Source organism: Bacillus cereus group sp. BceL062 (genome assembly GCF_051780025.1).
Classification (GTDB): Bacteria; Bacillota; Bacilli; order Bacillales; family Bacillaceae_G; genus Bacillus_A; species Bacillus_A toyonensis.
The window spans coordinates 519,044-634,386 of the sequence record NZ_JBPWGY010000001.1 but is presented as its reverse complement, the minus strand read 5'-3'; the positions used below and the strand labels follow the sequence as shown (position 1 = coordinate 634,386).

Here is a 115,343-nt window from a genome sequence, read left to right as displayed (position 1 = left end):
CTCAAGTAAAACTACCTCAAATCCAGCCGTTTCAAACATTTTCGTTAATGTTTTGTAATTATGAACGATTTTATGACTTGCTGCTGGATGAGCTTTCGGACCAGGGCCCCTATTTGAACTATATTTTGATATGCCTCATCCTGAAAGAATGCATCAGGGACTCCGCACCGAATATGACCAGATGGTTTTAAAAATTCATAACAAATTTCAGCTGCTTTTACACCTTCTTCAAACGTAAGATGTTCTCATACATGCTCAGCTAAAATAGCTGAAATAGAATTGTATTCAGATCTTTCTTCCCAAGTGGTATTGTCTAGTAAATTAAGTTCATCTTCTTGCGTTTGAATCCAACCTGGATTATTATTAAACACTCCAGCTCCAACTACTACTTTAATTTCATCTTGTTTTATTACCATCATTTTCACCCCGTAAACATTTTGATTTATCAATATATTCTATGTTTACTATAACCTTTCCTGCTGCAACAAATTAAGAAACATATATCCCTCCTCTAATATGAGAGAAAAGTTTAAAGTAGTTTCTGAATGAACTAAGAAGCAAATTGGATTTATTAAATAAAACCATTCAGTCGAATGTAACTTTTCTATTATTCCGTTATATGGTACTTTAGCGAAAAAATGAATTGTTAAACGTCATAAAAATATAGTGATTATTATCACAACAAACGAATTAAGTGGAAATTCAGTAGCATGAGCCCGGTACAATACCGAACTCATGCCATTAAAATTGTCTAATGCGAAATCTGTCTAACGTTATGAAAACAGTTCATTATATGTACTGTTTTCATAACTATTTACACATGCTTTTTCTTACAGAAATATAACACACCAAACATTACCAAAATACCAACCACATAAAAAATTGTTGTACCACTGCCACCAGTATTAGGAATCATCCAATTATTCTTCGCATTTTTTACTGTTATTTTTTGTGTCCTTACTGCCTCTGTAATTTCTACCTCTATTGGATCTCTAAGTAACATATATCCGTTTGGTGCTTTTATTTCTTTAATCGTATATTTTCCTAGTACTAATTGCCTGGAAATCACCTTTCCTTTTTCATCTGTTGTTAATCTAGCAACTTCTTTCCCTTCTTTATCTAACACTTGAAATACAGCACCTTTTAGTTTTAAATTGATATCCTTGCCATCCACTTTCTCAATTTCAATTTTCCCACCCGGATCTGGCAATTTCTTATTTCCTATTTTCATTTCTATCACTTTATCTTTTTCTACTTTTACAGCTACTTTATCTTTCAATAATTCGTAACCTTTAGGCGCTTCTACTTCCACTAAGCTATAGTTTCCTATTGGTAAATCTTTAGATATCGCTTCTCCTTTTTCATCTGTTATTAGCTCTCCGACTATTTTTCCCTTTGAATCTTCTATATGAAACTTTGCTCCTGCTAGCTTTTTATTTTTATCATTTGTGTCTACTTTCACAAGCTTTATTTTCCCTATTGGATCTGGCAATTTTTTATTTTCTATTTTCATTTCTATCACTTTATCTTTTTCTACTTTTACAACTACTTTATCTTTCAATAATTCATAGCCTTTAGGCGCTTCTACTTCCACTAAGCTATAGTTTCCTATTGGTAAATCTTTAGATATCGCTTCTCCTTTTTCATCTGTTATTAGCTCTCCGACTATTTTTCCCTTTGAATCTTCTATATGAAATTTTGCTCCTGCTAGCTTTTTATTTTTATCATTTGTGTCTACTTTCACAAGCTTTATTTTCCCTATTGGATCTGGCAATTTTTTATTTTCTATTTTCATTTCTATCACTTTATCTTTTTCTACTTTTACAACTACTTTATCTTTCAATAATTCATAACCTTTAGGCGCTTCTACTTCTACAAGGCTATAGTTTCCTATTGGTAAATCTTTAGATATCGCTTCTCCTTTTTCATCTGTTATTAACTCTCCAGCTACTTTTCCGTTTGAATCTTCTATATGAAACTTTGCTCCTGCTAATTTATTATCATTATTATTACTATCTACTTTTTTTATTTTTATTTTCCCTGTACTAGGCTTGTTCCAATGTTTCCAGTTAAATTTGAAATTGTGAAATTCGAATCCACCAGTTTGTTGCACTGTACCGACAAATGCTTGTCCATTAATTGAACCGCCTTTTGTTTCTAATACAGCATTTGGAGCAAATACACTTCCAACAACACCATACCCCTCTGCTGTGATTTTTTTCGCATTAGGAAAAACCCAAACCACTTTCCCATATAGCTCAGTAAATGGTGAATCAGAAGAATAGGGTTGTGATGTAGGAATTATATCCGTAGCCCTTCCTATATCGTTCGTGTCATATAAAATAGACCCCTTATTAAAGGTAATCTCTCTTGCATCCGAATACATAACAATAAAATCTTTGTCCTTAGCATTGGGTAAAAATACATCTCTTATTTCTAAATTTATTTTCCCTGTCAATTCTGATGAAACATAAATATTAGGATTGTTTATCTCTTTTCCAATGCCAAAACTCATGTTTGGAATTGGGGTATTCGTTTTATATTGACCTGCATCTTGATTGACTTGGTTCACTATGTTACGAAACTCATTGAATTTCGCATCAATTTCTTGTTTTTCTTTAAAAACAATACGATCATAAGAAGATTGTATTGTACGATCTGGATCACTCTCTTTTGTCATAACGACTATTCCGTTTTGAATGATAAAAGATTCCTCTCTTGATTTTTTAAATTTTCCAGACAATAACAAAGACGGATATCCTTCATCACTCCATTTTTCGCCAACTATATTAGATGTACCTGCCGCTGCACCTACAATCGTATAACCTGATGCATCCATATCACCTTGAACTGCGATTGCACCTTCAACGTCTCCACCAACTGCTTTATGGTTCCCAAAGATAATCGCATTATAACGCGATATGTCACCTAAACCTTTTAAGTCTACCATGGATCCATAAACTTCTTTTGGTACATATATGACAAAACTTACACATATCATTAACAAAACCATTAAATGAATACTTACCAGCTTTAATCGTAGCCTCAATTTCCTTGTTCCCACCTTTACCGTATTTTTTCTACAGTTAAAAAAAGTGAACTTTAATCAGTACGGATTTACTTCATCCCTTCTATACCTTCCTTGCTTATCCCTAAATTAATGGATCCACTGCCCATTATTGCGGGATACATACAATCTATCTAGTTATTTTTTTCTTATTAATTACGACTAGAAACGCACATAACAATAGGATTGGAACTATTACCATCCACTTATTAAACATAAATACCTCTGTACTTATTTCTTGTTTTTCTTTCTGATTGAACTCTACACGCTCACCTCGAACGAGCAATCTATTTGTATTTACTCCATAAGGCGTACATGTAATTAATGTTGTATAATCTTTATTTTCCACAATTTGCAAATCGTCCGTTTCGTGTGGTAAAACTACTTTAATTTGATCTACTTTATAGGCAAGAATTTTGTCTAAAGAGTGAATATAAAAAAGATCTCCTTCACTCAACTTATCTAAATCTGAAAATAACTTTGCTGATGGTAAACCACGATGCCCGGTTAAAATAGTGTGCGTATTCTCACCGCCTACCGGGAGTGACGAATAATCCAAATGACCTATCCCCCGACTCAATACTTCTTCAGAGGTACCTTGATAAATTGGCAGTTTTATTTTAATTTTCGATATTTCAATATACCCCATTACATCACCTAAATTTAACGCATCGGCATACGCTTGTTGAATACTATTTTCCTCAGCAAATGTATCTGCAAATGTTTGCTTGGAAGTTTGGACTTGTTTATTATAGTCGGCTGCTTCTTTTTCCCTACGTTCAATTTCTTTCTTTTGTAACGCTTTAATCTTCTTATCATAAGAACTAATCTCAGAATAATGAGCACGAGTCGCCAACCAATTACTAATAGTAGGATATAAAAAAATACCTAATCCAAATAAAAAAATACCTCCTAAAAGAAGATTTCGTTTCATATTTCCACCTCTGTATATACTAAAATATCGAAAAGAGGAAAGCATTTTGCTTCTCCCCTTTTTACATCACATGGTTACATGTTCCTAAAACTTTATTTATTAGCAAACTTTTTCCTAAAGAAAACAAACGCTGCTGTTACCATTAACATAAGACCTAGTACAGTAAAAAGAGTCGTTCCTATACCACCCGTTACTGGAAGAATCCATCCACTTTTATTATTTTCTATCGTTAATTTAACCGTTTGATTATTTTCGCTAACCTTTACATCAATTGGGTCTTTTAATAATTGATAAGAAGCTGTTGTACCATCTTCTTTTGTATATGTTGGTGCTTTCGTTTCAAAAATTTGATAGTCTCCGTATGGAATGTTAGCCCATTTAATAACACCATTTTCATCTGATACACCTATTACTTCTTTTCCTGCTACAACAACTATTTTCCCCTTTTTATCTTTAAGTACAAACTCTGCACCTTTTAATTCCTTCTTATCATCACCATCAATTTTTGATAACTCAATAATTCCAGTTGTCGGAACAACAACTACTGGTTTAGATTCTTTATCTCCAATTACATCATTTTTATTTGTAAAATCAATTTTTGCTGTATTTAAAATTTCCGAACTAGATGGTATTCCTTCTTTTACTTGTGATTTAATTTGTAAATGAAATTCTTTTTTACCATCTAATTTTGTAAAGTCTTTTACTGTAGCTGTTACCTTTTGACCTTCTACAGTTACATCTACAATGCTTGCATTTACTTCCGCTCCATCAATCTTCACGATTGGCTTTCCTTGAATCACTAAACGATTGTCCAAAGTATCTGTTACCACATATTTTTTGTATTCTTTAATGTCTTCTGGAATTAATGTTTTAATATCATAATTGTAATTAGTTAACGGATTTATCGGTAGCGCTTCCAAATTCCCGTTAATCTTTTTATCAATAGTTGGTTCTTCATAGTTTTTCACTTCTACTTTAACTACTGTACCAGAAGTAATTGTTCCATCTTCATTAATTGTTCCGGAGTTCTTAATAAAAAACTCGCGTTTAGTTGGATCTATCACATAGCCTTTCGGAGCTTTTGTTTCTTGGAAATAGTATTCTCCATACTCTAATCCTTGCACACGAATATGACCATTAGCATCCGTTACTAACTCTTTTTTCACTTCTGTTCCATCTTTTTTAAATACAGAGAATGCTGCACCCGCTAATGCTTTATCGTTTGCACCAGTTTTTATTAAATCAACTGCACCGCGTTTAATCTCATTTTTTGGATACATATGAACATCATAGTTTAACACCTTACCCTCTTTATTCGTTAATGGAATATCTACTGTATACGTATTTGGATTTAGGTTAACATGTGGAGGGCCTGCCACCTCTTTCACTTCATAACGTCCTAGCGGAAGATCTTTTAATACAGCTTGTCCGTTATCATCAGTTACTACTTGAGACGGAGTTGCCCCCGTTACAGGTTTCACATCTTCTTTCACGATTTTTCCATCATTTGAAATTTTTTCAAACGATGCAACCCTTATTACTTCAAACGTTACACCTTTTAACGGTTTCGCATTTGTTGGCACCTCTTGATTTGCGGAACCATCACCTTCTACTCCTGTTGTTCCATCTTTTTCTTGTTCGTACTTATGAATCGTTAAAGAACCTTTGGTTGATGAAGCTGCCTTTACTAATACACTAGACCACGCTGAAAACGTTAAGAAAACAACTAGAAGCACACTTAATATTTTTTTCATTTCTCTATTATCCCCTTTACTACTTCTATCATTTTAAAAATCTATTTTTTTACTATTACCATCTAAAGAGCAATAGTGTGCCAAGTATCAGCCTTGAACGAATAACATAAAACATAGTTGTCCCCACACCCCATTGTTTACAATCACTTATTCACTGTTCTTATTTCTACTATTACGTCTTCTCCCCGTATGATATATGTAATTTTCTCTCCTACATTTCACTTATGTCTCTACTTCAAAAATAATTATTATTGTTGCATAGTAGCTTTCATCGCTAATTTTTACTAATTACTTAGGCGCCAATTCGTTAATCTCCCCCTCTTATTTCTATTTGAATCCAATCTTAAACATTTTTTGATACATGTTAGCAGTAACTAGCAAATAAGTGTGATGATTCATATTTTATGCTACTCCTCAAAACTATTACCTGTATATTCAAATAATATGTGCTATTCTTGTTAAATTATGGTATTATTCTTAGAAGTTTATAATTTTTATTGCTAAAGTTTTTCCTTTTCTACTTATGAAAAAAGGAATATATATTCATTCAACTATTACGCACAACTGTAAGGAGGAAGAATATGACTAAAAAGCTCAGTCTAGTTGAGATAGAGTACATTTGCAATATGTTTTTCCAATCTTTTGAAGTTCCAGTTTATTTTTTAGATTGCGACAAAAATATTCTTTTAGCTTTTACATCAAAAAATGATTCACTTTCATTGTATACATCAAAAATAGAACAGTTACATATGCTTTATCAGAACAATGATTCATATAATTCTCCCATCTTCAGAACTCACCAACAACTAGGGCACTTCATTTTAATTCACATAAAGAGCGATTATATGGTGAACGGCACTGTTATTATTGGACCTGTAACAGATGTAAGCTTTTCTAAAAACGAAACGGATAGCAGCTTTCATTTTATGCCGAATTATAAAAAAACAAGAGACTATTACTTTTCATTGTCACTCAAAGATCAATATTTCTTTGTAAATATGGCGATTTTGTTCCATAACATTCTTTATAAAAAAACTTCAGATGTAAGTACCTTTTCAAATAACAGTGACTCATTTCATGTGAGTCATAGCAGTATCTTAAACGAAGATGTATATACTTCAATGCAAAAAAACGAATCTATCTGTCATAATTTGTATTTAGAGCAACAACTACTTGGAGCTATAGAAAACGGGGATAAAGAAACAGTACTCAAATATTATTATGTATTCCAACAAGAGACTCTTTCATCATTATCTTCATTCCATCAATTAAGACGTCATAAAAACATTTGTATTTCATCTATTACACTCGCTACTAGATATGCGATAAAAGGAGGGCTTCCATCTGGAATTGCTTACAAGATTTATGATCTACATATCCAAAGAACAGAAAATTTAAAAGACAAAGAATCTGTTTGGGATTTATTAAAAAATGTTTTCTGTACTTTTGCAGACCGTGTAAAGGCACAAAAAGCACAGCAACATTCACAGACTATTGCTATTTGCAAAAACTACATTTTCAAAAACATTTACAATCCAATATCAGTTAAACAACTTGCTACATTTTCAAACGTGAATTCGGATTATTTATCTATATTATTTAAAAAAGAAGTTGGTATTTCATTAAGTGAATATATTCAGCGTGAACGAATCGAAGAAGCAAAGAAATTATTAACTTTCACAACCTATTCCTTATCTGACATCTGTGCTTCACTCAATTTTACTGATCAAAGCTACTTCACTAAAATTTTTAAAAAATTCACTAACGAAACGCCTGGTAAATACCGAAAATCTCATGTTGTCATATAAGTGAAACTTCCATTAATACAAAGTGCTTTCAGTAATTAATGCATGGCTAATTAAAACTACCCCAACATTCATGAACTTTACGATTCAGGCTATTTTTAAACAAAAAACACGTTACTATTCTTTTATTTTAATGAGAATAGTAACGTGTTTTATATGTAATGTATTTCTGTAGACAGAATCGCATCCAAGCGCAAAGTTTTATGGAAGCCAAATGTACCTCCTAACTACTAAAATCTTGGTAAGTAAAAACCTTATCTAATAATTATTGTGTGTACAAAATTCCAAACTATTTATCAGCTAGTGACATTCGCCCTTCAGTACCGATAATATAATTTACGCCTAAGACACACTCCCTTTTTTGTTTCACATATTTTTCACTTTGTTTTTTCTGGATTATGAATTCTTTTCCTCAAACGAATGATACCTATACCTACTATTATTTATGTGTCTTTCTAAATTTACGAATCAAAGTGAGTACTGTACCTGCAATAACCATCAACATGCCCATTACTGCACTGTTAGTTGTACTTGCACCCGTTTTTGGAAGCTCTTTATATGTATATTCTTTTTTATCTGAATTACTATTGTTTGAGATATTACTATTATTAGCAAGGCCATTAGCTTTGCTAGTGTCTTTATCTTTCACTAGTACTTTTTGTATTGCCTTTACCTCATTACCTACGGAATCTCTGACACTATATATTATTTCATAAGTATCAGCTTTAGATGTATCTACTTTACCATCAACTTTTACTTTAGAAGTAAGGTCATCATTCTTTTTATTAGTAGCTGATACTCCTACCATTGGGTCAAATTGATCATTCTCATTAATTGTAGTTGTAGCAGGTACTTTTAGTATTGGGTTGTCATTTTTAACTTCTTCTCTAACTTTAACCGTTACAGTTTGTTTCGCAGTTACTTCATGACCTTTAGAGTCTGTAACTGTGTATGTTAATACGTAAGTACCAGCTTTAGATGTATCTACTTTACCATCAACTTTTACTTTAGAAGTAAGATCGCCATCTTCTTTATCAATAGCTAATACTTCTGTCATCGGAACAAATGAATCTCCTACATTAATAGTCACTCCAATAGGCGCTGTTAATTTAGGCTCTATATCTAATATTTCTTCATTTTTCTCTACAATTACAGTCTGCGTATCCGTTGCATTCCCCCCTTGGGAATCGACAACCAAGTAGTTCACAATGTATTTACCTGGTTTAGATGTATCTACATCGCCTTTATGCTGTACTCTATTTGTTAAATCACCATCTTCTTTATCAGCAGCTGTTACATTTCTCATCGGGTCAAACGTATCACCTACACGTAGTGTAATTGTAGACGGTACAGTTAACTCTGGGACTTGGTTTTCGGCAGTTTTTTCGTTTTCTTTCACTGTTCCCTTAATTTTTGCTGCATCAAAAGCTTTTTGGACCGCTTGAACCTCAATTGAGTTCGCTCCATATTTGTTTGTTGCAACTTTAAGGCACGCTAATCTCAATTCTGAGAAATTAGAAGTCATGTTTAATTCATCAGTATTTGCATAGTAGAAAATATCAAACATTTTATCTTCACCAATACCATTTACAGTTACACCGTTATGAGTACCCCCTTGAGCAATTAAATACGCAACTTTATTAATAATACTTGAGTTGAAATGAATGCCTCCATTATCCTCTCCATTTAAATCATTATATTTACTATAATCATCTGGATATGGTACTCCATTTGAATAATTGATTGAAGATGGATTTTTCATATTTCGGAAAACCGATCCAGTTTGTTCTCCTGTTGTCCAGTTAAATTCCCCGTTATTTATGTATTTCTCAATAGCCGTTCCCATAATATCAGATAACGCTTCGTTAATTGCACCAGATTCTCCGAAAAATTCAAGGTTAGATTCGCTAGAGGTAACCGCATGTGTAAATTCATGGCCCACTATATCGAACGCTTTCACCATGGGGTCACCATATATAAGCATACTAATATTATTAATATTAGCACTAAATGCATTCTCCCAATTTTTAGGGTTATTTGTTCCTCCAGAATCCCATGCATGTACAACTGATACTACTTTTTTTCCCTTATTATCAAAACTATTACGCTTGTATTTATCTTTATAAAAATCATATACCTTTGTTGCTAAAAAATGAGCACTTACCGCCTTTGGATCAGTAAATGTTGGTGAAGTGCTAGTTACTAATATACCAGGATAATATTTTTCTTCATTTGTAATATCTCTATAATTTACATCATATGTCTCAATTCCTTGCCCTCTTGTGTAATCAGCAAGAGCATATTTCCCATTACTTTGTTCATAAATACCAAAAGTGCGAGTTATACCTAAATCATCTTTCCCTGTTCCAGTTAGTGATACGAAATTGTTTTTTCTACTTTCCTTTAAAGGTTCAACATGCTCTTCACTTACTTTTAAACCTGATTCTTGTACCATATTTTTCAACATTTCACCATTATCGGCATTCACTAAATAAGTTCCAGATACATAGCTTGGTGTTGCAGCAGCAAATGTAACTTGATATGCATTTGAAGCTTGTCCATTATTTTCATCCACAAAAATAACTTCCTTAACTTCTGGTTCAGAAATGAACTTGATATCGCTCCCGTACTTTGTATAAATATATTGTTTGGCTTCTTCTTTTGATAGCTTAATAGGCTTTTTCAAATCTTCTTGTTTTAAATTTTGCGCGCTATCGCCTAAAACACTTTTAATAACACCCTTATTGTCTACGTGTGCAGTTAATTGATGGCCATATACTTCTTTTCCTTCGTATGTTTGCTGCATACGTACGAGTGTAGTCCCATCATACGAACCACGTTTTTGAAAGACTTTATAATCTACTCCTGTTTCTCCATTGACTTGCTTTGGAGAAAGCGCTTGTTCTGTTTTCTCCTTAAGCGCATCCTTTACTACATTTTCTGGTGTCTTTTGTGACGGTTGAGTAAGTTCACCTGAGCGGAACGATTCCTCCTGCATTTGAACTTGTAGTTGATCTGTTTCCTCTGCATGACCTATTCCGTATGGCGCTACAGCTGTTAAAGCCAATCCTGTTGTTAATGCAACTATAGCTATTTCTTTTTTATTTTTCATGATATTTACCTCTTATAATTTCCTAAAATATAAAACTGTTAAAAATTATACTATTCATTCGTATCAAAAAAAGAAAATAAAAAGCATATAAAATTAAACAAAATCGCATAATTTAATGACGTTAATTCATTATTTAAATATAGTTATTCTAGAGAAAATCACTGCTTTTAATGAACTTTTTTATAGATATATATAAGGTTCGATAAATTAAATTTCACGTGTAAATTCTCTTTTTTTAAAGATCCAGTTTGAGTTTTCTAAGGTTATCATAGCAAATAAGCCTTAGTAGGTTTCTATTTTCAGATCTTTCTATTTTAATTTTCATCAATAAATGAAGTCATATAAAAGTGAATTGTGTAACACAATATATTAATTACAGATATAAAGCATATTATAAAAAGGTGACTTCTGTAATCAACAAAAGTCACCTTCTTACAATAGATTCGCAATACATATTATCCTAAAAATGTTTATAATGTATAATTTCTATGTAACAAAGAAAAATAACTTATTAACGAGCATTTTCCAAAACTTTTATTAGGTCATTTATATTTTCAATTTTCTGTTGAAACTGATCAAATTTGCTATGTAGCAATGAAGGATTTTTATCTTCTCTTGAAATAACTTGTTTTAATTCGTGTTCTAATTTATCATACGCATCAAAGAAATTATCAAATTCTACACTTACAAGCTCGTCATTTTCACGATAAAATCTTTTTGCTTCTATATAAGTCATATATGATTTATTTAAAAATCCTAATGAAATTAAATATTTAGAAGTGTTTTCTTGATAAATAGCAATATCACATGCTGTTTTAATATCAGAATAAGTCTTTTGAATAAAACATTGTAATTCAAGAATCTTAAACTTTAAACCATAATTCATTTCATTCCCTCCCATCCTATCTATTCTACATAAAATAATAATATTTTACAAAATAAAATATTATTATGAAAGTGACATTTAAAAAGATAACGAAAGAAGAAACAAATTCAAACTTTTCAATCCTTACTTTTAATCTTCAAATAATCTCTTAATTGTTATATAATAAACTAAATATATAATTAGGAGTAGATATAATGCCAGAAACATTAGAACTCATTCTTTTCATACTTATAGCAATTAGTGCTGTAGGTTATCTAATAAAAGAAATTCAAAAACCTAAGAAAAGAACGCTTGGAATTTCACTAGAATTTTTAGTTTTTTTCTGGTCAATATGGAGAATATCGACTATCATAATTTAATTTATATAATTCCTCTTCTCTCGATAAACCTTACTATTCAATCAATACTTTAAACAAACCATTGCTTAACCATATGCCTTTAATGGAGCAGATAACTTTTGCTAGCTGCTCTTTTCTTTGTAACCATTATACACAAATTTTCATATAATATAGTCATTCCTTTCTTATAAGTTAAGCTCGTCACTTCGGTTATAAAAATAGGATTATATCCTATAACTTTTTTTAGAATCATCCATAATTTATTTCTGAAAAAGTGCTTTGTTTTACTGAAAGGTGGTTGCGGAAACAACCGCCTTTTTATTTTCAAAAAAATCTAATTTCCAAAAAACTATCCACTGCTTTCTGGAACAGTTTTATAATTTCTAACCTGCTTCCTCGTTTCTAATTCAATATGTAATCTCTCGTTATTTTACTGTCACTTTATAAATAACCTTCTAATAAAAAGACCTCCACATATAGTATGTTGGGACTTATTCACGGATTATATATGAGAAATATTTTACGCTCATAGTGCAAAAATAAAAAGCGCAAAGAATAATTCCTTCCGCTTTTTATAACAATAAATACATTTCATATTGTGCTAAAGAATTCTTTTTAAACCCAGATTTCTTTAAAAACCCTTCTAGTAAACTGTTGTTTGGAAAACCAATAGATAAACTTGATAAATTTGATTCTACTCTTGCTACTTGTAATAATTTCATCCCAATCCCAATATTTCTATAATCTTTATCTACGAAAATATAACTAATTTTACCTTGTTCATTTACACATACAGAGCCTTTTAAATCATTATCAACATATGCACCGTAATACGTATTATTTGTTTTTTCAATGTAATCAATATCATTTTGCCAATTTATATGGAAGTTAAGCCATTTCTGAATTTCAAGTTTAAATGTTTGAAATTCTAATCTTTGCACTTCAATATTTTTATTATCTTTATTTGTTAATTTAGTTACATCATTTAAATTATAATAAGAAAGATCATACACTTTTTCATAACCTAATTTGTTATAAAAATGAATCGCCCTATCATTACCTACAATAACTTCAAGAAAAAGTTGCTGGCATTCATTTTGTATCGCTTCTTCTTTATGTAGCTCAAATAACTTTTGACTTACTCCAATGCCGCGAAACTCTGGATGAACAGCTAATGTTCCACAACGCATTGTTTTTATAGTTTCATAAACCTTTATACCACCAAGTATTATGCCAACAGATTTGTCACCATCTAAAGCAAGAAAAGAGTGTTCTAGCGAGTTACCTTCTGGTCCAAAAAATCTTTGTATAAAATCTTCTTTTGAAACATCCATTTTAATAATGTAATCTGAAAATCCATCCTTAAAAGCTCCATACACTAAATCTATACTTACTTCACTACATCTTTTATATTGAATCATATAAATATAATCCTCCGCTTTGGCTTGTTATATACTACATTCAAATACATGAAATGAATTCCTTTCACCTGAATCTTTTAACTATCTATTATTTACTACAGTAATCTCATAAACACGTAAAAAAGCAATTAAATGCTCACATGCTCGTTCACATGCTAACATTTTAAAAACCTTTTGTTCTTCTTTCGTTTTATCATTCGCTTGATCTGAAGCAGCTTTTAAACATAAAAATGGTTTTTTATTTATATGACATACGTAAGCGAAAGCAGCGACTTCTTGATCAACCGCCAATGCTCCGTATACAGTATGCAGTAAATATCTCATTTCGGAACTACGAATACGCTGATCTCCAGATAAGAACGTACCGAAGTGAACTGGATCATAAGATCGTATTTTTTTTATTTTTCTTACAATTGACTTTGTTGTTTCAATAGGTGCTGTTCTACCATCATATAAATTAAAAACATCTTCCCCTGAACCAGCAGCAGTAACATCGTGTTGTATTGCATTAAGTGCTACTACAATGTGACCATTTTTCACCTTATTTGATAAACTTCCGCATATTCCTGTCATAAATAGCTCGTCCGGCTGAAATTCACTTATTAATAATTGTACACAACTAGCACAACTTACTTTGCCAACACCAGTTATTACTGAAATAATTTCCAGATCATTTATATAATGAAAATGAAATTCCCAAGCTACTCTTTTTTCAATGCGTTCACTCGGATAATGTTGATGCAAATACGTAAGTTCTGGTTCCCATGCGGATACGATTGCGATACGTTTCATTACACACTTCACTTCCCCTACTGTCATTTAAATAAGCTATCTATACTTTCTCGTTCATAAACTGGAATCCACTCTTTGTATTTTTCATATAAGCCTCGGATTATTTCTTTATTCTTCGCAATGACTTCACATCCTCTATCATCATAAATAAACATGACAATATCTTTCGTTGCGTTAATGAGAAATACGTCAGGATAAGAAACCTCTTTTTTGCGTCCAAAACGAGGATAAAGATCTGGAAAATCCTCATGATTAACAGCTTGAATAAGTAGTTCATATTTAATATCTTCCGCAAGACATTTTAAAGAAAATTGAGATGTACAATATAAATCTGCTTCTTCATCTTCAAATAGAAAAGGTAACGTTTCTTGTCTTATACGAAACTTTAAATCTCTCTTTTTAATATATTTATTGTATATATTTATTTTCTGTGGAGTTTTTATATTTTCCTTTTTAAACCGATAAACATTTGCTACTACAAACACTACATCTTCTTTTAAAAATATATCTTCAAATAAGTATTTATTATCTGTATATAGTTGAGAGAAGTATTCCATATTTAAATCGTCGGTTCCTTCTACAATTTGATATTTATCTTTCCCAAAATCAAAATGTAGATGATTTTCCCACTGAGAGTATATGGACGGTACTAACGTAACTCCTGGGAATGTTTGATTCATATATTCTTTTAACTGCATTTTCATATCCTTTCTACTCTACAAGTTCTTTTAAATACCAATAAGCTTCTTCTAGCCACGGATGTATAACTTTCAATGTATCTTTTCTTTCCCACAAATATGAAATATATACAAAAGCAGCATGTTCTAAAGATTTTTCTAATCCATTTTTTATATCTACTAAGTATGATGGTGTCCCATCTTGATCCCATTCTATTTTATCTGCAACAAGTAACACTAAATCCATCTTCGTTGCATGTTTACGCAATGTAGTATGGCAACAAATTGCACCTAAAATCTCTTCATCTTCCACTTTAAATATCTCTCTTGCGATTACTCTCGATAGTTTTTGATGAATAATCATTGGAAATTTCCGTTCTTCTTGTAATATTTCGATTCCAACTGCTTCAGCAACTTTAATCCGGTCCTCATTCGGAAAGATTGCACTTATATCATGTAAATACCCTGCAATTTCTGCTTTTTCTTCATTTTCATGAAACATTATCGCTATTTTTCACGCTTCATTTGCCACACGAATTGAATGATGATATGTAAATTCTTTATCGTACTTTAATAGAAACTCTTTTATAGAGTGTTCTATTTTCCCAGTTGGAGTAAATGAACATATTTCATTATATAACACGTTAATCTCCTCCTTATTACGTTCCTTCAATATAATAGGAAATTCAAATAATTCTTCTATTGTTAATTCGTTATGAATGCTTTAATTCCTTTTTAATACGTTACATGAAATTTTATGTAAAATCATTGCTACAAAGTACATAAATGTTTGTTATTATAGTAGTGTTGATGATTTGTAAGGAAAGGAACTAACTATATAATGAATAAAAGCATATTAATTATTGATGATGATAAAGATATTGTAGAGTTACTCGCTGTTTATTTACGAAATGAAGGATATAACATTTTTAAAGCTTATGACGGTGATGAAGCAATACAAATGATATCTGCATATGAAGTTGACCTCATGATTTTGGACATTATGATGCCAAAGCGAAATGGATTAGAAGTTTGTCAGGAAGTGCGTGAAAATAATACTGTACCTATCCTTATGCTGAGTGCAAAGGCTGAAGACATGGACAAAATATTAGGGCTTATGACAGGTGCAGATGATTATATGATTAAACCGTTTAATCCACTAGAATTAGTCGCTAGAGTGAAAGCTTTGCTGAGAAGATCCACTTTCCAAAACGCTGCTACTCAAAAGAAAGACGATGGTATCATTCGTATTCGAACAGCTGAAATCCATAAGCATAATCATACTGTTAAAGTAAATAATGAATATATTAAACTTACATCTATTGAATTTGATATTTTATATTTACTAGCGAGCAATACAGGAAGAGTATTTAGTTCCGAAGAAATATTCGAACGTGTTTGGAATGAAGATGGTTATGGCTCAAATAAAACTGTAATGGTTCATATTAGTAATTTACGGGATAAACTTGAAACAGTAATGAATGGAGAAAAATTTATTCATACTGTTTGGGGAGTAGGCTATAAAATTGAGAAATGAAGCATTTGATATTTTAAAAGATATCCCAAAATGGAAGATAATTTTTTGGTTTTTATTAGCTATCACTCTTACACCTATTACTGAATTAATTATATATCGCCTCATTACGAGTGTAATCGAGAGTTCACTTACTCTAACCGAACTCGGTAAAGAATTCATTCGGATTTTTGGTTATGAAAAGTATAAAGGGATTAAAGAATCTTTATGGATGATGATTGTTTCTTATTTATTTTTATTTTCTATTTTTTCATCCTATCTATACATTTTTTATCGTCACGAGAGAAAGCTTTACTATGAAACTTGTATTAAAAAAATGATAGAAGAGATTCGATATATTGCAAATGGAAATTTCAATCATAAAGTTTCCATCGTAAATCATAATTATTTAGAAGAGTTAGCGACTGGGGTCAATCAAATTGTTGAACAATTAAAAGAGTCAATTGACGAAGAAAGACAGGCAGAACAAGCAAAAAGCGAACTAATTACAAATGTATCACATGATTTACGTACTCCCCTTACATCAATAGTTGGATACGTGAATTTAATCCATCATGATAATTATAGAGATGAAGTGGAATTACGTCATTACATACAAGTCATTTATGGTAAAGTAACACGTCTAAATGCATTAATGAATGACTTGTTTGAATACACCCGTGTTCAAAATAAAGAGTTAAGTTTATATTCTGCTCCCATTGATATTGTAGAGCTACTTGGACAATTAACTGTTCAATTCCGAATACAAGTGCAAGAAGCAAATATTGAATGCCGCCCTTCTTTCCCCTCTCAAAAACTCATGGTATTAGCTGATGGAGACAAATTAGTGCGTGTATTTGAAAATCTTATTATAAACGCTATCGCTTATGGAAACGAAGGTGGTTATATTGACCTTACCGCTTATGAAAGCAATAATATGATTACAATTGATATAACAAATTACGGACAACCTATTCCTAGTACAGATTTACCTCATATTTTTGAACGTTTTTATCGTGTTGAAAAATCACGTTCAACAAACACTGGTGGATCAGGACTCGGATTAGCAATTGCAAAAAGTATTGTCGAACTGCATAAAGGAACGATTGAAGTATATAGTGATGACAAGAAAACAACTTTCACTGTAAAACTACTACCATATAAAAATTAATACACCATAATTTTAGGTTCAATTTCTAATATGATAAGAAATTGAACCTTTTATTTTCCATCAATATCCAAAGTTTAATAATCTTTTATAATTCTTTAGAAATTCTTTACCTTTTCTTTCTTCCTAATTAAGCATTCCTTTTTACAATATTATTATTGATGTCATAGTAGGAGGATCGCTTATGCAATTCTTGAAAAAATTCACAATTTTATTATTATCTTTTATTATTACTGCACTTATCGTTTTATATTTTTATCTTTATGTAAATGGTCCAATTATTCAAGCTAAATCAGCTATTTTAATAGATGCTAATTCAGGTGAAGTTATTTATAAAAAAAATGAAGAAACCCCTATACAATCAGCTACTTTGTCTAAATTAATGACAGAGTATATCGTATTGGAACAACTGAATGATGGCAAAATACAGTTAGATGAATCCGTAAAAATAAGTAACGAATTATTCCAAGCGGAAACGACTCCTATGCAAGTAACAGCAAAGGATAAAACGACGGTTCGTGATTTACTTCATGCATTGCTTTTAACAGGAAATAATCGTTCTGCACTCGCACTGGCAGAACACATTGGTGGCAATGAAGATAACTTTACAACGTTAATGAATGAAAAAGCAAAACAGCTACAGTTATCACAGCCATCTCCTTTTCTAAACTCTACTGGAGCTAATCAAGATACAAATAAACAATCGAATACAACAGCGAAAGATGCAGCTAAACTAGCAACGCATTTAGTAAAAGATTTCCCTAATGTACTGAATATGACGAAACTAACCTCTTACCAATTTACCTTCAAAAATTTTCAAGTTTTCAACACAAATAAAATGATTTATTCCCTCAATGAAAACATTAAACTCCAAGGTGTTGATGGCTTGCAAACTAGTTTTTCAACTAACGGTAATAATAGTTTTGTCGGTACTGCAAAACTAGGAGATACTAGGCTTATTTCAGTAATATTAGAATCCGATGAAGAAAACACTACTTTTATTGAAACAAAAAAATTACTTCAGTACGGTTTTGAACCTTCCTCGTACTCTGCACTCCAAGCTTTTAAAGATACTCTTACATCTTGGGCAATATTGCTACAGTTTAAAAATTTAATCATACAAACGATGATGATCTTTTTCATTATTACAATTTTAATGTTTTTACATTTACGTCAAAGAAAATCCGAGGATTTCAACTAAGAAATCTTCTTACATATAAAAACCGACTTGCGTTTACAGTACAAGTCGGTTTTTACGTCTATAATCCCCTTCCAATTAAATTCGCTGAAACGGGCTGAAGATTTAACTCTCTTGCCCATATTGATAGCTGACCTATATGATGAATTTCATGTACGATAACATGTCGTAACACTTCACCATACTTGTACTCTTTATCCGTCCATGAAACTTTTAATATTTTATTCTCTAAGTCTTCTGTCCACGATTGTAAAAATCCCTCTAAATCCTTATTATACAAATGAGATAATGCTTTCACTTTTTGAATAGATTGATAATCCTTAAATTGCGGCTCATCTACTTCTTTTCCTTTCAAATCACAAATCCAGCTATACTCAACATCTACAATATGAAATAATGTTTCTAATATACTTCCAACACCACCAACACGTTTGCGAAGTAATTCTTCCACTGTAAGTTGTTCACACCACTTAAACCAATCTTCTCTTACTTGCCAGTTATATTGAAATACAGTGTACACATTTATCTCTCCCCTACCCCAAGTATCCACTTAACAGCACCTATAATATAATGTGGCTCATCCTTTTGAATATAGTGACCGCTATGTTCTGCAATTATAAATTTATTTTTACTGGATAATTGTAATAATTCTCTTTGTAATTGTAACCATTTCAGTTGTGCAGCTTGCGAATAAAAAGCTTTTTTACCAGCAGCTAGCACGACAAGGGGAATATCGCTCATTGATTTACAATGTCTATCTGCTTCACCTAGACTAAACATAAACTCTTCATATGAACTTTCATATGCAAATTGTTTATAGTAAGCTTCTTGAAATTCTGGAGACATGATTGGCAAAAATACTTCTTTATAATTTTCTGGTGTCGAATCAACTAAAACTGTTCCCAACATATCCTCGGGATAAAAAACCGTAAATAACCGTGCATTTATACCACCAAAAGAATGCCCTACAAAAATATAAGGTGGCTTCAGTTGTAAAAGATTTAAACATGTTCTTAAATCTTTTACCATTTCAGAACTAATACGTTGCTTGGAACTCTTCCCACTTTTCCCTAATCCAGCTCGATCATATGTAAGTATCGTCCCAAATTCCGTCAGTCTTTCAGCAATATAATCCCATGCCTTTGAATAATCCCCGTAGCCTGATTCCATTATAATAACAGGCTGCCACTTCTTTCCTTGGAATACTTTCGTATACATTTTAAAATCATCAACTTCTACATATTCCTCTATACATTTAACCATCGACAATCACTTCTCTTCGGTCAAGTTCCTCAACAACATGATTAATTATTTCACTTACAGAAAAAGATCCATCCAATACGATATCTGAATTCGGTTTAACAGTATGAATTGCCTCTAAATAAGCTTTTCTCGCATGTGCCATGTAATGTTTTAAATCATTATGTATTTCACTCATAGTATCTTCTTTAAAATCTCGTAAAATTCTTCTAGCCATTGCAATATCTAAAGGTGTGTCAATAAATATAGTTACATCAATGAACTGCCCCATTTCTCTATTTAAGTATGCAAAAGGATAATCTACAATAATATAGTCTAATTTACTATCTCGTATAAGATGCTGAATATCATGAATTAATGGTGTAAGTATCCACTCGTCATAATTTGCTCCATCATCAATCCATTTACAAATATCAGCAGGACAGTTATCAAAGTTATAACTATCAAAAAATAGCGCTTTTGAATTTGTTAACTCATGAGTTAAACTTTCTGTAATAGTAGTTTTACCTCCCCCTGAAACAGCTGCAATTGTGATTACTATAGTCTTTCTATTCATAATCTCCCACCAATCCCTTTTAATTAACATAATAAAATTATAAGAAACTATTATTTTTTATTATTCCATTCATATTCTAGCATACTCATTTCCCATAAATTCCAATACGTTTCTCCTACTTTTTTTGAATCTCTTAATAAACCTTCTTTTACAAATCCTATTTTTTCATAACAAGAAATAGCCGACGTATTAAAATCATACACGCCAAGAGTTACTCTATGTAGTTTTAATTCTTCAAACGCAATATGAAGTACTGCTTTCATCATATGTTTTCCTATTGAACGCCCTCTCATTTTCGTATTACCAACTAACACTTTTCCAATTCTCGCAGACTTATTTATATCGTCTATTTGACCAAGTGAAATATGACCAAGTACTTCTTCAGTCTTTTCATCTATTACTTTGAAAGCGAGTGTATTTGCACTTTCTATATATTTCTCTAATTGCTGTTCGTTTAAAGGATATGTGAATGCATTTCCTGACCACTGTATTAAAAATTGTTCGGAATGAATCCAATTTATTAATTGTTTGAAATCAGATCTTTTAAAGGGCACTAATTTAATCACTCTCATTCTCCTTTCGTACATCACTCTTTATAGCCTCAAACTTATTTCTATATAAAGAATATATTCTCCTTTTATACGAAATTAAAATAAAGCCATTCATCAGAATGGCTTTACAAACAAAGCATAATTATGCTTTATTTGCTACGTCAACACCATTAAAATCAAACTCTGCAGTAACCGTTGTAACAGGAGGGAAAATTGCTTCAATTTTGCAAATGGAGATAATTACTGCAACAGATCCAGGAATAGCTGCAAGCTTAACTACATCACAACTTACAGACGAAACAGTACCTACATAAGTACGTCCCTCTGTATTAATTTGAACTGTGCGATTAATTAATTTCTTAAGCTCATCTCTAATTCCTTGCACACAAGAATTATCACATTTCTCATGCTTTTCTTTGTTACACTCTTCGAATATCTCCCAACAATCATCCTGTTTACATGTACACTTCTTTTTACAATTATTAAATCGAGAACCCAAAACCTCACCCCCTAATCCTTTCTATTAGTAAAGTATGTCCACTAGCTTAAAAGTGTACGAGGCAAACACATAGAAAGAAAAAAACAAACAATTGTACTAAACATTTTTTTCTTTATTAATTATAAAAACAATTCTTTAACAGTTAGCGGCTTGTTTAATGAGGGGACTTGGATTTAATTCTGCTGAATTTAAAGTTTAGATAACCTCTTTATCAAATGAATCTTTTTTTCTTTTAATAAGCCAGCTCCTTTAAGAGTTAGCTGTTTTTTCTATTACTTTACATATACATAGGCTTTGTTTGCAGTAATATAATATATTTTTTCTCCGCTGTTTTGAAATATACATTCAGAAAAATGTACTCCAAAATTAGATATTATTTATAATCAGAATGTTTTCTTCAACATGTGTTTATTGATAAATGTCATAACCAGTAATTCTCTCCACTATCTCTTGAAAATTAGCATAGTTTTTATGAATTCTATATGTAGTAGAAAGCACTCTATCATATAAAGATAAAATAATAGGTTTATAAACAAGCCATTTCTTCACTAAAACATAGAATGATAGTAATTCTATTGAAGGGAGGTATAAAAAAATGTCCTGGAATAATGATTGCTGGAGTTCTAAGAAACAGCATTGTTGTGATGACTGGTGGAAATCTAAAGAAAAGCATTGTAATGATGATTGGTGGAAGTCTAAAGAAAAGCATCATTGTGATGATGATTGGAGTTCTAAGGAAAAGCATTGTAATGATGATTGGTGGAAGTCTAAAGAAAAGCATCATTGTGATGATGATTGGAGTTCTAAACGAAATAAGTGTCGTTGTAAATGTTTCTTTATTTGTTGTCATTGTAAAAGAAAACATTGGTAAGATTTTAATGTCAACTTAACGGAAAGAATATGTCTTTTGGGATCGATAAATACTAGAATATAATATACAAAAAGCTGACTGAGTATAGTCAGCTTTTTGTATATTAACACGTACTGATTTAGAATGGCATCTATAGTTACAAGTTGAGTGGAGTGTCGAAATATAAGCTGACTCTTATAAATCGACTTTGTAATTATTTCACATACACTTTATTTACAGTAGTAAGTTTTCCTTTTGCTATGGTGCATTAAGTCCTGTAACACTTAATTTTGCATCAATAACAAACCCTCAGCATACTCACTTAATCGCTGCGACAACATAGGGTTTATCATTTCACGTTTACTATGAGTTACCCATATCTTATATTTTGTGTAACTAGCCCAAACGCTAAATTCCTTGTTATTCCTAGCATCATAACATTTTATCTTTCTAGTTACACAATGCATTGACAATGAGCAACTAGAAATTAGCATCCGTGTCATTCTTCCCTGTCTATCGCATGAGCTCTTCTATGTAACTAAAAAATACACCTTAAATGGGTGGTCTTTTATGTAAGTGAATAAAAAGATTACATTATCCCTCCAAATGTAATTGTTCCTAGTAAGCCTAATAAAACAAATCCTGTCAAACAAACAAAATCAGCAAGACAAATGGAAGACTGTGATAACGGAACAAATGACCTACTTGTATTAGATCCATAATGTTTTATTTTCTCATAATTTATTTCTAACATTACGTGTAGACATGATACACATTCTTCAGTTGTTTGAATAGATTCATCTTCTAATCGCTCCAATAACCTACTATTAAGAGCAAACGGAAGAGAATACTGCTTGTCTAATTTCATATTTTGGTACATTAATTGTAAACGAGATAACATATTATTTTTCTTTTTGTCAGACTTCACTTTACTTTTCATATTATTAAATTCATTTAATAACATCGTCAACTCATCTCTGCTGCCATATAAATCTTTAGCTATTCTTCTTTTTAGTTTGTACGAATAAATCATAGATTTAATCTCAATCATTGTATTACACTTCCTAATTAAATTTTATTTAACCCAATATGTTAAAAACAGTACTTTCAAATCCTATTAAAAATACACTTAAGTATCTTGATTTACTATCGATTAATATTACATTAACCTTACACAGTTGTAATAATTTCTTTAACACCCCTTCCGAACAAACGTACTTTTCTTTTCGGTCAATTTTAATTCGGAAGTTAATTGCGTCATTTATAAAAACACCACTGATTTATTTTGTTAATTAAAAATAAAAAAGTGGACACCAAACTACAGAGCACTATAATAACGCCCTTTTTAGTTTGATGTCCACGGATTCTTCCAGTAGGACTAAATTTATAATTAGTATTATAGCCTTTTCTCATATTTTAGTATATTTCTCATTAAAAAAGATTATTTTATATAGATTACTATAAGCATCCATAAAGCCAAAGCGCCAATGATAGCGAGCGCTATACGTGTAGTTAGTATCCTTAATTCAAAATCAGTTTTCTTGGAGGGTTCAGGATATGCAATTATGTAAATTCCCTTTAATAATGCAAGCCATGCAATAACCGTTAGGAACCCCTGCCAGTTGAATGCCCATACATTATGTAGGATTACAGTGCCTAGCCCAAGGAAAATCGATAAAAAACCGTACATAATACCAAACCCTCTGTCTTCAGCCACTAATTTTTTCAATTCACGTAATACCGATGGGCGTACGAAAAGTATTCCCGATACGATAACCGTGATCCATCCCCAAAACAATCCTAAAAAAGTGCTAGTTTCCATTTTTAGTTCACTCCCCTCAATTATTTATATTTCAGATATTCCTACCTTTAGAACAATTTCAACACCTATATATTGGCTATATTCTGCTCTTTATTCATACAAATATGGCATATTCAATACCTATCCTTAATCATCTCATTCTTCGTCATTATCTATCCGAATCAACCGAAGTCGCTTTGTACTATTCCCGCACACTTTTTCATAACTTGGATCTATCATGCACTGGAGCCAATATAATGATTTATTTGCCTTTTCACTAACCTCTACAATTGTCCCCTCTGTAATAAAATGATCACCTTGATACAATGTATACTCGCTTATCCCATGGAATCATCATTATTCCCTTCCGTATTAAAATAGCGTTTTTATTTCAAATAATACTCCTATTAATTTAAACGGATTTTTCAATGTTTTTACCCAAAAATTCGTGATATCGTTAATTAGTCGAGTACTTCATTACTTGATGATTATCCTTAGGAGCCTCGCAGACAATCGGTGTTTCTTTTATGTAAATAAGGATTTTGTTTAAACTTTACGATATGCAACTATATTAAAATATCTTCTAAAATTCCCATTAAACATTTATAATACTTTTAAACGGTTTAAATTCTACAATCAGTAATGGAGGCATTTTAATGGGAAACATCCCAAAAGTATCATCACACCAATCAAATCCTAATATACCCTCACAGCAAGTGAACCCTAATACACAACAAGGTAATAGAAAAAAAACAAGACGCCGTATTATAACTACTTTGGCTATTATGGTACCTATAATTTTTGTCCTTCAATATTCTCTGAATAACCAACAAGAAATGATTAAAGAAAAACAAATCACGCTGAATACGGAACAACAAAAATTATCTTCTGTAAAGAAGGATGGTCATTCCCTTAAGAATGATGTTAAAGCTTTAACAAGTAGTGAAGAAGAAATTTTAAAATTCGCAAGGAAATTGTATGGATTTTCTAAACCGAATGAAACTATATTTCAAATAACTGAATAAAATTACACTGCATTACCCAAAAGGCGATTTGAAGATAATCGCCTTTTTATATTTAATTTCTAAAGGAATCATACTACTCTCTCTTTCTATCAAATAACTATTTTGCTTAATTTGTTAAAATACAACCGCTTGTCCATTTCACTTTGCTCTGTCAGTACATTTACTATTAGTAATACAATTTTTAGAGGTGATAAATAATGGACGAGTTTTTATCTTTTGTTGCACTTAATCCGGGTTCTATTGGACCTACACTTCCACCTGTTCAACCCTTTCAATTCCCTACTGGTCCCACAGGTTCTACAGGAGCTACTGGTTCAACTGGACCAACTGGGTCAACCGGACCAACTGGACCAACTGGACCAACCGGACCAACTGGACCAACTGGGCCAACCGGACCAACTGGGCCAACTGGACCAACTGGGCCAACTGGACCAACTGGGCCAACTGGACCAACTGGATTTAATCTTCCCGCTGGGCCTGCATCTATTACCTTGACTTCTAACGAAACCACAGCATGTGTATCCACTCAAGGAAATAATACTTTATTTTTTTCGGGGCAAGTATTAGTAAACGGTAGTCCTACTCCAGGAGTAGTGGTCAGTTTTTCATTTAGTAACCCTTCTCTTGCTTTCATGGTTCCTCTTGCTGTCATTACCAATGCTTCAGGTAACTTTACCGCTGTATTTCTAGCCGCTAATGGGCCTGGAACAGTAACCGTTACTGCTTCACTTCTTGATTCTCCTGGAACAATGGCTAGCGTCACTATTACCATTGTGAATTGTCCGTAATGGTTTTGTTTTTAAGGACTAAGCAGTTTCTGATAAGATGAGCACTGATTTACAGTGCTCTTTTTTATCATTGGGATGTTCCTTTTAAATGAAATTTCGTAACACCCTACTAAAATAATGCTTTTATTAATCACTAATGATCTTTATATTTCTTCAGCTTGTCATCACAGGTAATTTTTATAAGTAGTTAACTTCTCAATGTAGTTTGTGTATATAATTCCATTCAAAGATACATAATACCCACGTAACTATTTAAAAACACTTCGTTTTTATATCAAAGTTCAAAAAGGAGCTACATAACATGGATAAAAAAGATTTATTAAGTCAACAACTTGATCATGTATCATCTGATGCGCTGAATACTCCTAGTAAAGCCCAAGAGCAAATGCAAGAAACATCTCAGAAGGCACATAATTCAAACAAAAAGGGCAATACTCAATCTTTACATGTTGAAGATTTACCAAATTAAGACGTATATAAAATAACGAACAAATACTAAATTTTAAGGGGAAAAATTCTTAAGAACGAGTGAACTTAATTTTTTCCCTTTTCCTATTTACATAACACTTTAATAGGAAATACGTACACATTTTTGACACATTCCCTATCACAATCTCCTGAAAATTCGTGATAATATTAATTTGTCGAATACGCCAAATTTCGACATTGCACGACAATACTTTCTCCCTTAGTGAATCCCTGTCCCCCAGGGATTTCTCCTTTTATTCATTACTTTTCGCTTCACTAAATTTTCATCCTTAACACAATTCAATCTCTCCAATGAATAGACATGCCACAATCCTATTTTGATAAAAACTATAAAACAAACATACGTCGTAATAATACAAGTAGAATTTTACTACTTCAAATTTACTTCTTCTCTTTTTATAAACATGAAAAATGAGCTCCATTTACATAGAGCTCATTCCTACATTTATAATTTACTAGACTGTAGACCCTGAATATGTGGAACTACTTCTGGATTTACAAGTGATGATAAATCTCCTAATTCTTTTCCTAAGTAAGCCGCTTTGATGACGCGTCGCATTACTTTAGAATTACGTGTTTTTGGCAAATCCGCTACAACGTGGATATCCTTTGGACATAATGCTTTTCCGATATGAGAATTTACTAAACTCATTAATTCTTTCTTTAATTCTGCTGTAAATATTACACCATCTCGTAATACTACAAAGCAATGACAAACCTCACCTTTTACATCGTCAGGTACACCAATTGAAGCTGCTTCTATTACATTAATATGTTTCACAAGAATAGACTCATATTCAGCAGGCCCAATACGTTTACCAGCAATATTTAGCGTATCATCTGAACGCCCTGTAATGATATATTGTTCACCATCATAAATAACCCAGTCACCATGAACCCATTTATTTTCAAATCGTGACCAATATGTGTTCACATAACGCTCATCGTCTTCCCAGAAACTTTTCGTCATTCCAACCCAAGGTTTCTCTAAACATAATTCTCCAACTTCATCACGGATTGGTTTACCTTGATCATCAAGTACAACCGCAGCCATACCTGGTAACGATGCGTTAAAACTAATTGGTGCGATTGGCTTAATCAGAACATTACCGAAAATCCCACCAGAAATTTCAGTTCCGCCTGAATAGTTACAGATTGGCACTTTTCCTTTTCCAACTGTTTCAAACAGCCACATCCATGGATCAGGATTCCAAGGCTCTCCTGTTGATGCGAATACTTCTAAACTCTTTAAAGAATGTTTATTCACATACTCATCACCTTTTGCCATTAATGCACGGATTAACGTTGGCGAAATACCGAGATGAGTAATTTCATATTTATCAACCGTCTCCCATAAGCGATCTGCTTCTGGAAAGTCTGGAACACCTTCGTACATAACCATCGTTGCACCATTTATGAGTGAACCGAATAATAAAAATGGCCCCATCATCCAGCCCATATCAGTTACCCACAATACACGATCACCTTGTTTAATATTCATTCCAAATCCTGCATCAAAAGCTGCTTTCAAAGGAAATCCTGCATGCGTGTGTACCGTTCCTTTCGGCTTACCAGTCGTTCCTGATGTATATATGAGCATTAAAGGATCATCACTATGCATTTCTTCGGCATGTATGAATGGTTTTTCTTTTTCTAGCGTACTCCATGAAAAGTCATAATGATGCGGTGTAAAATTATTTCCTGCATGACGAACAATTACCACCTTTTCAACAGTCGGGCAATGTTCACAAGCTTTATCTACTTCATCCTTTAAAGAAACAATTTTCCCGCGGCGTGAAAATCCATCTGCGGTAATAATCATTTTTGAACCAGCTGCTTGTACGCGTGTCATAACTGCATCCGAAGCAAATCCCGAAAATATTGGTGAAATAATTGCTCCGATTTTCATTACAGCTAGCATCGCAACAACTGTTTCCGGAATCATCGGCATATAAATTGTTACACGATCGCCCTTCTCAATACCCGCTTGTTTCAAACCATTGGCCACACGGCTTACCCAATTGTCAAGCTCTTCATATGTAAATGATTTTGAAGTTCCATTTTCCCCTTCGTACTGAAGTGCTGGCTGTTTTCTTGTCACTTCATCCGCAATCCAGCGGGATAAAGCTGATTCTACAACGTTACATGTTCCATCATTATACCACTGTGCAAATGGCGTACCATTTTCTAAATCTAACACTTCTGTATAAGGTTTCATCCATTGATAGCCAACTGCTTTTTCTGCCTCTCCCCAAAACCAAGCTGTTTCCTCAATAGATTTATTATAAAAAGTTTCATAGTCTTCATATCCCAATGATTTCATCCAACCATATAAACGTGTTTTTTCCTTATACTCTTCTGTTGGAAACCAAACTGCTTGTTTCAATGTTTTCCCCTCCTTGACTTTTTGAGCAAGAAAGCCCTAAATAGGGCTTTTAAACTGGATATACAGGATGTTTACGATCCGTGAATACTTGATATTTACTCATATACATTTCGAAACGCCCTTTTAACTCTTCACGTAAATTGTTTGGATGAACAATACCATCAATCACCATCTCTGATGCTAAATGATAAATATCAATATCTTTCTTATACTCTTCACGTTTTTCAGCTATGAAGCTTGCACGCTCTTCTTCTGGTAAAGCCGCAATTTTATTTGCATATACAGCATTGACCGCTGCTTCTGGACCCATTACAGCAATAGAAGCTGTCGGTAATGCTAAGCAGCAATCTGGTTCAAATGCCGGACCTGCCATTGCATATAAACCAGCTCCATATGCTTTTCGAACAATGATAGAAATTTTCGGTACAGTTGCTTCACTCATTGCAGAAATCATTTTTGCACCGTGACGAATAATACCAGCGCGCTCTACTTTTGTACCAATCATAAATCCTGGTACATCTGCAAGGAATAATAATGGAATATGGTATGCATCGCATAAATTAATAAACTTCGCTGCTTTATCAGCTGAATCGTGGAATAAAACGCCACCTTTCATACGCGGCTGATTTGCAATAATACCTATTGGCTTACCATCAATGCGTGCTAAACCTGTAATGAGTTCTTGAGCAAATAATTTTTTCACTTCAAAGAATGAGCCGTCATCTATAATTCTGTTAATCAGATCTTTCATATTGAAAGGAGCATTTTGATTTTCTGGAATGATTTGTTCTAACGTTTTATCGAACTGTTTCGGTTCTTGAGGTGTCATCAATGGAGTCTTTTCTAAGTAGTTGCTTGGAAAATATGAAATGTATTGTCTAGCCTGTGTAATTGCATCTTCTTCTGTCTTACATAAAACGTCTCCGCATCCTGATACTGAGCAATGCATACGAGCCCCGCCCATTTCTTCTAAAGTTACCTTCTCACCGATAACCATTTCAGCCATACGTGGAGATCCTAAATACATAGATGCATTACCTTCCACCATCATAACAACGTCACAAAAAGCTGGAATATATGCACCACCAGCAGCAGAAGGACCAAATAATAAACAAATTTGCGGAACTTTACCTGATAATTTCACTTGGTTATAAAAGATTCTTCCCGCACCGCGGCGCCCTGGGAACATTTCTACTTGATCTGTAATACGCGCTCCAGCAGAGTCAACTAAATAAAATAATGGAACACGTAACTTTTCAGCCGTTTCTTGAATACGTAAAATCTTTTCAACTGTACGAGCTCCCCATGATCCGGCTTTCACAGTTGAATCATTTGCCATTACGCACGCAGTACGCCCATGTATTTTACCAGTTGCAGTTACAACACCATCAGCCGGTAACCCTGTTTGCTCACAATTTGCAAATAATGCATCTTCTACATATTCGCCATTATCAAATAGAAGAGCTAAACGATCTCGAACAAATAGTTTTCCTTTTGCTTTGTTTTGTTCATGATATTTCGGTGCTCCACCTTGTTTAATCGTTTCAACTCGTTCTTCAAAATTATTTGATTGTTGTTTTTGTTCTAACACATTTACTCCCCCTTATACATCGGTTTGCGTTTTTCCTTAAATGCCTGTAATCCTTCTAATCTATCTTCCGTATGGATTACACCCTCGTACGCCTGTTTTTCCATTTGTAATCCGGTATGTAAATCTACTTGAACACCATTAGAAATTGCTTCTTTTGCTAATCGAACTGCAATAGGACCATTACTAGCAATTTGATTTGCAATTTCAATCGCTTTCTCTTCTAGTAAATCAGCTGGTACGACGAATTCTACTAAACCATATTCTTTCGCTTCTTGCGCCGAAATACGTCTTCCTGTATAAATTAATTCTTTCGCTCTACCAACACCAATTAATCTCGGTAAACGCTGCGTACCACCTGCTCCAGGTATAATTGCAAGGGTAGTTTCAGTCAGACCAAGGCTTGCATTTTCAGAAGCGATTCTAAAGTCACAGGCTAAACTCAATTCCGTACCACCACCAAGAGCAATTCCATTAATAGCTGCAATAACTGGTTGTGGTAATTGTTCCACCATTTCCATAGTAGTACGAATCATACCAACCGCATGGCGAACTTGCTCTTCATTCATACCAGCTCGTTCTTTTAAATCTGCGCCAGCACAAAACGCTTTTTCACCAGCCCCTGTTAAAATAACTACACGTGTATTTGACTCTTCACTTATTTCCGTTAATATTGTTTGCAATTCTTCTAATAACGCTAAAGATAAAGAATTTGCTTGTCTTTCACGATATAACGAAATCTTTACAACATGCGGTGTTACATAGTCAACTGAAATATTTTGTAATTCTAGCATCTTCTCACCTACTTATCGTTTTATGTTGAAGCGCTCTATACACATGACTCGGTAATTGGATATTTAACTTACTTTGAATAAATTGACTAGCTCTCCATAACTTTTCTTCGTCTATATTTGTTTGGACACCTAACTTATGGAGCATATGCACTAAATCATCAGTTGCAACATTTCCTGATGCTCCCGGTGCATATGGACATCCCCCGAGTCCACCACAAGAACTATCAAACGTTGTAATACCGTGTTCTAAAGACTTCACTACATTTGCAAGTGCCATCCCATACGTATTATGAAAATGCATTGCAAACTGCGAAGCATCATATTTCTTTAATAGATGTTCTAATACTTGTTCTACTTGTAATGGATTCGCTACACCAATCGTGTCACCGAGAGAAACTTCATAAATGCCGTATGAAAATAGTTGATTACATATTTCATCAACTGCTGCGGCACTTATATCTCCCTCATACGGACATCCAAATACAGTAGAAACATAACCTCTAACCTTTTTCCCTTCGAATATTGCCTGTTTTGTTATATCTTCAATAACAGTTAATGCTTCTTTAATTGATTTATTAATATTACTTTTATTATGAGATTCACTCGCTGATAAAAAAACATTCACCTCATCTACATTTTGCAAAAAAGCTCGTTCCAAACCATTTTGATTTGGAACAAGCGCAGCATATGTAACATTGGGATCCCTTTTTAGCTCAGAAAAGACATCATTTGCATCCGCTAAGGCAGGAACCCATTTTGGGTGAACGAATGAGGAAACTTCAACGTACGACAATCCGGCTTCTGTAAGTAGTTGAATCCATTTTACTTTATCTTTTGTGCCAACAATCTTTTTTTCATTCTGTAAGCCATCACGTGGCCCTACTTCTTTAATGACAGCAAAATTAGGTAGTTTCAATTCGCTTCCCCCTATATCTCCCTATTCAATTTCTAGTAATACATCTCCTTCATTTACAAAATCGCCTTCTTGCACATTAATTTTCATAACTGTGCCAGCTTCTTCTGAAATGATTGGAATTTCCATTTTCATAGATTCCAAAATGACGACATCCTGCTCTTCCTCTACTGTATCTCCTACTCCTACAACTATCTTCCAAACATTTCCTGCCATCGATGCATATACTTTCGTCATCATTTTTTCCCCCTTAATATTCATAAATCTTATTTTTTAACAAGCTGTTTCGTTACGAAACCCGTTGTATAAATACCACTTTTGAACACATCGTCTCCGAGCACTTGCAGTAGCATCGGTGTATTTGTTTTAATACCTTCAATTTTCAACTCCTCTAGAGCATTTTCTAATTTTGAAATTGCCTCTTCACGAGTTTCACCATGAGCAATGACTTTTGCAATCATTGGATCATAAAACGGTGTAATTGTTACATGATTCTCTAAAAAGTGATCCATACGTATATTTGATGGTAATGTTAAATCTGTAATTTTCCCAGGTGACGGGAAGAATGTTTTCGGGTCTTCTGCATAAATACGTGCTTCAATGGCATGACCACTACGTTTTACATCATCCTGAGTAAATGATAGTTTCTCTCCACTTGCGATAAGAAGTTGTTGTTCTACAAGATCTAACCCCGTAATTTCTTCTGTAACGGGATGCTCTACTTGTAATCTCGTATTCATTTCTAAGAAATAGAAATTTTTCTGATCATCTACAAGAAACTCAACTGTACCTGCATTTGTATACCCAAGAGCTTTAGCAGCTTGTACAGCCACTTCTCCCATTGCTTTTCGTGTACCTTCATCTAAAAAAGGTGAAGGTGCTTCTTCGATTACTTTTTGATTTCGGCGCTGTACGGAACATTCACGTTCCCATAAGTACACTGTGTTACCATGTGTATCTGCTAAAAGCTGAATTTCAATATGATGCGCGTCTGCAATATAACGCTCTAAATACATTTCTCCATTACCGAAGAAATTTTGTGCCCTTGTTTTGTTACTTTCAAATGCTTTGGTGAGCGTTTGCTCAGTTTCCATCAACTGCATTCCAATGCCTCCGCCGCCCGCGGATGCCTTAAGCATTAATGGATAACCAATTTGTTTTGCAATTTCAATTGCCTCTTCAGCAGTTTCAATATTTGTAGTAATACCTGGAACTACTGGTACATCTGCTGCTTGCATTGCTATACGTGACTCAATTTTACTTCCCATCTTCGTAATGATTTCTTCTGAAGGACCAATAAATACGATTCCTTCTTCTTTACAGCGAATCGGAAAAGATGGATTCTCTGATAATAATCCGTACCCCGGATGGATTGCTTCAACATTTGTCTTCTTAGCTATTTCAATAATTTTTTCAAGGTTTAAATAGCTTTCTTGAACTCGTGGACCACCTACTAGATAAGCTTCATTTGCCATTTTTACATGAAGGGCATTTTCATCAGCCTCAGAATAAATAGCGACGGTACGAATTCCAAGTTTTTGACAAGTTTTCATAATGCGAACTGCGATTTCCCCGCGATTGGCAATTAATATTTTTTGAAACATAGTGATTCCTCCTTTTTATCTACATCCTAAATGTCTAGCAATTACGAGACGTTGAATTTCAGAAGTTCCTTCACCAATTTCTAACAGTTTTGCATCACGAATATGTCTTTCAACTTCATATTCACGCATATAGCCATAACCGCCATGAATTTGTACTGCATGATTCGCAATACGACTAGCTGCTTCAGATGCAAATAGTTTTGCCATAGCCGCTTCTTTACCGAAAGGTTTATCGTTATCTTTTAACCAAGCTGCTTTATGTACTAAATTACGTGCTAACTCTACTTCAGTCGCCATATCCGCTAATTTAAATTGAATCGCTTGGAAATTAGAAATTGTTTTTCCAAATTGTTGACGTTCTTTCGCATATTGCAATGCACGTTCAAATGCAGATTGTGCAATACCTACTGCTAATGCTGCAATTGAAATACGTCCTCCATCAAGTGTATATAAGAATTGTTTAAATCCTTTATTAACATCACCAAGAATATTTTCTTTCGGTACACGCACACCATCAAGTACGATTTCACAAGTATTAGAAGCGCGAACACCCATCTTATCGTAAGGACTCGAGATCGTTAATCCTTCACTTGTAGTCGGTACGATAAATGCAGAAATACGTTTTCTACCATTCTCTTCAACACCGTTGATAGCGGTTACAATAATTGTATTTGCATACTCTGCGTTTGTAATCCAGCACTTTTCACCACTGATTACATATTCATCACCATCTAATACCGCTTTCGTTTGTGTGCCTCCTGCATCTGATCCAGCGTTTGGCTCCGTTAATCCGAAAGCGCCTAACGTTTTACCTGATGCCATTGGAACTAAATATTTTTGTTTTTGTTCTTCTGTACCGAAATAATAAATTGGAGAAGCACCTAATGAAATTGTTGCAGCGTAGCTTAATCCTGTACCACCACAAGCACGACCAATTTCTTCAACTGCTAGCGCGTACGATACTGTATCGCCACCTGAACCTCCATACTCTTCTGGGAATGGGATGCCTAATAATCCTAGTTCGCCCATTTTTTGAAATGTTTCATATGGAAACTCTGCAGTTTTGTCATAATACACAGCTTTCGGTGCGATTTCCTTTTCAGCAAAGTCACGTACCATTTCTTTAATCATTTGTTTTTCGCGAGTTAGAGTAAATTCCATTCCGCTACACACCCCTTATCGAATATTGAGTTTCGACAGCGTGCGAGTTTCTACTACAAACATTACTTCTTAAAAGACAAGAATATTAGTTAGACAATTGCTACAATTCTGTCATAACTTAATTTTAAAACAGATTCTGTACTAATGCACAAAAAAATTCCTACATTGTTCTACAACAACATAGGAAGTTTTATGTCGAATTATGTAATTTATTGTTTAATAATCTCTACCTTTTCCCGAATCAGAAATTTCTACTAACGCTTCAGGATATGGCTCAAAATATGTTTGTCCTAATAAATACTTTTCATCAAACCGAATGGCCCATGATTTTAAAATTGCAAGCAAACTACTAAGTGGTATTTTCTTTTCTGCATACTTTTGTATCAGTTCTAAAAAATAATCTTTTTCTTGTTTTTTTAATTTCGTTTTAAAATATCCGAAAATATGTTCACATACATTTACATTCGATGTATAGCGGGGCGCGCGCAAAAATAATTCATATAAAGTCTTCTCATAATTATCAAATACAATTTCAATCGTTTCATTTTTTTGATTTGCAATAATACGCCCTAATTCTTTTTGTTTTACCTGATTATATGCCATAAATAAATATTTATTGTCCGACTGAAACGATACAAGGTTTTTCATATTTTTATTATGTTTAATCATTTTGTAATATGCGATTGTAAATAACCTTGTAAAGAAATGTTCTCTAATAATAAAATTCGACAATCTACCTTCTTCTTCAATTGGAAGGTGCGAAAATTTTTTTAATACTGCTCCGCCAAATAAGCCTGGTCCCTTTCCTTTTGCTGGCGCTTTTTCAAAACCAGAATAAAATTTCACATCACGCGTACCACAACTTGGCGAGCGATTCTTTAAAATAAATCCATCCACATCGGATATCGTTTGTAAAAATCCATTTGAAAATTGCTCCATTTTTTCAGTAACGTCTTCTCTTGTCGACGGTTGCACAAGTTTATTCACACCATTTTCTTCTACGATTCGTATCGTTTCACGAGGAATTCCCAATCCAATCTCGACTTCTGGACAAACAGGTATAAATGTAACAAATGGCTGCAAATTTCGTATTGTTACATCCGGAATCATTTCTCCATTATAACGACAAGCATCAAATTCTAAACATTTACTTACGACGATTGTAGGTTTTGCAAATTGTCGCATTTCATTACCTCCGTGGCGTTAGTCCGTACAAAATAAATTGAATCGTATTTTCAATTTCCAATTCATCATCCCAATTCTCTTCAGGTAATAATAAAAACCGAGTTAATAGAAATCCTAAAACAGCTGATAATGTAAGCCGTAACACGGAAGGTGGTGGCATCTCAATAATTCCCCCTTCTTCTTGAAACTTTACAATTAACTTTTTAAAATGTGAAAGCAGTTCTGTTTCTACTAATTGTTGTATTTCACTTTTTAGCTCTGGCTGAAACGGCACTTCTTGAATTAATATTTTAATCATTGGAAAGTGCTTTTTGGCAAATTCAAATCGATTATGAATGACTACCCTTAAAAGCCCTTCATACGATTCATAATCAGTTTTAAATATCTCTTTCGCAAAAGCTTGTACGAAAAATGGTGCAGCAAACTTTGTTAAAGTTGGCATTACGACCGCTAACAATAAATCTTTTTTCGTCTTATAGTAGCGGAAAATCGTTCCTTCCGCTACACCAGCACGCTTTGCAATTTCACTTGTTGAAGTTGAAGCATATCCTTTTTCTCCAAACATATCAACAGCTGCTTCTAAAATACGCATTTGACGTTCATTTCGATTATCAGTATTAGTTGCAGCAATCAATTCCTCAAGCCAATCCTTCTTCATGTACAAAGCCCCTTTTTGTCATTATTATATTTTGCGATGTTTCTTTAAAGCAAATACATTCCCTACTGCAAATAATAGTGAAAAAAGTAGTAATACAGTAAGATCCAATGCAATTTCTGTAAATCCTTGATTTCGAATCATCACTTGCCTCATTGCATCAGCGCCGTATGTGAGTGGAAATAATTTCCCTAACATTTGTAGCCACTTATTCATAGATTCAATTGGAAACAAGCCAGAAAAGAAGATTTGTGGCACAATAACTAGCGGTATAAACTGGATCATTTGAAATTCATTATTTGCGTATGCTGATAAAAACGTCCCTAATGTTAGTGCCGTTAAAGAGAGCATACATGTAATAAGTAGCGTTAGCCATATAGAACCTGCTACATATAAATCTAAAACATAGACTGAAAAACTTACAATTATAACAGATTGTATGAATGCAAAAATTCCAAAACCAATTATATATCCAACAACTATTTCCCATCGTCTAACTGGTGTGGACAATAATCGCTCTAATGTACCACTTAAACGTTCTCTTACGAAAGAAACTCCTGACAAAATGAATACAAAGAAAAATGTAAAGAATCCAATTAACATGGGACCGAGCCCATCAAACATCGTAAAGTCTTTAGAGCCATGTAAATAATTCACTTCAGGTTTCATAATCGATACATCATTCTTCTCTGTGCTCTTTTGCAATACTTGGAGTACAGCACGGTTTTTCGACGAATCACTGCCTTCTAACAAAAGATTTATTTTTCCATTCTCTAAATGAATTACTGCATCGATCTTTTGTTTTTCCAACTCAGAAATCGCTTTCTCTTTGCTATATTCATAAATTGAGGCTTCTTGATTTTTCATCACTTTTACTATAGAAGCGGGCACATCAACTACAGCAATATGTGGTTTATAATCTTTTTGTGTAAATACTAAAGACAATAGCCAAAGTAATAACATTGGTGCCCCAAACATCATGGCTAACGAACGTTTATCTCGAAAAAATTGACGAATAATACGAATGATTACACCATTAACTCTCACGATTCAACCCCCTCTTCTAACAAAAAGACATCTTCAATTCGTCCTGATGATACACGTTTTTTCAATTCCTCTGGCGTTCCAACCGCAACTAAGTTCCCTTCTCTAATCAACCCTAGACGCTCACAAAACTCTGCTTCATCCATAATGTGCGTCGTTACAATAATAGTTGTGCCTTTCTTTTTAAGTTCATAAAATTTTCCCCAGATTGTTTTTCTAAGAAGCGGATCTATCCCCACTGTTGGCTCATCTAAAATTAATATTTCAGGTTCATGAAGAAGTGCTATTGCTAATGATAGACGCTTTTTCATCCCACCTGAAAAATGCTGTACTTGCTTTTTCATATGTTGTGATAATTGTACCAGGTCAAAAACCTCTTTGATTCTTTCCTTTTTATGCTTTCCCTTTAATCCATACATCGTTGCAATAAAATCTGCATTTTCATATGCTGATAGTTCTTCGTATAATGCATCAGCTTGAGCCATATAGCCAATTCTTTTCATCTCATTTAAATTTGGCATGTTAATGTTGTATACAAATACATCACCTTTAGATGCCTGATTAATACCTGCAATCAATTTAATAAGCGTCGTTTTCCCTGATCCTGAAGGCCCAACTAAACCAAATATCTCTGCTTTTTCAATTTGTAATGAAAGATCGTGTAAAACTTCTTTTTTCCCAAAACTTTTCGATACATTCTGTAAAACAATTGAAGGTTTTTGCATGTATTATCCCTCTTTTCTATAAAATGAGTGAGTACTCACTTTTATTTTACTCTTGCGTAATTATATGTCAAACTTCATTGATTAGTATTTATTTTCAATCAACAATATTAAACAATGAAACAGAATCGACATTAGAATATAATTTCTTAAAGTCGACTCTGTTTCATTTAAACTATGCATTTTACTTTATGTTTCTAAATTCATATACTTCCTAATTCTAGCAAGGTCTAAAGAATATTCGATAACTAATTGCTGTAACGGTAAAATAACTGTATCGGGATATAAATGTGCATATTGTAATGTTTCTGCATATTTTTCTAATCTTTTTTCCAAATATTTTATAATTTGCTCAGGATGGCTCACTAATAAACATTGACAATAATAATGTATTTGTTCCTCAATCGCCGTATACTCTTCAATTTCATATTCTTTATGCATGTGTACACCCCTTTAAGTTTTTTACATAAATTCCTTATCACACTTTTCACTCGACTAATTTTTAAGTTTTTTGATTATTTACACTATAACAAACTCTTCAGGTCAAATTTTGTTACTTTATGTAACGTAGAAAATTTTTAACAAAATTGTAATGTTAACTCGTACAAAATACATAAAGCCCCTTTACTCATTCTGTACATAAAAAGTCGCCCAATTTAATTTAACTGGGCGACTACAATTTCTGGCCTATTCAAAATTCTTTGCGGAATGATACTATTGCCTAATCCTCTACTAACCACCATTGATGTATTTTGTTCTTCATATAAACCTGCTGTATATTTAGGTAAAACACCTTGATTTGGAGCAACTAATCCTCCGATAGATGGCAATCTAACTTGCCCTCCATGAGCATGTCCCGATAAAACCAAATCCAATCTCTCATTCGTATATTCCTTAATAAATTCAGGCCTATGGGATAATAATACATTATATCTATCTGGCTGCATTTCAATTTTCGCTTTTTTAATTTCATCTATTATAATATTTCCTTCATCACGGTTTCCAGTAACAAACTCTGGATCATCAATACCTAGCAAGTTTATTTCTTGCTCACCCTTTCGAATGCCTACATGTTCATTCCTTAAAACATTGACATCATATTTCTTCAACTCTTTTTCTAAACTGTTATACTTTCCAGACCATTGTTCATGGTTTCCTGTCACAAAATATACAGGATACTTCTTTACCATTTCTCGTATTAATTGCATACTAACTTCTGCATCTTATGATTTACTGTCAATTAAATCACCCGTAATCGCAATAATATCTGGGTCTATGCTTTTTATTTTTTGAATTAACACATCTTGATTATCGCCAAATTGCTTATTGTGTAAGTCTGAAATTTGTAGAATTTTATACCCTTTAAAAGAGGATGGTATTTTACTAGAGGTTATTTTAACCTCAGTTATACTTATTAAATTGTTCTGTAAATATAAAAAGATTGTAAAACCTACTAATATACAAATAATCATTACGATTCTATTGATCTTCTTTTTCATATTTTCTCCTTTACATTCTCATCAAACACTTCTATATGCTAACTGAATTATATTATACTTTCTTGAAATTTATTTAAATTAATAAAATAATACAGTACATGAAATTTCATATGAGATACGTCATATATATTCGTTATATTTTTACTTTTACCTTTTTAATAATAAGAATACAAAAACGACTCTTATCACACGAAAAAAGTCGTTTTCTAACGTTATACTTTTAATACTTTCATGTTAAAAATGCGAAAACTAAAATACTATTACCTAAGAGCCTTAACTATAACCCCAGTTGCCTCTGCAATGAGTTGATTATCATAGGTAGCCTCTTTCTCATCTTTACTAGATAAAATTGCGATGATAATAGGTGCTCTATTTGGTGGCCATACGATAGCAATATCATTTCGTGTCCCGTAACTTCCAGCTCCTGATTTATCCCCAACTATCCAATCAGTTGGCATGCCTGCACGAATAAGTTTGTCTCCTGTAGCATTTCCTTTCATCCACTCTGTAAGAACTTTACGTTTATGATCTGGAAGCGCATTTCCGACTGTAAAAGCTTTAAGATTCGTAGCAATTGCTTTCGCTGTACTAGTGTCACGAATGTCTCCTGGAATAGCTTCGTTTAATTCTGTTTCAAAGCGATCAGACATAGTAACCCGATCCCCGATCTGTCTAAGCGCTTTTTCATATCCTTTAGGTCCGCCTATTTTATTAAATAGAATGTTCCCTGCAGTATTATCACTTGAACGAACAGCAGCCTCAGCAATTTCTCCTAGTGTCATTCCAGTATCTACATGTTTCTCTGTAACAGGTGAATATTCAACTAAGTCTTCTTTCGTAAATTTAATGACTTCATTTAATGTATCAATTGAGTTTTGCTGTAGTAATACTCCTGCGGCTAAAGCCTTGTAGGTTGATGCGAAGGCAAATCTTTCGTTATGTCGATAAGAGATTGTTTGATTTGTACCAGTATCAATCGCATATACACCTAATCGAGCATCAAATTTTTTCTCAAGTTGAGAGAACTCTTTATGCGTCGCCTGATTTTTATGTTTCACTTGTCCATTCTTTTCTTTCGCTTCAACTTGCAGTGACCCTCCTGTAAAAGCTTCTAGGCTTGTAAGACTTAAACCTAATATACCAACGCATATTCCTATTTTTAGCATCCTTTTGTTTTTCAAAATCATCATTCCTTTCAAATTTTCAATACTAAAAACAAGTAGTAAATTCAATACACTGTATCCAATTTGAACACCTGTTTTTATACGTACACATAATTGACAATCTAAGAAACAAGTTTGTTCCATAAATTTAAAACCTTTTTTATTAGTAGCCAAAATATTAACAAAAGTAAGAGATGACAACTGTGATAGTTGCCATCTCTTATTTCAAATCTTCCTTTAACTTATAAAGACTTTTATATAAACAGGGTCTCTTCCCCTGAGAAAAGTACACAAATTTTACTAATTTTGATTTGAACTATCTGTATTAGTATCTCCACCATGTATACGTTGCTTTTTTAAATCAAAGTATACATCTAAAACTTCCTTTCCAATTATAGAATTAATTCCACTTTTATCATCATGAAGCCATGGGACTACTATAGAAAATGCTACTTCTGGATTATCATATGGAGCATATCCAACTAACGTTAAATTGTAACATTCCATACGTTCTCCTTTTGCATTTCTACCAATTGGATCATCTCCACCATATACAGTTTGAGCTGTTCCTGTCTTTCCTGCTGGTTTATATGGAGCATTTTTGAAATGTTTCACACCAGTTCCATCACCTTCTTGGAATACCCATCTAAACCCCTCTTTTATCCGATCAATATGTTCTGTCCTCATATCAACTCGATTTAATACGACAGGCTCTATAGAGCGTATAACTTTGCCAACCTCTTCTTCTTTTATTGATTGTTCTCGTATTTCTTGTACAATTTGAGGTTGCATTCTATAACCGCCATTCGCAATCGTTGAAATATATTGTGCCAATTGCAATGGCGTATACGTATCATACTGACCGATAGAAAAATCTAGTAAAAAACCTGGTTGACTATCTACTGTTCTCGTTTGTCCAGTTATTTCATTCGGTAAATCAATACCTGTTGGGACACCTAAACCAAATTGTTTAAAATAATAGCGCATCGTATCAAATGCTTCTTGTTTAATATCCAATGTACCATTTGGTACGTAATTAACCCCTGCGATTTGCAAGGCCGTTTGGAACATGTATACATTCGAAGATACTTGTAAAGCTCTTAAATCATTTACATTACCAAATCCAGATACATTCCACGATTTCTTAGCTTGTGTACCTTTAAATTTCATCGGTGCATCATAAAATTGATCTCCTGGCTGTATTGCCCCTGTCTCATATCCAGTTAATAAAGTAGCACCTTTTACAGCTGATCCTAGCTCATACGAAGTTGTCATGTTACCTAATGCCAAATCCTCAATCTCCATTTTCCCTTCTTTTTCTACAATCTTTTTGCCTGCCATAGATAAAATCTGTCCGTTATTTGGATTCGTCATGACGACAAAAGCTCGATCTAGCAGTGGCTCTGAACTCTTAAAAGCCCTCAAATTTTTCTCTATACTTTCTTCCACTTTCTTTTGTAATTCCATATCAATCGTTAATGTTAAACTATTACCACTTTTTCCTTTAGAGATTATTTCTGTGCTAACAATATTTCCTGATTTATCAGTAATGTTTTTCACTTCTTCTTTTGTACCGTGTAATACATCTTCATATCGTTGTTCAATATAACTTTTTCCTACACGATCATTACGGTTATATCCACGTACCAAATAAGAATCTAAGTTTTCTTTCGGTAATCCTTCTTCACTGCTTGTAATATTACCTAACACGGAACGAAATAAATTACCATTTACGTAATTACGTTCCCAATCAACCGTTGCATCTACTCCTGGGAACTCCACAAGCTTTTCACTTATCCGTGCATACTCTTCATCTGTTACATCTTTTTTAATAATTTGTGGTGTCAGTTGATAACCTGAACTCATTTTACTTTTAATAGCTAACACTTTTAAATCTTGTGCTGTTAATTCTGCCAATTCTACTTCTGTAACGCGACTTCGTCTTAAGTCATCAATTTTTTTATCTAACTCTTTTCCCTCTATTCCCTTCTTTTCTTTAAACTTTTCTATATCTTTTTTAGTAATCTTTGTCTCTGCACGTTTCTTATTCAACTGCATCCAGAAATCTTTTTTATCGATTTCGGTTAACTTACTTATATCTTGTTCAGGCATTTCAAGTACTTTCGCCAAGTCTTTTGCTGTTTTTAAAATATCTTCACTCGTAATCCCCTTCACCCTTGTATACGTAATTGTGCGAAGAGATTTATTATTAACGACTGCTTTCCCTTCTCGATCTAGAATTTGTCCACGTGGAACGGGTATACTAGTTGTTTCATTTTGACTGCTTTCCACTTGGTTCTTATAAGCCTCTCCCTCAACGATTTGTACTTTTCCTAGCTGCATAATAATGGCTGAGAATAGTAGAAATATGCAAAGGAACATTATATTCAATCGTATAGATATATATGTCTGCAGCTTCTTTTCTTTTTGTTTTTTCATAAACCCTCCATATAATTCTTCCGGAACTCCTCACTAATACTTAGTAAATAAATACGTTCCCTATATATTAGAAACCACCATTCAGTTATAAATAGTGCCTTATCTTTTTTTATACATCCTTGTAAGCGTCAAGTCCCTTTCGTTTAGCCGCGTAATTGATACATCTCCTTTCCTGTTTTCTATCTTTTTTTATCACTTGCATTAGAAATGCTAAACTGTATAATGACTCATATTAAGCTTACACATAGACTTGCTAGTAACTTTTCATACTAATTATTCCTTTCTTCATGCTGTAATACTTAATAGACAACCTAAATAATAAAATTGTTCCACATTTACAAAAAAAATAATTAACTATAAGATGAAATAGGCTACATAAGGGAGGGTTATATGTTACATACAAAAAGATGGAGATTTTTTGCGGTTCTTTCTATTGTAGGTTTGATTTTACTACTTTTAGTAAAAATCAACTTCATTTCAATTACTATCGCAACTTCTTCAGCTGAAAGAGGAAAAATTTTTGATCAAAATGGTGTAATACTAGCTACAAATAAGAAAGTTAAGTCTCTATATTGCACTTCTAATGATGAAAAGCTATCAAATCAAGATACATCAAACACATTAGCTTTTTTTAATCAATTTTCAAACGAGTTTCAACATGACATTTCTGCAGAGGACGTAAAATCACACTTACAACAATCTTGTAAAAAGCAGACTATGAATGATATACCGTTATACTCTGACATAAATGAGAGTGAACTTACATTCATAAACAAGAACAAACCCGATAATGTAATAATTAAAGATGAATGGATTCGATATTATCCTAAACACGAAATTGGTTCACAGCTAATTGGGTATGTAAAAAATGACCTTAATTCTAAGTATGGACCTGTTGGGAAAAGTGGGATTGAGCTTCAATATGAAAATGATTTAAAAGGAAAACCCGGAAAAACTCTGATTTTTAAAATGAATAATAAAAAGTTCTTATGGAACATTCAAAAAGTACAAAAAGGAAAAGATGTCCAGCTAGCTTTAGACACTGAATTGCAGCAAAAAACAGAAGAAGCATTAAGATCTCAAATTAAGAAAACACCTGCTGCTAAAGCTGGTTATGTTGTAGTAACCGATGTAAAAACTGGCGCAATTTTAACTATGGCCAACTCGGCAGTTTTTAATCCAAATACATTACATACACATGTATCATCTAAAAATGAAAACATTAAATCACTTTCGCAAAATAAAGCAATTCAAAAATTAAAGTACGGTGAATCTTATGTAAATATGGCCTCTACTATAAAGCCTCTTACTATTTTAATTGGATTAAACGAAAAGCTTTTTCAACCTGAAGATACTTATTTAGATAAGGGTACTTTTCAGTATGATAATCAAAATAACATTACGAATGCACCTGGAACGCCAACAGGTGAAATTACACCGAGGCAGGCTATCATTAATTCATCTAATACATTTATGACAGCAAAAGTAGCTCTGCCCTTATTCAACCAAAATAATGGGAATATAGAAAAAGTGGCACATATATGGACAGATTATTTAATGCAATTCGGCCTACGTTCTAAAACCGGGATTGATTTACCCTTTGAAGAAGACGGACAATATGAATTCCATCCATCTAATAAGTTTGAAAATGGAATCTCCGCTTTATTAAATGCCTCTTGGGGAGGAAATGAAGTGCATACCCCTCTTCAACTCGCTCAATATGCAGCAACTTTGGCGAGTAAAGGTGATAAATATAAACCTCAAATCGTAAGTGCTATTATGAGTCCAGACGGTAAGGAAACAAAAAAGTTTAATCCAATTTTAGAAAGCTCAAATCGTTATCCTATGAAGTTTTGGAGTGTCGTGCAAGGCGGAATGAGTCAAAATATAGAGGAGATTAAAAACTTACCCTTTCATGTCGCAGGTAAAACGGGTATTACAGGTTTTCCGAATGAGCAAGAAAAAATGATAAATCATTCTCTTTTCATTGCATATGCTCCTACTGAAGATCCACAAATCGCCATTTCTGTCGTTATTCCTGGTAGTAATTCAGAAAAAAACATCGCTGCTCTCGTGACATCAGAAATTTTAGCGTCTTGGCATACACTTCAAAAAGAAAATAATAATAAAGAGGAAGGTTCATTAAAGTGAACCTTCCTCTTTTACCAAATAGAATCTATATTTATTATTTTCCATTCACCATTATCATTCTTTTCGAACATAAATGAATACTTAATATCAGTTAAAACATACTCTTTTTGCACATATCCAGTATTGCCGTTAATTGTCGATATTTTTATATATCCATCATTTTGCACTTTTTCTGGAATCCAAGCTTTTACCATTTCATTAGATACTTCATATAAAACTTGTGATTCTCGTTTTGGTTCAGCTAAAATTTTTGTTTTATTTCCAGTAACCGTTGCATATATAAAATGCGCTTGCTTTGGTTGGTTACTTTCTGTCAATCCACTTGGTACTTTGTATACTTTTTTTGTATCATTTGCAAATTCTCCCCCCATTGTAAGAGCGACTTGCAACTCATGAAAAATGTCTTCATCAAACTTCAATTCATCCTTTTTATAACTCTTCCCTTTAAATAGAACTTCATCATTGAATGCTCTATACAAATCATTTTCATTTTTTGAATTTGTGCTTTGATATAAATCATTCATAAATTGTTTTAATGATGGATCTTGAGCAGACTCATCTTTTGTTTTCGGCTTAATTTGAGTACTACTTTGTACCGGTGATTTATTGTCATCAAGCCAAGGTTGTTGAACAATAAAAAATAACATAGTACAAACCAAAACAATTGCAACAGGCAATGCTTTTTTACGAAATGGTCTCTTATTTGTTACAGAATCTACTTCACTATTTTGATATACCGATTGCTTTATTTTATAAATAAATTCTTCTTCATCTTTCCGATGCTCCATTGGGCCTTTTTTCAATTTACTATACCAGTCAGGACTTTTTTTACTGTTCATCACTACTACCCTCCCCTATTAGTTTTGAAACTTTACTTCTCGCTCGACTTAATCTAGATTTGACTGTTCCAATTGATACACCTAATGTTTCAGCCATTTCTTCATAAGATAATTCATATTTCGCGTCCAATATTAGTATTTCACGGTGTTTTTTAGGTAGTTTTAATACAACTTCCCACACTTCATTTAGTTCCTCTTGCTTAAAAAACTCTTGTTCTGCCGAGGCAGACTGCTTATCGTCACTAAAAAAACCCACTAAAGATATCCTTTTAAAATAAGAGGATTTCAAATAGTTTATTGCTGTATTTCTTGTAATTTTTAATATCCACGTTTTAATAGATGACTCCTTTCGAAATGAATGCCAATGTTTAAAAACCTTTATAAAGACATCTTGTGTGATGTCATCTGATAAGTGTGGATCTTTCGTAATAATAAATGAATAATTCCATACATCTTGCCAATAGTCTTTAATAACATAGTCAAGCTCATCATGATTACATTTTTCAATAAACTTCTGTTCCATTTCCACACCTCAAACTTATTTGAATAAACATAAAACTTCCCTCACTTTTAATATGGTTTCAATATATAGACATGATACAAGTTTCATTTGTTCCATTGTTTATCTTTTTTTGATAGAAGAATTCTCCTGAAAAATGTAAAGGTATGCAATACATTTCATTACTCAATCACCTTTACATTCTTTTTTATGACAGGCTCTAAAAAACAAGTAATGCATACAATGTTAAAAATTTACTCGTAAAAATCTGATTATGATTTTTTAAATTTCACGCAACACTCGATTTGTATCACCTATTTTTTCTTAGAGCATACTTATTGGTGTGCTCTATTTATTTTTTTCTAAATAACTCTTTTATTAAAGTTTAAAATCACCCTCGTTTGTCTATTTCAATTTGTTCTTCTCTTATATTTACTATTAACAATACCAAGATTTCAAATATGAAAATAAAAATGAATAAGTTTTTTATCACCAGCTGTATTAGTACCTGTCCCAATCAGACTTGCACTTCCGACTGAATCCTCTAGTTTTAAATCAGTATTTAGGGCAAACTACCAATCAGCCCGTACTTGCAAACAATGAAAATGATGCGCTATCAACTTTCTAGAGCCACATTAACATAGAAAAAGCATTCTCAATTAGGGAGAATGCTTTTTTTGAAACTTAATTGTTCTTTGTTTTGCCCCATTTATACCTTTGAGTTAAGCATACATATAATAAATGTAGTAATAGATTTCACCTTATACTTAAGTGTTATTTCTGAAAAATATGTTTTACTTTTTCGCCGGGAACATTACTCCCTCCTCTTCCTTTTACGTCTTCAATCATCATGGTAACAATCATGTCTGGTGCATTTGCATCAAACGCTGCAAACCATCCAAGTTCTTTTCCGTCTGCTTCTTTCGACTCCTTCAGTTCCGCTGTACCGGTTTTACCAGCAAGAGTTACACCATCAACCTTTGCAATTCTCCCAGCACCGTCAGGGTCATTAATGACTTTTATTAACGCGCTCTTTACTATCTCTTGATTCTTTTTAGAAAGCACATTTTCTTTCCAATTCCCCGCTACTTTTGCTTCTTTTAACAGATGAGGCGACGGAATATTCCCTTCATTCACAATCGGTGCATATGTTAATGCTAAATGAAGTGGCGTCATTAATACTTGTCCTTGTCCATATCCCGTGTCTGCTAGTTGAATATCGTTTTTTATCCCATCTTTTGTAATTGTTGAAATAGGAAATTCGTATTCGATTGGTAATTTTTCATGAAATCCGTATTTCTTAAATTCACTTACATACTGAACTTTCCCCATTTTCAAAGCTTGTTGAGCAAAATAAATATTATCAGAGTACTTCATTGCCTTATCAAAATCAATTGGACTAGCTTCCTTCACACGTGTTATATAATAATTTCCCCACGATGAATCTTTTGTCCATTTTAATCCTTGAATTTTAAATTCTTCTTTAGGATTTATAGTTTTCGTTTCCAAACCAATTGCACCTGTAATCGTTTTAAATACAGAACCTGGTACAAATGCTTTTGTGAAGCGATTCATCATTGGCAGTTTAGAGTCGTTATTCCATGCTTCTCTTTGGGCTTTTGACGCTCCTCTAACTATTATATTTGGATTATAAGCAGGACTACTTACAAGTGCGATTGTTTCACCTGTTTTAGGATTGACCGCTGCACTAGATCCTGCTTCATTTTTCATCTCATTAAAGATTTTTTCTTGAATTGCAGCATCAATTGTTAACGTAACATTTTCCCCTTCTTTTGCTTCTTTTTTTGCTACGTTTTTAATCTCTTTCCCGTTCTCATCTTCCATAAATACGCGTCCACCCTTTTCACCACGCAATTTATTCTCTAATACTTTCTCTAAACCAGTCTTACCCACTAAATCATCTGCTTGATAACCTTTTTTTTGAAGCGATTTTAACTCCTCTGCATTCACCTTTCCTATATATCCTGTTAAGTGTGCCGCTGCTTCTCCTAATGGATACGTACGAATATTTACTGGGCGAGATGAAACTCCTTCTAATTCAATATAATCATTCTGTCTCGTTCCCTCTTTTAAAATACCAATTGGTACAAAGGAGTCTGGTTTTATCCATTTCGCTGCGAGCTTCTGATCGATCTCTTCTATAGACATATCAAGTAATTGTGCTACTATTTCTTTCGTTTGCGCTGCAGTTTCACCTAGTTTCTCTGGAATAATTCCAACCTCAGACGCTTTACCATTCGTTGCAAGCCCTTTTCCATTTCGATCATATATTTCTCCGCGTTTTCCTTGTTCTATTTGCATACGTACTTTGTAATCTTTTTTCATACCTGGGAAAATGAAGTCTGGCGTCCAATCTATTTTCCAAGATTCCTTTTCTTTCACAAGTTCTGCTTCATGGATGAATGAAACTGTTCCTCCATCCGTATCCATTTTAACTTCAAAAAGAAAACGTTCTTTATCTTTCGTATTCTCTCCTTTCGTTTTAATTTTTAAATTCTGAACTCCAATACCTTCATAGATTTTTTCATATTTCTCGGTGAAATCCTTTTTAGAGATCGTCTTTTTTGCATGTTCTGATAAATGTTCATACATATTTGCAAATTTTTTATCATTCCATAAATTAATATATTCTTCAAACGCCTGTTTTGGCGGTTCGTTTTTATTACACCCTACTAACATAACTGCGAAACAAATAAAAAACAGCATCCATAATTTTTTCAATTCAATCTTCTCCCTTAGTTAAAAATGATTATTCCTTTCTTAAAATATTAAATAAAAAATGTTTTATCGCTTAATAGACAGTGTAAGTAATGAAATAGTTCCACATTTGCAAAAAGAATTAACTTTATTGTTAAACTGCATTCAAAAAAGGAATCCTTATAGCAAGGATTCCTTAGCAGAGAATAATAAAAATATAAACAATAAAGTGAAACGTTAATCAGTGGGGGTTTTGTTCATCCCTCACTGATTATTAGCCTTCACCAATCGGGCTTTTACGGGCAGCCCGACCCCCACCTAACTTCTTTGCTTCCGCTGAATTTTGAGGTGGGGGTCTTACTGCCCGTTAATGCGGGTAAGTATAATTTATAGGTGCCCTACATCCTTCTTTTTCTCATTAAAAACCCCTGCGCTGTATGCGACAGGGATTTCTGACGGTATCATCATAGTTCATTCTATAGCTTATTTAGAAGAGTCATGTACATGCAAACTACTAAAAATCAATTCAGCAACTTTTACATATCCTTTTGAGTTTGGATGAATGAAATCCGTAGACCAAAGCGTATTGTCATTAACTAAATGATGATTCCAAAAGTCAACATGATGAAGCTTATACTCTCTACTCAGTGAAAGTATAACTTCATTTGCCTCTAATAATTGTTCTTTTAATACTTGTTTTTTTTCAGAAGGAAATGGAAGCCTAACAGTAAAATCTGGAAGGTTTGCTATCATAATATCAGCGCCTGTTTTACTTAATGTGTCTATCATAAATTCCATATCGTTCTTATATGCATCATGATTCCAACGTCCTTTTAAAACATCATTTGCACCTGCAATGAGACTAACCAAATCTGGATTAAAAGTTAATGCCTTTTCCAATTGCTGCGAGCGAATTTCTTCAGTTACTAACCCACGCTTTGCAAAATTAGCATATTCTATATCGTTTTCACACAGTTGAACAAAATGATCTACCCAGCTTTTTAATGCTATTCCCTCAACTCCATCCCCTATCCCCTCTGTAAAACTATCACCAATTGCTACAAATCGCTTCCACATATGTATTCCCCCTTTATTATTAACCATATCTATACTATACAATAGCTCACACCGTAATTGTTATTTCTAAGTGGTTTTCGTTTTCAATTATATTCCACTTTACTATATTTACATTTAGAATCCAAAATTGACCGATTCCTAAGTATACTTAGGAATCAGTCATATTCGTATATTTACTAAAGAAATAAAATCTCTCTAGGAATTATACTTTTTTCAAAAAATTTGTTGTTCTTTGTTTTGCCCAGTTGATACATTTCTTTTCGATTAAATGATACGAAACTATAGAAAAAAGTAGTGTCATTATAATGCACAAAGTGAGAAGGAAAAAAATAGGTATCTTTGTATACAAAAGTTTAAATAGTACCATCATGATTGGAAAATGACACAAATAGATACTGTATGAAATTTCTCCTAAATATACAAATACACTCTTATTTAAAAATGCTTTTATTTTTAGGTTACTCATAGCCATTATAATAAATATACTAACCCCCATTACGACACCCCAATCTTTGAATAAGAAAGTAGTATCATTACGGGAAAAACCATAAATTAAAATGGAATATAAATATAGAATAATCCCTAATGCAATAAGAAATCCTTTTTTATATTTTTTCATATTTTGATATAAGTAAATAAGCTTTTCCTGATACTTAAAAAGTAACATTCCAACCATAAACATAGATGTGAAATGCAGTGTATCGGCATAACCATTATAAAATCCCTCTGCTTTCCCAATATGCAACATATTAAGGAAAACACTAATTAAAGAAAAGCTCAAAGCAATTAATATCGTTTTCTTCCAACTCAGTTTATAAAAAAGAAGGAATAACAAAGGAAATACAATCGATATACGCATTTCTTGAGCCAATGACCAAATAACTGGATTGTAATTTTCCGTAAAAAAGTTATTAAGAAGCACAATGTGGTTTATAATATCTATTTTTGTTATAGACCCTTGCCACCTATCATAGAACCAATCCCGTAGTCCTGCCACCTCATACAGGGAAAACAAAATAAATAACGCAAAGGTAATGATTATCCAAAAATAGTAAGGAATATAAATTCTTACAAATCGCTTAATTAAATATCCCCAATAATTTGTTTTTGAATGATAAAGTGCCATAGATAACACAAAACCACTCAGTACATAAAAAACGATTACCGCTTCTCCACCCGCCCATAAAAACCTAAGCGGGGAAAATTTAATAGAATTAGGCAACGATGGTAGCATTAAACAAAAATGTCCAAATACCACTGTAAGTGCCGCTAACCCTCGTATGGAATCTAATTCTTTTATTCTCTTACTCATAAAATATTCTCCTTGTAAATTGTAAATTTTGCTGTTAATAAAGGCCACTATACTAGTGTAGTGGGAGAATCGTACATATTCTTTCTTTAAATCTCTAATATAAGCAGTACAAACTCAATCTATGCATCTATTTTCTAGCCTCCATTTCTTTATATAATTAATTTAAAACAAAATATTTAATAGAAAGAAAAGATTTTATTAAATTTTTATAAAATTTAATAACAGAAATAAGTACCAGGTATCAATTTTTATTTTCACCTGATGGAATAATGAATGTTCTTTCATCAGGTAACTTTATTAAACTAACCTTGCATCAGAACCCTTTGAATCTAAATATTCATAATAAACGCCATCCTTCCTGTATATTTCTACAAAAAGAATAGCGTTTTTTGATTATATGGATACAAATTTATTTTAGCTTAATTGCAATACGAAAAGTTCCGCAGAACCAAATTTGAGAATTAATACAATCTTCCATTCCAAGCTACCCTCATAAGAATCTATAGTACTTTGAAACTTTTTGTTCCAGATTACTATTTAGTTTTATCCTATAAAGTTAGCTTTTTACTATATCAACCGCACTATCCCACATACCGCTAAAGAAAGATCCGATTTGGCGCATAAAACGTGTAAACCAATTTGCTTGTTCTACATCAGATTTTGTTACAAGGTCTATTTGTAATGATTTACCTGATAAGAACCCAGGATCTATATTATCTTTAGGCGAGATAATCATTTTACTAATTGTTACACCTTTTTTAATAGGCGCTTCTTGTTCTTTATTCGATACTTTAAATTCTTTTTTATAAACGTCATTGTTGCCCTTCGGCATTGGAAGTGCAACAGCTTGCTTCGTTTGAACTACTACATCTTTATCTTTTGCATTTGCTACTCGAACTGTTTCATGTCCTTTTACTACTGCATCTTTTCCGTAGACATTCTTCACTTCAAAATTCGCAAATCCATAATCGTATAATTTCTTTGTTTCATCAAAACGTGCCGTATGAGATTTTGCTTTTATCACTACAGAAATTAGGCGCATACCATTTCTTTCTACTGTACCAGTGAAACAATCTCCCGCTTCTGGAGTCGTTCCTGTTTTCAAACCATCTACACCTTCATATTGCTTAATTAAACCTTTTAACATCCAATTAAAGTTCGCCATATCAATTGGATATTTACCACCCTCTTGGAATGTTTTTTTAGGAATTTTTGCTGTATTTAATATTTGGGGGAAATCTTGAATAAGACGTTGTGCTAAAATTGCACAATCCCTTGCAGACATTTTATTTTTCTCGTCTAGAGTTGTCCCTTCTGGGTGATATCCTTTTAAATCTTGATTTGTTAAGCCTGTAGAGTTTACAAATTTATAATCTTTCATTCCAAACTCTTTTGACTTATCGTTCATCATTTTTACAAAATTGACTTCTTTACCAGCAATCTCTTCAACTAAAGCAATTGTTGCACCATTTGCAGAGTAAATTGCCATTGCCTCATATAACTCTTTTACCGTATAAGAGCCACCATTTTCTAATGGAACGTTTGATAATGAACGATCTTGCGAAATCTTATGTGCATATTCAGAGATTTTAACTTTTTGATCCCATTTAAGTTTTCCTTTAGCTACCGCTTCATGCACTAAGTATTCGCTCATCATTTTTGTCATACTAGCAATTGCCAATGATTCATCTGCATTTTTTTGATATAAAATTTTTCCGGAATTTTCCTCTATTAAAATTGCTGATCCTGCTTCAACATCTATAGCAGGAACTGTTTCCGCTGATGCTCTTCCAGATGTAACAACAATGCTACAAAATAGTGCAAGCACTGTTACTATTGCAATAAATCTCTTGCAAAACATACCTTTCACTTCTGTTACCTCCAATATCTTTGTACTCAAAAAACGTTCTTCTAACATAATCCTCAAAAAATAGACAGTGTTATCAAATTCTATATACATATAAGACGTTAGGATAACTTTCATATAGACCATCTCATCAAACCCTTTTAGGACAATGACACTTCGTATTCCCACACACATCCCTCTTTTTAATACCTTCGTATTTTTCAAAATGATCCGTACTTTCATATTTTTTAGGATTACACTTAATAGACAGTGTAAGTAATACATTTGTTCCATGTTTACAAAAAAACAGTGTGTTCCGATTAAATATCGAGACACACTGGTAGCTTAGCATTCGTTTATTAGCTATCAAGGTTTTTACTTATTCAATGCAGCTATTTGCTAGACTCATACTAAATAAGAAAAAAACTACATCCTATATTGAATGTAGTTTTTCTAGCTGATTTATTTATTTTTCACTTCATTTTTATAAAAAGCAAACAATGGTTCAATGGCTGGACTAGATAAAAGAGGAATTGCCTTCTCAATCAATTCTCTATCCCAATCAAACCAACGCATTTCCATTAGCATATTAATTTCTGTATCAGTGAACCGTTTCTTTATTTCCTTAGCAGGATTTCCACCTACTATTGTATAAGGTGGAACATCTTTACATACGACAGATCCAGCTGCAATAATTGCACCTTCACCAATAGTAACGCCAGGCATTATAATAGCATTCATACCAATCCAGGCATCGCTTTTAATGACTGTATCACCCTTCGGTTCATATGATTGTTCTATTTGCTCAATGAATGGATAAACTGTAATCCATTCAGGGTGATGATTATGATTCCCACCCATTAAAATGACAACTCCACTTGCAATACAAACATAATTTCCAATAATGAGTTTATCAAGTTGCCAACCCATCTGTTCAATTGGATTGAAAAGTACTCGAGACTTAGCATCGCCCCATAAATATCTAACGCAACCATCTTCAAAATTTTGATCGCCATAATATCCTGAATAATAGGAGTACTCTCCTACTTCAATAAGTGGATTTGTTACTATATCTTTTAAATACTTCGTTTCAGACCAATGATTATATAATGGATGCTTCATAATTACATTCCTCGCTTCTAAGTATGGTAGATTTAATAATTTACTTAGAAGCTTAATACGACAGCTACATTTTTAAACTTTTTCAAACGACGAATCATTATCTTCAAGCCTTTCTTTTATACTAAAAAAAGCATACAGCAATACATTACACTAGTCAAATTGTTTAATTTTGAACACATCTTAAACAGCGTAATACTGTAATAAGAACATTAAAACACTCTGACTTTGATACAAATAATATATTGATTACATTTAGTTCATATTTTGTAAAAAAATTTTAATTGCCATGACAAAGCAAACAATAACCACTATTGGTCGTATTAATGACGTCCCTTTTGTAAGCACCATCTTTGCCCCAATATATGACCCTATAATTTGACCAAGCATCATAATCAGCCCAATTGTCCAATCAATTTGGCCAAAAATAATAAAATATAACAAAGCAGCGAAATTACTAGTAAAATTCAAAATCTTAGCATTTGCAGTTGCTCTTGTAGCACTATATCCACATAAAAGAATGAACGCTAAAGCAATTAAGCTACCTGTTCCTGGGCCGAAGAAACCATCATAAAATCCAAGGAATGGAGCCACTGTTAACGCAAATAACAACATACTTATTTTTCTCGGTCGATCTTCGTTTGCTATATTTGGAGATAATAGAAAATAAAGACCAATAATAATAAGTAAGAAAGGTAATATCATGATTAAATATTCTGCTCGTATCTGTAAAATAAGCCATCCACCCAAAATAGATCCAAAAAAGGTCATTAAGATGGACAAACGCATTTCTTTGAGATTAATTTCTTTCTTCTTAATAAAAATCACAGTTGCCATGAGGGTTCCGCTACTCCCTTGTAATTTATTAGTTGCTATCGCTACAGAAGGAGACATACCTACTAATAACATTACTGGGATAGTTATCATACCACCGCCCCCAGCAATTGTATCTATCCATCCTGCTAAAATAGCTACTAAAAATAATAATATGAGTAATTCAATAGCAAAATCCATATAAAGGGAATGGGAAGGTTTGAGCTATTATAGCCCAAACCTTCCCATTCTCCCTCCTCTCTTTAAACTAGTTTATGATATCTGTAAAGTAACTCTCTTTCTGATCGCGTAATCGGCTGGAAACGTATTGCCTGCAAACAATTCTACGTCCATACTTATTATCACCAATCGGAATTTTATATTCTTCCTCCGATAACCTTTCTCTACCATGAGTTACATTCGTTTGCTTACCATAGTATGAATTTGGCATAATCAATAAATCTTCAGATGTAAGCGGAACTTTATAAGTAGGCATTGTTCGTAACAGTTCCAAAAACACGTCGAATTTCAACTTTTCTTCTTCACTTCCCCCCACATAAATCAATCTATTTTCTGCTCCATTCAAACAAGTTGCAATAATATCACCTTTATCATCCAAAAATATAATTTGGTTTATTTCCCCTACAAATCCAGATATTTCACCATCCGCCATTCCTGCGATATGAGCAATAGGCATTTTACTTATCGCCAATATATCACCTTTACTGAAATGATTTTCTTCAAGATGCTTTTGAAGTAATTTTGGCGTTCCAATATGAGTATTGGTTTTTAAATTTAACACTCCTTTTAATAAAAGAGCATCAACCCTAGTAAATTTGCCGCAAGTAATTTCAGAAACTATTAGTTCGACGGATTTATTAAGTCTATTCGATACAATCTCTAAATTCGTATTGAACGATTTCAATCTAGCTTCAATATGCAATTGATCTTTCATATCTGTATACACTGTGGCATCGTTATGTTGATAAAAGTTTCCGCCACCAGTGCTTGCACCGACATTTCGCAAAACTTCATCATTGTTTAAAGGAGAAATGAGATGAAATCTATTTTTCCCTGCATGTTCGGACGGATGAATCAAAGCATCATAATTAAAAAGTGTGGCAAAAAGCCATGTGACCCATTCAGCATAAAAATATTTTTTCATTCTATCGTGTTCGTTTTCACCATAATTAAAGCCTTTGCGATTTTCTCCAGGTAATAGGGTTTCCATAGGATCACACGGAATATTTTTAATAAGGATAGGCGGTACGTTTCCACCACAATTCGCTTCTTTTATCATATGAAGTAGTTTTTTTACATCTGAATTCGGAGTTTTCTTTGAATAGTCAATCAAACAAATGAGCCACTCTTTTGAAAAGCTTGCAGCTATTTCTTGATCACAAGTATAAGGATTATGAGTTTTTAATTCATTGTCTATCAGATTCTTGATTTTATCCTTTAATACATTAGGAATAGTAATTTCTTCAATTTCCGTAATCTGCAGTATTCCTTTATTCATTATAAAACCTCCGTTATTTTATTTTTCTACACCATATCTCCTGTTAAATGAACTACCCACTTCTTTTTTGCTCCTTTGCTTTTCGTCAGAACTATTAGAACCACCAATTTACAGATACTAAACGTGAATGATACGAGATTTCCTCTTAGTTACATTTCTCCAACGAATTCCCCTTGAATTAGCATATTTAATTTAAAAATCTAATTCATTTTCTAAAACTTTCCAAAAATCGAAATCAGAATTTTCTTCATACTAACAGTAAAAATATAACACGAAACCAAAAAATGTAAATAGTTAGGATTTTTTATAAAAAATAGTCAGACTACTTTTAGGATAATTCGCATTTCATTGGACCAGCTATTCCCCTCTATTTTATTTATAACAATTAAACAACCTGTCTTTGCAATAAAAAAAGTCCCCTGAATGATAGAGGACCTTCTTTACAAGTATATTTTATTTTAAAGTTCTTACTTATCTTTTATTTTAAAAGATATTGCTGTAACTTCTTTATTAACAGTTCTGTTCCCTCTGGACTTACAATAATCTTCCCATTCGCTAACGAAATATTCTTATCTGAAATATCACCTGTAATTGCACAAGCTTGTGAAGATTGATATTTCCGCAAAATAATCTGATCATCTTCCACAAACATTTCTAGCGCATCTTTTTCTACAATTCCTAAACTCCGTCTTATTTCCATTGGAATAACAATACGCCCCATACTATCTGCTTTACGAGTACTCCCTCTTGATTTCATAAAATGTCACCCTTTATTTTTATCTACTATTACAGGACTTATTTTAGCAATAAACAGCAATAAGGAATAGTTCGTATTACAGCACTTATTTTAACAGGAAATTCCAATAAGGAATAGCTCATATTAAAGCTTTCTCATGTTTATTTCTGGTTTTTAAAATATTTATCCTTGATTATCTTAATATATTGTTTTCTTTCTGTTAGTTCAAAAATAAATAAAGCCTTATTAATATAGTTAAAACCATCTTCACTAGATTGCTGAAGTTCTAATAAATTTGAACCTTTTTCGAAATTTAGTTCCCCTAATAAGTATAAACTATTTATATTAATGGCTAATTTAATACCTATATCACTATACTTTATTGCTTCTACATGTTCATATGTAAGATGTAAACATTTTGTTAAGTTATAAATAATTCTTAATTTAATTTCTTTATTTCTAGGAAATTCTATCTTATTAAAATTACTTAAACATTTCTTTAATATGCCTATACTTTTTTCATATTCTCCATTTTCCGCATAGATTACTGCCATTGTATGCATAATATCTATTTCTCTTTCTGATAAAAAATCAGCATTGGTTACAGTTAGTTTTAATGCATGATTTAAAAGATTTAAAGCAGTTTTTGTTGATCTGTTCACCATAAATATAGCAATTGCTTCATGCCATAGTAGAAATTGTTTATTTTCTTTTGACTCGAAATTATTTTCGTTTTTCTCTTTTTTCACTATTTCATAAAGTTCTTCATATTGTTTTTGTTTTATGCAATCTCTTATTACATATTTTACGTTTTCTACATATTTTAATTTTTTATTTTGAGTTAGCGCAAATATATAATTCGGATCAACACCAAGTCTTTCAGATAATTGATACAACAATATGCTAGATGGATAAATAATACCTTTTTCTATCTTACTAATCTGACTTTGTGAACATATTCCCCGACATAGTTCAGATTGTGATATATTTTTTTTCTTTCTAAGTTCTTTAATAATAATACCGAGATTATAGAATTCCATTTCTCCCCCTCAAATGTAACAATTTATGAGTATAAGAATATTTTCCAACTTTTAATGTGATGTAAAATTAATATAGTTACAATTACTAATTATATTGATTTATAGTTTCTTTTACAAACTTGTATTAAAATGAGAGAAATTATTACAATTAAAGGGAATAAAGAGTATTGGATATGATTTTTCAGCTTTATTTCAAATAATAGTTTCTTTTGATTTTTATATGAATAATTTCGAAGGAGCTTATTTTATGAAAAGAATGTTAACCGAAAGAGAGTTAGAAGTGGCTATTTATGTAGCAAAAGGATTAACAGATGCAGAAATTTCCAAAAAGATATATATTAGCCCTAGAAGAATTTCAACGATAATTAATCATATTAAAGAAAAATGGCGTATTCATTCTAGAGTGGAATTAGGTATTTTAGTTTATCATTTTGGGTTTATAGATGCACCCTTATTTTCAAATAAAGAAAGTCATTTATTTGAAAAGATTGCACAATAATTGTCCAAGTATAATTCGTTTAAGTTACAAATAAAAACAGAAAAACCGCTGAACTTTTATTATTTATGGTAATTCTGCATTCTGAAGTTGATGGGCATGTATGGATTGTTAAAAAAACATATAAATCTTATTCTTATAGATATTTTAGTAAGAATGATTGTACTAGAAACTTTTAAAAGGTGAAAACATACCTTTAAACAATGTTTCTTCCGCAACAGCAAGTATAGCTTTTCATTTAAAAAACCTATCATTTTGATTAAGATTTTTTCAAAAAGGGTAGGTTTCTTCAGTTTATAGGAAAGTTATACTAAACTCATAAAAAAATACAATAAAATAGGTAAAAATGCTATCGCGTCTTTACCTATCCTATGGATAAACAGATTCTCATAAGAAATAGACAACTTCCCAAAGAATTATAAATATATTATTTTAAATTAATTGGTTGTTGTTGAGTAATACAATGAATCATACCACCATTTTTATACAGCTCTCTTACATCTATCCCCAACACTTTACGATCAGGATAAAGTTTTTGAATCATCTCATTTGCTATTTTATCATTAGGATCATTATAGTTTGGAACTAAGATGACTTCATTCGCTATATAATAATTAATATAGGAACCTTTATAATCAAGCTTCTTCCCATTTTTTAATGTAACATTATTCTTACTTAGCGGTAGATATACATACTTGTACTTATTACCTGTAGCATCTTTTGCCTGCAGCAACTTGTTAATATCTTTGCCAGACGCTCCCCATTCAGCCAAATCTTTTTCTTTTAACGTTATAATAGTAGATTTATCGTGGAATTTGGCAAATCCATCAATATGAAAATCAGTAATATCTAAGTTAGGTGCTCCATCTAACCAAATAAAATTTGTTACCCCAAGTTCACTAAAATATTTTTCAATATCCTTTTCTAACAATTTAGCGTTCCTATTTTTATTCGTCACAGCACTTCTAGTTAATAAAACAGTTCCATTACCATCCAATTCAAATGCGCCACCTTCAAGAACAAATTTATTCCAATTTATTCTTTCAATGCCTAACTGATTGCTAAGATTCTCACGAAGACGAGCATCTTTCTTATATGGCGTTTTCTTTCCCCATCCGTTAAAGCCTGGATCTAATATCTTTAAATTTTTGTCATTATCGTAAACAAAAATTGGTCCAGTATCTCTAGCCCATACATCGTCAGTAGGTGCGATAAAGAAATCAATTTTCTCCATATTTACCCCTTGATCCGTTAGAACTTCAATAATTCTTTCTTTCTCTTCTTGATCATATGCAACAATATGAACTTTTTCTCCTTTGCTTAAAGATTCTGTCATTTGAATCCAAATCGGTTCTACTTCTTGCTGATATTTTGACCCGTATGTAAGTTCATGAGGCCATTGTAGCCATGTTCCTTCATGTTTGCTTTTTTCATCTGGCATTGTATACTTTCCTACTATTTTTTGCGCCTCTACTTTCTTCCTATCTTCTCTCTGCGGTTTTTCAATTTCCTTCGCCTGGACTTTCTCAATTCCCTTAATTTGAGCATAACCACTAATAATAGATGTGGTTAGTACAGCACTCATACACAATTTCGTTATTTTTTGCATTTCTTAACCTCCTTTTCTGTTCCACTGTAAACCTTTACATAATGTTAAGGTCAAGCTTTTTTAATTAAATTATTACGTATGAAGCACGATTTAAATCGAACAATATCTTTCTGTGCAAAATGCAAAAAATCCACTCCGGGGGTGGTATGAAATGTTAACTTGATGAGCATGTGTAACTCCACCATTTATAAAAACTTTGGAATGCATATAAAAAGGTTTGAGAATTAGCTTCTCTAACCTTTTTATATGCACTATTATGTTTATACCTCTAACATCAATCCTTTTGCCTTTTGCCTGTTCCATGTTCAACCTCATATAAATAACAAATAAGAATCAACAATTCCTACTATAATCACCATTGCCCCTTATAACATCTCGCGATTTTTTCACTTGTTATCTTTTCTGCTCCGTCTACTGTATTTTTTATGAATGTATTCATTTCTAAAACTAGTACAGTACATGAAATTTCATATTACATACGTATATATTTATTCAGTTTATAATTAACTATTCAAAAGCAGTTACGATTCTCTCTTTCATTTTCTGTATTACTTCACTGCTTACTATTTTTTGACCAGCAGGAAGTTTTAATATAGCAGCAGCACCCTTACTAAGATATATTTCTTGGTCATTATTTTGATTTACTACCAATATTCCTTGCCCTTCAAATTCAAAATAACTAATATTTTTTGTTTCATTTGTATTATTTTTTATTGCTTTATATAACCCATATAAATCTTTACTTCTATTTTCTCCACCCGTTCGAATCGGTTCAGTATCATTCGCAACAATTAGTCCCTCCGGCTGCTCACCTTTCATAATAAACCACAACTTTTCATTTGTTGGTAATAGTATATGCTTAAATTCAGAGCTATTTAACATTTGCTGTGCTGGAATTGTTTCATAGATTGGTAACGAAAATGGTGAGGTTGTTATTTTTTCAAAACTTACATTTTCAGAAGAACTACTCTTACTATATTGATAATCTTTTAATGCGATCGATTGTACTGGCTCACTTTTATTTTTTGATGCATAACTAATTTTACTAGCGAAAATAATAACAGTCATTAAACAAATGCATGGTATCACAAGCCTAAGTAGTTTTCCCATTCATGAACCCCCACACTTTTAATATTATTAATTTGCACGGATATTATAAACAGTTTCATTCCACCAAAAATTATTATTGTTATGGAACGTACTGAAATTATGATTATAATGATCACCATACCAAGGGTCCATGTAAGTTATATAGTCTGTTCCATTTGTACCTTTATAGAATCCATCAAGTACTAGAAAGTGTCCGATGTTAGCTCCATTTTGCCACATAATGAGTGCAATCATCGGTTGATTACTATTAATTTGATTTTTGAACCAATCATACGATTTTGCTCCAGAACTTATAGCTGAGCTAACACCATATCCTGATAATCCATATTGTATTTCACGTGAAGTTGCAGGATTATTATATGATCCACCTTTGACATACCTAACATACTGATCTTGTGAAGGAGTTTTCCCAAAATAATTTAAAACTGAAACCGAAGTGCCCGCCCAACACCAATTTGATCTTTCTTGTAATATGTTAGGAACAGATAATTTACGATCTGTTGATGTATTTGGAGGATTCCCATTAATATAAGCTGACGTTACATATACTTTTTTCCCATCTTTAAAATAATAAAACCAACGATTATCTAAATTTCCTGTCCAGTAATCTTTAACCGCTTCACCATACTCCCATCCTTTAAAGGATACTTTTGTATTTCCGGGAATCACCTCTACAATATTTGCATTCAAGCTTTTTTCTTCTCTAACATTTACATTCAATGGAGCAGTTGTTCCTGAAAATTCAACTTCTTCTGCTATTATTTTGTGAACACCAATGAAACTAAATGTAAAGAACAATAAAAACATACAAACAATACATTGCTTTCTTCCCTTCATTTTTCCACCCCTTCATAAGTATTAAAAACATCAACAATTCATCCTTATTAATTGTTCAAGCTTAATATTACATACTAACGAAAAACAACTTCTCATAAAGTGAAACTTTAATCAGTGGGGGTTTTATTCATCCCCCACTGATTATTAGTTAAACCAATCGGGCTTTTATGGGCAGCCCGACCCCCACCTAACTACTTTGCCCTCGCTGAATTTTGAGGTGGGGGTCTTACTACCTGTTAATGCGGGATAAATTCCAACACAAAAAAAGAGCCTATAAATTTTTATAGGCTACTTTTCATTTTATCGTTATTATTTAGCTAATTCTTTCATTCCCTGCATTACATCAACGAAGAATCCCCAGTTGTTCACAACAGAAGAAATACTAATATGCTCATCTGGAGTGTGGACGTTGAATATATCTGGCCCGAATGAAATTGCATCTAATTCAGGCATCTTTTGAACGAATACACTGCATTCAATCCCTGCATGTACAGCGAAGATTTCAACATCTTTGTTGTATTTTTCTTGATGTACTTTTTCAAACAAATTACGAATTTGTGAGTTTGGATTGTATGGCCACTCCGGATATTCTGACTCTAATTCAAATGTTGCTCCAACTAATTCAGCAATATATTTAATTTCATCTGCAATATGTCGTTTTAAACTACTTACAGAACTTCTTACTTCGTTTCGCAATTTAATTTCATCTTGCAGCGTTTCAATAACCCCTAAATTTGTTGAACTTTCTACAAGGCCTTTAATATCCATGCTCATACTTTGAATGCCATTTGGAATTAAGAATAATGATGAAATCAACTGTTTTTGTGTTTCTTTAGCAAATACTTTTTCTACTTTCTCATCTAATTTTGTCAGTGTAACATGAACATCTGGATCAACAGCACGCATTTCTTCTTGTAATACTCGTGTCCATGATTTTAACTTTTCTTCAACTTGCTCTACATCTTCTGGACGTAATAAAATTGTAGCTACACTTTCACGTGGAATTGCATTCGTTTTTAATCCGCCGTGAGCCTCACATATATCAAATTGAATATTTATTGATAAATCACGTAAAACTCGTCCTAGTACTTTGTTCGCATTTCCGCGTTGTTTATCAATTTCCATACCAGAATGTCCGCCCTTAAGTCCACCAACATATAGACGGTATGCGTCCATATGTGCAGGTGCCTCATCCCAAATTACTGCAATTGTTTCAACTGCTTTCGCACCACCTGCGCTACTTACAAGTAATTTATGATCTTCTTCAGAATCAATATTTATAAAGATCTTTCCATCAAAGTGGTTTGCATCAACAGCAAAAGCTCCGCCCATTGTCGTTTCTTCTTCAGTAGTAATTACTACTTCAAGTGCTGGATGCGGAATATCTTTTGAATCTAATAAAGCTAATGCATATGCAACAGCAATACCGTTATCAGCACCTAAAGTTGTTTGATTCGCATATAGCATGTCTCCAATAATTCGTAACTCAATTGGATCTTTTTCAAAATCATGTACTGTTGCTTGATTTTTTTCACAAACCATATCCATGTGACCTTGAATGATAATAGCTGGTACACTCTCATAGCCAGCAGTTGCGTCTTTTTTAATAATGACATTCAATGCTTGATCTTGAATCACTTCTAAGTTACGCTCTTTTGCAAAGCGCACTAAATAATCACTAATTTCCTTTTCATTACCTGATCCTCTAGGAATCTTTGAAATTTCTGCAAAATGATAAAATACAGGGTGCTTTGTTAATTGTTCTAAAGTAGAATACATTTTTCAAGCTCCTCTCAAAATGAAAAAATAGTATGTAAGTCTTTTATCATTATACCATGATTCATTATTTTACCTTTCTTTAAACGTATTAAAAATTTATTATGAACAGTTCAATTTAATCCTTCTGCGCTCTATACCTTATACTCTTACATCATTGTAAGAATGTTGTAATCTATATCGATTTTTCTAATTTAACAATAGTTGTATACTTTTTAAAGAAACAAATTGAAGGAGATAAATAATATGAAAAAGCTTTTTGCTGTTATGACACTATGTTTATTATTTTCAAGCATTACTATTGGATGTGAGAGAGCATCACTAAATAGAATTGGTAAGGATGTATATTACGTACAGATAAAAGGTGAAGGCTCTATTGAAAAAGTAGAAGGCAGAAGCTTACGGAACTATACGTTGCCCGCATATGATGAAGACGGAGAAAAAAAACAAATTACATTTAGAAGTACAAAAAAAGAAAACGACCATAAATTAAATGATAATGCGTTTTTACGTCTTTATGTAGATCAAGATGATATAGATAAAAATGAAATATCATCTATTGAAGTGAAGTCCTATGAAGAAATTCAGAAAGTAGATTTACCCGGAAAAGTAAAAGAAAAATTAAATGTTAACTAACTTGAAACTAACCCGCAAATAACGGAATAAAAAACAAAAGAAAATGCTCTATGCATTTTCTTTTGTTTTTTGTACTCGTATATATTTTGAACTGCTATTATTCATAAGTTTTTCTAACCGATTTATATTTTCCGTTAATGCACCTTTCACAAGAGAGAAATCTGTATTTGATTCTTCTTTTTTTTCTTTAAAAAACGAAGACTTTTGTACATTTATTTCAGCCATCTCTTCTCCCCCTTTTCAAAAAGATACAACCTTCTATTTATATTATATAGCAAATAAAGACACAGTGTACACGAATCATTTTCTTTTTAATTCTTCTTCTAACTTTTCTACTTGCTGCAACGTATCTCCTTTGATTAAAGAGAAATCTGTTGTATCTTCATTTTCTTCTTTAAAAAAATCATTGTCATAATCTTTTATCACTACAATCACCTCTACCTGCTAGTGTAGGAATGATTGTCCTATTTTATTCAACTTTGTCGAATTTTGTTTTGAATTTATGTATAGAAGAAAAGGACAGAAAAACGATTCTGTCCTACTTACTAAAATAACTATGATGTATTGTTAAATTATATACATTTTCAAAATCTCGATCTTGCAGGCTATTCTTCTTCCCATCAATAACGATAAAAACATCATTCATTATTTTTGCTGGTATAATTCCCACGTTTTCTACTTGTACTGCTTTTTGTTCATTCAATTGCTCTATATGCTCTATAGGTATTGTAATACTAAATTGAGAACGAATACCACGAAAGCCCGTATTTAATTCATTCGCTGCTTCAAATACAACAATTTTCGCTCCGATTTTTTCCCCATATGAATCTAAAAATGTGTTTAAGCTTTTTGTATATTCCTCTTCCGTATGCCATTCCATCGTCCCAAATGCTGCTGGATTAATATTTTGGATAATGTTCGTATATATTTCCCCTCTTGCTTTTGAAGCGATTAATGACCGCTTTATGGATTGAACAGTTTTACCGATATCGCTAAATTTCGCTCCCCATATTTCCGAAATGTTAGGTGTTAAAATAAATGAAATATCAACGAAAATGACCATCGCAGTGAACATTAATAAATTTTTCCAGAGGGTTAAATCGATTCCTTTAATCATGAAATAAACTGTGACTGATGTTATGAATAATCCATACCAAGTTTTTCGAATTCGCTGCTTTTTCTCTTCATACAACTCTTCATTTCTCCAATAAAAGAAAACAAGAACTACAAAAACGATTGCTAAAATAAATAAGCCAATTCGAATGTTAGAGATCGTCAATTACATCACCCTCCATTCAAAAACTACTCACGATATCATTACATGCGCAAGCAGCTCTCTTTATGACAAAAGACGTGGACAAGCTTCTAAATTTAGCTACATCGCATATACATTAGAAGGAGGCCACGTCTTTTATCATGAGTCTACATTGTATATGTAGACAAGCATGCATTTCAAATTTTCATGTTAAAAAGAAATATGTTTCGGAATTTCCCCTTCAGGTACTTCTCCATCCATACTTAAATAATAATGGCGAATCGGACGTAAATTTTCGTCTAATTCATAAACGAGCGGAATGCTAGTTGGAATATTTAATGAAACCACACCATCATTTGAAAGGTTGTCTAAGTATTTCACTAGCGATCGAATTGTATTACCATGCGATGAAATAATTACTTTCTCACCACTTTTTAATGATGGTGCAATTTCTGAATGCCAATACTCCAGCACTCTCTTCTCCGTATCCTCTAAACATTCTGTCAATGGAAATTCACCTTTTTTGAGTGTTTTATATCTCGGATCATTCGCTTCATATCTAGGATCTTCTTCAGTAATAGCCGGTGGTCTTACATTGACACTTCTTCTCCAAATATGAACTTGTTCTTCACCGTATTTTTTTGCAGTTTCTTCTTTATTCAATCCTTGTAGCGCTCCATAATGCCTTTCATTTAGTTTCCATGATTTATGTACAGGCACCCAAGTAAGATCCATTTCATGAAGAACAATCCATACAGTCCGGATTGCTCGTTTTAATACAGATGTGTAAGCAACATCGAAAGTATAACCGTTTTCCTTTAATATTGCTCCTGCTTCTCTTGCTTCACTTAATCCATTCTCTGATAGATCTACATCCGTCCATCCAGTAAAACGATTTTCAAGGTTCCATAAACTTTGTCCGTGACGAATTAGTACAAGTTTTATCATTATAATTCCCCTCTCGGAAATGTGAATTTTATTGTTCCATCGCGTACACGTATAAAGTATCTAGTAATGCACCTTTTTATCCATTCACTCTATGATTTATCCATAGTTGCCAAATGCATGGATAAAATTCTTTCTTTTTCAAACTATAAAGAAAGGCCTATTTCTCATTATTTTTGATCAACTGGAATTTCTCTTTTCGCTATCCATGCATCATGACCTGAACGGCTATTCGCCATTTCATTCATAACTTGATGCCAATTCTCTTCACATGATTCACCAAATTTTGAAAAAATAGCACCCATTTGCTTTCTTTGAACATCACTTAGTTTTTTCTCTAAATCTGTCCCTTCTTCTGTTAAGGATAATTGTTTTACTCGACGATCATGAGTAGCTTCATTACTTTCAATTAGTCCCTTTTCCACAAGTTGACGCAGTGGTCCATGAAGAGCTTGTTTACTTATTTCTAATAGCGATAGTAACTCATTTACACTTATCCCTGGAAAACGTGCGATAAAAAATAAAATTCGGTGATGCACTCGTTGTATACCATATTCTTTTATAATTTCATCTGGCTTTTCAGTAAATGTCTTATATGCAAAATAAAATAATGCCAATGCCTCATTCATCTGTTCTTCTTTATGTTGTGTCATCTACTTTCCCCCTGTATGTAAATTATACCACAATCCAGTAATGAATATTTTAATCAACGCACTTGAACTTCTGTAGTCCATTGAAGCATTCGCTACACGAACTAAAATAATTAGGAGATGATTCTCTTGAAAACGCAATATACTGTAAGTACATATTTATTAGATCGATTATACGAATTAGGAATTGAGCATATATTTGGTGTTCCTGGTGATTATAATCTTGCCTTTTTAGATGATGTGATTGCACATAAAAATTTAGAGTGGATTGGCAACTGTAATGAATTAAATGCGGCATATGCAGCAGATGGATATGCTCGCATAAAAGGTGTTGCTGCTCTTATTACCACTTTTGGTGTGGGGGAATTGAGCGCCATAAACGGCATTGCCGGCTCATATGCCGAAAACGTACCAGTTATAAAAATTACCGGTACACCAACAACAACTGTAATGGAAAATGGAGAACTCGTTCATCATACATTAGGTGATGGAAAGTTCGATCACTTTTCCAATATGTATCGAGAAATTACTATAGCACAAACAAATTTAATCCCTGAGCATGCCGCTGAGGAAATTGACCGTGTACTCCGTGCATGTTGGAATGAAAAACGTCCAGTCCATATTATTTTACCGATCGATGTATATAATAAACCAATTAATAAACCTACGGAACCAATCTTAAATCATCCCATAGTAAGTAATAAAGACGCATTAGATAAAATGCTTCTACATGCCATTTCAAAAATAAATAGCGCCAAAAAACCGGTTATATTAGCTGATTTTGAAGTGAATCGTTTTTATGCTGAAGAAGATTTACATCAACTCGTAGAAAAAACTGGCTTCCCTATCGCTTCACTAAGTATGGGCAAGGGTATATTCCCAGAAAAACATCCTCAATTTATAGGAATTTACACTGGCGATGTTAGTCCTCCATACTTGCGAAAAAGAGTTGATGAATCTGACTGTATCATTAGTATCGGTGTGAAATTAACTGATACTATTACCGGTGGCTTTACACAAGGTTTTACGAAAGAACAAGTTATAGAAATCCATCCCTATACTGTGAAAATTATAGATAAAAAATACGGACCGGTTGTAATGAAAGACGTATTACAATATTTAAGTAATTCAATCAAGCATCGTAATGAAGAAACGTTTGAAATTAAGCCATTTATTTCAGAATCATCATCTATTACTAAAGAGTTCAATCCAAAAGCACAAATCGTTACACAACAACGTTTTTGGCAACAATTGTACCACTTCTTACAAGAAAACGACGTCTTAATTGCAGAGCAAGGAACACCATACTTCGGTAGTGCCGCTATCCCTTTACCTAATAACGCTTCATTTGTAGGACAACCGTTATGGGGATCTATCGGATATACACTTCCCGCTCTATTAGGAACACAACTCGCTAATGTAACACGGCGTAACATTTTAATTATTGGTGATGGTTCTTTCCAGTTAACTGTTCAAGAATTATCCACTATGTTACGTCATAATTTAAAACCAATCATATTTTTAATTAATAACAACGGATATACTGTTGAACGAGCGATTCATGGACGAGACCAACCATATAATGACATACAAATGTGGGATTATAATAAACTGCCAAATGTATTCGGATCAGAAGAAAAAAGTCTCACATTTAAAGTAGAAAATGAAATAGAGTTAGCAGAAGTCTTAAATAAAATAAGTTTTAATATGAATCGACTTATCTTTATTGAAGTTGTAATGAGCCAAGGGGATCAGCCTGAATTGTTAGCTAAACTTGGAAAAAGATTCGGCATCCAAAATTCTTAAAAAGAAAAAGCGTCGCTACAAAAATCATAACGGGTTCAGCTACAAGTTGTAAAACTTGTTTTGCCACTCAAAATATACAAGGAAAAGGATGGTAAGTGCCATCCTTTTCCTTGTATATTGAACTTTTACTATTTATAAATCCCTTCTTCGACTAACACCCTGTGTAACAAGCTAAAATTTTTAATCAACCTTTAACTTTATAGCTTTAGTGGCAATAAAGGTTTTAATATGCTTATCTAATATCCTTGTTCCACCAAAATCATCCTCATAAAAACCCGTTATAACAAAACCAGCTTCAACTTGGCCTTGGATTTGGTCTTCTAAAGTATGTGCATATTCTATTGTTTGATTTGAATCGATGTAATCTTGAACTTCATCCTCTGGTAAATAATCCAATGTTGATGAGGGAATTGAATGTTTAACATCAAGAATACCTTTTTGTTCTTGGTTATCATCAAAAATCCATAGTAACGGATTTGTAAATCCAGCAATAAGAATACCTTTATTCTTTAAAACCCTAGAAACTTCATTCCATACAAGATGAACATCTTTTACAAACAAATTAGAGACAGGATTTACGACAATATCAAAATATTCATCCTCAAAATCACTAAGGTCTGACATATCTCCTTGTACGGTTTTTAAAGTTAAACCATCCCGTTTTGCTACCTTTTCATCTTGTTCCAATTGCTTCTTAGATATATCAGTAACTGTTACATCTGCTCCAGCAGCAGCTAGAACTGGTGCTTGTTGTCCGCCACCTGATGCTAAGCAAAGTATCTTTAATCCATCTAATGACTTTGGAAACCACTCTCTAGGAACTGATTTTTCCGTAGTGACTGTAATCTCCCATTCACCTGATTTGCTTTTCTCAATAATCTCGCTACTTACAGGCTGCGTGTATCTAGAACCTTCTTCCACCTTCTTATCCCATGCATTACTGTTTTGTTGTGTAGTATCCATTGCGATTTTTCCTCCTAACTACCTAGTTGCAATTTAATTGTAAGATTATTAACTATTTATACATTCCTTTTTTTATTAACCTACCAGATAGTAAATACTTAGTTGTATATATTTATCTTAACAGATAATCGACCGTAAATATAAAAACATTCTAAATAAACACGAAATTAGACAACTATTCAATTCATTTAAAATAAACGATATTAATTAACAATTCCCCAAAAATGATATACCAACAAAAAAGGCGTTCCAAACCTGTTGACAGTTGGAACGCTTTTTAAAGTTATTTAATTTTTCAAACTCTTAACTGAACATATTATACAAATAAGTGATGCTTCTTTTTTATTCAGCAAGAGTTAACTGCCAAGATACACCATACTTATCATTTAACCAGCCAAACTTTTTACTAAACGGATAAGAACCTAAAGGCATAAGAATTGCTCCATCCTGCGCTAGTTTATGAAAGACCGTTTCAATTTCTTCTTCTGTCTCACAAGTTACATAAAGAGACATAGCTGGAGTGAATGTAAAATTATGATTTACATAACTATCAATACACATGAACTCTTGTCCGTTTAGCGTAAAAGTTGCATGAATTACAGTTCCCTCTTTACCAGGTCCATTTTCATCGTAGCGAGAGATACTTACAATTTTTGATTGATCAAATAGGGATGTGTAAAAATTCATCGCTTCTTCAGCTTTTCCTTCAAACATTAAAAATGTAGTAATTTTTTGATTTGTGTTACTCATATAGAGACAGCCCCTTGTTATGTATTTATGCAAAACATACATCGTTCAACAAAACCGAACGTACATTCTTATAAATGTATTGTCTATAAAAACGGTAAATTTGTCAATTATCTAATTTTCATTTCTTCTTAAACAATGCTGTCCAAAGAAATGATTCCCCAAACATATCATTCGGTTGTTTCATTTGTTTCATCTTCCTAATTTCAATTCCTTCAAACTCTTTAAATATCTCTCTCAATTTTTCTTCAGAATATGCAAGACCACCTTGTAAACTCCAACCTCTATATACGTCCCAATCTGTTATTTCTGATCCATTTCGTTCATCCAAATCACCTGCTGCAAAACATGTTAATCCGAAATAACCACCTGATTTTAAATATCTATCAATTAACTCTATATAATTCATTCTTCTATGTGGTGGAATATGATGAAGGCAACCAGAATCATATATAAAATCAAATTCATTTTGAACCTCTAAATTGAAAATTGAATCACAAATGAAGTGAATTTGTACCCCTTTTGCCAACGCCCTCTCTTTTGCCCACTGAATGCCTTCTGCAGATAAATCCACTGCTGTAACATCAAATCCTTCATTCGCTAAATAAATGGCATTTCTACCTGGACCACATCCAAGTTCTAATACTTTCCCTTTTGAAACTCTCTCTTTTTGTATATACGAAACTAGATTCTCATCTGGAATATTTTCAAAAAACGGAACATCCTTTTCTCTATTGGCATAAAATTCATTCCAAAATGGTTCTGCAGGTCTTAATAATGAATCAAGCATTTTTAAAATGTCTTCTTGTGTGTGTAACGTTTCATTTTTCATTTGCACTCCTCCATATTTTAATAGTCAGAAAATCATTATATAACCTCCTGAACATTCAGACAAATGAAACTCCACATTTTATTCTTTCTTTATTTTTCAATTCACTTTAAATACGGTAAATGAAATTATCAACTTTACTCGCATTGAGCAAATGCATACCAACCTAATCTTAAAATACAAAAAGAGCCACAAATTTTTGTGACTCCTTCTGCATTCATAATTGTATCAGGATTTTTTTATTATATATCGATTTCTCTATTAACAAACAATATATCTCTTCATCCCAATTACCACTTCATATTTTAACGCCCACGTCTTTTCTGACCTTGATTTGTACTACTTTTCTTATTGCTTGGCTTATTAAATGATTGATTATTTTCATTTCTCGAACCATTTCTCGAATCACTTCTTGAGCTATTTCTCGAATCACGTCTTGAACCTTCACGGCTATCTCTTTGACGATTTTGACCTGATTTCTTTGGAGCCGGCTTTGGTACCGGTTTTCCATTTTCATCTACACGTTTTATCTTCGGTTGTTCGATTATTTCTCTTTGTATTGGTGCACCAAGCGTTTTTTCAATTTCTTCTAAATGTTTTTCATCTTTCGCTGCAACGAACGTAATTGCAAGACCTGATCCACCTGCACGCCCTGTTCGGCCAATGCGGTGAATATAACTTTCTACATCTTCAGGGATATCATAGTTAAATACGTGCGTTACACCATCTACATCAAGTCCACGAGCTGCTACATCCGTTGCGATTAAGTACTGAATTTTAGCTTCGCGGAAACTCTTCATAACTCTTTCACGTTTCGCTTGAGGTATATCACCATGAAGTTCAGCACAATTATAACCTAGTCCTTTTAAATTATCATACAACTTACTTGCTCTAACCTTTGTACGACAGAAAATAACTGCTAAAAATGGCTGATCACGATCCATAACAAAACGAAGTGCATCTGGCTTTGCACGATCTGTCGTCTCAATGACACGCTGTTCAATTGTATCTACCGTTACTTCTTCACTTTGTACTTGAATCATTTGCGGCTCATCCATATAACGTTTCGCCAATTTTTTAATATCTTTTGGCATCGTTGCTGAGAATAACATCGTTTGTTTGCTACCAGGTGTCTCATCTAAAATATCTTCAATATCATATAAGAAACCGAAATAAAGCATTTGATCCGCTTCATCTAGTACAATCGTTGAAAGATTACTTAGATCAATTGTTTCACGTCGTATATGATCTAATAATCGTCCTGGTGTTGCTACAACAATATGTGTATTACCTTTTAACTTTCTCAATTGTTGTGCTACATCTTGCCCGCCATAAATCGCTAGTACATTAATATCTTCTCTTTGAACAAGCATTTTTTTAATTTCAGTTGTAATTTGCAATGCTAGTTCCCTTGTTGGTGCAACAATTAAAGCCTGAACATCACTAGACTCTGGATCGATTTTTTCTAAAATCGGTAAGACAAACGCTAATGTTTTACCCGTTCCTGTTTTCGCTTGCCCAATAATATCTTTACCTGACATAATAACAGGAATTGCTTTTTCCTGAATTGGTGTTGCTTCCGTAATTCCATTTTCACGTAATGTATGATTAAAAGTTTCACTAATTCCTAATTCTAAAAAGTTTTTCAAATAGACCACTTCTTTTCCTTATTTTTCACATTAGCTTTCATTGTACCATTTGTTTCGCCAAATATGAAAAATAAAAAAATTCTTACCTTCTTTTTTTATATTCATCATGTACTAGGTGGACAAATTCTTTTTGTTTTGTCTCGGAATTTATTAATGCTTCCATGTTAGTAGTAGACAAAATGAACTTTTTAATTTTTCTATTACTCCAAATTAGTCTTGTATACTTTGTATCTTCGTCTAGCTTTCGAAACCACTCGAATTCACTTAACTTTGCAATATGATGTTTTAATTTCATATCATTTCGAGGATAAAATGTAATTATAGCCATTATTACATCAAGCAATAAACTCATCTTTTCCCCTCCTATACATATATATTTCAATGTTAAGGAAACATAGTTACAAGGTGATAAAATTGACCAATACATTCATAAAGATATTTTGTATATTGTTCTTACTATATTTTCAATCGACCTCAATTATTATGGCGAAATCTCAAACAAATGTGATAAGTGAATTTAAACAAGCTTTACTCCAAAATGATAAAAAATTAATGCGGTCATATGTAACAGAAGGGATTGAACTACCTACATTCCAAAAGGAAAAACCTATTCATGAAATTAAAATAATACCATCTCCAAAAGAGGATACTACAATTCTTATTTCCTATTTCAAAGACACTGATGATGAATTTACTATCGGTTACATTTTAGAAATAATAACAAAAAACAATAAAATATCTCAAATTAATCAAATTTATGATGGAACTAATCCTCTAATGAGAGAAGCTACTATTGTAAAAAAATATGAAATGAAGTGTAAGGAACATATACTTACTCCTACAAAATTCCCGTTCGAAATTCATGAATTTCAAGGGTACATCTATAACGATTACTTAGAACTACGATACTACAATAAAGATAGTAATGGGATTTTTAAAATCACTGTTTCACCAGTTCAACATAAATTAGATCAATATGTACATAAGGGCACTAAATTTTACATTTTAAAACACAATATAAAGGCAGTATATAATCCTCATTTTGATTTAGCATACGAACTTATCTTTCAGAAGGACGGTTTTCAATATAAAATCGCCCTTGGTAACAAACTATACATAAAAAGAAAATACAATGTTACTGATTTAATAAGAATTGCGGAATCTATGAATTAAAAAACCGATCTTTTCAATATAAGAAAAATCGGTTTTTTTATATATTTTATATAATGAGTTTTCCTCCATGATAGCAATAATAACTTGCTGCTTTAAGGTTTTTAATTCTCTTTAAAGATTCTTCCGCTTTTTCTATATCTAAGCAAAAATTTGGATTAGCTATTACTAATTCATTATTATCTTGAACGGCCGCATCCCCTGTAATTACACAGTCTAAGTCCGAAAAATATAATGAAATATGCCCCGAAGTATGTCCTGGCGTCGCTACTATTTGACATTTATCATTCAAAATCATTTGACCATCATATACTTTTTCATCGACAGAAATATGTCTTATATTTTTTAACTGTTGTATAAACCATTCACTAAATTCTTTCTCTTCAATTGGCATATGTTCTAACATTTCTTCAGCTTGAACTAGTCTCTCTGATTTTATTTCACCATTAATGTAGTTGGATTCTATTTCACTAGCAATAACATGAAGTTGAGGATATTTCACTTTGAAATCGTATAAAGACCCTATATGATCATCATCATAATGAGTAATAATTATATTTTTTAAGTTTTTCATCTCATATCCATGTTTTAAAATTTCATTTTCCATTAAAGGTAAAAAATTTTTATAACCTGTATCTACTAAAGTTAATTCATTGTTTAATACAATTAAGCTCGGATAAATCCATTGTTTTCGCCCGTTACATTCAAATTCAATTGGTAATTCTATTATCTTCATTTCCCTTCCCCCATACCGTTTATTAAATGTTTAATAATAACTGCATCATCCACATACATTTTACTATACATATCACGAATTGAAGTATGGGCTTCTTTAGTTTCTGTACAAAATTCAAACTTGGTCTCACTTCCCATCAACAGATTTCCGACAAGCTTCTCGATTAAATCCGTCTGGGTATCTTATTGCTAATTTAGATATATTCATTTGAGCGATGTCATCTAACGTATATTCCACCTCATGAGCCGTGATAGAGATTATAGTACATAATGTCACCCAATTCTAAAGCTAACCTATAAGTATTGCCGTTCTCTTCTCCTAAACAATGAACCGGATCAAATCCATGCCCATGGAAAATAGCCTTTCTTACAATATCAGCAACCTCACCATTTTTGACTACATAAATTTTATTATCCATACTATGTAATGAAACACTGTAGGTCGTTGCATCATAAACATTATATTATTTTGAACAGGTAATTTCCTATTCTTATGGAATTATAAATTAAGAAACAAAAATAAAATGGATTATTCCCTCACTTCTTTGTCCATCCTTTTAAAAAATATATGTTTTTGTAAAAGGAGTGTTTATATGGAGAAACAGACGCTTTGGAAAAAATTCAAAAAAAGCTCCGCAAACCTTGGAAAATCCAGCGTATATGAAAGTATTATTTTATTTTACACAATGAAAAAGAAAACGTTACCTACTAAAGCAAAACTCATAATATTAGCTGCTTTATCCTATTACGTATTAACAATCGATTTCATTCCAGATATAGCTGCTATTATCGGGATTGGCTTATTAGATGATGTTTTAGCAATTGCTGTAGCGCATAAATACGTTATGAGGCATGCAGACGCTGAAATTCGTGAAAAGAGTAAAATTAAAATGGAGTCCTTGTTTACTTCAGCACACATTTAACGAAGAAAGATAGGCTCTCACTTGTCTTTGTTCACTACTTATCCATCTTCTATAGCTTTTAATCCAATGATTTGAACAGTGTTAAAACAGAAAAAAGAACTAAAATAATCTTTAGTTCTTTTTTTATCAAATCAATTTATTTTTGAACAATCTTTAAAAAGAGCCTATTTTAGTGTACAAACTAATACAGGCTCTTTTCTAATTCAAATTTGCAAAATCCGCATCATTTTACGCTATACTTTGTTACTTCAACAACATTTCTCTTTCATCGCTTTCATCATAGACATAGTTGTCTTCATCATTTCATCACATTCATTCATTTTTACCATCATTGCCTTATCCATTTCTACATCCATTTGCATCATGTTATTCATCATCATTTTCATACACTTCATTTCACACATCATTTTTTCCATAGACATCATCATGTTTGTTGTTTCTACCATCATAGTTTTTTCCATATTAACATCCCCCTAGAATTTTTATGCTACAAGTATAAAAATTCCTTTTTGTTTTTCTAAAACCTTCTTAGTTTACCTCATACAAATATTTATCAATATATTTCCCTCTCTATTGATTATTGATTCGCTTTATTTATTGTCACACTTAAAACGTACATATAATAAAAAGCATCTTATTTTAGATGCTTTTTATTATATGATTGACACTATGAGCCCATTTATTTCGTGAACATAGGTTAAATCTATTATTTTTCATAAAATTCATAAATCCGACTATAACGTATTATAGTTTTATTCATATACTGTAGTAGATTACTAGAAAGGAGGCGTATATATGGAAAGTTGTATTGTGTTCGTAAACGGCCAACCTTTTTTAGTACTCACAGTTGCTGGCATCGAAATTGCTAGATTGGAAATTACTCTTCAAGTAGCACTAGCTTTGAGAGTTCTCGGTATTCCAATCTGTGAGTAGTCCATTTAAGTAAGTTTAAAAGAGGGCTTTCGCTCTCTTTTAAACTGTTGTCAATACATGTACTTCTATTCGCTTAGCAAGTGTAAATTATAACTTTATAAAATTTATAAATAATTATTTACGCTAAAAGGACTTTCTGTAACACACACCTGCAAACAATTCAACATCCTCTTCCTATCACGTTCTTTATAATGATTTAAACATGCAATTTGGATCCAATTATTTTTTTGCAAATAAGATGACTCATAATGAACAATGTATCCTTGCAATGCTAATGCATCGCCTACTGCTTTAGAAGAATACCCTTCATTTAACTGAATGGTGAGTATAATTTGCGCGGTGTGCTCTTTAGGTGAAACAAGCTTTAACCCCATATTAGTAATAGCTTGTTCCATATAAGCATATGTCTCATTTATTTTTACAAACGCCGTTTCATCTTCAAATCTCTTCAATGCTTCTTGCAGTGCGTAAATTAAATTCCATGAATGAGAATATGGAATACTATCATTCATTTCATACATACCAATGTCCATATACGCGGGTATTGCTTCGTTTTTCTCTATATTTTGATTATGAAAAACGAAAGATAATCCCGTAAATGATTTAATCGCTTTCCCGCTAACGCCACTTGCAAAATATACATCCTTCAAATCTATCGGTATTGCTCCAATTGAACTAATACAATCTACACATAGTTTCATATGATACTTTTTACAAAGGGCATTTAGCTCGTCCAAATTATTTAACATTCCAGTTGATGTTTCATGATGAACAAACCAAAGCCATTCATAATTTCCACTTACAATTATTTTTTCTAATTCGATTTGTTTAAACGGCTCTCCCATTTGTTTTTTATACGTATCAAAATTTAAATGTGCTCGTTTTGCCTGCTCAATTAATCTATTACCAAACTCTCCATTCGCTAAAACTAGCCCTTTACCTTTTAAAGAACGTATCTGTAAAGCAACCGCATCATTCGCTAACGTTCCTGTTCCTAACATAATTTGTACATGTTTTGCTTTTGTCATTTGAAGCAATCGTTTCTTTACATTGTCCATCGTCACTTGAAATGACTTAGAACGATGCGAAATAGGCTTAGTAGAAAATGCCTTTTGAACATTCTCTTCCATGTCTACTGGACCAGGTAAAAACGTAAATTCTTTCGTCATAATACCTCCAACACTCGATTCTTCGAACATAGTAGGTGTAACATACATCGGCTGAAAAGCTGCTTCTTCTGTTCCAACTAACGTATGGAAAGATTTGAACCCCATTTGCTCATATAAAGGAAGCTCACGTGTTGTAGCTGAAATGAGTGCCAATTCATATCCATTTAGAAGCAAATAACGATGTAAAAAGCGAATTAATCCTAACAACGCTCTACCATTTCTATATTCACGTTCTACTGAAAGCAAACGAATTTCATATACGTTTTCACCATGTTTGTTTAAATATACATCTAAATTTGAGATTTTATTATGTAATGAGAATGGGCGTTTTCCTCTTACCGCGACCATACCTACTAACTTCACACCGTCTAAACAAATTAAATATGTATTTTCTTCATGAAATCGATCTATACGAAAACGTTCCTCCGTTTCTTCATGTTGCGGAATTTCTTCTACAAATGTTTTATAGTTCAAATTATGTATACTTTCAAATTCCCAAGCTTGATCAGCAATTTTATAAATTATCCCCATGTCCTATCCCCTTTCTCTCTACTTATTGCTCGTTGTTTAATTCATAAAAATTATAAGTGGAGATACCCCCACTTATAAAGTGAAACTTTAATCAGTGGGGGTTTTGTTCATCCCCCACTGATTATTAGCCTTCACCAATCGGGCTTTTACGGGCAGCCCGCCCCCCACCTAACTTCTTTGCTTCCGCTGAATTTTGAGGTGGGGGTCTTACTGCCCGGCAAATAGCGGGATAAAAGGTCCACTTTATTCTCGATTTACATATAAAATAAGAACAATAATAAGTACACTTAATATAGTCGTACCAATAGAGTAAGAATAAAAAACCATACAAATTGGTAAACAAGCGATTGTAATTAACCCTGGCTTTGTAAATCCTTTAAATATTAAATAAAAAACAATAAAAATACCTATGAGAGTAAGCGCTATCAAATAATCAAATGCGATGAGTCCTCCGATAAATGTTGAAATGCCCTTTCCGCCCTTACCTTTAAACAACATTGGGTAAATATGTCCAATAATAACGACCAATAATGTTAACATTACGAATGTAGCATCTTCAAAAAGATATTTTGCTATACAAACTACAATTGCACCTTTAATGGCATCACCTAAAAATGTAGCGACGAAATACCATTTTCCATATACGCGCCCCATATTTCTTGCGCCAGGATTTCCGCTTCCTTCATCCCTAATATCAACATTATGTCTCAACTTTGTTACTATATAAGCGGTCAAGATGTTACCAAATAAATAAGAAGCCACCAAATACAAAAACTGCATACTATTAATCATGTAATCATTCACTTTCTACATGGGAATACATATACACTATTCAATTACTACGTATATTGTACATTTTTTAATCTACATCCCTTTGTACATTTTAACATCATATTTTTACAAATCATACAAAATTTCTCATTTATCTATTTACACTTTAAAATATAAATCCTTCATTAAATAGTATGTTCCTTTCACTGCCATTTCTGATTGTGATACAAATGTAAGTTCTTCAATCCTTTCCTCACAGCACTTCTTAAATACATCATATATTTCAGGAACTAAACGTAATATGCTACCACTTACTGCAATTGGAGTTGAAAACTTACATTGCATCTTATTATAAACATCTACTGTAATTCTCGCTAATTCCTTACCAGCTTGCATCATAATTTCATGTGCACCCTCATTCCCATTTCTCGCTTCCTGAATAACTAATGGTGCGATTGCTGCAACTTTATCTTTTGAAGAAGTATATACTAGGCTTTTTATATGAGACGGTGTCAAAAGTTGAAACTGCCTTTGAATATTCAAGCTTAATGGACAAAGGCTAACTCCTTGATCGAATTGTAATGCCATTTTCTTTAAAGCTTGTAATGCAATCCAATATCCGCTTCCTTCATCCCCTAAAATATGTCCCCATCCACCGCTATACTCGTATACTGTCCCTTTCTTTCCTAGGCAAATCGCACCTGTACCGCCAATTGTTAAAATTCCTTCCTTCCCTTTTAAAGCAGCTGCATGTGCAATCATTGCGTCATTAAAAACTGCAATTTGTGTTCCGTACTTCTTTTTTAGACGTATTGTTAATTCATTTGTATTTGCTCCACTTATACCTGCTAATCCTAAACAAATACAAACGCAATGCTCATTTATTAAACGTTCCCAACATTGATTAATCGCATCTATAATATGTGTGAGTGCATTCTCATAATTTATTACTATATTTCCAAATCCACTCGTACCTCTCGTAAGCTCATTACCGTCTTGATCAAAAGCAATTGCTTCTGTCTTCGTCCCCCCACCATCTACTCCAATCATATACTTCATTTACTTGCCCCACTTTCATCTTCTAGTCGTAGGGAAAGTTATATTCCCTAAAACAACCGGTTCCTTAGCACCTGTAGCACTCGGCACATTACTCTGATTACGATGGTACGTTTCGTTTGCTAAAACTGCAAATGCGATTGCTTCTTTCGCCGCTGAAGAATACCCAATATCTTCTTGAATACATATTCTGCATCTTTCTTCTCTTAATATATTCTGTATCATTTCGACAAGTGTGTCATTATAGCTTCCGCCTCCACCTAGAACTACCTCATCAATTTCATACAACGGAAAAATAAACTCCTTATAATGATGCACAATTGAACTTGCTGTAAACATCGTGACAGTTGTCAATATACTTTCTTTACTATACTTTTCAAATCGCTTTAATAATTCACTCACAAACTCTTTTCCAAATTGTTCTCTACCTGTTGATTTTGGTGGTTTCATTTTCAAGAATGGATGGTTCATACAGTATGTTAATATTTCATCTACAACTACTCCCTGTTTTGCAATTTCACCATTTTGATCATATGGTAAATGGAATAACCTTTTACACACTTCATCGATTACCATATTTCCTGGACCAGTATCAAAAGCAATAACACTTTTATTACTTCGTTTACTTGGAATAACTGTAACATTACCAATCCCGCCAATATTTTGCAGTAGCCTATTTTTAGTTTGATGCTGGTATAAAATAATCTCTGAATATGGTACAAGTGGTGCACCTTGTCCTCCTGCTGCCATATCCATCGTTCGAAAATTAGAGATTACTGTTGTTCCCGTTTCATATGCTATAACTGCTGGTTCTCCAATTTGCAAGGTCGAAGAAATAAAATTGCCTTCTTGCTTTGGCTGATGATAAATCGTTTGTCCGTGAGAACCTATTAAATCTAATCGTTCCAATGACAAATTAGCCTTTTTGCAAACTTCCTTTACAGCATTGGCGAAACATAAACCAAGCTTAAAGTTCAAACTGCATATCAATTGAACATTAGATGTATCAATTGATAAAGCCTGCTGTATCTCATTTTTTATATCCTTACAAAATGGAACAGTAGTAAAATGAATGAGTTCGACTTTAGAATCTACACCGTTTCCTTCTATATAAACGAGCGCTACATCTATTCCGTCTAACGATGTACCGGACATTATCCCTGCAATATACATAAAATGCATGCCCCCTACTCACTAAAAAACAATTATGTAAGTAAACAACGTACAACCTACAGAAAACAATATAAATCTAATAAACAAATGGACTTTCGATACAAATGTGCCATCAATGAAAGAAACAACGATCGTAAGCAAAACACTTGCCGCAATACTTGTAACGAGCCATATACTATGCATTTGTGATAGATTTAGCATTCTTAATAATGGTACTAAGAGTAAATTTGCACATATTACTCCAAACAATAATATAAATACACCTTTATAACTAAATTTTATATTCATTCCTTTACACCTTCTCTCAGTTTAATATGAAAGAAGTGATAGACAAAAAGTCTATCACTCAAAATAACCGTATAAAGCTTAAGGACTAACAGATTCCCCGTCACCATCCTTTTCAATTTCAATCATATTTTTGTCATACATTTTAAAGAATGGTAGGTAAATAAGAAATGATATTGCTATATTTATAAAAACTAACACCACTGCACGCCAATCCCCACCTGTGGCTAAATACGCGCCAATTGGAGCTGGTAATGTCCACGGCGGCATAATATGTGTTGGCGTTACAAATCCCATCGCAGTTGCTGAATATGCAACAGTTGCTGTTACGAGTGGTGTAATGATAAACGGGATAATTAAAATTGGATTTAGTACAATCGGTAATCCGAAAATAACAGGTTCATTAATATTAAAAATACCAGGAACAATACAAGTTCTTGATAATGCTTTCGAATATTTTGATCGACCAAATACAATCATAGCTAATACAAGCCCTAACGTCGCACCAGAACCGCCAATCCATATAAACCATTGATATAACGGCTCTGGTGATATGAATGGCAACTGATCTGCTCCACTAGCAACTGCTTCACCATTTTTCCCTAAGTAAACTTCCCATAATGGCCGAGCAACAGTTCCAACAACCGACACACCATGGATTCCGAATGACCAAAAAAATGTAATTAAAAACACTGGAATGATTACACCGAAGTAACTATCACCAGCTTTTACTAATGGTGCTGCTAATTTATCAACAACATGGTGTAAATCAATGCTAAAAACGACAGTTACTAGACTCATTATAATAATAACGAATGCAGCAGGTATAAGTGCTTCAAATGAACGTGATACAGATGGTGGTACTTGTTCTGGCATTTTAATCATTACATTTTTCGTCTTACAAAACCTTAAAATCTCTACGGATAAAATAGAAACAATCATCGTCACAAATAATCCATGACCTCCGAGATTTGTCATCGGAAGCATAAATCCTTTTTTATCAATTAATTCAGGAGTTAACGTTAATAGCAGTGAACATACCGCAAGCTGTGCTCCTGATAAAGCATCTAGCTTATAACTTTTTGCTAAATTATATCCTATTCCAAATGCTATATATAAAGACATAATAAACATCGTTAACCGATATGGTATTAATATACTTGTTTGATTTTTCAATGCCCATACTGATATGAAACTATCTTTCGGTAGTGGTGGAAATGCTACTATTAAAAAGAAACTCCCTACGATAATAAATGGTAACGCCGAAATAACTCCATCACGGATTGCTTGTAAATGCCTCTGTTCAGAAAGCCTTGCCATCGGTCCAGATAAGTTTTTATCAAGAAACGTGACAAACTTATTCATAACGCTTCCCCCTAACTAATTAATTCATTTACAGTTTTCAACAAAGTCGGTCCACCAAGCGGCGTGTATGCTTGCGGCGGAATAATACCGCACGGAATGGATTCCTCTTCTGCAATTTTTTTTACAGAGTCAAATCGGTGTCTTATTTGAGGTGCAACCATTACAACATCCCAACCATTCTTTACTTCTTCCTCTACCTCATTCGTTCCAATTGCATGTACTTCCATGTGCATACCTTTTTTCTCCGCTTCTTTTTTTAAAGCGTTTACAACAATTGCGCTGGACATTCCTCCAGAACAAACGAATAAAACTTTCATTATTGAAGCCTCCTATACATATAAATTATTTCCTTCAAATGAAAGAAAGTTTCACTTTACTAACAAGCATATGAAGAAATGAAACGATTTAGTTATACTGAAAGTAAATTTCACTAAAAATATTTTTCCTATTAAATTAATGTTTCAATATTTATTTTTCTCGATTGCAAGACCAACCTCCCATCATATATTATTTTAAATAATCGTATAATAGGGAGGCGTATAAATGATTATGAAACGTTTATTAATGATGTGTTGTATCATCATCTTGTTTACTCCTTTCTCTTTCATTTCCCCTCACTCTACTTATGCTGAAGTAAATACTACTTACAAAAAGTATGAATTGCGCGCTGTATGGATCGCATCTGTTCTTAATATTGATTGGCCCTCAAAAACTGGCTTACCTATCGAAAAGCAGAAACAAGAATTTATAAAATTATTAGACGATGTAAAAAACACTGGTATGAATGCAGTCGTTGTACAAATAAAACCAACCGCTGATGCTTTTTATCCTTCAAATTACGGTCCTTGGTCTGAATACATTACAGGTACACAAGGAAAAGACCCTGGATACGACCCGCTCGCATTTATGATTGAAGAAGCACATAAAAGAAATATAGAATTCCACGCATGGATTAATCCATACCGAATAACGATGAATCACACTGATATAAATCGACTATCAGAAAATCACCCTGCAAGACAACATCCCGATTGGGTTGTACCTTACGGCGGGAAACTATATTACAACCCTGGTATTCCAGAAGTGAAAAACTTTATAACAGAAGGCGCTTTAGAAATCGTAAAAAATTATGATGTTGATGCAATTCATATGGACGATTATTTTTATCCTTATAAAGTAGTTGGCGAAGAATTTCCTGATCAAAAAACATTTGAATTATATAATAACGGGAATTTTTCAACTATCGAAGATTGGCGTCGCAATAATGTAAATGAACTCGTAAAAGGTTTAAATACTGCTATAAAACAAGAAAAATCATACGTAAAGTTTGGCATTAGTCCGTTCGGCGTATGGCGAAATATAGCTGACGATCCGACTGGTTCTAACACAACTGCAGGTCAAAGAAACTACGATGATCTTTATGCTGACACACGTGAGTGGATACAAAAAGGGTACATTGATTACATTACACCCCAAATATATTGGAATATCGGTTTCACACCTGCTGCATATGACATATTAGTAGATTGGTGGGTAAAAGAAACAAATAACAAACCTATTCACCTTTACATCGGTCAAGCGGCTTATAAAATTAATAACAACTCTGTCCCTGCTTGGTCTAATCCAGAAGAATATCCGAAGCAAATCGCTTTAAACCATCAATATCCACAAATAAAAGGTAGTATGCATTTCAGTTTAAAAGATATAAATAACAATCCACTTGGAATAAAAGATAGACTCTCCAAAGACATATATATACATCCTGCATTAATCCCGCCCATGCCTTGGCTTGATCATGATCCACCAAAACAACCTACTTTAAAAGGTGCCATTCCAAGAGATGACGGTATTGCTGTAGGAATAATTGACAATAGAGATAATGACTCTGCTTATTACGCCATTTACCGTGTGAATGGAAAAAATGAAGTGGATATACACAACCCAAAACATTTACTTACCACTGTAAGAAAAACAAAACTTGGAGAAATTTACGTAGATAAAACGGCTATTTCTGGAGAAACGTATACGTATGTGGTAACTGCAGTTGATCGATTGCATAACGAAAGTGTTGCTTCTAGTTATACTACCGTTAAGGCAAAATAAAATCTCAAAAAACGCCTTAAAGCTGAGAAACACTTAGCTTTTAAGGCGCTTTTTCTATTTATTCTTAAACTTCTCAGTCGCTGCTCTCATCTTCACATTCAAATCATGATCAATGGAGTCCCGAATATCACGCTCTACTACTTCCATTTCTTTTTTGAAATTTTGCAAGTAGACTTTTAACTCTTCTTCTTTTTCTGGTCGTTGTGACGGAGGTAATTGCACCACTAAAGATAACATCGCAGTTAAATCTTTCATTAAGAACGTTTCAAGTTTATGTTGTTGTTCAAACATACGCTGCTCTTGATAATACGGCAATGCATTTAATACTGAAATTGTAATATCATCAACTGTTCTTTGTAATGAAGGATTTATCGAGCGTTTATACGTTTGAATTGTATTCAATGCATCTGGATATCGATCATAAAAATACAATTTATAAAACGATAGGTCTGACGGTTTTACAGTTTGCTGCGTTTCTTGTCTTAAGAAATCTTTCACTTTCATCGCGGCCACATCGATATCTTCATTTGTAAGCTTTTTCGTTGTTTTTGCCATTACATGCACTTTTTTCTGTTTTTCTTTCGGTAACATTGAAAATACTTGCTCTCTCGTACGTTGACTTGATGTACAGAAAAGAGTATTCAATGTATGTTGTTCTTTCTTTCCTTCTGTACGAATCCATCGATAAAAGAGTGGATGTTGCGTAAACTCTTGTAAAAACGGTGTCGATTTATTCGATAACTTTTCTATAGAATCTTGCGCCCTCTTGTACGGTTTCGTCCATGAAAAATACAGTTTACGTCCGAAATATACTACTAAAACAACAACAGTAAATGCGATTAAAAGTAATGTACCTAATAGTACTAATACTGTTTGAATGAAACTCATTTTTTCACCTCCTCTAATAATCTGTTATTTTCTTGGACGTTGAATGAGTTTCTGCTTCATCTCATCATTAAATGTGTCTAATTCAATGACAAATTTCTTACTAGACTCAATAATACGTTCTGACGATTTCTCAGAAGCTTCAATCGCTGCGAATACATTTTGGAATGATTCACGTAATTTATCCATGCTAATAGCAGGATTTTCAAGCAACTTTGTTGTTTCTTCTGTATTTTGTTTCAATGCTTGAGAGTTACTTAATACCATTGATTCAATTGCTTCATTTGTCGCATTAACAGCATCAATTGTTTTACGTTGATTCGTTAATGCTAGTTGAATAGCAGCTGAAACTGTTACAACGTTTTGCGTCATCGTAATTGCATTACGAATTGCCTCTGTTAACTTTTCATTATTTTTCTTAATGATATCTACAGATGCGATCGATTGTAATAGTACACTTTTGGCTTGCTGCATATTACGTGTACGTACAAGTATCTTTTCTAATGCATCGTTTATTAATGGAATATCTCTTTGACGCTCTGGATTTTGCTTCTCAGCTTCAAGCATCCCAGCAAGTTTTTTCCCTAAGTATACTTGTTTATCAAGAGCATGAATTTTATCATGCGATTGCTCTTTTAACATTTCAAGGCCAACCGTATCTTCTTGCAAATTGTCACGGCCAATTAGAAGGGATCTAATAATCTCCTCGATTTGCTTATCTATAGATTGGTATTTATGCACATATGTTTCAAGTGGATTTTTTTTGAATACTTTAAACATTATTTTCTTCATACCACTTGCTTTTAATGAATTCGGATCAAGCTCTGATACCACTTTTCGTAACTCTAACAATGTATTTGGAATTTCTTCATTTTTCCCATTCATCATCGCTGTTACAGGACGTTTTAACGCCGATAACGTTTGTCCTGCTGCTTGTTGCTCTTTATCCCCTAAATCTCCTAGCTGAGACAATACTTTTGATAAATCTGTATTTTGCTCGCTATTTAACTTTTGTACATAAAGATCAGCTTCTTTATTCAATTCATCAAGTTCTTCATCTTTTATAACTGTATCAACTACTACTCCTACATTATTATCTTTCACAATTGATACGGGTTCTTTTTTCTCGAGTTCAGTCAACAAAATCGCTCCTTTATTTATATGTGCGAATTTATATGCACTATTTTTCATTTCATTTATCGTATTTCATGTACAATCAGTCTGTTTGAAATCGATTTTTCAAGAAATATCTGCTTATGCAGTCATTCCCTGTTTCTTAGTATAAGTATACCTGTTATCCACATTATTTTCCTCAGACTTAAGACCTAGAGAAGAACATGCTGAAGGCGGATTCTTCGTATGTTATCTATATAATTTACATTCTTTCTGTCATGCTGTAGTCAATCTTTTGACATTTGCCCGCTTTCAATGTGATAATTATATTACGTTCACTTCTATTTATTTTTGCGCGCTACAAATGCTCCCTTTTGAAACGCTAATAACACCGTTTCAAACACATCATCCTCTTCAATCATTTTTATGAAATCAGCTAATTCACTCGCATGGGAAGTTGCATTATCAATAACAAGAAATCCTTTTGGTTGTAACATACGTTTTATATGCTCAAACCACCACATGTATTGCGTACGCTCTGAATCTAGGAAAATAAAATCAAATGAATGATCTAATTGCAAATCTAAAAATGCCCCTGCTTCTTGATTATGAATATCGATTCTTTGTAACAGGTGTGCCTTTTCAAAATTGGCAAGTGCCTCTCCAACTCGTTCTGAAGAAAGCTCTACAGTTGTTACATTTCCATTTGTTTCTTCTACCGCATTCGCTAACCACAATGTAGAATAGCCATTAGAAGTTCCAATTTCTAAAATTTTTTTTGCATTACACCCTTTTACTAAAATTGATAAAAATTGCCCCATTTCACGAGAAACATTCCGTAATTTTTCTTCCCTTGTTTTTTTATTTCGATCATGCTCTTCTCCATATTGTTCAAGTTGCAATAATAATGAATCTACTGTATCCATTCTTTTCATCGCCTTTCCAAGCAATATGATGAAAAAGCTCTTGCTGCCCGTCTACTTTTTATTATATGCGAAACAAAAACCTTTTTCCTGTTATATGACAAAGATTTATAATTTTTTATAGCATATTGTTTCGTTTTTTGGTAAAGTTAATTTCTACGTGCAATTATTCCATTCATATTATTTCACATTAAAATTGCAGTTATTAAATTATATAAACCCCATTTAAATGAATCGGTATTTCAAATTCAATTAAGCGCCCTTTTCGGACGCATTTTCTTTGTTTATATATTTCCAGAAGAAAGGATGCTTACAAATGAACGTGATTAGCTTAGATGCTGCTCGAAAACGAAAGCAGCATAAAAAATTAATGATTACTATACCGATTATTACACGTATTTATGAAGAAGACGGGGAAATTAAATTTGAGGTAGCTGGCGAAAAAGATGTACCTCTTGAAATGTTAGAAAAATAATAAAAAACGCATTTCTGAAGAAATGCGTTTTTTATATTTTTACATTTAAATGCATAAGTTTTTCAGGGTTAACCATCATATAAATATTTGAAATTTTCTCATCCTCAAATGCAAACGAAAGAACATAAGTTACTTTATTATTTATTGTAACTATAACTCCTGGTATACCATTTACCATTTTGAAATCAACAGTGTACTCTTCAGTCAATCGTTGTGCAATTCCAAAGAACAAACGTATAATTCGATCCGCAGAATAAATCGGATGGATCGCAGTCGTAACTTTACCACCACCATCAGCTTTGAGTATAGCATCTGTTTTTAATACTTCTAGCATGCCTTCCGCATCCCCACACTGTAATGATGATACAAACTTTTCAACATAAGCAGCCATTTTCTCTGTGCTTAATTTTGATTGCTTCGGTTTCTCCAAAATGCTTTTTCGTGCACGTTGAAAGATCTTCCTGCAGTTCACACTACTCTTATCAACAATTGAAGCTATTTCTTCGTATTCATAACTGAAAACCTCTCTTAATATGAAAACAATCCTTTCTACTTCAGACAGTTGTTGTAAAAGTAATAAATATGCTGTGGAAAGGGATTCTTTCATTACAAATGACTCTGATGGCTCATCACTTTCTTCTACAAGTGGCTCTGGTAACCACATCCCCACATACACGTTACGTTTATGCGCTGCCGAACGTAATTTATCAATTGAACGATTTGTTGCCATCTTACACAAATATGCTTTCATATTTTCGATAGACTGAATATTCTCTATGTTATTCAGCGAGATAAATACATCCTGAACGATATCCTCGGCATCCATAACACTCCCAAGAATTCTATATGCTAACGAAAATAATAATGGTTGATACGCTTCATATAACTGCTCCGTTTCCATGATGAACACCCTCACTTTCTAATTGCTTTAAAATGTGTAACGCTGCACGTTTTCCGCTTGCTACTGCAGCATCAGCTAATAATTCATCCTGCCCAGTCCAATCACCTGCAACGTAAACACCTGGCATTTCAGGGATATTAGGACCTGGAGTTTCAACTCGTTCAATATGAAGAAAATCATATGCTACTGTTATTTTCGGTAAATATTGCTGCGCAACAACTTCTCTTTTCCAATTTGGATGTAACAACTCCATCGCACTTTCTAACTGTTCTTTATCTTCATGAATATGATTCATCTCTAGCGCAGGATTATGGTACTTAATTAGACTCACTGCAATGGATCCATCTTCACTTAATTTAGCTGCTCTTGATTGATTCGTGAAAAATATAGGTTGATCTAACCCTAATGCAAATTGATGTGTAGGATTGGGTAATCGTCTCAAACCAATATCTAATGCAGCAACGGTAACCGGTACCGATTGTTCACTCCATCTATGCAAACTTGTTCCTTCTGTCCCTTTTATTATTTTACAAGCCTCTTTCGGTGGAGTCGTCACGATGACTGTACCTACTTCAAATATATCATCGTCAAAACAATGTATTCTTTGTTTATCTTCATCATGCTCTATTTCCAAAACATGCTTTTTAGCCAAAAATTGCACCCCGACATTATTGGCTATATCTCTTAATTTTGTTATAATCGTCTCCCAACCACCATCTACATAAAGCACTCCTTCTTTTATAGAAAGCTGTATTTGCTTTAGTACAGATGATGCTAATTGTATTGTAGGAGCAAACGTATATGTTGTTGTCCGGCATAGCGCATAAAATATATTGCGAACCATTGGATCTTTTATTTCATTTTCTGCCCATGTAGTTAGACTCATTTCCGGAACTTCTCCTACATCTAAATTTCCTAAACGAATCATAAGACGTGAGAATTGTACTTTTGCAGACCACGAAAGTAGTGGTGTTGATAAAATTGAGCGAAAATCTGTTGGGATAGTGAATATATCCCCTTTCCATATTCCATGTGCTTTTGTAGATGGTATTCCACCTGGAAGATTCATACCGAGCTCATTAAAAGTTATAAACGCTGCCCCGCCTCTATATAAAGCATGTGCACCAAGATTCATGCAGATTCCATTTTTATTTATAGTCATCCCTCGGCCACCGAAGTGACTGGACTTTTCTAATACAATCACTTTCCTTCCTGCTTTCGCTAAATATATAGATGCTGTTAATCCAGCAAGCCCACCACCAACAATTGCTACATCAAATTTCTTCATAATAAAATCCCTCCTTATCGTTCTACATACAAGACGAACGATTAAGGAGGGATGTGACATAAAAATAAATTTTTATTACCCTACTTTATTTCATTACTTTTTAATTCGGTCATATTGCATACGAAATAACTCAATTGCAAATGGAATATCCTCTTCACTCTTTATATAATAACTGATCCATCCTGATTCAGGTAATACGTGATGTGGTTTTACCAATCCTTGCTTCACTAATTCATCTCGCTTTAACTTCGGAAATGGTAAATCAGCTAATTTATCACCATGAAGATGGCCAAGTTCTTTCTTACCATAATTTATTTCAATACCACCAAATCGGTGCGGTTTTTCAGAAACACCCGCCCAGCTGAGTACTTCATTTCTAATCATTTCACTAAATGACATGAACATTCACTCCTTATAAATGATTGATGTACTTTTAAATTAACATTTTCATTACTTTTTTCCATCAATCCAAAGTATGAATGGGAATACGAATATAGTTTAGTCTTAACACCTTATTCTTTATGAAATAAGTGAATTTATTAAACTACCGACAACAGCACAAAACAAAGACTAGACACATATCCTAATTTTGTAACCTAACTTACCTATAGAAAGGCGGGTAATACAATTGACTGCCAACATCGACTATACCTCCCCCTCAACCAATTTTACTTATGATGTAAATAAAAGTAATTTTTTTCGGAAAGATGCCCAAAATTATATAAATGTACTTGGCATTAAACAATTAAATACTTTAGAAAATACTTCTTTATTAGATATTTATTTAAGTACAGGCAATGTTGTAGAACCACATATTCATCAAAATGCAGCTGAACTTGTTTATTGTATTTCAGGGTCTGCTGTTGTTTCTTTACTTAATCCATTTACGAATCAAATATTAAACTTACCGATAAAACCGGGGCAAGTTGCCAACATTCCACAAGCGTGGTGGCATTATGAAATTGCTACAGCAGATAATACTCATTTATTAGCTATTTTTGATGCCCCTATCCCAGAAGTTATTTTCGGCTCTGATATTTTAAGATTAACTCCGGCTCATATGATGGCTCATACTTATTGTCTCAATGAACAACAATGGAAACAAGCAGTATCCCCAATTCAATCCACTACTGTAATTGGTCCTCCAGCAAACTGTAATCAAAACCGCGACATGATAAATCAGTCAACTCAGCCCCCTACTCAACAACAAAATCTATATTACCAAGATTCTTATTACTTCCCTCTTTACTGGGGGTATTAATTAGTATCATTTTAATAGAACCATCCTTTATCTCCTTGGAAAATACCAAGGAGATTTTTTATCGTAACAATTAATAGAGTTCATACATATAATATTTATATAATTAATTGGAGGTGATAGTACTATGAGTAATTATAACTATCGAAAAAACTACTCAAATAATAAAAATAGTAGCTCGTCAGCATCCTCTCAATCTTCCAATTCCCAATCTTCCAATTCCCAATCGCAAAGAGACTTAGCCGAGCAAGGCTATGTAAAGAAAAAAGGATGTAACTGCAATAAAAATAAATAGTTTATTTTATGGATGAATTCTTTTTTAAAAGAATTCATCTTTTTTTGCTGATCAGAAATTTTTAAAGTTACATAACTTATTCCTCAAATGAGGAAGGGTAAATTATACTTTTTTTATACGAACTTAACAAAGAGTAATTGTTCAATTGATTCATTATTTATTTTCTACAAAAATATAGTCCTCCCTAATTTTATTAGGAAGGACTATATACAAATCCCTGTTTAATTTCTAATTAAACATTGTAACAAATTAGACGATATTAATACCTGCACTTACAAATCCAGCAACTGCAGCTATTGGACTTGCTGCTGTTAATGAAACGTATAACAGTATTTTATCTCCAGCTGTTACTGGAATAGCTTCAGCTATGATCCCTGATGCTGTAGAACCAATCGCTATTGCGGCAAATGCTGGTGTTAATAATAGAGGTGCGCCTTGTACTGTAAACGTATTACTTGCTGGAGGTGCAGTTAATATTTGTATCTGCACTTGAACAGGTGATAATGGAGCTAATGCAGCTGTTGCACTAAAGAAACCTGCTAATGACGTAATAATGCCATCGCGCGGTGCTACAAATGCATAATCACCTATACCTAATGCTAATGTGATACTTGTTCCACCCGTTAATGCTATACCTGGCTGACTAAATCCAAATCCAAGAAGAGTTCCTGTATTAGCTATTAACGCGTTAACTAACGCAGATGGTGTTGTACCTGAAGCAAATGGAATAATAGCTCCGCCACCTGTTGCTCCTGTCGCTCCAGTTAAGCCTGTCGGACCTGTTGCTCCTGTTGGGCCTGTGTCTCCCGTTGGACCTGTTGGGCCTGTTGCTCCTGTGTCTCCTGTTGGACCTGTTGGGCCTGTTGCTCCTGTATCTCCCGTTGGACCTGTTGGGCCTGTTGCTCCTGTGCCTCCCGTTGGACCTGTTGGGCCTGTTGCTCCTGTGTCTCCCGTTGGACCTGTTGGGCCTGTCGCTCCTGCTCCTGTTGGGCCTGTTGCTCCTGTTGCTCCCGTTGCTCCCGTTGCTCCTGTTGCTCCTGTTGCTCCTGTTGGGCCTCCTCCTGGAGTAGCACCAATTAGTTGAACTAATAAGTTTAATAAAAGTTGTAAACTTGCAGGGTCAATAATTAAAGAGAAGAAGAATGGTGCAAGAGCACTGTAGAATTGTTGCAATAAGGAAAGCAATTGGCTTAAGTCTGGATTAGGAGATTGTAGTACATTGATAATACTTTGAATTAATTGTTTCAAATAATTACCTTCTGGAGAAGGTGGTAATTCATTTAGTAAATTTAATAGTTGAGTAAACAAATTGAGTAAAGCTAATCTGTTTGCGTCACTTGGATTTGCAAAAAATGCTGCAATAGCCGAAATTAAAGAATTTAGTAAAGTAATTAATCTACCTAATTGCTCACTAGTAATTGGAACTGTTTGTGGATTGTTACAACAATCTGGAGTGAAAACAATCGGATTATTGCAGTGGTTATGACCAAAACAATTATTACTTGTCATTTATGTCCTCCTTACTTGTTTTATATTTGAGTTTTTCCTATTATAAGGATCATAAAGTTGTAAAAGAGTATGTGTTATATATTGACTTAAAATAGGAAACATGAAATATAATTAAACTTGCAAACGCTATTTAATTATGTTCATGACTCACATATTAATTATATGTTTTTAATAATTGAGTGCTTAGATTAAACACCTAAACTTAAGAGTTTATTTTATTTTTCCACGTTTATCTCTTACCTCCAAAAATATCTATTAATTCGAATACAAAAATTCAAATTAACCCTTAGCATATATTCCATAAATACCAACATCGCTTTTTAATTGTAGTAAAAGTTATACCTTTAATAAAATTATGCTACTCTTCTAATCCTAAAGCCGTTTCTATTCTAGAAAACTCTCATACAATATAGTGGACAAGTTATTCAATACTTCGTTCCAATAAAATATGAATAGGAGTGAGAATTAATTGCCTATCATTCAACCATTTATGGCATCTAGAAGATTCACATCTACACTAGGAGCTGGGACTGGCACAGGCGCAGCCTTTGCGGTTGCTGCCACAGCTTGCTTAAACGATGCGGGTACTACTGCAACTGCATTTCCGACTTTCACGTATTACAACCTATATGTAAACGGTATCCTTCAGCCCAGTGTGAACTCCAGTGTTACTACTGGCCCTACTGGCGCTATTACAATCCCTGGTGGAGATGCATTAGACGGCGGAATTCCAATCACAATCGAATTTATCGTCACTTAATGTTAACGAATGTAATTTAAAACAAAAAAGACAGATTCCTTTTATAATAAGAATCTGTCTTTTTTAATTAATAATGATAAATTGCAAAATAATTGAAGACCCTTGCGATGGTGGTTGATTATCCAATAAAGTTAGTTTACCAGTACTAACTTCATAAAATGGTTGTGGTTGCAGAATCCCATTAATAAACAAATTAATATATGAAACCTCACTAGGTGATAATATATTCGTTGTACCATATTGAGCTATCCCATCTGCGTTTGTATATATAAGTTTCTCTCCATCTGAAAAAGTATAATATAACAAATTTGTTGTTGTTATGGGGCCAATCCCCCCAGTAGGACCTGTTGCTCCTGTTATCCCTGTTACTCCTGTTGCTCCTGTTACTCCTGTTACTCCCGTTGGCCCTGTTACTCCTGTTGCTCCCGTTGGCCCTGTTACTCCCGTTACTCCCGTTACTCCCGTTACTCCTGTTACTCCTGTTACTCCTGTTGCTCCTGTTACTCCTGTTACTCCCGTTGGCCCGGTTACTCCTGTTGCTCCCGTTGGCCCTGTTACTCCCGTTACTCCGGTTACTCCTGTTACTCCTGTTACTCCTGTTGCTCCGGTTGCTCCTGTTACTCCGGTTACTCCTGTTGCTCCCGTTGCTCCTGTTACTCCTGTTGCTCCTGTTACTCCTGTTGCTCCCGTTGCTCCTGTCGCTCCGGTTGCTCCTGTTACTCCCGTTGATCCTGTCGCTCCGGTTGCTCCTGTTACTCCGGTTACTCCCGTTGCCCCCGTTACTCCCGTTACTCCTGTTACTCCTGTTGCTCCCGTTGCTCCTGTTGCTCCTGTTGCTCCGGTTGATCCTGTCGGACCTGTTGCTCCTGTTGGGCCTGTGTCTCCCGTTGGACCTGTTGGGCCTGTTGCTCCTGTGTCTCCTGTTGGACCTGTTGGGCCTGTCGCTCCTGCTCCGGTTGCCCCCGTTACTCCGGTTGCTCCCGTTACTCCTGTTGCTCCCGTTACTCCCGTTGCTCCTGTTACTCCTGTTGCTCCTGTTACCCCTGTTGCTCCCGTTGCCCCTGTTACTCCCGTTGCTCCTGTTACTCCCGTTGCTCCTGTTACTCCCGTTGGCCCTGTACTTCCAGTCGGAACATAAATTGGTGGAAGAACTGGAAATGTAGGTCCAATATTCTCAGGTCCTATCCTACCTTTATTCATTGATAATTTATCATTCCGCTTCAATTCAATACCTCATTCCACACGTTTTTAACTAACATACATTATTATGACTCTATTATTAAGAAATAACTTCATAACTATTCTTTTTCTTTCCAAATGATTCATACATTTATTAAACATTTTACCGTTACTATAAACTACTACTATTAATAGAATAAAATGATAGTTCCATTCTAAAAATACTACACTTATTGGTATGTAATTTAAAAATGAGGTGATTTATATGCAAGATAAAAATGAAAAAATAAAAGAAGAACTACTATCAATGGCTCTTGAAATAATTCTTCCATACAGACTTACAGGACCTACTGGGAATACTGGGTCTACCGGAAGTACTGGACCTACCGGAAGTACTGGACCTACTGGAAGTACTGGACCTACCGGAAGTACTGGACCTACTGGAAGTACTGGACCTACCGGAAGTACTGGACCTACTGGAAGTACTGGACCTACTGGAAGTACTGGACCTACTGGAAGTACTGGACCTACCGGAAGTACTGGGTCAATAGTTACAACAAACTCTATGTTCGCTAATAATACATTAGGTGGTCCCATCTCAGTTATATTAGGTGGAACTAATATTCCACTTTCTAATAACCAAAGCCTCGGTAATTTTACAGTTAACGCTTCAAACGATGTATTTACAATTCCTGTAACCGGAAGATATCATTTAACCTATCAAGTTAATACGACAACTTCTCTACTCGCTGGAACAAGGTTACTATTAAACGCTTCAACTCCACTTTCTGGCTCTGTTTTTTCTCCCGCTATATCAACTTCAAATTATAATAATAATTTAATTACTAATTTAATTGCTGGTAATACAATTTCACTTCAATTATTCGGTATATTATCCATTGTTAATTTAGTTGGAGGTGGTTCAACAGGTGCCTCTCTAACAATTATACGAATCGATTAAAAAATGATTCATTCTTTTTCTAATACACATTATTAAATACCAAGTCTGTCATAATAATAAGAACCACCCAATTATTTCATGGCGTTGATTACGTAACACAGAACAAATTGCACTATATTTATAGTAGAAACTATCTATACTAAATTTTCCGTATATACATTATCAATTTACACTCACCCTTACCGATGTTACATTAAATATGAAGACAGTTTCTCCTTTACGAACCATCTCTCAATACGTATTTGAGAAACGTACTCCAATCCTATACGCGAGAGCAATACTATGTTGACACTCAAACGAGTGTCTTTTTTTGTAATTTAACACAAAATAAAAACCACCTTGTATAGATGGTTTTATCTTATATATATAAATGCACACTTATGTAGCTGGGTAATAAATTGTCATGCTTAATCGAGTCAACGATTTCCCTAAATTATGATAAGAGTGTGATCTATCGGCCTTAAAACGAATGGAATCTCCACTATTTAATTTATACTGACAATTATTCACTTTTATTGTCAATTCTCCTTCAAATACCGTTATAAATTCTTCTGCTCCTTCTTTATGCCCTTCTGAACTCAGTTCCCCTTCTGTTTCTATTTCAACTGTATACATTTCAAAATTTCTATCATCTTGAAAAGGAAAAGAAGGATACACTTTATATCTCCCATTATCTTCAGACAATACTTGAACATCATCCCGTAAAACAACTTTTATATCGGGTTGTGGATTATTGATTAAAGAAGTAAAAGACACTTTCAATCCATTAGCAATTTTCCATATTGTTGTTAGTGTCGGACTTGATTCTCCTCTTTCAATTTGTCCAATCATCGTTTTACTCACTCCTGTTAATTGAGAAACCTTTTCTAAACTTAATTTTTCTTTTTCTCGTATTGTTTTTAAATTTTTCGCTAGAATAAGTTGAATTTCTTCCATAAAAAAACACCCCTACACTATATACAATATAACGACCGTTATGTATAATAAAAAGCACACGTTATATTGTTCTTTTCGGTCATTATAACATACAAAAAATAATAAGGGGGTTTTGAAATGCCTATATTTTCTTTTTTATTATTTGTTTTTATAAGTAGTTTCACACCCGGCCCTAACAATTTTTTAGCTATGACATACGCCAATCAATACGGGTTAAAGAGGAGCATGCAATTTTGCTTTGGAGTAGCTTTCGGCTTTTTCATCCTCACTTCTTTATGTAGTTTCTTTAATGTAGTACTACTTAATATCTTACCCATAATCGAATTCCCTTTAAAAGTTTTAGGTGTAACATACATGTTATATTTAGCTTTTAAAATACTCACTAGTAAAGGCAGTACGAATCCCAGTGAAAAAGATAATAAAAACTTATTTACAGTGGGGATTTCTCTTCAATTCGTTAACCCTAAAGGGATATTATTCGGACTGACTGTAGTATCGACTTTCATACTCCCTTACTACAATTCATATTCAAGTTTTCTACTTTTTTCATTATTTCTAGGTGTAGTCGGTTTAATGAGTACATGTAGTTGGAGTTTATTTGGTTCAATATTCCAAAAATTATTAATAAAACATAACCAATTATTTAACATCATTATGGCCGTTTTATTAGTCTTCAGTGCCGTTTCAATCGTTATACACTAGTTCAATGCTCATTCTAATTTTAGATTTTTGTACTTTTTCATACCAATCTATATTTCCTAATCTTTGTCCTTAATGTCATAAATATTTAGTTTCCACACCCATCTGTTTTTTATTCACATACTGTCCTTAACTAACTACTTTTCTTTAGTAGAACTTTGATATGGGAATATTGCTGTACACAGATCCGCCCTTATTTATTCTCGTATTACCAGCCTATAACCCTTCATACCGTTTCATTGAGCACCTGATGCTGGATCAGAAATAAAGTATGGTAATTCCTTTAAAATTTTTTCAATTCTAGATTATCTATCTTCTAAAACAAAGTACTCAAAAAATAAAACCACAACTTAAAACATTAGTTGTGGTTTTATTTTTTCTTAATATTCACTTTAAAATCTATTTATAATAATACCGAAAAATACGGTATAATATAAATTACTGTTCTTTTGGAGGGTTATAATGGCTGATAAGTATAAAGTTTTCATTCTTATTGTTACCGCATTTTTTTCTTTCTTTTCTTTAATAAAAGATTTCCGCAACACTTCAAAAAGTTTCTTTTGGGGTAGTTTTGTAATTCTTACAAGCTTCATAATACTTTTAACACTCGCTTTAGATTTAACTCAAATACTCCTATATTCAACACAGATAGCGCTTGAGATTATTACAATACCACGCAAACTATTTCTACCATCTGTCACTGAGGCCGCTAGTTTTTGCTAACAACTCGTAATTCTAAAAAAACACGTAAATTACATCCCCTGAACAACTGTATATTCCACTCTTTTTGTAACTTAACTACGTTTAATCTGCATTTTTGCAACCTAAAACGCTATTCATATGTTTTACCAGAGATTCAAGGTGATACTGTCAAAGTATTTAATGAAAGACTATTGGGTTTAGCAATGTTTACAATCATTAAAAATGCGGTTTCTCTTTTCTACAGAAACCGCACCACATGAATATTATTATTAAATTTTAAACTGACTCGTATACAATTCAAAGTAAAATCCTCGATCTTCCATGAGAGATTCATGATTCCCTCTTTCTAAAATACTCCCATCCTTTATAACTAGGATTTGATCTGCCTTTTCAATCGTTTTGAGTCGATGAGCGATTACGAAACTCGTTCTACCTCTCATTAAATTGTTTAATCCTGCTTGAATTTGCAATTCTGTTCTCGTATCAATATTAGATGTCGCTTCATCAAGAATTAATATGTCTGCATCTGCTAAAATTGCCCTTGCAATCGCAAGAAGTTGTTTTTGTCCTTGACTTAAATTCGATCCTTCTGAAGCAATCTCTGTTTCATATTGTTTCGGTAAATGTTTAATAAAAGAATGTGCCGATGCAGCCTTTGCTGCATTGATTACTTCTTCATCACTTGCATGTAATCGTCCATAACGGATATTATCCATAATTGTCCCAGCAAATAAATACGTATCTTGTAAAACTACTCCTATTTTACTTCGTAAAGAATTGATATCATAATCTTTTATATCTTTTCCATCAATATGAATTTGTCCTTGCTGTATATCATAAAATCGAGTTAATAAGTTTATGATTGTTGTTTTTCCCGATCCCGTTGGACCAACTAAAGCAATTGTCTCTCCAGGCTGTGCCTTAAGACTTACTTCTTTTAAAATTGTTTTATTCTCCACATAACCAAACGAAACATTCTCAAGTTCAACATGCCCATGTATATTTTCTACAACGAATGCGTCTTTTTTATTTTGAATTTCTGGTACCTCATCCATAATTTCAAAAACACGTTCTCCACCCGCAACTGCCGCTTGAATCGTATTCATTAACGTTGCAAATTGACTTAGTGGTCTTGAAAATTGACGAGAATAATTAATAAACGCCGCAATGACACCTACTGTTGTCATACCGTTTAATACCATAACGGATCCAGTCCCAATTACAAGCCCCATTCCTAAGTTATTAATAAAGTTCATACTCGGAAAAATAAAAGCTGAAAATGTATCAGCCTTCGTTGCTGAAATTCTTAGTTGTTCATTAATTTTATTGAAATTTTGTACGGTTTCTTTTTCTTTCCCGTATAACGTTGTAACATCCGCGCCTGTTATAGCTTCTTCAATAAAACCATTTAATTCTCCTAAATCTTTTTGACGCTTTGCAAAGTTTTTACCACTATATGCAACAAGTTTTTTTGTAACGAAAAACATAATAGGTACTGTAATTAAAGTTACAAGTGCCAAAATCCAATTTAATGAGAACATCGCAATCGTCACACCTATAAAGGTTAACGCTGATGAAATAATCTGTACGACACTTTGCGTCAACGCTTGATTTAAATTGTCAATATCATTTGTCACACGGCTCATTAAATCACCTTGAGAACGTACATCAAAGAACCGTAAAGAAAGCGTTTGGATTTTCTCAAATATATCTTGTCGTATTTTTTGAATTGTCTTTAATGCAACATTAATCATGACATACGTTTGTAACCACGTTAAAAGCACCGTTACACCGTAAATTGCAATAAGTAACATACACATTCTTGCCGTACCGTTTAAATCTTTCGGTACAATATATTGATCTATAATTACTCCCATAAAATATGGACCTAATAACCCAAGTAATGTCGTAACAAATACTAGAAATATAACGAACATTAGAGCAGCCTTTTCATACCCCATATAGTTCCAAATCCGCTTTACAGTACCTTTAGTATTTTTAACTTTTCCACTCTTAGGCGAGTTACGTCCACCTTTATTAGCAAATTGTCCTTGAAAATTACGCATGTTCTTTCCCACCTTCTTTATGCAAATTACCACCTTGGGAAAGATAAATTTCCTGATATACCTCACATTGTTCTAGCAGTTGTTCATGTGTACCATCACCAACTAATTCACCATTATCTAATACGAGAATTTTATCAGCATCTATTATAGATGAGATTTTAGAAGCAATTAATAATGTCGTTGTTCCTTTATATTCTGTTCTTAATGCCGATTGAATGTTCGCTTCTGATTTCGCATCAACTGCTGATGTAGAATCATCTAATATAAGAATAGATGGTTTTCTCACAAGCGCTCTCGCAATGGATACACGTTGTTTTTGTCCACCTGATAAATTCGTCGCACCTTGTGTTAAGTTATAATGATACGATTCTTCCAACTTGTTAATAAACTCAGTAGCACACGCAGATGAAGCTGCTGTTTCCAATTCATCGTGTGTTGCATCTTCTTTACCGTAACGTAAATTCTCTTCTATACTTCCTGAGAACAACAATGCCTTTTGAGGTACAAAACCTATTGAAGCACGCAATTTTTGTAAATCGTACCTCTTAACATTTATTCCGTCAATACAAATTTCACCTTGCTCAATATCGTATAAGCGTGGTAGCAGTTTAGCTAAAGTAGACTTACCACTCCCTGTAGAACCGATAATCCCTACTTTTTCACCTTTACGTATGCTGAATGAAATATCTTTTAAAACGTATTCATTATTTTTCGTATAACTATAACTAACATCTTTAAAATCAATATTTCCTTCGATTTTCTCAGGTTCAATTGCGTTAGCTTCGTTCATAATATCAACTTCAGTATTTAAGACTTGTTGTACACGATCCGCAGATGGAAAAGCTCGAGCAATTTGAATAAATACCATACTAATAGACATAAGCGCCATTAAAATGATATTCAAATAGTTTATAAATGCTAAAATCGCACCTACTTGAAGAGTTCCATTAAATACTTTTTCTCCACCAATCCATAGTGTTGCGACAATCCCACCACTTACAACTAGCATAATTATTGGCATCATTAAGGAAATAAGCTGCACAGCTCGAATATTTATCTTCGTTAAATTTGTATTCACATTTCCAAACTGAGAAATTTCATATTTTTGTCTTACATACGCTTTTATAACACGTACACCAGATAAATTTTCTTGTAACTTTGTATTCACTTTATCTAATGCTTCTTGCACCTTTTTAAACGTTCCACTCGCTTTACTTGCAATTAAAATAATCGCCAGTAATAAAATTGGTACAACTACAAGTAATATTGGAAATAACTCCCTCGCTGTTACAAAAACAATAATTATACTTCCGATAAATAACAAAGGGCCACGAACGAGAACACGTAAAGTCATCGTCATCGCCGATTGAATTGATGTAATATCATTTGTCACAATCGTTAATAATTTTCCGGTTCCAAATGTATCCCGATTTTTACTGGAAAATGTTTCTATTTTTGTAAACACATCTTTTCGTATGTCTGTAGCGAAATTTACAGCTGCTTTTGTAGAATACATCATACACCCAAGTCCTCCAACTAACCCAAGTGCCGCTGCTCCTATCATAAGAAGCCCCATTTTTATTACATAATTCAAATCCCTATTTGCAATCCCAACATCAATAATATGTTGCATAATAGTCGGTTGAATTAAGTCCATCGCAACCTCAAGTACCATAAATAGCGGTCCAATAATAGCGAAGAACATGTATGGTTTTAAATACTGTAATAGCTTGCGAAATGATTTCATACATAATCTCCTTTTTCCATGAAATTACCACTGAGTAATTCATACCCCTCCTTATTTAAACCCTATAGTTTGTAATTTCTTCTTTACTTTTATTATATTATGCAAATTAATATTTAACATTATTAAATGATAAGCATTAATGACTTTTCGGTCAATAAATGTGCTTTATAAATATACAAATACAAAAACCGCATTCTTAATGAAAAGAATGCGGTTTTTTATCTATATTTCTTCAATTGTAAAATCGAAAAACTCAGTCTCAAATCCTTTATTTTTAGAAGGACTACACGTGTAAAAGCCTATTTTAACAGGCTCATTCCCTATATCCTCCATTAAATGAGCGATTCTTATTTGTTCCCATCGCTGACTTATTTTCACATATATTGAATAATCACCGCGTTTTCGAATAATTCGAAAACGAAGTTGTTGCTTAGCTGCTTCAGTTGGATAATCTTGCGTTGACCAGTCAGAATATCCATTATTCGTTACGACAGCACCTAAATGAGATGGCCCCTCAGGGATATATTCTAAAGAAGTTTTTAACCAACAGTTCTCCGAAATCATAACAAAAAGACCTGCTTGATCGTATGTCGCATTTGGATTCATACGTAACTGAACTTCAGCCTGAAAATCTGTCATAATCTCATTATAAAATACATGACCATTCATTATTTCAAAGCCATAATGTGTTTTCAGCCAAAAATCTGTTTCTGCCTTCGAATGGACAATGAATGTATGATTTTCTTCCAGTTTGTAATATTTAGGTACATTCATTACGGTAAGTTGCTCAATATGATTTGGTATATATGATGTTTTCATAATTCCTCCATAAAAAAGCAATTAAATTAATATTTAAAACTCGGTTAACACCGGGAATTTATAACCTTTAAAATCTAATTCCTTATTACTTCGAACCATTAAATACTTACTAGTCTGTAATTCTGTATATTGTACATCATCAATTCCTAATTGATCTGGGCAAAAATAAAATTCAATCTCCTTAAATTCCCCAGAGATTTCCTCACATAATTCATCTAAAATCGGAAGTACCGGAGCAAACACTCCATATAATTTTAGTTTTTGATTTTCTATTGTAAAAACAATCAACGTATCTAATTTCTCTGAATAATATAGGTTTTCATTCCATGTTGAATCATACATATTTAAATAAAACGAAGAGCGGTAATTTAACGTTGAAAATGTATTAGAAAGCCTTTGGCCATTTTCAATCATCTCATGTATTAATTGTCTATCCTCTTCATTATAAAAATCTAACTTTTTAAGTTGAGAATCTTTATCACTCTTGTTTTCGTATGATAGTTCCATCAAATATTCTTGCACAATTTGAAAACCAAATGGTTTATATAGTTCTGGATTTTCAGTAAATAAAAGCGCACACTCACATTGCTCATCAATTTCTTCTATCATCTTACTAAACAATTGTTTCATTAACCCATGTCGACGATGATTCGGATGTGTCATTACCGATTGAATACCCAATGCATTTATTTTTTCACCATTCATTAAAAGCGGAAGTGAAAATGCAGCAACATTCGCAATTACTTTGTTATCTTGTAAAAATGATAAAGCTTTATATGTATAATCCCAATATCCTTTCTCCGTAAAATCACGTAATGTTTGACTTTCAATACCAAACACTTCTTCAAATAAAGGAAATAACTGCTCTCTTTTCGGTTCTTCTATTAGAAGATTTGCAAATTTTTCAACATTCCCCATGTTGTCCCTCCATACTTCAATTCCATAAAATTATATATGGTTATATGACCTGACCTTAAAATAATAAGTCTTACAAATCAATATACTATCATAAAATATAAAAAAATAATCCAATTAATTTTATGTTTTCACAATTAGAAAAAAGTCGAATAAAACAATATTAAGATTTTTGTATATTGATAAGGTTATTATATAAAAACAGTGCTTTCTAGTTAGTTTTTACTATTAGAAATGCACTATTTATAAAAATATTTTTTTATTCTTTTATTCCTTCAAGCCTCTCCTTCGTATTTATTTCTTCTCCCCTCAGTCGCTTTTCAAATGTCTTTCTCCAACTAGTAGAAAGTGCATGTACTTCTAAAATTCTCTTTATCCCTTCTATATTTTGTTTTTCCTTATGCATAATACGATTAGCAAACGCTACTGTAATACTTATTGGATCAGACTTCAGCAACTTTAACGTATCAACTGGCGATACCCACCCTTCTTTTAATACACGAAAATAAAATCCTGTATATCCTGTTTCTTGAAAATACAGTGGTAACTTTGGAATATTGTATTTCTTAGCTAACTTAAAACAAGGTTGCCTTGGTTGCGTTACTTGTACTATCGCTTCTCCGAGCTCAAACGTATCACCGATACAAACATCCTCTTCACGCATACCACTTACTGTTATATTTTCTCCGAATGCTCCATATTCAAGGTCTTGATTCAATGTTTCTTCCCAATAACTATAATGTTCACCCGAATACACACAAACCGCTTTATCCACCCCTCCATGATGAACTAAATCCGCCTGACCATCACCTTTAAATTTTAAAAATGATAAATATATAGGTTCCTTTGTTTTCGTTTTATTTATACCCGTATGAATTAATTTTCCTCCATACATAACTTCTTTTGGGAATCCTATATTTAGTGATAGTACCTCATATAATTTATTCATCATAATTGCCTCTCTCACTTTCCGCACAATTTTTTAAAAGATTGATTTATTATTTCAAAACCTTTATCAATTTCTTCATTTGAAATAACTAGAGGCGGTAAAAAACGTAGTACATTATCAAATATCCCTGCCCCAATACTTATAAGCCCATTCTTCCAGAATTCATCAATTAATTGTACTGTTAGTTCTTTTGCTGGTTCTTTTGTTATACGATCCGTTACAAGTTCCATTGCAACCATTGCACCAATTCCACGAACGTCACCTATGACTTCGTATTTTAATTGCATTGCATGTAAATGTGCCATTATTCTATTTCCAATTTGTTGAGCTCTTTCAACTAGGTTTTCTTCTTCCATAATTTCAAATACAGCAAGACCGGCTGCGCATGATAACGGACTTCCTGCAAAGGTCCCACCGATTTGACCCCTTCCAGGAACATCCATAAACTCAGCGCGCCCAACAATCGCACTTAATGGTAAGCCTCCAGCTATTGATTTTGATAATGCAATAATGTCAGGTTCTATATTAAAATGTTCCGTTGCAAACCATTTTCCAGTTCTGCCAAATCCAGTTTGCACTTCATCCATGATCATTAAAATTCCATATTGATCACAAATTTCCCGGATTCGTTTTACAAATAAAATGGAAGGAACAATAAATCCCCCTTCTCCTTGTACTGGTTCCATTACGATTGCCGCTACTTTTTCAGGTGATACTTCCTCTAAAAATTTTTCAAACTGATAGATGACTTGAGAATCCACTTCTTCAGAAGAAACTCCTTCTGAAGCTCTGTAATAGTACGGATACGACAATATATGCATGTCTGAAACGAACGGGCCAAATCCTGCTTTATATGGGTTTTCTTTCGTTGATAAAGACATCGTCATTAATGTTCTCCCATGAAATCCTCGTTCAAACGAAATTACTTTACTTCTCCCTGTTACTTTACGTGCGATTTTTACAGCATTTTCAATCGCTTCCGCACCACTATTTGCAAACATCGTTTTTTTCTTACTTGTTCCTGGTATTTTTTCATTAATTTTCTCTGCTAAAGCAATATAGTTTTCATATGGAGTTACATGAAAACAAGGATGAATAAATGACTTTGCTTGTTCTTGTACCGCTCTTACAACTTTCGGATGACAATGACCAACATTTTGCATTCCAATACCACCAGCAAAATCAATAAACTGATTCCCATCTACATCTGTAATGATCGCTCCGCTAGCTTTTTTTACATATAAAGGCGTTAAATGATATATTCCTGTCGGTACAGCCTCCTCATACCTTTTTTGAAGTACTTTTGAATAACTGCCTGGTAATACGCTCGATTTCAACAATTCCTCTTCACCTCATCTAATCTTTATCATCAATCTATTTCTAATAAAGTGATTATAAATCGCACAAAATCATTGTTCAATTCAATTATTTATATAATAATGATAGGTATATCCTATGATTAAATTTGAGGTGATTCCAATCGAATTACGACAATTAGAATACTTTTTAGCTGTTTCGAAAGAATTGCATTTCACAAAGGCAGCCGAAAAATTAAACATTTCCCAACCTTCACTAAGTCAACAAATACGTGCGTTAGAACATGAAGTAGGAATGCCACTTTTCGATCGAATTGGTAAAAAGATATCTTTAACTGAAGCAGGAAAGATTTTATTATCACATAGTAAAACCATTTTTCATGAAGTCGAACAAGCCCGTTCTGCTATCCAGGACTTAAATGGATTACAGTACGGATCCTTAACAATCGGCTCATTGTTAACCGTTGTAAATTATTTACTACCGCCAACCCTTTTACACTTCAATACTCTTTATCCAAACATTGAGCTTTCTGTGTTAGGACTTCGCACAGGAGAAATTCGCGAAAAATTGTTACAAAACGAATTAGATATTGGTATTACATTTCTCCCGGTACAAGATAAAGAAATTGTTTCTATCCCGCTATATAAAAGTGAACTTACATTAGTTATTCCAATCGGTCATCCTTTAAGTGAGCTTGATCACGTGTCTATTAAAGAATTACAGAACTACCCTTTAATCCTTCTACCAAAAAACTTTTATTTAACAGAACTACTTACGACCTATTGTCAAAACTTTAGCTTCAAACCAAAACCAATTTTAGAAATTAGTACGATGGAATCTTTAATTCAAATGGTTTCAAAAGGTATGGGAATTACAGTGTTACCCAAACCGTATATAGACTTTTTGCAAAACGAAAACATTCAAGCTATTAAAATAGAAGATCCTACTCCAACTATAGATATAGGACTGATTTATAGAAAAGATAAATATATGTGCGCTGCAACTCGAGAATTTATTGAGCAACTAAAAATAACAGTACATTCTTTACAAAACTAATGGATATTTATAAAAACACTATAAAAACTAATTCATTTTAAATTCTCACTAAAATAAGAACTAGGATACTTTTACAATCAATAGTTTCCTAGTTCTTATAATACATGTGTAACTCTATTATGCTAAATGATTCCCTTTTCCACCAACGTCTCTGCGATTTGAACTGAATTCCAAGCCGCACCTTTTAACAAATTATCGGAAACGATCCAAAGATGGAATCCTTTTGGCATATCAGGGTCTTTCCTAATTCTCCCGACAAACGTATCTATTTTCCCTTCTGCATATAATGGCATTGGATACAGCTGTTCACTAGGGTTATCTTGTAAAATAACACCTGGTGCATCAAGCAGTATTTCTTTAATTTCTGTAACAGTTGTTTCTTTTTCAAGTTCTATATAAACTGATTCTGAATGCCCTGATACAACTGGAACACGTACACAAGTAGCTGCCATTTTCAGGTTTGGATCTTCTAAAATTTTCTTCGTCTCTTGAATCATCTTTACTTCTTCGAAGGTGAAATCATTATCAGTGAATATATCTACTTGAGGCAGTACATTAAACGCAATTGGATAATGCTTTTTATCTTTTTTCGCTGGTAATATAGCACTCTCCACTTCTTCACCTGTAAGCATCGACTTAGCTTGTTCTTTTAATTCATGAATCGCATGAATTCCAGAACCTGATACAGCTTGATAAGTGGAAACGATAATTCGTTCTAAACCGAATGATTTTCGGATTGGCTGAAGAGCTGTTACCATCTGTAATGCTGAACAATTCGGAACTGCAATAATACCGTTATGCTCCTTTAAAGTGTGTGCATTAACCTCTGGAACAACGAGCGGTACATCGTGTACCATTCGGTACTCACTTGTGTTATCAATTACGATTGCGCCACTGGAAACTGCGTGATTTACAAATTGTCTAGACACTTCTCCTCCAGCACTGAAAAAGGCAATATCTACACTTTCAAAACTAGTTGTTTTTGCCTCTTGTATTGTAATCTCTCGCCCTTTAAATTGTACTTTCTTACCAGCAGATCGTTTTGACGAAAGGAATGTAACTTCAGCTATATTAAACTTTGTTTCTTGTTCTAACAGTTCAATAATTTTCTGACCTACTGCACCTGTAGCTCCAACAACAGCTACATGATAGCTCTTTTTACTCATTTTTTCTCCTCCAATACTGCTTACATGAATTTCCCCACAACATAATATTAAAAGAAATTTAATCATTTGAAAAATTAAAATACATGATATAATCATTCACAAATCATGATATTAAAAGAGGGGTCACTTATGGAAATGAGACATGTTAAAACATTTTGTGCCATTGTTAAGCATGGCGGTTTTTCTAAAGCTGCTCTGGCGTTAGGTTATGCGCAATCTACTGTTACAGGGCATATAAAAGCATTAGAAAACGACTTACATATCCCTCTTTTCGATCGATTAGGGAAAAAAGTACTTCTTACAAAAGCAGGTCATCAATTTCATCCTTATGCATTAGAATTACTTGCTATTTATGAAAAAGCACAAGAAATCCCTCAAAATAATGATTATTTGGAAGGGACGTTAAGTATTACATCTAACGAATCGTTAGCAGTGTACCGTTTACCACAATTATTACGTACTTACAAACAGCAAAATCCGAAAGTAAATATCGTTCTTGAGACTACTACAAATGAACATGCAATGAAAAAGCTACATGAAGGAGAAACAGATGTTATCTTCTTAATTGGTGAAAGTATAGCACATAACGATTTTATTATACGTACTTTTTGTAATGAAACATTCGGATGGATTTTACCTATTCATTCCCCCGTACAGGAAAATCCATTTCGTTTATTACAGGATACTCAGTTTATTTTTACAGAACAAAGCTGCGGTTATCGGCCAATGGTCGATCGTTTTTTGCGTCAAAGCGGAAATATTCTAGAAAAAACATTTGAAACTTCTAATGTTGAAGTCATTAAACAAGCTGTTATGTGTGAGTTAGGAATTTCAATTCTTCCTTACATCGTTGTACAAGAGAATTGTCAAAAGGAACAAATACGTTTTCAACCTATCGAAACTCCAGCCGTTATTCAAAGTCATGTAATCTATCATAAATCTAGATGGGTTTCCCCGGTACTACAGTCGTTTCTTTCCTTACTAGAGCGAGGCTAAATTATTAAAAATGTGCACAAAAAAAGAGTAACTGCCTAAAAAGCACTTACTCTTTTTCATTGATAAGTATATTATTTATTATCCTGTCCCCCACCTGCAATTAATTTACTACCTGAATATGTACCTTTTTGCATAAACACTTGATCAATTAATTCTTTTTGTTCAGCTTGCGACATTATTCCTTTTCCTTCTCCTAAATTCCCACTTTGCAATTTCCAAATTTTATTATGATCCACATCAACCTTTTCATATTTCCCTTGTTTCCATCGTTCTAAAATATCCACATATGTATTTTTTTGTGCAACATCATTACTATTTATAATTTCAAGTAAACTTTCAATACGTTCTTGTGTGATAAAAATATAGCCCCATTTTTGTTCAGCTTTCGTTTTTTGGTGTGCCATTTCATGTAACGCTGTCTGTATGTTCTCATCTGTCCATTTAAAATTTTTATTAAAACCACTATTAGGTAATGAATGATTGCCATTTTCTAAAAGTTTCGCATCTTCGGCTTTTACATTACTATCAGCTAGCACTTCTACTGCCGGAGCTGCTGGCGTTGACTTTTTCGCAACTGGTTTACTATTATTCAAATAATAAAGCATACCATATGTTAAACCTACTCCGATTACTGCCATACCAGCTATAATACCGATTATTTTAAATAGTGTTTTCATCTCGCTTATTTCCTCCCAAATATCTCTGTTCTTACTACCTCATTATTTCTTATATAAAACAGTTCCTTCATTCAAAATAGTTCATCCCATCCCCTACCATATTATTTATATATATTTCCTTATATTGTATTTCTTTTTTTGTAAAATTGAAAGATTATTCTGTCAAAAACCAAAAATATTCTACAAAATTTCCCTTTATATTTATATGGAAACAAAAAACAACGAGCGCCTTCTACAACACTCGTTGTTTTTACTTTATGCACGATTTTCTTTTAACCACTCCGTAATAGCATCTAACCTCGAAACATCAAAACGTCTATCTTCACATACGTTTAAGCTGTTTAAACTTTTCACAATTTCTAATTCATTCGACTTTATACTTTTTGCTTCAATCAATTTACAGTACCCGTCTGTGACGGTATTTAAATTTTCATAATAACGCTGCAACGATTTTGATATATGTAAATGTTTTTCAAAGTTTCTTCTGCTTCTCGTCTCATCAAATTCTTTTCGTTTTCTAAGTTCTTCATCATTCGTGTACAAATAAAAATATTGATCTGGAAAACCAATCTCCCTATTTATCATCTTTTCTTTATAAAAGTTTTCTATTAAAGATAAAGGCTGATTAAATATATCAAAATGAAAACACCAATTATAACTAAGTGGCTGATATATATCCCCATCAAGTATTACTAATTCATATTGCTGCGATTTTTGCACTGCTATATTCCAGCGCTCAACTTGTTTTTCAAAATACCATGTTCTATGTTCATTTTTTGGTCTTTCAAATAAAAAATTCACTTCAGGTATAATGAAGGCTCCATAATTGTTTTCTAGTTCACGGCATGTTGTACTTTTCCCAACAGCACTCGCTCCCTCAAACGCTATAATCCCCATAGTTTCTCCCACTTTCATTAACTAAAATCTCGTTGTTTCGCTCTTCTCCCCCATAACTGTCTCCATAAAACAATTGAAGCGATAGAAAGCATTATTGTTGTAATAATACTACCTTCAATCCCAAATGAGCCTCCATGAAGGACTTCATTGCCATTTGTTACAGGTTTAAATAGTGGTGTTGAATATATCGTCATTCCACTAACCGCAAAGCCATAAACGTTATATTGTGCCCAATTCCAAATGGAATGCCATGCACAAATCCCCCAAAGACTACTGTCCTTTAAAACGTAAAAAGCTGCAAATACGCCAACTAATATTATATTCGATATTGAAAGAATTGTAATTCCTGGATTAAGCAAATGAAGAAAACCAAATAAAAAGGACGTCACAACAATTCCAATCCATATACGGCTTCTAACAGAAAGAACTGGGAATAACCAACCTCTTACAACAATTTCTTCAGTGGCCCCTTGTATTAAAAATGCGACTAAAGATCCTACAATACCAAATATAACTGTCATCTTAATTTCTTGCATTTGTAGTTTTACATTTCCTGTTAATATGAGTAAAATTACTGGTATCGAAATGAAAATAAACCCTATTAGTGCCCCTCTCAAATACTTTCTCATCCATTGCTCATTCCAAAAACCAATAGATGAAAATGACCTTTTCTCAACAAATTTAATCCATAAAAACACAAAAAATATAGCCCCGCCAAACGTTAATATCATCTCAATATTGCTATAAATTGCCTTCATAAAAGTTGTTTCTGTTTTCGGTAAAAACAGCATAAATAACATAAACAATTCACCTAAAGTTAAAAATACAATTGCAAGTATAACAGCAAAAACAGGGTGAACTTTCCTTCTTCCTTCTTTTGCTGCTTCGATTATTTTAAATTGTTTATTTTGCAATATTCATCCTCCTAATTATTGTAATCATCTATATTCTTAAAAAATATATCTTTTCCCTTAAACATACTTTTTTATATAAATGATTTCTGTTTGGAATACATTCAGATTAGGAATAATATATAAATAAAAGAGATTTCTTTGTGTCTTTTACCATTATCGCCCAAATTACACACTGGTATTACCAGCACTTGCTATTTCACACCATTTGTTGTAAGATAGTAATTAAGGTCAATTTAACAATATATTTTCTTTGCATATTATCAAGCATCAATCAGGACCATTTCGTACTCCTTATGGGTTTTTGATAATATGTGAACTTTTATTTTCATTCAAATAAGGCCGATCATATTGTAATCTTTTTAAATTTTAGGAGGCATTACCATGACATTAACAGGTAAAGTAAAATGGTTTAACAGCGAAAAAGGTTTCGGTTTCATCGAAGTTGCAGACGGTAACGACGTATTCGTTCACTTCTCAGCTATCACTGGCGACGGCTTCAAGTCTCTTGACGAAGGTCAAGAAGTTAGCTTCGAAGTTGAAGACGGTAACCGTGGACCTCAAGCTAAAAACGTTGTAAAGCTATAATTCAAACAATAAAAAGGTTGTTACCAGCTCGGTTAACAACCTTTTTAATATATAACTAAAATTTTTTACATAAAAGGAGTGGTTACATGTATCGCAATCGAAAGAACGATGTAGCAGAAGTACCACCAGAACAAACACCTGTTTGGGAATGTGAATCAGAGGATTGTTTAGGATGGATGAGAAAGAACTTTTCATTTGAAGAAGAACCTAAATGCCCTTTATGTAAAAGTAGCATGAAAAGCGGAGAACGTTTATTACCTAAGTTAGGTTAATTTTACTTAACCCCTCTTTTAATAAGAGGGGTTTTTTATTAAATATTTAAGTCCTCTACATCTGTTCGCACTATAGAATATAACAATGCATCGTGTTGTTTATTTCCTTGATGAATATAGCCACGTAACAAACCTTCCTTTTGAAAACCTATTTTAGATAGCATTTTACAAGAAGTAACGTTTTCAGGATATGTAATAGCTCCAATTCTATATAAACCTAAATCTTGAAATCCATAATGAATGATTTCCCCGGCT

At 33.2% G+C, this 115,343-nt stretch carries 113 protein-coding genes and 6 pseudogenes (2 of these 119 running past the window's edge); 28 read left to right on the top strand and 91 right to left on the bottom strand.

From position 1 onward, the window contains the following. Positions 1–419, bottom strand: a pseudogene (locus ACS2MN_RS03110) (class I SAM-dependent methyltransferase) (it extends 144 nt beyond the left edge of the window). Between the two features lie 255 nt (positions 420–674). On the opposite strand from ACS2MN_RS03110, the pseudogene ACS2MN_RS03105 reads away from it, so the two are divergent. Beyond that, a pseudogene (locus ACS2MN_RS03105) lies at positions 675–755 on the top strand (IS3 family transposase); the annotation flags it as partial. Between the two features lie 59 nt (positions 756–814). On the opposite strand, the gene ACS2MN_RS03100 reads toward ACS2MN_RS03105, so the two are convergent. From ACS2MN_RS03100 to ACS2MN_RS03090, 3 genes are all read right to left on the bottom strand, one after another. After that, positions 815–3,049 (bottom strand): SpaA isopeptide-forming pilin-related protein, encoded by a 2,235-nt coding sequence (locus ACS2MN_RS03100; protein WP_438894658.1) that lies wholly within the window; start codon positions 3,047–3,049, stop codon positions 815–817. 148 nt (positions 3,050–3,197) lie between these two features. Next, a complete protein-coding gene (locus ACS2MN_RS03095) occupies positions 3,198–4,001 on the bottom strand; it encodes a class C sortase (RefSeq protein ID WP_346994187.1) in 804 nt (267 codons plus the stop codon). A gap of 92 nt (positions 4,002–4,093) precedes the next feature. Further along, positions 4,094–5,755: a SpaA isopeptide-forming pilin-related protein gene (locus ACS2MN_RS03090; protein WP_346994188.1), complete on the bottom strand. Its 1,662-nt coding sequence runs from the start codon at positions 5,753–5,755 to the stop codon at positions 4,094–4,096. Between the two features lie 581 nt (positions 5,756–6,336). Here ACS2MN_RS03090 and ACS2MN_RS03085 point away from each other — a divergent pair. Continuing rightward, complete coding sequence (locus ACS2MN_RS03085) at positions 6,337–7,563, top strand: AraC family transcriptional regulator (protein ID WP_142336497.1); 1,227 nt, start codon at positions 6,337–6,339, stop codon at positions 7,561–7,563. Positions 7,564–7,999: 436 nt separating this feature from the next. Here ACS2MN_RS03085 and ACS2MN_RS03080 read toward each other — a convergent pair whose 3' ends face one another. Further along, positions 8,000–10,672: a M4 family metallopeptidase gene (locus tag ACS2MN_RS03080; protein WP_346994189.1), complete on the bottom strand. Its 2,673-nt coding sequence runs from the start codon at positions 10,670–10,672 to the stop codon at positions 8,000–8,002. Positions 10,673–11,183: 511 nt separating this feature from the next. Then, the gene (locus ACS2MN_RS03075; RefSeq protein WP_001106151.1) at positions 11,184–11,558 is read right to left on the bottom strand and encodes a hypothetical protein; all 375 of its coding nucleotides are present in this window, start codon (positions 11,556–11,558) and stop codon (positions 11,184–11,186) included. Positions 11,559–11,752: 194 nt separating this feature from the next. Here ACS2MN_RS03075 and ACS2MN_RS03070 point away from each other — a divergent pair, with 194 nt between their 5' ends. Beyond that, entirely contained in the window at positions 11,753–11,917 is a 165-nt protein-coding gene (locus ACS2MN_RS03070; RefSeq protein WP_001115306.1) for a hypothetical protein, read from the top strand. A gap of 551 nt (positions 11,918–12,468) precedes the next feature. On the opposite strand, the gene ACS2MN_RS03065 is transcribed toward ACS2MN_RS03070, so the two are convergent. The 4 genes and pseudogenes from ACS2MN_RS03065 to yqeK form a co-directional block, all read right to left on the bottom strand. After that, positions 12,469–13,317: a GNAT family N-acetyltransferase gene (locus ACS2MN_RS03065; RefSeq protein WP_000617087.1), complete on the bottom strand. Its 849-nt coding sequence runs from the start codon at positions 13,315–13,317 to the stop codon at positions 12,469–12,471. A gap of 81 nt (positions 13,318–13,398) precedes the next feature. Continuing rightward, positions 13,399–14,136, bottom strand: coding sequence for a 5'-methylthioadenosine/S-adenosylhomocysteine nucleosidase (gene mtnN / locus ACS2MN_RS03060; RefSeq protein ID WP_142950952.1), 738 nt, complete (start codon positions 14,134–14,136; stop codon positions 13,399–13,401). After that, positions 14,133–14,807 carry a DUF3885 domain-containing protein gene (locus ACS2MN_RS03055; RefSeq protein WP_043321894.1) on the bottom strand — a complete coding sequence of 225 codons (675 nt, stop codon included), beginning with the start codon at positions 14,805–14,807 and terminating at the stop codon, positions 14,133–14,135. Before ACS2MN_RS03055 ends, mtnN begins: the two co-directional genes overlap by 4 nt. 13 nt (positions 14,808–14,820) lie before the next feature. After that, positions 14,821–15,429 (bottom strand): annotated as a pseudogene (gene yqeK / locus ACS2MN_RS03050) (bis(5'-nucleosyl)-tetraphosphatase (symmetrical) YqeK). Positions 15,430–15,627: 198 nt separating this feature from the next. Here yqeK and ACS2MN_RS03045 point away from each other — a divergent pair. From ACS2MN_RS03045 to ACS2MN_RS03035, 3 genes are all read left to right on the top strand, one after another. After that, positions 15,628–16,323, top strand: coding sequence for a response regulator transcription factor (locus ACS2MN_RS03045; protein WP_001043192.1), 696 nt, complete (start codon positions 15,628–15,630; stop codon positions 16,321–16,323). Then, on the top strand, positions 16,313–17,470 hold the full coding sequence (locus ACS2MN_RS03040) for a sensor histidine kinase (protein ID WP_001243279.1): 1,158 nt from the start codon (positions 16,313–16,315) through the stop codon (positions 17,468–17,470). The genes ACS2MN_RS03045 and ACS2MN_RS03040 overlap by 11 nt, the downstream gene beginning before the upstream one ends. Before the next feature lie 181 nt (positions 17,471–17,651). Next, on the top strand, positions 17,652–18,668 hold the full coding sequence (locus tag ACS2MN_RS03035) for a D-alanyl-D-alanine carboxypeptidase family protein (RefSeq protein ID WP_001160070.1): 1,017 nt from the start codon (positions 17,652–17,654) through the stop codon (positions 18,666–18,668). A 58-nt stretch (positions 18,669–18,726) separates the two neighbouring features. Here ACS2MN_RS03035 and ACS2MN_RS03030 read toward each other — a convergent pair whose 3' ends face one another. The 5 genes from ACS2MN_RS03030 to ACS2MN_RS03010 all read right to left on the bottom strand — a co-directional run bounded on the left by ACS2MN_RS03030 (position 18,727) and on the right by ACS2MN_RS03010 (position 21,531). After that, the gene (locus ACS2MN_RS03030) at positions 18,727–19,185 is read right to left on the bottom strand and encodes a DinB family protein (RefSeq protein ID WP_000288860.1); all 459 of its coding nucleotides are present in this window, start codon (positions 19,183–19,185) and stop codon (positions 18,727–18,729) included. A gap of 2 nt (positions 19,186–19,187) precedes the next feature. After that, positions 19,188–19,928, bottom strand: coding sequence for an alpha/beta fold hydrolase (locus ACS2MN_RS03025; protein WP_000237654.1), 741 nt, complete (start codon positions 19,926–19,928; stop codon positions 19,188–19,190). Further along, positions 19,921–20,481, bottom strand: coding sequence for a hypothetical protein (locus ACS2MN_RS03020; protein WP_001080626.1), 561 nt, complete (start codon positions 20,479–20,481; stop codon positions 19,921–19,923). Before ACS2MN_RS03020 ends, ACS2MN_RS03025 begins: the two co-directional genes overlap by 8 nt. 50 nt (positions 20,482–20,531) lie before the next feature. Beyond that, complete coding sequence (locus ACS2MN_RS03015) at positions 20,532–21,071, bottom strand: GNAT family N-acetyltransferase (protein ID WP_073990635.1); 540 nt, start codon at positions 21,069–21,071, stop codon at positions 20,532–20,534. Between the two features lie 103 nt (positions 21,072–21,174). Beyond that, entirely contained in the window at positions 21,175–21,531 is a 357-nt protein-coding gene (locus ACS2MN_RS03010; RefSeq protein ID WP_000535571.1) for a hypothetical protein, read from the bottom strand. A 595-nt stretch (positions 21,532–22,126) separates the two neighbouring features. Between ACS2MN_RS03010 and ACS2MN_RS03005 the strand changes: the two genes are divergently transcribed. Further along, on the top strand, positions 22,127–22,402 hold the full coding sequence (locus ACS2MN_RS03005; protein ID WP_097952807.1) for a hypothetical protein: 276 nt from the start codon (positions 22,127–22,129) through the stop codon (positions 22,400–22,402). A 568-nt stretch (positions 22,403–22,970) separates the two neighbouring features. On the opposite strand, the gene ACS2MN_RS03000 is transcribed toward ACS2MN_RS03005, so the two are convergent. From ACS2MN_RS03000 to ACS2MN_RS02990, 3 genes are all read right to left on the bottom strand, one after another. Further along, positions 22,971–23,432, bottom strand: coding sequence for a hypothetical protein (locus ACS2MN_RS03000; RefSeq protein WP_000569865.1), 462 nt, complete (start codon positions 23,430–23,432; stop codon positions 22,971–22,973). A gap of 390 nt (positions 23,433–23,822) precedes the next feature. Further along, complete coding sequence (locus tag ACS2MN_RS02995) at positions 23,823–24,203, bottom strand: hypothetical protein (protein ID WP_000450237.1); 381 nt, start codon at positions 24,201–24,203, stop codon at positions 23,823–23,825. Between the two features lie 135 nt (positions 24,204–24,338). Then, positions 24,339–24,509 (bottom strand): hypothetical protein, encoded by a 171-nt coding sequence (locus ACS2MN_RS02990; RefSeq protein ID WP_015000527.1) that lies wholly within the window; start codon positions 24,507–24,509, stop codon positions 24,339–24,341. Between the two features lie 329 nt (positions 24,510–24,838). On the opposite strand from ACS2MN_RS02990, the gene ACS2MN_RS02985 reads away from it, so the two are divergent. Further along, on the top strand, positions 24,839–25,207 hold the full coding sequence (locus ACS2MN_RS02985; RefSeq protein WP_000526884.1) for an FtsB family cell division protein: 369 nt from the start codon (positions 24,839–24,841) through the stop codon (positions 25,205–25,207). 197 nt (positions 25,208–25,404) lie between these two features. After that, positions 25,405–25,461: pseudogene (locus ACS2MN_RS02980) on the top strand (exosporium leader peptide-containing protein); the annotation flags it as partial. Positions 25,462–25,478: 17 nt separating this feature from the next. Here the strand turns inward: ACS2MN_RS02980 and ACS2MN_RS02975 are convergent. Next, positions 25,479–25,718 carry a hypothetical protein gene (locus tag ACS2MN_RS02975; protein ID WP_312032721.1) on the bottom strand — a complete coding sequence of 80 codons (240 nt, stop codon included), beginning with the start codon at positions 25,716–25,718 and terminating at the stop codon, positions 25,479–25,481. 15 nt (positions 25,719–25,733) lie between these two features. Then, positions 25,734–25,979 (bottom strand): hypothetical protein, encoded by a 246-nt coding sequence (locus ACS2MN_RS02970; RefSeq protein ID WP_000237381.1) that lies wholly within the window; start codon positions 25,977–25,979, stop codon positions 25,734–25,736. A gap of 317 nt (positions 25,980–26,296) precedes the next feature. Here ACS2MN_RS02970 and ACS2MN_RS02965 point away from each other — a divergent pair, with 317 nt between their 5' ends. Next, the gene (locus tag ACS2MN_RS02965) at positions 26,297–26,464 is read left to right on the top strand and encodes a hypothetical protein (protein WP_000358199.1); all 168 of its coding nucleotides are present in this window, start codon (positions 26,297–26,299) and stop codon (positions 26,462–26,464) included. A gap of 465 nt (positions 26,465–26,929) precedes the next feature. On the opposite strand, the gene ACS2MN_RS02960 is transcribed toward ACS2MN_RS02965, so the two are convergent. From ACS2MN_RS02960 to ACS2MN_RS02890, 15 genes and pseudogenes are all read right to left on the bottom strand, one after another. Beyond that, complete coding sequence (locus ACS2MN_RS02960; RefSeq protein ID WP_000806475.1) at positions 26,930–28,870, bottom strand: AMP-binding protein; 1,941 nt, start codon at positions 28,868–28,870, stop codon at positions 26,930–26,932. Positions 28,871–28,919: 49 nt separating this feature from the next. Then, complete coding sequence (locus ACS2MN_RS02955; protein WP_000893092.1) at positions 28,920–30,461, bottom strand: acyl-CoA carboxylase subunit beta; 1,542 nt, start codon at positions 30,459–30,461, stop codon at positions 28,920–28,922. 2 nt (positions 30,462–30,463) lie between these two features. Beyond that, complete coding sequence (locus tag ACS2MN_RS02950; protein WP_000891732.1) at positions 30,464–31,252, bottom strand: enoyl-CoA hydratase; 789 nt, start codon at positions 31,250–31,252, stop codon at positions 30,464–30,466. 4 nt (positions 31,253–31,256) lie between these two features. Beyond that, a complete protein-coding gene (gene mvaB, locus ACS2MN_RS02945; RefSeq protein ID WP_000775419.1) occupies positions 31,257–32,168 on the bottom strand; it encodes a hydroxymethylglutaryl-CoA lyase in 912 nt (303 codons plus the stop codon). Positions 32,169–32,189: 21 nt separating this feature from the next. Then, positions 32,190–32,405, bottom strand: a complete 216-nt coding sequence (locus ACS2MN_RS02940; RefSeq protein ID WP_001987345.1) for an acetyl-CoA carboxylase biotin carboxyl carrier protein subunit — start codon at positions 32,403–32,405, stop codon at positions 32,190–32,192. 26 nt (positions 32,406–32,431) lie between these two features. Then, positions 32,432–33,769 (bottom strand): acetyl-CoA carboxylase biotin carboxylase subunit, encoded by a 1,338-nt coding sequence (locus tag ACS2MN_RS02935; RefSeq protein ID WP_000486760.1) that lies wholly within the window; start codon positions 33,767–33,769, stop codon positions 32,432–32,434. 15 nt (positions 33,770–33,784) lie between these two features. Continuing rightward, on the bottom strand, positions 33,785–34,930 hold the full coding sequence (locus tag ACS2MN_RS02930; RefSeq protein WP_000397277.1) for an acyl-CoA dehydrogenase: 1,146 nt from the start codon (positions 34,928–34,930) through the stop codon (positions 33,785–33,787). A 216-nt stretch (positions 34,931–35,146) separates the two neighbouring features. Continuing rightward, the gene (locus ACS2MN_RS02925; protein ID WP_001248625.1) at positions 35,147–36,115 is read right to left on the bottom strand and encodes a YbgA family protein; all 969 of its coding nucleotides are present in this window, start codon (positions 36,113–36,115) and stop codon (positions 35,147–35,149) included. A 4-nt stretch (positions 36,116–36,119) separates the two neighbouring features. Then, positions 36,120–36,773, bottom strand: coding sequence for a TetR/AcrR family transcriptional regulator (locus tag ACS2MN_RS02920; RefSeq protein ID WP_000711180.1), 654 nt, complete (start codon positions 36,771–36,773; stop codon positions 36,120–36,122). Between the two features lie 24 nt (positions 36,774–36,797). Beyond that, positions 36,798–37,817, bottom strand: coding sequence for an ABC transporter permease (locus tag ACS2MN_RS02915; RefSeq protein ID WP_346994190.1), 1,020 nt, complete (start codon positions 37,815–37,817; stop codon positions 36,798–36,800). Next, complete coding sequence (locus ACS2MN_RS02910) at positions 37,814–38,539, bottom strand: ABC transporter ATP-binding protein (RefSeq protein ID WP_001171599.1); 726 nt, start codon at positions 38,537–38,539, stop codon at positions 37,814–37,816. Before ACS2MN_RS02910 ends, ACS2MN_RS02915 begins: the two co-directional genes overlap by 4 nt. A 186-nt stretch (positions 38,540–38,725) precedes the next feature. Next, entirely contained in the window at positions 38,726–38,977 is a 252-nt protein-coding gene (locus ACS2MN_RS02905) for a hypothetical protein (protein WP_000548627.1), read from the bottom strand. A gap of 215 nt (positions 38,978–39,192) precedes the next feature. Beyond that, positions 39,193–40,035: pseudogene (locus ACS2MN_RS02900) on the bottom strand (metallophosphoesterase). Positions 40,036–40,295: 260 nt separating this feature from the next. Continuing rightward, entirely contained in the window at positions 40,296–41,222 is a 927-nt protein-coding gene (gene bla, locus ACS2MN_RS02895; RefSeq protein ID WP_346994323.1) for a class A beta-lactamase Bla1, read from the bottom strand. A 276-nt stretch (positions 41,223–41,498) separates the two neighbouring features. After that, positions 41,499–43,637 carry a peptidoglycan D,D-transpeptidase FtsI family protein gene (locus tag ACS2MN_RS02890; protein WP_000744254.1) on the bottom strand — a complete coding sequence of 713 codons (2,139 nt, stop codon included), beginning with the start codon at positions 43,635–43,637 and terminating at the stop codon, positions 41,499–41,501. Positions 43,638–44,027: 390 nt separating this feature from the next. On the opposite strand from ACS2MN_RS02890, the gene ACS2MN_RS02885 reads away from it, so the two are divergent. After that, on the top strand, positions 44,028–45,788 hold the full coding sequence (locus ACS2MN_RS02885; protein ID WP_346994191.1) for a peptidoglycan D,D-transpeptidase FtsI family protein: 1,761 nt from the start codon (positions 44,028–44,030) through the stop codon (positions 45,786–45,788). 11 nt (positions 45,789–45,799) lie between these two features. Here the strand turns inward: ACS2MN_RS02885 and ACS2MN_RS02880 are convergent, their stop codons facing one another. From ACS2MN_RS02880 to ACS2MN_RS02830, 11 genes are all read right to left on the bottom strand, one after another. Then, complete coding sequence (locus ACS2MN_RS02880; protein WP_001086157.1) at positions 45,800–46,627, bottom strand: SH3 domain-containing protein; 828 nt, start codon at positions 46,625–46,627, stop codon at positions 45,800–45,802. Then, positions 46,617–47,150, bottom strand: a complete 534-nt coding sequence (locus ACS2MN_RS02875) for an RNA polymerase sigma factor (protein WP_000435491.1) — start codon at positions 47,148–47,150, stop codon at positions 46,617–46,619. The genes ACS2MN_RS02880 and ACS2MN_RS02875 overlap by 11 nt, the downstream gene beginning before the upstream one ends. A gap of 750 nt (positions 47,151–47,900) precedes the next feature. Next, the gene (locus ACS2MN_RS02870) at positions 47,901–49,868 is read right to left on the bottom strand and encodes a penicillin-binding transpeptidase domain-containing protein (protein WP_346994192.1); all 1,968 of its coding nucleotides are present in this window, start codon (positions 49,866–49,868) and stop codon (positions 47,901–47,903) included. A 459-nt stretch (positions 49,869–50,327) separates the two neighbouring features. After that, on the bottom strand, positions 50,328–50,948 hold the full coding sequence (locus ACS2MN_RS02865; protein ID WP_438894666.1) for an SGNH/GDSL hydrolase family protein: 621 nt from the start codon (positions 50,946–50,948) through the stop codon (positions 50,328–50,330). A 175-nt stretch (positions 50,949–51,123) separates the two neighbouring features. After that, the gene (locus ACS2MN_RS02860; RefSeq protein WP_346994193.1) at positions 51,124–52,233 is read right to left on the bottom strand and encodes an acyltransferase family protein; all 1,110 of its coding nucleotides are present in this window, start codon (positions 52,231–52,233) and stop codon (positions 51,124–51,126) included. Between the two features lie 556 nt (positions 52,234–52,789). Continuing rightward, positions 52,790–54,103: a D-alanyl-D-alanine carboxypeptidase family protein gene (locus tag ACS2MN_RS02855; RefSeq protein WP_346994325.1), complete on the bottom strand. Its 1,314-nt coding sequence runs from the start codon at positions 54,101–54,103 to the stop codon at positions 52,790–52,792. A 438-nt stretch (positions 54,104–54,541) separates the two neighbouring features. Further along, positions 54,542–55,201: a CatB-related O-acetyltransferase gene (locus ACS2MN_RS02850; protein WP_000682551.1), complete on the bottom strand. Its 660-nt coding sequence runs from the start codon at positions 55,199–55,201 to the stop codon at positions 54,542–54,544. Positions 55,202–55,453: 252 nt separating this feature from the next. Continuing rightward, positions 55,454–56,212, bottom strand: coding sequence for a TSUP family transporter (locus ACS2MN_RS02845; RefSeq protein ID WP_000344823.1), 759 nt, complete (start codon positions 56,210–56,212; stop codon positions 55,454–55,456). A gap of 67 nt (positions 56,213–56,279) precedes the next feature. Next, positions 56,280–57,530, bottom strand: coding sequence for a hypothetical protein (locus ACS2MN_RS02840; protein ID WP_346994194.1), 1,251 nt, complete (start codon positions 57,528–57,530; stop codon positions 56,280–56,282). 478 nt (positions 57,531–58,008) lie between these two features. Further along, positions 58,009–58,287 (bottom strand): AbrB/MazE/SpoVT family DNA-binding domain-containing protein, encoded by a 279-nt coding sequence (locus tag ACS2MN_RS02835; RefSeq protein ID WP_000842219.1) that lies wholly within the window; start codon positions 58,285–58,287, stop codon positions 58,009–58,011. Between the two features lie 140 nt (positions 58,288–58,427). Further along, positions 58,428–59,306 (bottom strand): helix-turn-helix domain-containing protein, encoded by an 879-nt coding sequence (locus ACS2MN_RS02830; protein ID WP_000397971.1) that lies wholly within the window; start codon positions 59,304–59,306, stop codon positions 58,428–58,430. Between the two features lie 247 nt (positions 59,307–59,553). On the opposite strand from ACS2MN_RS02830, the gene ACS2MN_RS02825 reads away from it, so the two are divergent. Then, positions 59,554–59,805 (top strand): response regulator transcription factor, encoded by a 252-nt coding sequence (locus tag ACS2MN_RS02825; RefSeq protein ID WP_000827556.1) that lies wholly within the window; start codon positions 59,554–59,556, stop codon positions 59,803–59,805. 424 nt (positions 59,806–60,229) lie between these two features. Here the strand turns inward: ACS2MN_RS02825 and ACS2MN_RS02820 are convergent, their stop codons facing one another. The 4 genes from ACS2MN_RS02820 to pepD form a co-directional block, all read right to left on the bottom strand. Further along, entirely contained in the window at positions 60,230–61,411 is a 1,182-nt protein-coding gene (locus tag ACS2MN_RS02820) for an agmatine deiminase family protein (protein WP_001169635.1), read from the bottom strand. A 507-nt stretch (positions 61,412–61,918) separates the two neighbouring features. Further along, on the bottom strand, positions 61,919–62,521 hold the full coding sequence (locus ACS2MN_RS02815) for a hypothetical protein (protein ID WP_000517300.1): 603 nt from the start codon (positions 62,519–62,521) through the stop codon (positions 61,919–61,921). A gap of 27 nt (positions 62,522–62,548) precedes the next feature. Beyond that, on the bottom strand, positions 62,549–63,358 hold the full coding sequence (locus ACS2MN_RS02810; RefSeq protein ID WP_000678381.1) for a papain-like cysteine protease family protein: 810 nt from the start codon (positions 63,356–63,358) through the stop codon (positions 62,549–62,551). A gap of 309 nt (positions 63,359–63,667) precedes the next feature. Further along, positions 63,668–65,137, bottom strand: a complete 1,470-nt coding sequence (pepD, locus tag ACS2MN_RS02805) for a beta-Ala-His dipeptidase (protein WP_346994195.1) — start codon at positions 65,135–65,137, stop codon at positions 63,668–63,670. A 243-nt stretch (positions 65,138–65,380) separates the two neighbouring features. On the opposite strand from pepD, the gene ACS2MN_RS02800 reads away from it, so the two are divergent. Beyond that, positions 65,381–65,770 carry a YxeA family protein gene (locus ACS2MN_RS02800; protein ID WP_097860662.1) on the top strand — a complete coding sequence of 130 codons (390 nt, stop codon included), beginning with the start codon at positions 65,381–65,383 and terminating at the stop codon, positions 65,768–65,770. 48 nt (positions 65,771–65,818) lie between these two features. Here the strand turns inward: ACS2MN_RS02800 and spoIISB are convergent, their stop codons facing one another. The 5 genes from spoIISB to ACS2MN_RS02775 all read right to left on the bottom strand — a co-directional run bounded on the left by spoIISB (position 65,819) and on the right by ACS2MN_RS02775 (position 68,623). Then, the gene (spoIISB, locus tag ACS2MN_RS02795; protein WP_000808012.1) at positions 65,819–65,995 is read right to left on the bottom strand and encodes a stage II sporulation protein SB; all 177 of its coding nucleotides are present in this window, start codon (positions 65,993–65,995) and stop codon (positions 65,819–65,821) included. A 75-nt stretch (positions 65,996–66,070) separates the two neighbouring features. Continuing rightward, the gene (locus ACS2MN_RS02790; RefSeq protein ID WP_000588713.1) at positions 66,071–66,196 is read right to left on the bottom strand and encodes a hypothetical protein; all 126 of its coding nucleotides are present in this window, start codon (positions 66,194–66,196) and stop codon (positions 66,071–66,073) included. Positions 66,197–66,308: 112 nt separating this feature from the next. After that, positions 66,309–67,049, bottom strand: coding sequence for a type II toxin-antitoxin system SpoIISA family toxin (locus tag ACS2MN_RS02785; protein ID WP_000155917.1), 741 nt, complete (start codon positions 67,047–67,049; stop codon positions 66,309–66,311). 186 nt (positions 67,050–67,235) lie between these two features. Then, complete coding sequence (gene gpmA, locus ACS2MN_RS02780; protein WP_000594132.1) at positions 67,236–67,973, bottom strand: 2,3-diphosphoglycerate-dependent phosphoglycerate mutase; 738 nt, start codon at positions 67,971–67,973, stop codon at positions 67,236–67,238. 167 nt (positions 67,974–68,140) lie between these two features. After that, positions 68,141–68,623, bottom strand: coding sequence for a MarR family winged helix-turn-helix transcriptional regulator (locus ACS2MN_RS02775; protein WP_000191892.1), 483 nt, complete (start codon positions 68,621–68,623; stop codon positions 68,141–68,143). A 126-nt stretch (positions 68,624–68,749) separates the two neighbouring features. On the opposite strand from ACS2MN_RS02775, the gene ACS2MN_RS02770 reads away from it, so the two are divergent. Continuing rightward, a complete protein-coding gene (locus ACS2MN_RS02770) occupies positions 68,750–70,426 on the top strand; it encodes an alpha-keto acid decarboxylase family protein (RefSeq protein WP_346994196.1) in 1,677 nt (558 codons plus the stop codon). 180 nt (positions 70,427–70,606) lie between these two features. Here ACS2MN_RS02770 and ACS2MN_RS02765 read toward each other — a convergent pair whose 3' ends face one another. The 5 genes from ACS2MN_RS02765 to ACS2MN_RS02745 all read right to left on the bottom strand — a co-directional run bounded on the left by ACS2MN_RS02765 (position 70,607) and on the right by ACS2MN_RS02745 (position 74,966). Further along, the gene (locus tag ACS2MN_RS02765; protein WP_098138896.1) at positions 70,607–71,389 is read right to left on the bottom strand and encodes a class I SAM-dependent methyltransferase; all 783 of its coding nucleotides are present in this window, start codon (positions 71,387–71,389) and stop codon (positions 70,607–70,609) included. A 342-nt stretch (positions 71,390–71,731) separates the two neighbouring features. Then, positions 71,732–72,139, bottom strand: a complete 408-nt coding sequence (locus ACS2MN_RS02760; RefSeq protein WP_346994197.1) for a VOC family protein — start codon at positions 72,137–72,139, stop codon at positions 71,732–71,734. Between the two features lie 118 nt (positions 72,140–72,257). Next, complete coding sequence (locus ACS2MN_RS02755; protein WP_346994198.1) at positions 72,258–72,968, bottom strand: class I SAM-dependent methyltransferase; 711 nt, start codon at positions 72,966–72,968, stop codon at positions 72,258–72,260. Positions 72,969–73,270: 302 nt separating this feature from the next. Continuing rightward, positions 73,271–74,623 carry a DEAD/DEAH box helicase gene (locus tag ACS2MN_RS02750; protein WP_002038674.1) on the bottom strand — a complete coding sequence of 451 codons (1,353 nt, stop codon included), beginning with the start codon at positions 74,621–74,623 and terminating at the stop codon, positions 73,271–73,273. Between the two features lie 73 nt (positions 74,624–74,696). Then, positions 74,697–74,966: a hypothetical protein gene (locus tag ACS2MN_RS02745; RefSeq protein ID WP_016108402.1), complete on the bottom strand. Its 270-nt coding sequence runs from the start codon at positions 74,964–74,966 to the stop codon at positions 74,697–74,699. A gap of 29 nt (positions 74,967–74,995) precedes the next feature. On the opposite strand from ACS2MN_RS02745, the gene ACS2MN_RS02740 reads away from it, so the two are divergent. Beyond that, positions 74,996–75,787 (top strand): hypothetical protein, encoded by a 792-nt coding sequence (locus tag ACS2MN_RS02740; RefSeq protein ID WP_080595581.1) that lies wholly within the window; start codon positions 74,996–74,998, stop codon positions 75,785–75,787. Positions 75,788–75,833: 46 nt separating this feature from the next. On the opposite strand, the gene ACS2MN_RS02735 is transcribed toward ACS2MN_RS02740, so the two are convergent. The 3 genes and pseudogenes from ACS2MN_RS02735 to ACS2MN_RS02725 form a co-directional block, all read right to left on the bottom strand. Further along, a complete protein-coding gene (locus tag ACS2MN_RS02735; protein WP_346994200.1) occupies positions 75,834–76,520 on the bottom strand; it encodes an MBL fold metallo-hydrolase in 687 nt (228 codons plus the stop codon). Continuing rightward, positions 76,517–76,657: a hypothetical protein gene (locus ACS2MN_RS02730; RefSeq protein ID WP_000534382.1), complete on the bottom strand. Its 141-nt coding sequence runs from the start codon at positions 76,655–76,657 to the stop codon at positions 76,517–76,519. The genes ACS2MN_RS02735 and ACS2MN_RS02730 overlap by 4 nt, the downstream gene beginning before the upstream one ends. After that, positions 76,647–76,908 (bottom strand): annotated as a pseudogene (locus ACS2MN_RS02725) (hypothetical protein); the annotation flags it as partial. The gene ACS2MN_RS02730 and the pseudogene ACS2MN_RS02725, both read right to left, overlap by 11 nt. Before the next feature lie 204 nt (positions 76,909–77,112). Here ACS2MN_RS02725 and ACS2MN_RS02720 point away from each other — a divergent pair. Then, positions 77,113–77,442 carry a YkvA family protein gene (locus tag ACS2MN_RS02720; protein ID WP_000415068.1) on the top strand — a complete coding sequence of 110 codons (330 nt, stop codon included), beginning with the start codon at positions 77,113–77,115 and terminating at the stop codon, positions 77,440–77,442. A 248-nt stretch (positions 77,443–77,690) separates the two neighbouring features. Here the strand turns inward: ACS2MN_RS02720 and ACS2MN_RS02715 are convergent, their stop codons facing one another. Then, complete coding sequence (locus ACS2MN_RS02715) at positions 77,691–77,903, bottom strand: hypothetical protein (RefSeq protein ID WP_000416118.1); 213 nt, start codon at positions 77,901–77,903, stop codon at positions 77,691–77,693. Between the two features lie 334 nt (positions 77,904–78,237). Between ACS2MN_RS02715 and ACS2MN_RS02710 the strand changes: the two genes are divergently transcribed. After that, positions 78,238–78,375 carry a DUF3956 domain-containing protein gene (locus ACS2MN_RS02710; protein WP_000443202.1) on the top strand — a complete coding sequence of 46 codons (138 nt, stop codon included), beginning with the start codon at positions 78,238–78,240 and terminating at the stop codon, positions 78,373–78,375. A 104-nt stretch (positions 78,376–78,479) separates the two neighbouring features. Here ACS2MN_RS02710 and ACS2MN_RS02705 read toward each other — a convergent pair whose 3' ends face one another. From ACS2MN_RS02705 to ACS2MN_RS02675, 7 genes are all read right to left on the bottom strand, one after another. Next, positions 78,480–80,075 (bottom strand): aminotransferase class V-fold PLP-dependent enzyme, encoded by a 1,596-nt coding sequence (locus ACS2MN_RS02705; RefSeq protein ID WP_098954355.1) that lies wholly within the window; start codon positions 80,073–80,075, stop codon positions 78,480–78,482. 243 nt (positions 80,076–80,318) lie between these two features. Continuing rightward, a complete protein-coding gene (gene plsY, locus ACS2MN_RS02700) occupies positions 80,319–80,867 on the bottom strand; it encodes a glycerol-3-phosphate 1-O-acyltransferase PlsY (protein ID WP_000610843.1) in 549 nt (182 codons plus the stop codon). Between the two features lie 138 nt (positions 80,868–81,005). Continuing rightward, positions 81,006–81,905 (bottom strand): BadF/BadG/BcrA/BcrD ATPase family protein, encoded by a 900-nt coding sequence (locus tag ACS2MN_RS02695; protein ID WP_346994201.1) that lies wholly within the window; start codon positions 81,903–81,905, stop codon positions 81,006–81,008. 15 nt (positions 81,906–81,920) lie between these two features. After that, a complete protein-coding gene (gene anmK, locus ACS2MN_RS02690) occupies positions 81,921–83,075 on the bottom strand; it encodes an anhydro-N-acetylmuramic acid kinase AnmK (RefSeq protein ID WP_346994202.1) in 1,155 nt (384 codons plus the stop codon). Positions 83,076–83,096: 21 nt separating this feature from the next. Then, positions 83,097–83,363 carry a hypothetical protein gene (locus ACS2MN_RS02685; RefSeq protein ID WP_346994203.1) on the bottom strand — a complete coding sequence of 89 codons (267 nt, stop codon included), beginning with the start codon at positions 83,361–83,363 and terminating at the stop codon, positions 83,097–83,099. Positions 83,364–83,441: 78 nt separating this feature from the next. After that, a complete protein-coding gene (locus ACS2MN_RS02680; protein ID WP_346994204.1) occupies positions 83,442–84,725 on the bottom strand; it encodes a PTS sugar transporter subunit IIC in 1,284 nt (427 codons plus the stop codon). 11 nt (positions 84,726–84,736) lie between these two features. Next, the gene (locus tag ACS2MN_RS02675; RefSeq protein WP_346994205.1) at positions 84,737–85,042 is read right to left on the bottom strand and encodes a PTS sugar transporter subunit IIB; all 306 of its coding nucleotides are present in this window, start codon (positions 85,040–85,042) and stop codon (positions 84,737–84,739) included. Between the two features lie 226 nt (positions 85,043–85,268). Here ACS2MN_RS02675 and ACS2MN_RS02670 point away from each other — a divergent pair, with 226 nt between their 5' ends. After that, entirely contained in the window at positions 85,269–86,828 is a 1,560-nt protein-coding gene (locus ACS2MN_RS02670) for a glycoside hydrolase family 10 protein (protein WP_346994206.1), read from the top strand. Between the two features lie 54 nt (positions 86,829–86,882). On the opposite strand, the gene ACS2MN_RS02665 is transcribed toward ACS2MN_RS02670, so the two are convergent. The 3 genes from ACS2MN_RS02665 to ACS2MN_RS02655 all read right to left on the bottom strand — a co-directional run bounded on the left by ACS2MN_RS02665 (position 86,883) and on the right by ACS2MN_RS02655 (position 89,761). After that, positions 86,883–87,716, bottom strand: coding sequence for a DUF3974 domain-containing protein (locus ACS2MN_RS02665; RefSeq protein ID WP_000008388.1), 834 nt, complete (start codon positions 87,714–87,716; stop codon positions 86,883–86,885). A gap of 24 nt (positions 87,717–87,740) precedes the next feature. Next, a complete protein-coding gene (locus ACS2MN_RS02660) occupies positions 87,741–88,853 on the bottom strand; it encodes a toxic anion resistance protein (protein ID WP_000137414.1) in 1,113 nt (370 codons plus the stop codon). Positions 88,854–89,167: 314 nt separating this feature from the next. Then, a complete protein-coding gene (locus ACS2MN_RS02655; RefSeq protein WP_043322974.1) occupies positions 89,168–89,761 on the bottom strand; it encodes an O-methyltransferase in 594 nt (197 codons plus the stop codon). A 304-nt stretch (positions 89,762–90,065) separates the two neighbouring features. On the opposite strand from ACS2MN_RS02655, the gene ACS2MN_RS02650 reads away from it, so the two are divergent. Continuing rightward, complete coding sequence (locus ACS2MN_RS02650) at positions 90,066–90,224, top strand: hypothetical protein (protein WP_001100984.1); 159 nt, start codon at positions 90,066–90,068, stop codon at positions 90,222–90,224. Positions 90,225–90,255: 31 nt separating this feature from the next. Here ACS2MN_RS02650 and ACS2MN_RS02645 read toward each other — a convergent pair whose 3' ends face one another. The 3 genes from ACS2MN_RS02645 to ACS2MN_RS02635 all read right to left on the bottom strand — a co-directional run bounded on the left by ACS2MN_RS02645 (position 90,256) and on the right by ACS2MN_RS02635 (position 92,812). Further along, positions 90,256–91,125 (bottom strand): sigma-70 family RNA polymerase sigma factor, encoded by an 870-nt coding sequence (locus ACS2MN_RS02645; RefSeq protein ID WP_000447155.1) that lies wholly within the window; start codon positions 91,123–91,125, stop codon positions 90,256–90,258. Next, the gene (locus tag ACS2MN_RS02640) at positions 91,103–92,413 is read right to left on the bottom strand and encodes a phytoene desaturase family protein (RefSeq protein WP_000712993.1); all 1,311 of its coding nucleotides are present in this window, start codon (positions 92,411–92,413) and stop codon (positions 91,103–91,105) included. Before ACS2MN_RS02640 ends, ACS2MN_RS02645 begins: the two co-directional genes overlap by 23 nt. Before the next feature lie 93 nt (positions 92,414–92,506). Continuing rightward, positions 92,507–92,812 carry a luciferase domain-containing protein gene (locus ACS2MN_RS02635; RefSeq protein ID WP_000010317.1) on the bottom strand — a complete coding sequence of 102 codons (306 nt, stop codon included), beginning with the start codon at positions 92,810–92,812 and terminating at the stop codon, positions 92,507–92,509. A 229-nt stretch (positions 92,813–93,041) separates the two neighbouring features. Here ACS2MN_RS02635 and ACS2MN_RS02630 point away from each other — a divergent pair, with 229 nt between their 5' ends. Beyond that, the gene (locus ACS2MN_RS02630) at positions 93,042–93,674 is read left to right on the top strand and encodes a cupin domain-containing protein (RefSeq protein ID WP_000126318.1); all 633 of its coding nucleotides are present in this window, start codon (positions 93,042–93,044) and stop codon (positions 93,672–93,674) included. Positions 93,675–94,215: 541 nt separating this feature from the next. On the opposite strand, the gene ACS2MN_RS02625 is transcribed toward ACS2MN_RS02630, so the two are convergent. Beyond that, a complete protein-coding gene (locus tag ACS2MN_RS02625; protein WP_098709654.1) occupies positions 94,216–95,475 on the bottom strand; it encodes an exosporium glycoprotein BclB-related protein in 1,260 nt (419 codons plus the stop codon). Between the two features lie 469 nt (positions 95,476–95,944). Between ACS2MN_RS02625 and ACS2MN_RS02620 the strand changes: the two genes are divergently transcribed. After that, positions 95,945–96,235, top strand: coding sequence for a DUF4183 domain-containing protein (locus tag ACS2MN_RS02620; protein WP_001121652.1), 291 nt, complete (start codon positions 95,945–95,947; stop codon positions 96,233–96,235). A 63-nt stretch (positions 96,236–96,298) separates the two neighbouring features. Here ACS2MN_RS02620 and ACS2MN_RS02615 read toward each other — a convergent pair whose 3' ends face one another. Beyond that, complete coding sequence (locus ACS2MN_RS02615; RefSeq protein ID WP_438894656.1) at positions 96,299–97,459, bottom strand: DUF4183 domain-containing protein; 1,161 nt, start codon at positions 97,457–97,459, stop codon at positions 96,299–96,301. 220 nt (positions 97,460–97,679) lie between these two features. Here ACS2MN_RS02615 and ACS2MN_RS02610 point away from each other — a divergent pair, with 220 nt between their 5' ends. Beyond that, positions 97,680–98,375, top strand: a complete 696-nt coding sequence (locus ACS2MN_RS02610; protein WP_438894655.1) for a BclA C-terminal domain-containing protein — start codon at positions 97,680–97,682, stop codon at positions 98,373–98,375. Between the two features lie 378 nt (positions 98,376–98,753). Here the strand turns inward: ACS2MN_RS02610 and ACS2MN_RS02605 are convergent, their stop codons facing one another. Then, positions 98,754–99,311 (bottom strand): helix-turn-helix domain-containing protein, encoded by a 558-nt coding sequence (locus tag ACS2MN_RS02605; protein WP_000391306.1) that lies wholly within the window; start codon positions 99,309–99,311, stop codon positions 98,754–98,756. 117 nt (positions 99,312–99,428) lie between these two features. Between ACS2MN_RS02605 and ACS2MN_RS02600 the strand changes: the two genes are divergently transcribed. Further along, on the top strand, positions 99,429–100,013 hold the full coding sequence (locus ACS2MN_RS02600; RefSeq protein ID WP_001121301.1) for a LysE family translocator: 585 nt from the start codon (positions 99,429–99,431) through the stop codon (positions 100,011–100,013). A 459-nt stretch (positions 100,014–100,472) separates the two neighbouring features. Continuing rightward, positions 100,473–100,733, top strand: coding sequence for a hypothetical protein (locus ACS2MN_RS02595; RefSeq protein WP_000774136.1), 261 nt, complete (start codon positions 100,473–100,475; stop codon positions 100,731–100,733). 248 nt (positions 100,734–100,981) lie between these two features. On the opposite strand, the gene ACS2MN_RS02590 is transcribed toward ACS2MN_RS02595, so the two are convergent. The 6 genes from ACS2MN_RS02590 to gabT form a co-directional block, all read right to left on the bottom strand. Further along, positions 100,982–102,778 (bottom strand): ABC transporter ATP-binding protein, encoded by a 1,797-nt coding sequence (locus ACS2MN_RS02590; RefSeq protein ID WP_087949989.1) that lies wholly within the window; start codon positions 102,776–102,778, stop codon positions 100,982–100,984. Continuing rightward, positions 102,771–104,525 carry an ABC transporter ATP-binding protein gene (locus tag ACS2MN_RS02585; protein WP_000834797.1) on the bottom strand — a complete coding sequence of 585 codons (1,755 nt, stop codon included), beginning with the start codon at positions 104,523–104,525 and terminating at the stop codon, positions 102,771–102,773. The genes ACS2MN_RS02590 and ACS2MN_RS02585 overlap by 8 nt, the downstream gene beginning before the upstream one ends. Positions 104,526–104,747: 222 nt before the next feature. Continuing rightward, positions 104,748–105,344, bottom strand: a complete 597-nt coding sequence (locus tag ACS2MN_RS02580) for a DUF1349 domain-containing protein (RefSeq protein ID WP_000858458.1) — start codon at positions 105,342–105,344, stop codon at positions 104,748–104,750. 33 nt (positions 105,345–105,377) lie between these two features. Next, the gene (locus ACS2MN_RS02575) at positions 105,378–106,262 is read right to left on the bottom strand and encodes a GNAT family N-acetyltransferase (protein WP_346994208.1); all 885 of its coding nucleotides are present in this window, start codon (positions 106,260–106,262) and stop codon (positions 105,378–105,380) included. Between the two features lie 256 nt (positions 106,263–106,518). After that, positions 106,519–107,211 carry an MOSC domain-containing protein gene (locus ACS2MN_RS02570; RefSeq protein WP_002038647.1) on the bottom strand — a complete coding sequence of 231 codons (693 nt, stop codon included), beginning with the start codon at positions 107,209–107,211 and terminating at the stop codon, positions 106,519–106,521. Positions 107,212–107,222: 11 nt separating this feature from the next. After that, positions 107,223–108,548 (bottom strand): 4-aminobutyrate--2-oxoglutarate transaminase, encoded by a 1,326-nt coding sequence (gabT, locus tag ACS2MN_RS02565; protein WP_346994209.1) that lies wholly within the window; start codon positions 108,546–108,548, stop codon positions 107,223–107,225. Positions 108,549–108,678: 130 nt separating this feature from the next. On the opposite strand from gabT, the gene ACS2MN_RS02560 reads away from it, so the two are divergent. Further along, positions 108,679–109,581 (top strand): LysR family transcriptional regulator, encoded by a 903-nt coding sequence (locus ACS2MN_RS02560; RefSeq protein ID WP_080595679.1) that lies wholly within the window; start codon positions 108,679–108,681, stop codon positions 109,579–109,581. A gap of 122 nt (positions 109,582–109,703) precedes the next feature. On the opposite strand, the gene ACS2MN_RS02555 is transcribed toward ACS2MN_RS02560, so the two are convergent. After that, entirely contained in the window at positions 109,704–110,747 is a 1,044-nt protein-coding gene (locus tag ACS2MN_RS02555; RefSeq protein WP_087949994.1) for an aspartate-semialdehyde dehydrogenase, read from the bottom strand. A gap of 105 nt (positions 110,748–110,852) precedes the next feature. Here ACS2MN_RS02555 and ACS2MN_RS02550 point away from each other — a divergent pair, with 105 nt between their 5' ends. Beyond that, positions 110,853–111,743, top strand: a complete 891-nt coding sequence (locus tag ACS2MN_RS02550) for a LysR family transcriptional regulator (protein WP_015000500.1) — start codon at positions 110,853–110,855, stop codon at positions 111,741–111,743. Positions 111,744–111,814: 71 nt separating this feature from the next. Here ACS2MN_RS02550 and ACS2MN_RS02545 read toward each other — a convergent pair whose 3' ends face one another. From ACS2MN_RS02545 to ACS2MN_RS02535, 3 genes are all read right to left on the bottom strand, one after another. Beyond that, positions 111,815–112,420 (bottom strand): PRK06770 family protein, encoded by a 606-nt coding sequence (locus tag ACS2MN_RS02545; RefSeq protein ID WP_000853588.1) that lies wholly within the window; start codon positions 112,418–112,420, stop codon positions 111,815–111,817. Between the two features lie 255 nt (positions 112,421–112,675). Further along, the gene (locus ACS2MN_RS02540) at positions 112,676–113,335 is read right to left on the bottom strand and encodes an AAA family ATPase (protein ID WP_000862574.1); all 660 of its coding nucleotides are present in this window, start codon (positions 113,333–113,335) and stop codon (positions 112,676–112,678) included. Then, positions 113,335–114,231 (bottom strand): CPBP family intramembrane glutamic endopeptidase, encoded by an 897-nt coding sequence (locus ACS2MN_RS02535; protein ID WP_001180196.1) that lies wholly within the window; start codon positions 114,229–114,231, stop codon positions 113,335–113,337. Before ACS2MN_RS02535 ends, ACS2MN_RS02540 begins: the two co-directional genes overlap by 1 nt. Before the next feature lie 381 nt (positions 114,232–114,612). Between ACS2MN_RS02535 and cspD the strand changes: the two genes are divergently transcribed. Beyond that, positions 114,613–114,816 carry a cold-shock protein CspD gene (cspD, locus tag ACS2MN_RS02530; RefSeq protein ID WP_000176365.1) on the top strand — a complete coding sequence of 68 codons (204 nt, stop codon included), beginning with the start codon at positions 114,613–114,615 and terminating at the stop codon, positions 114,814–114,816. Positions 114,817–114,902: 86 nt separating this feature from the next. Continuing rightward, positions 114,903–115,088: a cold-shock protein gene (locus tag ACS2MN_RS02525; protein ID WP_000286203.1), complete on the top strand. Its 186-nt coding sequence runs from the start codon at positions 114,903–114,905 to the stop codon at positions 115,086–115,088. A gap of 38 nt (positions 115,089–115,126) precedes the next feature. On the opposite strand, the gene ACS2MN_RS02520 is transcribed toward ACS2MN_RS02525, so the two are convergent. After that, a protein-coding gene (locus tag ACS2MN_RS02520; RefSeq protein WP_000231762.1) for a GNAT family N-acetyltransferase crosses the window boundary here: on the bottom strand, positions 115,127–115,343 show its end. It continues 335 nt past the right edge of the window; the window shows 217 of its 552 coding nt (coding positions 336–552); its start codon lies off the right edge, out of view; it ends in the stop codon at positions 115,127–115,129.

What these genes read in the sequence shown, in the direction of transcription:
- ACS2MN_RS02590 (WP_087949989.1), bottom strand. Translation starts at nt 102,778, where the DNA reads ATGCGTAATTTTCAAGGACAATTTGCTAATAAAGGTGGACGTAACTCG.
- ACS2MN_RS02600 (WP_001121301.1), top strand. Translation starts at nt 99,429, where the DNA reads ATGCCTATATTTTCTTTTTTATTATTTGTTTTTATAAGTAGTTTCACA.
- ACS2MN_RS02575 (WP_346994208.1), bottom strand. Translation starts at nt 106,262, where the DNA reads ATGGGGAATGTTGAAAAATTTGCAAATCTTCTAATAGAAGAACCGAAA.
- ACS2MN_RS03090 (WP_346994188.1), bottom strand. Translation starts at nt 5,755, where the DNA reads ATGAAAAAAATATTAAGTGTGCTTCTAGTTGTTTTCTTAACGTTTTCA.
- ACS2MN_RS03025 (WP_000237654.1), bottom strand. Translation starts at nt 19,928, where the DNA reads ATGGTTAAATGTATAGAGGAATATGTAGAAGTTGATGATTTTAAAATG.
- ACS2MN_RS02775 (WP_000191892.1), bottom strand. Translation starts at nt 68,623, where the DNA reads ATGACACAACATAAAGAAGAACAGATGAATGAGGCATTGGCATTATTT.
- ACS2MN_RS03075 (WP_001106151.1), bottom strand. Translation starts at nt 11,558, where the DNA reads ATGAATTATGGTTTAAAGTTTAAGATTCTTGAATTACAATGTTTTATT.
- ACS2MN_RS02995 (WP_000450237.1), bottom strand. Translation starts at nt 24,203, where the DNA reads ATGGAAACTAGCACTTTTTTAGGATTGTTTTGGGGATGGATCACGGTT.
- ACS2MN_RS02950 (WP_000891732.1), bottom strand. Translation starts at nt 31,252, where the DNA reads ATGCTAGAATTACAAAATATTTCAGTTGACTATGTAACACCGCATGTT.
- ACS2MN_RS02740 (WP_080595581.1), top strand. Translation starts at nt 74,996, where the DNA reads ATGTTAAGGAAACATAGTTACAAGGTGATAAAATTGACCAATACATTC.
- ACS2MN_RS02920 (WP_000711180.1), bottom strand. Translation starts at nt 36,773, where the DNA reads ATGAAGAAGGATTGGCTTGAGGAATTGATTGCTGCAACTAATACTGAT.
- mtnN (WP_142950952.1), bottom strand. Translation starts at nt 14,136, where the DNA reads ATGACAGTAGGGGAAGTGAAGTGTGTAATGAAACGTATCGCAATCGTA.
- ACS2MN_RS02875 (WP_000435491.1), bottom strand. Translation starts at nt 47,150, where the DNA reads ATGGAACAGAAGTTTATTGAAAAATGTAATCATGATGAGCTTGACTAT.
- ACS2MN_RS02730 (WP_000534382.1), bottom strand. Translation starts at nt 76,657, where the DNA reads ATGGGAAGTGAGACCAAGTTTGAATTTTGTACAGAAACTAAAGAAGCC.
- bla (WP_346994323.1), bottom strand. Translation starts at nt 41,222, where the DNA reads ATGATTTTGAAAAACAAAAGGATGCTAAAAATAGGAATATGCGTTGGT.
- ACS2MN_RS02815 (WP_000517300.1), bottom strand. Translation starts at nt 62,521, where the DNA reads ATGGGAAAACTACTTAGGCTTGTGATACCATGCATTTGTTTAATGACT.
- plsY (WP_000610843.1), bottom strand. Translation starts at nt 80,867, where the DNA reads ATGATTAATAGTATGCAGTTTTTGTATTTGGTGGCTTCTTATTTATTT.
- ACS2MN_RS02695 (WP_346994201.1), bottom strand. Translation starts at nt 81,905, where the DNA reads ATGAAGTATATGATTGGAGTAGATGGTGGGGGGACGAAGACAGAAGCA.
- ACS2MN_RS02935 (WP_000486760.1), bottom strand. Translation starts at nt 33,769, where the DNA reads ATGTTTCAAAAAATATTAATTGCCAATCGCGGGGAAATCGCAGTTCGC.
- ACS2MN_RS02680 (WP_346994204.1), bottom strand. Translation starts at nt 84,725, where the DNA reads ATGAATAAGTTTGTCACGTTTCTTGATAAAAACTTATCTGGACCGATG.
- ACS2MN_RS02765 (WP_098138896.1), bottom strand. Translation starts at nt 71,389, where the DNA reads ATGGATACTACACAACAAAACAGTAATGCATGGGATAAGAAGGTGGAA.
- ACS2MN_RS02940 (WP_001987345.1), bottom strand. Translation starts at nt 32,405, where the DNA reads ATGATGACGAAAGTATATGCATCGATGGCAGGAAATGTTTGGAAGATA.
- ACS2MN_RS02745 (WP_016108402.1), bottom strand. Translation starts at nt 74,966, where the DNA reads ATGAGTTTATTGCTTGATGTAATAATGGCTATAATTACATTTTATCCT.
- ACS2MN_RS02800 (WP_097860662.1), top strand. Translation starts at nt 65,381, where the DNA reads ATGAAAAAGCTTTTTGCTGTTATGACACTATGTTTATTATTTTCAAGC.
- ACS2MN_RS03020 (WP_001080626.1), bottom strand. Translation starts at nt 20,481, where the DNA reads ATGAATAGAAAGACTATAGTAATCACAATTGCAGCTGTTTCAGGGGGA.
- ACS2MN_RS02570 (WP_002038647.1), bottom strand. Translation starts at nt 107,211, where the DNA reads ATGATGAATAAATTATATGAGGTACTATCACTAAATATAGGATTCCCA.
- ACS2MN_RS02580 (WP_000858458.1), bottom strand. Translation starts at nt 105,344, where the DNA reads ATGAAAACATCATATATACCAAATCATATTGAGCAACTTACCGTAATG.
- ACS2MN_RS02555 (WP_087949994.1), bottom strand. Translation starts at nt 110,747, where the DNA reads ATGAGTAAAAAGAGCTATCATGTAGCTGTTGTTGGAGCTACAGGTGCA.
- spoIISB (WP_000808012.1), bottom strand. Translation starts at nt 65,995, where the DNA reads ATGGCTGAAATAAATGTACAAAAGTCTTCGTTTTTTAAAGAAAAAAAA.
- ACS2MN_RS02635 (WP_000010317.1), bottom strand. Translation starts at nt 92,812, where the DNA reads ATGTCATTTAGTGAAATGATTAGAAATGAAGTACTCAGCTGGGCGGGT.
- ACS2MN_RS02610 (WP_438894655.1), top strand. Translation starts at nt 97,680, where the DNA reads ATGCAAGATAAAAATGAAAAAATAAAAGAAGAACTACTATCAATGGCT.
- ACS2MN_RS02835 (WP_000842219.1), bottom strand. Translation starts at nt 58,287, where the DNA reads ATGAAATCAAGAGGGAGTACTCGTAAAGCAGATAGTATGGGGCGTATT.
- ACS2MN_RS02830 (WP_000397971.1), bottom strand. Translation starts at nt 59,306, where the DNA reads ATGGAATTCTATAATCTCGGTATTATTATTAAAGAACTTAGAAAGAAA.
- ACS2MN_RS02865 (WP_438894666.1), bottom strand. Translation starts at nt 50,948, where the DNA reads ATGGTTAATAATAAAGGGGGAATACATATGTGGAAGCGATTTGTAGCA.
- ACS2MN_RS02755 (WP_346994198.1), bottom strand. Translation starts at nt 72,968, where the DNA reads ATGAAAAATGAAACGTTACACACACAAGAAGACATTTTAAAAATGCTT.
- ACS2MN_RS02605 (WP_000391306.1), bottom strand. Translation starts at nt 99,311, where the DNA reads ATGGAAGAAATTCAACTTATTCTAGCGAAAAATTTAAAAACAATACGA.
- gpmA (WP_000594132.1), bottom strand. Translation starts at nt 67,973, where the DNA reads ATGATAAAACTTGTACTAATTCGTCACGGACAAAGTTTATGGAACCTT.
- ACS2MN_RS02850 (WP_000682551.1), bottom strand. Translation starts at nt 55,201, where the DNA reads ATGAAGCATCCATTATATAATCATTGGTCTGAAACGAAGTATTTAAAA.
- ACS2MN_RS02720 (WP_000415068.1), top strand. Translation starts at nt 77,113, where the DNA reads ATGGAGAAACAGACGCTTTGGAAAAAATTCAAAAAAAGCTCCGCAAAC.
- ACS2MN_RS02925 (WP_001248625.1), bottom strand. Translation starts at nt 36,115, where the DNA reads ATGCGACAATTTGCAAAACCTACAATCGTCGTAAGTAAATGTTTAGAA.
- ACS2MN_RS02540 (WP_000862574.1), bottom strand. Translation starts at nt 113,335, where the DNA reads ATGAAAGTGGGAGAAACTATGGGGATTATAGCGTTTGAGGGAGCGAGT.
- ACS2MN_RS02820 (WP_001169635.1), bottom strand. Translation starts at nt 61,411, where the DNA reads ATGCAAAAAATAACGAAATTGTGTATGAGTGCTGTACTAACCACATCT.
- ACS2MN_RS03005 (WP_097952807.1), top strand. Translation starts at nt 22,127, where the DNA reads ATGTCCTGGAATAATGATTGCTGGAGTTCTAAGAAACAGCATTGTTGT.
- cspD (WP_000176365.1), top strand. Translation starts at nt 114,613, where the DNA reads ATGACATTAACAGGTAAAGTAAAATGGTTTAACAGCGAAAAAGGTTTC.
- ACS2MN_RS02880 (WP_001086157.1), bottom strand. Translation starts at nt 46,627, where the DNA reads ATGAACAGTAAAAAAAGTCCTGACTGGTATAGTAAATTGAAAAAAGGC.
- ACS2MN_RS02670 (WP_346994206.1), top strand. Translation starts at nt 85,269, where the DNA reads ATGATTATGAAACGTTTATTAATGATGTGTTGTATCATCATCTTGTTT.
- ACS2MN_RS02840 (WP_346994194.1), bottom strand. Translation starts at nt 57,530, where the DNA reads ATGAATAAAGGAATACTGCAGATTACGGAAATTGAAGAAATTACTATT.
- ACS2MN_RS03070 (WP_001115306.1), top strand. Translation starts at nt 11,753, where the DNA reads ATGCCAGAAACATTAGAACTCATTCTTTTCATACTTATAGCAATTAGT.
- ACS2MN_RS02735 (WP_346994200.1), bottom strand. Translation starts at nt 76,520, where the DNA reads ATGAAGATAATAGAATTACCAATTGAATTTGAATGTAACGGGCGAAAA.
- ACS2MN_RS02910 (WP_001171599.1), bottom strand. Translation starts at nt 38,539, where the DNA reads ATGCAAAAACCTTCAATTGTTTTACAGAATGTATCGAAAAGTTTTGGG.
- ACS2MN_RS02640 (WP_000712993.1), bottom strand. Translation starts at nt 92,413, where the DNA reads ATGAAGAAATTTGATGTAGCAATTGTTGGTGGTGGGCTTGCTGGATTA.
- ACS2MN_RS02685 (WP_346994203.1), bottom strand. Translation starts at nt 83,363, where the DNA reads ATGAATATAAAATTTAGTTATAAAGGTGTATTTATATTATTGTTTGGA.
- ACS2MN_RS03035 (WP_001160070.1), top strand. Translation starts at nt 17,652, where the DNA reads ATGCAATTCTTGAAAAAATTCACAATTTTATTATTATCTTTTATTATT.
- ACS2MN_RS02705 (WP_098954355.1), bottom strand. Translation starts at nt 80,075, where the DNA reads ATGGGGATAATTTATAAAATTGCTGATCAAGCTTGGGAATTTGAAAGT.
- ACS2MN_RS03095 (WP_346994187.1), bottom strand. Translation starts at nt 4,001, where the DNA reads ATGAAACGAAATCTTCTTTTAGGAGGTATTTTTTTATTTGGATTAGGT.
- ACS2MN_RS02650 (WP_001100984.1), top strand. Translation starts at nt 90,066, where the DNA reads ATGAACGTGATTAGCTTAGATGCTGCTCGAAAACGAAAGCAGCATAAA.
- ACS2MN_RS02545 (WP_000853588.1), bottom strand. Translation starts at nt 112,420, where the DNA reads ATGAAAACACTATTTAAAATAATCGGTATTATAGCTGGTATGGCAGTA.
- anmK (WP_346994202.1), bottom strand. Translation starts at nt 83,075, where the DNA reads ATGTATATTGCAGGGATAATGTCCGGTACATCGTTAGACGGAATAGAT.
- ACS2MN_RS02905 (WP_000548627.1), bottom strand. Translation starts at nt 38,977, where the DNA reads ATGCATAAAGAATATGAAATTGAAGAGTATACGGCGATTGAGGAACAA.
- ACS2MN_RS02710 (WP_000443202.1), top strand. Translation starts at nt 78,238, where the DNA reads ATGGAAAGTTGTATTGTGTTCGTAAACGGCCAACCTTTTTTAGTACTC.
- ACS2MN_RS02675 (WP_346994205.1), bottom strand. Translation starts at nt 85,042, where the DNA reads ATGAAAGTTTTATTCGTTTGTTCTGGAGGAATGTCCAGCGCAATTGTT.
- ACS2MN_RS02825 (WP_000827556.1), top strand. Translation starts at nt 59,554, where the DNA reads ATGAAAAGAATGTTAACCGAAAGAGAGTTAGAAGTGGCTATTTATGTA.
- ACS2MN_RS02965 (WP_000358199.1), top strand. Translation starts at nt 26,297, where the DNA reads ATGGATAAAAAAGATTTATTAAGTCAACAACTTGATCATGTATCATCT.
- ACS2MN_RS02845 (WP_000344823.1), bottom strand. Translation starts at nt 56,212, where the DNA reads ATGGATTTTGCTATTGAATTACTCATATTATTATTTTTAGTAGCTATT.
- ACS2MN_RS02890 (WP_000744254.1), bottom strand. Translation starts at nt 43,637, where the DNA reads ATGAAAAAACAAAAAGAAAAGAAGCTGCAGACATATATATCTATACGA.
- ACS2MN_RS02860 (WP_346994193.1), bottom strand. Translation starts at nt 52,233, where the DNA reads ATGAGTAAGAGAATAAAAGAATTAGATTCCATACGAGGGTTAGCGGCA.
- ACS2MN_RS02970 (WP_000237381.1), bottom strand. Translation starts at nt 25,979, where the DNA reads ATGGTAATAGTGACGCTAGCCATTGTTCCAGGAGAATCAAGAAGTGAA.
- ACS2MN_RS02585 (WP_000834797.1), bottom strand. Translation starts at nt 104,525, where the DNA reads ATGAAATCATTTCGCAAGCTATTACAGTATTTAAAACCATACATGTTC.
- ACS2MN_RS03055 (WP_043321894.1), bottom strand. Translation starts at nt 14,807, where the DNA reads ATGCAGTTAAAAGAATATATGAATCAAACATTCCCAGGAGTTACGTTA.
- ACS2MN_RS02665 (WP_000008388.1), bottom strand. Translation starts at nt 87,716, where the DNA reads ATGAGTTTCATTCAAACAGTATTAGTACTATTAGGTACATTACTTTTA.
- ACS2MN_RS02810 (WP_000678381.1), bottom strand. Translation starts at nt 63,358, where the DNA reads ATGAAGGGAAGAAAGCAATGTATTGTTTGTATGTTTTTATTGTTCTTT.
- ACS2MN_RS02985 (WP_000526884.1), top strand. Translation starts at nt 24,839, where the DNA reads ATGGGAAACATCCCAAAAGTATCATCACACCAATCAAATCCTAATATA.
- ACS2MN_RS02760 (WP_346994197.1), bottom strand. Translation starts at nt 72,139, where the DNA reads ATGAGTAACACAAATCAAAAAATTACTACATTTTTAATGTTTGAAGGA.
- ACS2MN_RS03080 (WP_346994189.1), bottom strand. Translation starts at nt 10,672, where the DNA reads ATGAAAAATAAAAAAGAAATAGCTATAGTTGCATTAACAACAGGATTG.
- ACS2MN_RS03065 (WP_000617087.1), bottom strand. Translation starts at nt 13,317, where the DNA reads ATGATTCAATATAAAAGATGTAGTGAAGTAAGTATAGATTTAGTGTAT.
- ACS2MN_RS02595 (WP_000774136.1), top strand. Translation starts at nt 100,473, where the DNA reads ATGGCTGATAAGTATAAAGTTTTCATTCTTATTGTTACCGCATTTTTT.
- ACS2MN_RS02625 (WP_098709654.1), bottom strand. Translation starts at nt 95,475, where the DNA reads ATGACAAGTAATAATTGTTTTGGTCATAACCACTGCAATAATCCGATT.
- ACS2MN_RS02525 (WP_000286203.1), top strand. Translation starts at nt 114,903, where the DNA reads ATGTATCGCAATCGAAAGAACGATGTAGCAGAAGTACCACCAGAACAA.
- pepD (WP_346994195.1), bottom strand. Translation starts at nt 65,137, where the DNA reads ATGTATTCTACTTTAGAACAATTAACAAAGCACCCTGTATTTTATCAT.
- ACS2MN_RS02885 (WP_346994191.1), top strand. Translation starts at nt 44,028, where the DNA reads ATGTTACATACAAAAAGATGGAGATTTTTTGCGGTTCTTTCTATTGTA.
- ACS2MN_RS02550 (WP_015000500.1), top strand. Translation starts at nt 110,853, where the DNA reads ATGATATTAAAAGAGGGGTCACTTATGGAAATGAGACATGTTAAAACA.
- ACS2MN_RS03000 (WP_000569865.1), bottom strand. Translation starts at nt 23,432, where the DNA reads ATGATTGAGATTAAATCTATGATTTATTCGTACAAACTAAAAAGAAGA.
- ACS2MN_RS02715 (WP_000416118.1), bottom strand. Translation starts at nt 77,903, where the DNA reads ATGGAAAAAACTATGATGGTAGAAACAACAAACATGATGATGTCTATG.
- ACS2MN_RS02655 (WP_043322974.1), bottom strand. Translation starts at nt 89,761, where the DNA reads ATGAAAAGAATGGATACAGTAGATTCATTATTATTGCAACTTGAACAA.
- ACS2MN_RS02930 (WP_000397277.1), bottom strand. Translation starts at nt 34,930, where the DNA reads ATGGAATTTACTCTAACTCGCGAAAAACAAATGATTAAAGAAATGGTA.
- ACS2MN_RS03045 (WP_001043192.1), top strand. Translation starts at nt 15,628, where the DNA reads ATGAATAAAAGCATATTAATTATTGATGATGATAAAGATATTGTAGAG.
- ACS2MN_RS02645 (WP_000447155.1), bottom strand. Translation starts at nt 91,125, where the DNA reads ATGGAAACGGAGCAGTTATATGAAGCGTATCAACCATTATTATTTTCG.
- ACS2MN_RS03085 (WP_142336497.1), top strand. Translation starts at nt 6,337, where the DNA reads ATGACTAAAAAGCTCAGTCTAGTTGAGATAGAGTACATTTGCAATATG.